Annotated in this window: 87 protein-coding genes (2 of these 87 cut by a window edge); 31 read left to right on the forward strand and 56 right to left on the reverse strand. The window is 59.4% G+C overall.

Going from position 1 to position 115343, the window contains the following annotated elements; genetic code table 11:
- Together TBK1r_RS00225 and TBK1r_RS00230 are read right to left on the reverse strand one after the other, a co-directional pair.
- Positions 1–287 carry the beginning of a hypothetical protein gene (locus tag TBK1r_RS00225; RefSeq protein ID WP_145206981.1) on the reverse strand. 658 nt of this gene lie to the left of the window's left edge, so the window shows 287 of its 945 coding nt (coding positions 1–287); it begins with the start codon at positions 285–287; its stop codon lies off the left edge, out of view.
- Between the two features lie 662 nt (positions 288–949).
- Positions 950–2464 carry a leucyl aminopeptidase gene (locus TBK1r_RS00230; RefSeq protein ID WP_145206982.1) on the reverse strand — a complete coding sequence of 505 codons (1515 nt, stop codon included), beginning with the start codon at positions 2462–2464 and terminating at the stop codon, positions 950–952.
- A gap of 101 nt (positions 2465–2565) precedes the next feature.
- Between TBK1r_RS00230 and TBK1r_RS00235 the strand changes: the two genes are divergently transcribed.
- Both TBK1r_RS00235 and TBK1r_RS00240 read left to right on the forward strand, forming a co-directional pair.
- Positions 2566–4515, forward strand: a complete 1950-nt coding sequence (locus TBK1r_RS00235; protein WP_145206983.1) for a UbiD family decarboxylase — start codon at positions 2566–2568, stop codon at positions 4513–4515.
- 18 nt (positions 4516–4533) lie between these two features.
- Entirely contained in the window at positions 4534–5340 is an 807-nt protein-coding gene (locus TBK1r_RS00240) for an SDR family oxidoreductase (RefSeq protein WP_145206984.1), read from the forward strand.
- A 94-nt stretch (positions 5341–5434) separates the two neighbouring features.
- Here TBK1r_RS00240 and TBK1r_RS00245 read toward each other — a convergent pair whose 3' ends face one another.
- A complete protein-coding gene (locus tag TBK1r_RS00245; RefSeq protein WP_145206985.1) occupies positions 5435–5776 on the reverse strand; it encodes a hypothetical protein in 342 nt (113 codons plus the stop codon).
- Positions 5777–5934: 158 nt separating this feature from the next.
- Positions 5935–6405, reverse strand: coding sequence for a YaiI/YqxD family protein (locus TBK1r_RS00250; RefSeq protein WP_145206986.1), 471 nt, complete (start codon positions 6403–6405; stop codon positions 5935–5937).
- 27 nt (positions 6406–6432) lie between these two features.
- Here TBK1r_RS00250 and TBK1r_RS00255 point away from each other — a divergent pair, with 27 nt between their 5' ends.
- The gene (locus TBK1r_RS00255; protein WP_145206987.1) at positions 6433–6846 is read left to right on the forward strand and encodes a hypothetical protein; all 414 of its coding nucleotides are present in this window, start codon (positions 6433–6435) and stop codon (positions 6844–6846) included.
- Positions 6847–7091: 245 nt separating this feature from the next.
- On the forward strand, positions 7092–7310 hold the full coding sequence (locus TBK1r_RS00260) for a hypothetical protein (RefSeq protein ID WP_095736634.1): 219 nt from the start codon (positions 7092–7094) through the stop codon (positions 7308–7310).
- A 68-nt stretch (positions 7311–7378) separates the two neighbouring features.
- Here the strand turns inward: TBK1r_RS00260 and ruvX are convergent, their stop codons facing one another.
- The 6 genes from ruvX to TBK1r_RS00285 all read right to left on the reverse strand — a co-directional run bounded on the left by ruvX (position 7379) and on the right by TBK1r_RS00285 (position 13439).
- Positions 7379–7909, reverse strand: a complete 531-nt coding sequence (gene ruvX / locus TBK1r_RS00265; protein ID WP_145206988.1) for a Holliday junction resolvase RuvX — start codon at positions 7907–7909, stop codon at positions 7379–7381.
- A 64-nt stretch (positions 7910–7973) separates the two neighbouring features.
- A complete protein-coding gene (locus TBK1r_RS00270; protein ID WP_145206989.1) occupies positions 7974–8510 on the reverse strand; it encodes a 3-hydroxyacyl-ACP dehydratase FabZ family protein in 537 nt (178 codons plus the stop codon).
- A gap of 36 nt (positions 8511–8546) precedes the next feature.
- The gene (locus tag TBK1r_RS38065) at positions 8547–8645 is read right to left on the reverse strand and encodes a 50S ribosomal protein bL37 (RefSeq protein WP_372894368.1); all 99 of its coding nucleotides are present in this window, start codon (positions 8643–8645) and stop codon (positions 8547–8549) included.
- Positions 8646–8868: 223 nt separating this feature from the next.
- Positions 8869–10077, reverse strand: coding sequence for a peptidase MA family metallohydrolase (locus tag TBK1r_RS00275; protein WP_419580802.1), 1209 nt, complete (start codon positions 10075–10077; stop codon positions 8869–8871).
- Positions 10078–10199: 122 nt separating this feature from the next.
- Positions 10200–10979, reverse strand: a complete 780-nt coding sequence (locus tag TBK1r_RS00280; RefSeq protein WP_095736631.1) for an NRDE family protein — start codon at positions 10977–10979, stop codon at positions 10200–10202.
- A 273-nt stretch (positions 10980–11252) separates the two neighbouring features.
- Positions 11253–13439, reverse strand: a complete 2187-nt coding sequence (locus TBK1r_RS00285; protein WP_419580803.1) for a DEAD/DEAH box helicase — start codon at positions 13437–13439, stop codon at positions 11253–11255.
- A gap of 262 nt (positions 13440–13701) precedes the next feature.
- Between TBK1r_RS00285 and TBK1r_RS00290 the strand changes: the two genes are divergently transcribed.
- Positions 13702–15060, forward strand: a complete 1359-nt coding sequence (locus TBK1r_RS00290; RefSeq protein WP_145206991.1) for a hypothetical protein — start codon at positions 13702–13704, stop codon at positions 15058–15060.
- A 255-nt stretch (positions 15061–15315) separates the two neighbouring features.
- Here TBK1r_RS00290 and TBK1r_RS00295 read toward each other — a convergent pair whose 3' ends face one another.
- The 6 genes from TBK1r_RS00295 to TBK1r_RS00320 form a co-directional block, all read right to left on the reverse strand.
- Entirely contained in the window at positions 15316–15648 is a 333-nt protein-coding gene (locus tag TBK1r_RS00295; protein WP_145206992.1) for a hypothetical protein, read from the reverse strand.
- Positions 15649–15842: 194 nt separating this feature from the next.
- Positions 15843–17540: a hypothetical protein gene (locus TBK1r_RS00300; RefSeq protein WP_145206993.1), complete on the reverse strand. Its 1698-nt coding sequence runs from the start codon at positions 17538–17540 to the stop codon at positions 15843–15845.
- The gene (locus TBK1r_RS00305; protein WP_145206994.1) at positions 17540–18274 is read right to left on the reverse strand and encodes a hypothetical protein; all 735 of its coding nucleotides are present in this window, start codon (positions 18272–18274) and stop codon (positions 17540–17542) included. Before TBK1r_RS00305 ends, TBK1r_RS00300 begins: the two co-directional genes overlap by 1 nt.
- Before the next feature lie 232 nt (positions 18275–18506).
- Positions 18507–18842 carry a DUF971 domain-containing protein gene (locus TBK1r_RS00310; RefSeq protein ID WP_419580804.1) on the reverse strand — a complete coding sequence of 112 codons (336 nt, stop codon included), beginning with the start codon at positions 18840–18842 and terminating at the stop codon, positions 18507–18509.
- Positions 18839–20275, reverse strand: coding sequence for a sulfatase-like hydrolase/transferase (locus TBK1r_RS00315; RefSeq protein ID WP_145206996.1), 1437 nt, complete (start codon positions 20273–20275; stop codon positions 18839–18841). The genes TBK1r_RS00310 and TBK1r_RS00315 overlap by 4 nt, the downstream gene beginning before the upstream one ends.
- Positions 20275–20850 carry a DJ-1/PfpI family protein gene (locus TBK1r_RS00320; protein ID WP_145206997.1) on the reverse strand — a complete coding sequence of 192 codons (576 nt, stop codon included), beginning with the start codon at positions 20848–20850 and terminating at the stop codon, positions 20275–20277. The genes TBK1r_RS00315 and TBK1r_RS00320 overlap by 1 nt, the downstream gene beginning before the upstream one ends.
- An 834-nt stretch (positions 20851–21684) precedes the next feature.
- On the opposite strand from TBK1r_RS00320, the gene TBK1r_RS00325 reads away from it, so the two are divergent.
- Both TBK1r_RS00325 and TBK1r_RS00330 read left to right on the forward strand, forming a co-directional pair.
- Positions 21685–22956 carry an IS110 family RNA-guided transposase gene (locus TBK1r_RS00325; protein WP_145206998.1) on the forward strand — a complete coding sequence of 424 codons (1272 nt, stop codon included), beginning with the start codon at positions 21685–21687 and terminating at the stop codon, positions 22954–22956.
- Positions 22957–23105: 149 nt separating this feature from the next.
- A complete protein-coding gene (locus tag TBK1r_RS00330; protein WP_419580149.1) occupies positions 23106–24434 on the forward strand; it encodes an IS4 family transposase in 1329 nt (442 codons plus the stop codon).
- A gap of 80 nt (positions 24435–24514) precedes the next feature.
- Here the strand turns inward: TBK1r_RS00330 and TBK1r_RS00335 are convergent, their stop codons facing one another.
- The 4 genes from TBK1r_RS00335 to TBK1r_RS00350 all read right to left on the reverse strand — a co-directional run bounded on the left by TBK1r_RS00335 (position 24515) and on the right by TBK1r_RS00350 (position 28500).
- Positions 24515–25999: a sulfatase family protein gene (locus TBK1r_RS00335; RefSeq protein ID WP_145207000.1), complete on the reverse strand. Its 1485-nt coding sequence runs from the start codon at positions 25997–25999 to the stop codon at positions 24515–24517.
- Between the two features lie 207 nt (positions 26000–26206).
- Positions 26207–26878, reverse strand: coding sequence for a class I SAM-dependent methyltransferase (locus TBK1r_RS00340; RefSeq protein ID WP_145207001.1), 672 nt, complete (start codon positions 26876–26878; stop codon positions 26207–26209).
- 27 nt (positions 26879–26905) lie between these two features.
- Positions 26906–27355 (reverse strand): protein tyrosine phosphatase family protein, encoded by a 450-nt coding sequence (locus TBK1r_RS00345; protein ID WP_145207002.1) that lies wholly within the window; start codon positions 27353–27355, stop codon positions 26906–26908.
- A gap of 326 nt (positions 27356–27681) precedes the next feature.
- Positions 27682–28500, reverse strand: coding sequence for a hypothetical protein (locus TBK1r_RS00350; RefSeq protein ID WP_145207003.1), 819 nt, complete (start codon positions 28498–28500; stop codon positions 27682–27684).
- Positions 28501–28694: 194 nt separating this feature from the next.
- On the opposite strand from TBK1r_RS00350, the gene TBK1r_RS00355 reads away from it, so the two are divergent.
- Positions 28695–29843 carry a WD40 repeat domain-containing protein gene (locus tag TBK1r_RS00355; protein WP_145207004.1) on the forward strand — a complete coding sequence of 383 codons (1149 nt, stop codon included), beginning with the start codon at positions 28695–28697 and terminating at the stop codon, positions 29841–29843.
- A 42-nt stretch (positions 29844–29885) separates the two neighbouring features.
- Here the strand turns inward: TBK1r_RS00355 and TBK1r_RS00360 are convergent, their stop codons facing one another.
- Together TBK1r_RS00360 and TBK1r_RS00365 are read right to left on the reverse strand one after the other, a co-directional pair.
- On the reverse strand, positions 29886–30794 hold the full coding sequence (locus tag TBK1r_RS00360) for a PEP-CTERM sorting domain-containing protein (protein WP_419580806.1): 909 nt from the start codon (positions 30792–30794) through the stop codon (positions 29886–29888).
- Between the two features lie 278 nt (positions 30795–31072).
- Positions 31073–32578 carry a cryptochrome/photolyase family protein gene (locus TBK1r_RS00365; protein WP_473772480.1) on the reverse strand — a complete coding sequence of 502 codons (1506 nt, stop codon included), beginning with the start codon at positions 32576–32578 and terminating at the stop codon, positions 31073–31075.
- A gap of 263 nt (positions 32579–32841) precedes the next feature.
- On the opposite strand from TBK1r_RS00365, the gene TBK1r_RS00370 reads away from it, so the two are divergent.
- The 8 genes from TBK1r_RS00370 (at position 32842) to TBK1r_RS00405 (ending at position 44570) form a co-directional block, all read left to right on the forward strand.
- The gene (locus TBK1r_RS00370) at positions 32842–33879 is read left to right on the forward strand and encodes a ligase-associated DNA damage response exonuclease (RefSeq protein WP_145207006.1); all 1038 of its coding nucleotides are present in this window, start codon (positions 32842–32844) and stop codon (positions 33877–33879) included.
- Complete coding sequence (locus TBK1r_RS00375) at positions 33876–35474, forward strand: ATP-dependent DNA ligase (protein ID WP_145207007.1); 1599 nt, start codon at positions 33876–33878, stop codon at positions 35472–35474. The genes TBK1r_RS00370 and TBK1r_RS00375 overlap by 4 nt, the downstream gene beginning before the upstream one ends.
- 4 nt (positions 35475–35478) lie before the next feature.
- A complete protein-coding gene (locus TBK1r_RS00380) occupies positions 35479–37989 on the forward strand; it encodes a ligase-associated DNA damage response DEXH box helicase (protein ID WP_145207008.1) in 2511 nt (836 codons plus the stop codon).
- 275 nt (positions 37990–38264) lie between these two features.
- Positions 38265–38924 carry a ligase-associated DNA damage response endonuclease PdeM gene (gene pdeM / locus TBK1r_RS00385; RefSeq protein WP_145207009.1) on the forward strand — a complete coding sequence of 220 codons (660 nt, stop codon included), beginning with the start codon at positions 38265–38267 and terminating at the stop codon, positions 38922–38924.
- 148 nt (positions 38925–39072) lie between these two features.
- Positions 39073–39414, forward strand: a complete 342-nt coding sequence (locus tag TBK1r_RS00390) for an OadG family protein (RefSeq protein ID WP_145207010.1) — start codon at positions 39073–39075, stop codon at positions 39412–39414.
- A gap of 53 nt (positions 39415–39467) precedes the next feature.
- The gene (locus TBK1r_RS00395; protein ID WP_145207011.1) at positions 39468–40634 is read left to right on the forward strand and encodes a sodium ion-translocating decarboxylase subunit beta; all 1167 of its coding nucleotides are present in this window, start codon (positions 39468–39470) and stop codon (positions 40632–40634) included.
- A gap of 59 nt (positions 40635–40693) precedes the next feature.
- Positions 40694–42526: a biotin/lipoyl-containing protein gene (locus TBK1r_RS00400; RefSeq protein ID WP_419580807.1), complete on the forward strand. Its 1833-nt coding sequence runs from the start codon at positions 40694–40696 to the stop codon at positions 42524–42526.
- Between the two features lie 118 nt (positions 42527–42644).
- A complete protein-coding gene (locus TBK1r_RS00405) occupies positions 42645–44570 on the forward strand; it encodes a cytochrome c3 family protein (RefSeq protein WP_145207012.1) in 1926 nt (641 codons plus the stop codon).
- A gap of 22 nt (positions 44571–44592) precedes the next feature.
- Here TBK1r_RS00405 and TBK1r_RS00410 read toward each other — a convergent pair whose 3' ends face one another.
- The 7 genes from TBK1r_RS00410 to TBK1r_RS00440 all read right to left on the reverse strand — a co-directional run bounded on the left by TBK1r_RS00410 (position 44593) and on the right by TBK1r_RS00440 (position 55157).
- A complete protein-coding gene (locus TBK1r_RS00410) occupies positions 44593–45822 on the reverse strand; it encodes a hypothetical protein (RefSeq protein WP_145207013.1) in 1230 nt (409 codons plus the stop codon).
- Complete coding sequence (locus TBK1r_RS00415; RefSeq protein ID WP_145207014.1) at positions 45819–47156, reverse strand: B12-binding domain-containing radical SAM protein; 1338 nt, start codon at positions 47154–47156, stop codon at positions 45819–45821. The genes TBK1r_RS00410 and TBK1r_RS00415 overlap by 4 nt, the downstream gene beginning before the upstream one ends.
- A 169-nt stretch (positions 47157–47325) precedes the next feature.
- Complete coding sequence (locus TBK1r_RS00420) at positions 47326–47769, reverse strand: SRPBCC family protein (RefSeq protein WP_145207015.1); 444 nt, start codon at positions 47767–47769, stop codon at positions 47326–47328.
- Positions 47770–48071: 302 nt separating this feature from the next.
- Positions 48072–48419, reverse strand: a complete 348-nt coding sequence (locus tag TBK1r_RS00425; RefSeq protein WP_145207016.1) for a hypothetical protein — start codon at positions 48417–48419, stop codon at positions 48072–48074.
- The gene (locus TBK1r_RS00430; protein ID WP_145207017.1) at positions 48341–50224 is read right to left on the reverse strand and encodes a redoxin family protein; all 1884 of its coding nucleotides are present in this window, start codon (positions 50222–50224) and stop codon (positions 48341–48343) included. The genes TBK1r_RS00425 and TBK1r_RS00430 overlap by 79 nt, the downstream gene beginning before the upstream one ends.
- A 319-nt stretch (positions 50225–50543) precedes the next feature.
- Positions 50544–53672 (reverse strand): efflux RND transporter permease subunit, encoded by a 3129-nt coding sequence (locus tag TBK1r_RS00435; RefSeq protein WP_145207018.1) that lies wholly within the window; start codon positions 53670–53672, stop codon positions 50544–50546.
- Between the two features lie 138 nt (positions 53673–53810).
- Complete coding sequence (locus TBK1r_RS00440; RefSeq protein ID WP_419580808.1) at positions 53811–55157, reverse strand: efflux RND transporter periplasmic adaptor subunit; 1347 nt, start codon at positions 55155–55157, stop codon at positions 53811–53813.
- 319 nt (positions 55158–55476) lie between these two features.
- On the opposite strand from TBK1r_RS00440, the gene TBK1r_RS00445 reads away from it, so the two are divergent.
- Entirely contained in the window at positions 55477–57048 is a 1572-nt protein-coding gene (locus TBK1r_RS00445; protein ID WP_419580809.1) for a TolC family protein, read from the forward strand.
- Between the two features lie 167 nt (positions 57049–57215).
- On the opposite strand, the gene TBK1r_RS00450 is transcribed toward TBK1r_RS00445, so the two are convergent.
- Positions 57216–58391, reverse strand: coding sequence for an aldose 1-epimerase family protein (locus TBK1r_RS00450; protein WP_145207020.1), 1176 nt, complete (start codon positions 58389–58391; stop codon positions 57216–57218).
- Between the two features lie 238 nt (positions 58392–58629).
- Between TBK1r_RS00450 and TBK1r_RS00455 the strand changes: the two genes are divergently transcribed.
- The 3 genes from TBK1r_RS00455 (at position 58630) to TBK1r_RS00465 (ending at position 62280) form a co-directional block, all read left to right on the forward strand.
- Positions 58630–59880: a hypothetical protein gene (locus TBK1r_RS00455; RefSeq protein ID WP_145207021.1), complete on the forward strand. Its 1251-nt coding sequence runs from the start codon at positions 58630–58632 to the stop codon at positions 59878–59880.
- Positions 59881–60055: 175 nt separating this feature from the next.
- Entirely contained in the window at positions 60056–61066 is a 1011-nt protein-coding gene (locus TBK1r_RS00460; protein ID WP_419580810.1) for a sugar phosphate isomerase/epimerase family protein, read from the forward strand.
- Positions 61067–61149: 83 nt separating this feature from the next.
- Positions 61150–62280 (forward strand): Gfo/Idh/MocA family protein, encoded by a 1131-nt coding sequence (locus TBK1r_RS00465; RefSeq protein ID WP_145207022.1) that lies wholly within the window; start codon positions 61150–61152, stop codon positions 62278–62280.
- A 61-nt stretch (positions 62281–62341) separates the two neighbouring features.
- Here TBK1r_RS00465 and TBK1r_RS00470 read toward each other — a convergent pair whose 3' ends face one another.
- The 5 genes from TBK1r_RS00470 to TBK1r_RS00490 form a co-directional block, all read right to left on the reverse strand.
- Positions 62342–62599, reverse strand: a complete 258-nt coding sequence (locus TBK1r_RS00470) for a hypothetical protein (RefSeq protein ID WP_145207023.1) — start codon at positions 62597–62599, stop codon at positions 62342–62344.
- Between the two features lie 147 nt (positions 62600–62746).
- Positions 62747–63988, reverse strand: coding sequence for a Glu/Leu/Phe/Val family dehydrogenase (locus TBK1r_RS00475; protein ID WP_145207024.1), 1242 nt, complete (start codon positions 63986–63988; stop codon positions 62747–62749).
- A 71-nt stretch (positions 63989–64059) separates the two neighbouring features.
- Positions 64060–65016: a zinc dependent phospholipase C family protein gene (locus TBK1r_RS00480; protein WP_145207025.1), complete on the reverse strand. Its 957-nt coding sequence runs from the start codon at positions 65014–65016 to the stop codon at positions 64060–64062.
- Between the two features lie 32 nt (positions 65017–65048).
- Positions 65049–66059, reverse strand: coding sequence for a mechanosensitive ion channel family protein (locus TBK1r_RS00485; RefSeq protein ID WP_145207026.1), 1011 nt, complete (start codon positions 66057–66059; stop codon positions 65049–65051).
- An 84-nt stretch (positions 66060–66143) separates the two neighbouring features.
- Positions 66144–67469 carry a glucuronyl esterase domain-containing protein gene (locus TBK1r_RS00490; protein ID WP_419580811.1) on the reverse strand — a complete coding sequence of 442 codons (1326 nt, stop codon included), beginning with the start codon at positions 67467–67469 and terminating at the stop codon, positions 66144–66146.
- 128 nt (positions 67470–67597) lie between these two features.
- On the opposite strand from TBK1r_RS00490, the gene TBK1r_RS00495 reads away from it, so the two are divergent.
- Entirely contained in the window at positions 67598–68131 is a 534-nt protein-coding gene (locus TBK1r_RS00495; protein WP_419580812.1) for a DinB family protein, read from the forward strand.
- A gap of 265 nt (positions 68132–68396) precedes the next feature.
- Here TBK1r_RS00495 and TBK1r_RS00500 read toward each other — a convergent pair whose 3' ends face one another.
- The 8 genes from TBK1r_RS00500 to TBK1r_RS00535 form a co-directional block, all read right to left on the reverse strand.
- On the reverse strand, positions 68397–69827 hold the full coding sequence (locus TBK1r_RS00500) for a tRNA modification GTPase (RefSeq protein WP_145207027.1): 1431 nt from the start codon (positions 69825–69827) through the stop codon (positions 68397–68399).
- A gap of 10 nt (positions 69828–69837) precedes the next feature.
- Entirely contained in the window at positions 69838–72612 is a 2775-nt protein-coding gene (locus tag TBK1r_RS00505) for a protein-disulfide reductase DsbD family protein (RefSeq protein WP_419580813.1), read from the reverse strand.
- 80 nt (positions 72613–72692) lie between these two features.
- A complete protein-coding gene (locus TBK1r_RS00510; protein ID WP_419580814.1) occupies positions 72693–73790 on the reverse strand; it encodes an aminoglycoside phosphotransferase family protein in 1098 nt (365 codons plus the stop codon).
- Between the two features lie 7 nt (positions 73791–73797).
- Complete coding sequence (gene tsaE / locus TBK1r_RS00515; RefSeq protein ID WP_145207030.1) at positions 73798–74304, reverse strand: tRNA (adenosine(37)-N6)-threonylcarbamoyltransferase complex ATPase subunit type 1 TsaE; 507 nt, start codon at positions 74302–74304, stop codon at positions 73798–73800.
- 52 nt (positions 74305–74356) lie between these two features.
- Positions 74357–76249 carry a hypothetical protein gene (locus tag TBK1r_RS00520; protein WP_419580815.1) on the reverse strand — a complete coding sequence of 631 codons (1893 nt, stop codon included), beginning with the start codon at positions 76247–76249 and terminating at the stop codon, positions 74357–74359.
- A gap of 34 nt (positions 76250–76283) precedes the next feature.
- Positions 76284–77768: an IMP dehydrogenase gene (gene guaB / locus TBK1r_RS00525; RefSeq protein ID WP_145207032.1), complete on the reverse strand. Its 1485-nt coding sequence runs from the start codon at positions 77766–77768 to the stop codon at positions 76284–76286.
- 85 nt (positions 77769–77853) lie between these two features.
- A complete protein-coding gene (locus TBK1r_RS00530; protein ID WP_419580816.1) occupies positions 77854–79488 on the reverse strand; it encodes a prenyltransferase/squalene oxidase repeat-containing protein in 1635 nt (544 codons plus the stop codon).
- 223 nt (positions 79489–79711) lie between these two features.
- The gene (locus TBK1r_RS00535) at positions 79712–80320 is read right to left on the reverse strand and encodes a hypothetical protein (RefSeq protein ID WP_145207033.1); all 609 of its coding nucleotides are present in this window, start codon (positions 80318–80320) and stop codon (positions 79712–79714) included.
- 73 nt (positions 80321–80393) lie between these two features.
- Here TBK1r_RS00535 and aroB point away from each other — a divergent pair, with 73 nt between their 5' ends.
- Positions 80394–81509, forward strand: coding sequence for a 3-dehydroquinate synthase (gene aroB / locus TBK1r_RS00540; protein WP_145207034.1), 1116 nt, complete (start codon positions 80394–80396; stop codon positions 81507–81509).
- A gap of 27 nt (positions 81510–81536) precedes the next feature.
- Here the strand turns inward: aroB and TBK1r_RS00545 are convergent, their stop codons facing one another.
- Positions 81537–82463 (reverse strand): fructosamine kinase family protein, encoded by a 927-nt coding sequence (locus tag TBK1r_RS00545; RefSeq protein WP_145207035.1) that lies wholly within the window; start codon positions 82461–82463, stop codon positions 81537–81539.
- Positions 82464–82770: 307 nt separating this feature from the next.
- On the opposite strand from TBK1r_RS00545, the gene TBK1r_RS00550 reads away from it, so the two are divergent.
- Both TBK1r_RS00550 and TBK1r_RS00555 read left to right on the forward strand, forming a co-directional pair.
- A complete protein-coding gene (locus TBK1r_RS00550; protein WP_145207036.1) occupies positions 82771–84741 on the forward strand; it encodes a redoxin domain-containing protein in 1971 nt (656 codons plus the stop codon).
- Positions 84742–84969: 228 nt separating this feature from the next.
- Positions 84970–85542, forward strand: a complete 573-nt coding sequence (locus TBK1r_RS00555) for an RNA polymerase sigma factor (RefSeq protein ID WP_372894874.1) — start codon at positions 84970–84972, stop codon at positions 85540–85542.
- 103 nt (positions 85543–85645) lie between these two features.
- Here TBK1r_RS00555 and TBK1r_RS00560 read toward each other — a convergent pair whose 3' ends face one another.
- From TBK1r_RS00560 to TBK1r_RS00575, 4 genes are all read right to left on the reverse strand, one after another.
- Positions 85646–87112 carry a DUF7133 domain-containing protein gene (locus tag TBK1r_RS00560; protein WP_145207037.1) on the reverse strand — a complete coding sequence of 489 codons (1467 nt, stop codon included), beginning with the start codon at positions 87110–87112 and terminating at the stop codon, positions 85646–85648.
- Between the two features lie 47 nt (positions 87113–87159).
- Complete coding sequence (locus TBK1r_RS00565; protein ID WP_145207038.1) at positions 87160–90744, reverse strand: 3-keto-alpha-glucoside-1,2-lyase-like domain-containing protein; 3585 nt, start codon at positions 90742–90744, stop codon at positions 87160–87162.
- A gap of 66 nt (positions 90745–90810) precedes the next feature.
- The gene (locus TBK1r_RS00570) at positions 90811–91815 is read right to left on the reverse strand and encodes a DUF1559 domain-containing protein (RefSeq protein ID WP_145207039.1); all 1005 of its coding nucleotides are present in this window, start codon (positions 91813–91815) and stop codon (positions 90811–90813) included.
- A 114-nt stretch (positions 91816–91929) separates the two neighbouring features.
- Positions 91930–92424, reverse strand: a complete 495-nt coding sequence (locus TBK1r_RS00575; RefSeq protein WP_145207040.1) for a cell division protein FtsH — start codon at positions 92422–92424, stop codon at positions 91930–91932.
- 179 nt (positions 92425–92603) lie between these two features.
- Here TBK1r_RS00575 and TBK1r_RS00580 point away from each other — a divergent pair, with 179 nt between their 5' ends.
- Complete coding sequence (locus TBK1r_RS00580) at positions 92604–94397, forward strand: adenylate/guanylate cyclase domain-containing protein (RefSeq protein WP_145207041.1); 1794 nt, start codon at positions 92604–92606, stop codon at positions 94395–94397.
- Positions 94398–94526: 129 nt separating this feature from the next.
- Complete coding sequence (locus TBK1r_RS00585) at positions 94527–95600, forward strand: DinB family protein (RefSeq protein ID WP_145207042.1); 1074 nt, start codon at positions 94527–94529, stop codon at positions 95598–95600.
- Between the two features lie 4 nt (positions 95601–95604).
- Here the strand turns inward: TBK1r_RS00585 and TBK1r_RS00590 are convergent, their stop codons facing one another.
- Both TBK1r_RS00590 and TBK1r_RS00595 read right to left on the reverse strand, forming a co-directional pair.
- A complete protein-coding gene (locus tag TBK1r_RS00590; RefSeq protein WP_145207043.1) occupies positions 95605–96432 on the reverse strand; it encodes an alpha/beta hydrolase in 828 nt (275 codons plus the stop codon).
- A gap of 37 nt (positions 96433–96469) precedes the next feature.
- Positions 96470–97984 (reverse strand): sulfatase family protein, encoded by a 1515-nt coding sequence (locus TBK1r_RS00595; protein WP_145207044.1) that lies wholly within the window; start codon positions 97982–97984, stop codon positions 96470–96472.
- Between the two features lie 212 nt (positions 97985–98196).
- Here TBK1r_RS00595 and TBK1r_RS00600 point away from each other — a divergent pair, with 212 nt between their 5' ends.
- On the forward strand, positions 98197–99480 hold the full coding sequence (locus tag TBK1r_RS00600; RefSeq protein WP_145207045.1) for a hypothetical protein: 1284 nt from the start codon (positions 98197–98199) through the stop codon (positions 99478–99480).
- Here TBK1r_RS00600 and TBK1r_RS00605 read toward each other — a convergent pair.
- Positions 99466–101460: a TolC family protein gene (locus tag TBK1r_RS00605; RefSeq protein WP_419580817.1), complete on the reverse strand. Its 1995-nt coding sequence runs from the start codon at positions 101458–101460 to the stop codon at positions 99466–99468. The two genes, TBK1r_RS00600 and TBK1r_RS00605, sit on opposite strands and share 15 nt — an antisense overlap.
- A gap of 316 nt (positions 101461–101776) precedes the next feature.
- The gene (gene mnmL / locus TBK1r_RS00610; RefSeq protein WP_419580818.1) at positions 101777–102862 is read right to left on the reverse strand and encodes a tRNA modification radical SAM protein MnmL/YtqA; all 1086 of its coding nucleotides are present in this window, start codon (positions 102860–102862) and stop codon (positions 101777–101779) included.
- A gap of 136 nt (positions 102863–102998) precedes the next feature.
- Between mnmL and TBK1r_RS00615 the strand changes: the two genes are divergently transcribed.
- A complete protein-coding gene (locus TBK1r_RS00615) occupies positions 102999–103460 on the forward strand; it encodes an FHA domain-containing protein (protein ID WP_145207048.1) in 462 nt (153 codons plus the stop codon).
- 643 nt (positions 103461–104103) lie between these two features.
- Here TBK1r_RS00615 and TBK1r_RS00620 read toward each other — a convergent pair.
- The 3 genes from TBK1r_RS00620 to TBK1r_RS00630 all read right to left on the reverse strand — a co-directional run bounded on the left by TBK1r_RS00620 (position 104104) and on the right by TBK1r_RS00630 (position 110350).
- Positions 104104–105813: an IS1182 family transposase gene (locus tag TBK1r_RS00620; RefSeq protein ID WP_419580133.1), complete on the reverse strand. Its 1710-nt coding sequence runs from the start codon at positions 105811–105813 to the stop codon at positions 104104–104106.
- Positions 105814–106100: 287 nt separating this feature from the next.
- Positions 106101–107810 (reverse strand): IS1182 family transposase, encoded by a 1710-nt coding sequence (locus TBK1r_RS00625; RefSeq protein WP_419580133.1) that lies wholly within the window; start codon positions 107808–107810, stop codon positions 106101–106103.
- 203 nt (positions 107811–108013) lie between these two features.
- The gene (locus TBK1r_RS00630) at positions 108014–110350 is read right to left on the reverse strand and encodes a serine/threonine protein kinase (RefSeq protein WP_145207051.1); all 2337 of its coding nucleotides are present in this window, start codon (positions 110348–110350) and stop codon (positions 108014–108016) included.
- Between the two features lie 179 nt (positions 110351–110529).
- Between TBK1r_RS00630 and TBK1r_RS00635 the strand changes: the two genes are divergently transcribed.
- The 3 genes from TBK1r_RS00635 (at position 110530) to TBK1r_RS00645 (ending at position 114953) form a co-directional block, all read left to right on the forward strand.
- Positions 110530–111720, forward strand: a complete 1191-nt coding sequence (locus TBK1r_RS00635; RefSeq protein WP_145221879.1) for an amidohydrolase family protein — start codon at positions 110530–110532, stop codon at positions 111718–111720.
- A gap of 20 nt (positions 111721–111740) precedes the next feature.
- On the forward strand, positions 111741–112808 hold the full coding sequence (locus TBK1r_RS00640) for an SAM-dependent methyltransferase (protein ID WP_145207052.1): 1068 nt from the start codon (positions 111741–111743) through the stop codon (positions 112806–112808).
- Between the two features lie 435 nt (positions 112809–113243).
- Positions 113244–114953 (forward strand): IS1182 family transposase, encoded by a 1710-nt coding sequence (locus TBK1r_RS00645; protein ID WP_419580133.1) that lies wholly within the window; start codon positions 113244–113246, stop codon positions 114951–114953.
- Between the two features lie 242 nt (positions 114954–115195).
- Here TBK1r_RS00645 and TBK1r_RS00650 read toward each other — a convergent pair whose 3' ends face one another.
- On the reverse strand, positions 115196–115343 hold the end of the coding sequence (locus tag TBK1r_RS00650; protein ID WP_145207053.1) for a hypothetical protein. It continues 218 nt past the right edge of the window; 148 of the gene's 366 nt are visible here — the last part of the coding sequence; the start codon falls outside the window, past its right edge — the gene reads right to left on this strand; the stop codon is at positions 115196–115198.

The raw sequence follows: 115343 nt of genomic DNA on the forward strand, positions 1-115343 counted from the left end.
TCGTGTCCTTCCCCGGCGTCCGGAGCGTTGTCGGCGAAAGTCAGACGCGAATGATCTAAACGGACAGTTTCACCGGCCCAGCACGCTGAAACGACAGTGCTGCCAAACGCGGAGCGGACGGTACATTTCAGTTTTCCTTCAGGCCAAGAGTGATTCGTTCGACTCACCAAAGATTTGAGTTTCGACAAGTCACTTCCACTTTGCCCGTTGGCGACACCGGACCCGTAACTGAACGCGATGATCCAACACAAGTAGACGAAGAGGTTTCCGATGCTTGATTGAAACATTGCGATGGTTCCGGCGTGAGGAGAAAGGTATATCTTCCCGGCCATTGGAGCCTGGGAATTGATGCAACCTATGGAATCACAACGGTGTAACACTGATTGCCACACGCAGATCCAGCGTCCGTACTTGTTGCCTGACAACCGGCGTACTGAATCCAAGTACACACATAATCCTGTCGACACTTGCTCTGCTCACTTTGCATGCAACCTTCGCCTGCACCACCGGCGTCACCACACTTATACCAATTCCCGGTTACCTTATAGTATCCGGGTGTTGATGAACAATTTTGTTCGCTGTGCGCTGCACATGGTGTGGCCAGCTGACATTGTGGTTGGGATTCGCATTCGCCCGTCGCGTCATCAAATGCTTGCCCATCACACGCTGCTAAGTGGTAAGTTCGAGCTAATGAATCCTCAGGGTGCTTTGCAAGGACAATCCAGAAGCTCCCAATCAGTGCCGCAAAGCCTAAAGACATTGCAATTTGATGGCTTAGCATCTTCATCGTCGTTCTCCGCCAGGTGAAACTTGCAATCGGGAAGATCCGATTACCAGAACACCAGGGTAGCATTCTAGCCCCCCCCGTCAATGTTTTGTTTGTGGATATCCCCGCAAATTGAAGGTGTCGATGATCGTAAGGGGCACGTAGTCGCGACAGCGTACTTCTCTACCCCGCCTGATTCTCGATCCAGCGGACAAGCGTTCGCACCATCACGCCGGTCGCTCCGGCATCGCGATGCGGCTTGGGACTGTCGGCAAACGCCGGTCCGGCGATGTCGATGTGGACCCACGGAACGTCGCCGACAAAGTTCTCCAAAAACTTTGCGGCGGTGATCGCGCCACCCCAACGGCCTTCGCCGATGTTCTTGATGTCTGCGACCTTGCTTTTGACTTTCTCGTTGTACAGCTCGAACATCGGCAGCTGCCACACCGGTTCGCCTTCACCGCGGGCCGCGGCCATGACGGCATCACAGGCCGATTGATTGTTGGTCATCAGACCGGCGACTTCGTTTCCCAGGGCAACCATGCAAGCGCCCGTCAACGTCGCCAAATCGACCATCGCCGTCGGTTGATGTTCGATCGCCACGTCGAGTGTATCGGACAGAACGACGCGGCCTTCGGCATCGGTGTTCAAGATCTCGATCGTCTTTCCGCTGCGTGTGACAATAACGTCCCCGAGTTTGTAGCTCGATCCGCTGACCATGTTTTCGGCGAGTCCGCAGAATCCGATGACGTTTTTCTTGACGCCCAATTTCGCCAACGCCCGCATCACCCCGACCACGGTTGCGGCGCCGCCCATGTCGCATTTCATGTCGACCATCCCGTCGCTGGGCTTGATCGACAACCCGCCGCTGTCAAACGTGACGCCTTTTCCGACGATCGCGATCGGCGGTTCGCCCTGCGGTCCGCCGTCGTGTCGGAGGATGACCAGGCGGGGCGGTTTGTCGCTGCCCGCGCCGACGGCCAGGATCGCGCGACAGTTTTCTTCGGCCAATCGGTTTTCATCCCACACTTCACACCCCAGGCCGACTTCGGTCGCCAAGGCCGCCGCCCGCTCGGCGAACGAAGCCGGGTAGATGACCGACGCGGGTTCGTTGACCAATCGCCGCGCCAAGTTGATCGAATCGCCTAAGATCACGCCTCGATCGATCGCGGCTGCGTCGGCCGATGCGATGGCGATCGTCTGGGGGACATGGATCGGCGATTTGGTTCTGTAGATCGATTGACCTTCCAAGCCGTACAAGGTGCCGGCGACGATCGCATCATGATCGACCGCGTCAAAGCACTCCGGCAACGCAATGACCCATTTTTCGTGCGGCTTGGAAACCAACGATCGGACCGCCGTGCTGGTCAGCGTGAACGCGGCTTCGCGATCGAGTTTTGATTTTTCACCCAATCCGATCAGCAAGACCAGCTGCGAACCTTCATCACCGACCCCCGGAATCAGCATCGATTCGCCGGCGTCGGAGGAAAGTTTTTCTTGATCGATCAAGCGGCTGATCACGCCGCCCAGGGCTTGATCGACACCGGCCGCGGTCGCTGACAGCGGTGCATCGTCGCAGAGGCCGACGATCAAGACGTCACATTTTTCACCGATCGGGTTGTCGGTCGCGACAAAACTCGGGCATGGCAGTTGTGGGGCGACGGGATTCGGTTGAGACTGGGACGGGCTTTCCGACATAAGATGATGACACCAATTGAGACGTTGTTGACAGACGCTTGAACAATCACGCTCGAGCAGCGTCCGAATCACTTTGCAATCGTTGTAGTTTATCGACCACCATGAAACACCGCAGCACCCGAGACGTCGTGGAGGACCTTCGCGCCGGCGGATTGTTGATCGAAGTGACCGATGCGGTCGATCCGCACTTGGAAATCGCGGAAATCCAACGCCGCGTGTATGCCAACGGCGGTCCCGCGGTTCTGTTCACCAACCCCACCGGCTGTCCGTTCCCGATGGCGTCCAATCTGTTTGCCTCCCTCGATCAGGCCCGCTACCTGTTCCGCGAGACGCTGGAGTCGGTGCGACGATTGATCGAAGTCAAACTCGATCCCTCGGCGGTCCCCAAACGGCCCTTTCGCTATGCCGGCGTCCCCCTGACTGCGGTGCGGATGCTTCCCAAATTCGTCCGTCGTGCCCCGGTCGCGGCCCATCGATGCTCGCTCGCGGACCTGCCGCAGCTGAAATGCTGGCCCCGCGACGGCGGTGCCTTCGTGACCCTTCCCCAGGTCTTGAGCGAAGACCCGACCGAGCCGGGGAACTTGATGAAGATCAACCTGGGGATGTACCGCGTCCAACTCTCCGGAAACGACTACAGCGACCAAGAAGTCGGTTTGCATTATCAGATTCATCGGGGGATCGGCGTTCACCATCAGCAGGCGATCAAGTTGCAAAAACCACTGCGTGTCGCCGTGACCGTCGGCGGTTCCCCGGCGATGACGCTGGCCGCCGTGATGCCGCTGCCCGAGGGGCTGACCGAATTGACCTTCGCCGGCGCCCTGGCGGGCCGACGCATCGGGCTGCTCCGCGGAAACCACGCGCCGGTGTATCGCGACGCCGACTTTGCCATCGTCGGATCGATCGATCCCGACGTGACCAAAGGCGAGGGGCCGTTCGGCGATCACCTGGGATATTACAGCTTGGAACACCCCTTTCCGGTGATGAAGGTCGATCATGTTTGGCATCGCAAGGGGGCGATCTGGCCGTTGACGGTCGTCGGTCGCCCGCCGCAAGAAGACACGACGTTCGGCCAGTTGATCCATGAATTGACCGACCCGATCATTCCCACCGTGATTCCCGGAGTCAAAGCGGTGCACGCGGTCGACGCCGCCGGGGTGCACCCCTTGCTGCTGGCCATCGGCAGCGAACGCTACATGTCCTACATGAAGGAATCCGCACCGCAAGAGTTGCTCACCCAGGCCAATGCGATCCTGGGCAACGGCCAGCTTTCACTCGCCAAGTATTTGATGATTGCCGACGACCGATCCGATGTGTTGGACATTCATGACATCGAAACGTTCATCGGATTTGTCCTGCAGCGTGTGGATTGGAAACGGGATTTACATTTTCATACCCAGACGACCATCGACACGTTGGACTACACCGGCACCGGATTCAACAAGGGATCCAAAGTCGTCATCGCTGCGGCGGGTCCGCCCCGCCGCAGTCTTCCGCATGAGTTACCCGCCGACCTGCGGTTGCCCGACGGATTTCAGGATCCCCGCGTCGTGATGCCGGGCGTGTTGGCGATCGAGTGCAAGTCCTTCGACGGCACAACCGGCCCCCGGATTGTCCATTCAAACGAACGTCCGAGTTCAGCGTCATCAGCTCAGCCCGACGCGTTCGCGAGAAACGCCGCGTGGCCCCTTGCCAACGCGAGCGGGCTTGAATCGACCACCGGCCGCTCCGACGTGCAGCGATTTTGCCAGCACTATCAACCCGATGATCCCATCAACGCCTTTCCGCTGATCACGATCGTCGACGACAGCGACTTCGCGGCGCGATCACTAAACAATTGGTTGTGGACCACGTTCACGCGCAGCAATCCGGCGACGGATCTGTCGGGCATTGGAGCCGAGACGATCGCCAAACACTTCGGATGCCGCGGCAGTGTCGTCATCGACGCGCGTTACAAACCCTGGCAGGCACCGCCGGTGATCGAAGACCCCGAGACCGTTGCCAAGGTCGACGCCCGCGCCACCCGCGGCGGTGCCCTGGCCAAGTACCTTTAGCAACAACAGACTGCGCCGATGAGCTTCTTAAAATCCGTGTTCAACTGTGACGCACCGGTCGCTTTGATCACCGGCAGCGGCGCCCCGCGTGTGGGGCGTGAAATCGCGACCGAACTGGCCCGCAACGGTTGCCGAATCGCCTTGCATGCCAACACCAGCGTGGACGCGGCGGGCCAGGCCGCCGACGAGCTGACGCGCCGCTACCAAAGCGATACGATCGTGACCCAAGGGTCGCTGGAGGACGATGGGGTGCCGCAGCGACTGGTCGACGAAACGGTCACCGCGTTCGGCCGCTTGGATATTCTGGTCAACAGCGCCGCGATCTGGTCACCGACGCCGATCGAGCAAGTCACGGCGGCGGAGATGCGTCGCTACTTCGAGATCAACACCGTCGCTGCGTTCCTGTGCGCCCGCGCGGCCGCGGACGTGATGAGTGATCAAACGACCGGTGGTTCGATCGTCAATCTCGGCGACTGGGCGACCGTTCGGCCCTATCTCGATCACGCCGCGTATTTCCCCAGCAAGGGCGCGATCGATGTGATGACCCGCTCCCTGGCCGTCGAATTTGCCAGTCGCAACGCTGCGATTCGGGTCAATTGTGTCAAACCCGGGCCGGTGCTGTTGGCCGATGAAGTGCCCGATCAACAACGTCTGAAGCTTTGCGCCAGCACGTTGACCGGTGGGATCGGAACCGCCGGGCACGTCGCCCATGCCGTGCGTTTCTTGTGTGAAAACACGTTCGTCAATGGTGTCTGCTTACCCGTCGATGGCGGACGATCAATCTATTCGCCCGACGGATTACAGGTCGGTGAGAACACGGGATAAAAAAAACACCCGCCCGGAGGTGGTTCCGGACAGGTGTATCGCTGGCAAGACAATTCGGTTTCGCCGCCGTGCGTTCTTGGAGAGATTCCTTCGCTTATTTCCCCAAGAAGGTGCGTTTGAGCCAAGCATTTTTCTTGCGTTCAAACGCTTTGAGTTTATCAATCACACTGGGTTTGGTTTCCTCCCGATGGTGGACCCGGGGTGGCTTATTGATCGGTTCCGGCGTCGCCGGTTCCGACTGCTCCGGTTTCGCTATGTTCTGAAAGGTTGCCGATCGGATCGGCGGAACGAGCGTGACCGACGGCTGAGTAGGATCCAAGACCGGGGCCGGTATCGGGCCGCTGACAAGGATTGAGTGTCCGACGTCCAGCGGTGCCGCGGTCGCGACGCCGGTGACGCCGAGCAACACGATCGCGGCGATGGCTATTTGTTTCATGGAGTAGAAACTCCTTTAGTCATGAGAAGGTTTCCGAGACATTGAAACATTCCCGCCAGTTAGCCGAACGCAATCAGAAAGCATCATTGATGTTCGGCAATCCGTCCTGATCACCCCATGCGAGGACGCGTTATGGTGAATCGAGGCGACTTTGCAGGTTATTTAAACTGGTCAGCCTGTTTGATCAGCTTGGTCAACAATCGATCAAACGAGGCCGCGAAGGCTTTCTTGTCTTTGGCGTTGTACGGCGCCGCGCCACCGGTTGCCGCTCCCGTTCCACGCAGCTCATCGAGAAAGTCTCGCATCGAGAGTCGAGCGGCGATGTTGGAATCGTTGTACTCGTCGCCCCGCGGATCGATCACCGCCACTTTCTTGTCGACCAATTGAGCCGCCAACGGGATGTCGGCCGTGATCGCCAAGTCGCCGGGTTGGCTGTGGACAACGATGTACTGGTCGGCGACGTTAGCACCCTGACGCACGATCACCGATCGCACCGTGACGGCCGACCTGGGGATCGGCTGGGCCGAATTGGCGACCAACACCGTTTCGATCTCCAGCCGATCGGCGGCGCGGAAGACAACCTCTTTGACGTCCCGCGGCGCCGCATCCGCATCAATCCAGATCTTCATTCCACACGCTCCGACTGTCCCACTGTGATGCCCACTGACTCATTTCACATCTACCTGTACGGTCCGCATCCACACGCTGATCGGTTACCGTCACCCGACACGACGCCGATCCCCACCAGTTTCGAAGCGGCGGGTCAACGCTTGCATCAATCGCTGCCGTCGATCCTGTTCGAACCCGACGGATCATTCGCCTGGGCGAGCAAGGATTATCAGGTCGTCGGCATGATCTATGACGCCGCAATGGAGATCCAATATGTGGAAATACGCGGTCATTGCGATGCCTCCCGGCTACGAAAGTTGGTCGAAATTCTGGCCGGAACGACTCAAATCGACCAATTCGCGGTGATGGTGCTGCCAGAGAGGCAGTGGAAAAATTTTCAAAGCTTTGCAATCTCGCTCCCCGCCAGCGACCCCAACGGCGCCTCTGATTCCAGCGTTTGACGGGCCCCTACGTTTTTCTGAGTCGATAATCGCGGCAGTTTGGAACTTTTTCGCGAACTTCCCATCAAAATTGCGACTCCAGACGTTTGATTGGCACGCTTGATGCAATACCACTTTTTCGTCAGATCGCGTTGATCTGGCAAAATCGGTCTAAAGCAATCAACCTCACCTGATTGCCCAGGCCTAGGAATCAAACCGCTGATGCGAGTCAACGCGTCGGCCCTGTTTTTCGCGAGGGATTGAACATGATGACTGCTGTTTGCAATAAAGAAGTCTTGGAATCGACATCGTGCGCTCAAAATGAGACAGCTGGCCAAGAAATCAACCTGTCGGACGCTGAAATCCTGCGTCGGGTGCGCGACATTCGGGCGACTTGGTCGCTTTCTGAGCGTGCCGCACGCCGCGAAGAAGCAGACCGTCGGTTCGAAAACTTGATCGAAACGATTTTCGCCGAGGCGGCTTGATCGGGATGATGATTCAATCCTCCGAACCCATCCGGTCTGGTCGGGTTCGGAATGATGGTACGCGACCCCTACTCCAACGTGTCGCCGCCATCGGCTTGATCATGGATCGATTGTCCGACCAGAACGCCATGATAACGACAGGCTTCCAGGAAGGACTCCAGTAGGACGAGTGCGGCGACGGCATCAAGTTGTTTCTTCTTCTTTTGACGACTGAGCCGTCCTCCAGAAAGCCGTTCCTTTGCCGCCGCGGTGCTGAATCGTTCGTCGAACAGACGCACCGGCACTCCCGTTTCATCGCTCAACCAACGGGCGAACTCGCGGCACTCTTTGCTTTTCTGACTCTCCCCGCCGTCACAGTGGATGGGAAGTCCGACGACAAACCCGGCCAGACGCTCTTGTTCGGCCAGCCGACGAAAGTACTCGGCATCCTTGGTCTCTCCCCGAACCAGGTAAACCTCCACCGGGCTCGCCAGAATGCGGTCCGGATCACAGACGGCGATCCCGATTCGGACCGTTCCATAGTCGACGCCGGCTAATCGGCCCGTCGGAGGAAACGGAGGTTCGGTCGCAGCGGGATCTTGGCCGTGATCAGCAGTCATCGGGAACGTGGGAAGGCACGTTGCAGTTGAGAGGGAGCCAATGCATGTCCGCGAGCGGTCGCATTCAACCCACGTTTTGGGCAGACCGCGTGGCCAAGTGGTTTTTGACGGCTTGGACGGGCAGCGGGATCCCTCGGATCACTCCGTCGATGACCAGTTTTTCACCGACGACGCCTTGGAAATCCGCCACGATCATTCGACCACGACGAGCTTTGCTCAATCGGATCATCAGGATCAAACGATCCCCGGGCACGACGACGTCTCGGAACCTGGCGTTGTCGACTCCGCCGAAGCCCAACATTTCCGCGCCCAGCAGATCATGTTTCTGGGCGAAAAAGCTCGACAGTTGCGCTACCGCTTCCAATTGGATCACGCCGGGCATCACGGGCATTCCGGGCATGTGTCCCCGGACCCAAAATTCGTCGTGTCGGACGTCTTTGTAACCGGCGCAGGTGAGCGTCTCGACATCCTCGTACAGGATACCGGTCAGATGCTCCATTTCATGCCGCTGCGGATTGTAGCTGCGGATCGCGTCTAGATCGGCGACCAGCTCGCTTCCGCTGAGCAGGGAGAGATCAACAATAAAATCGTTTTTTGGCACAGCAACCGCCTCTGAGTTTCAGAGCCCCGAGCTATCTCAGGTCTTGATCTTCTTGCGTTTTGCTTTGCGAGCCTTGGCGCTGGCAGGACGTCGGCCGTGATTGGCCTTCTTTAGTTTATGGTGCGGCTTTGCCATCGTGTCTATGGTTTGGAGAAAAAGGAAACGGGCGGATGCAGTCCTTGAATCCCGGAAAATAGCAGAATACTCGCTTTCGCGGTAGTCTCACCCTCGATCTGGGCCGGAGCTGCAAATTTAACACTTCCATCGGCATCCGGCAGGGTCTGCTCGGTGCCTTGGTGTGCAAAGTGACAAGATTTCATCTTCGAATGATTCGATCTTGAGCCTGAAACGTCCGGCGTCAGCGGTACATCCGGCTCGTCCGAGCGGAGGTTGCCGACGGGATGGCGGCGCCGTAGCTCAACTCGTCCTGCGGCTGGGACACGGAATAACGCCCGCTGTTGAGGACCGATGGGGGGCCCAGCGGACGGGGTGTCGTGTCAGCCGAAGCCGGATTCGCAGCCCGAGACGCCGGTTGTGGTGCCCCGGCATCGGCAATCTGGCCGAGCGCCGTCTGTTCGCGTCGCCGCTGGTACCAACTGGTCGACGCAGATGCTGCTGGCTGAGATGCCAAGGACTGAGATGCCCCGGCCGGTCCCGTCAACGCCATGCGACCGCCGGCGGCCAGCTGGTTCGGCGACGGGCTGGCGGGCGATTGGGGGCCAGTAGGTGATTGGGGCCCGTTGAGCGACCGCGGGGTCCGGGATGATGCGAGCGAAGCGGAGGCCTTGACGCGGGCTGACACGAAGGATTCAACCGGTCCGCTGCCCTGGGCCACCCAGGCCAGCCACTGGTCTTGCAGCTGTTTCAGCGAATCGTAGCCGTAGTGGGCCTGCACGTTGTCGGTCCACGACGAACTCTCCATGTAGCCTTCTAAAAAGGCGATGAACTGACGCGGCCCGGATTGTTCGATCAAAAACCGGCAAACCGAATAGCCTTGCGCGTACATCGGCAACATGTCGCTGGGGTACTCGGTCAAGCGAAACAGCTTGTTCATCGGAATGCCACGGCGGTTGCTCAAGTACTCTCGCAACTTCATTTCGTGTTTGTTGCGTTCGGCCGAATGCTCCACCGTGGTGCAGATTCCCTCGTCGGCCCAGCGCGGCAACGGACGGCCGAAGTGCGTCGCCATCACCGTGTGCGTGACTTCGTGCGGCAGCACACTATCAAGAATGCGTTCCCGTGATCCGATCACCTGCATTTGAAAGTTGCCGACCGGCGACCGGTTGTACGTCGTCGCCCCTTGGGCAGCCAAATGCGGTCCGGAAACCACTTCGATCGGACAGGGGGTCGTCCAGGGCCGCAACGGCTCACCGAGCCAATAGACCGCCAACTCGTGACGAAATTTCTCCGCATGCTGTGCGACCGCTTCGGCCAGTTCTTGCGTGTCTGCATGGACCAGAAAATTCTGTGTCCGTGCGTTTTGGGCGATCGTCTGCTGACTCGAGATGATCACGACCGCCGCGACCACTAGCGACCGCAACACACTCCATCGTCGAACGGCTTCCATGCCGTGGCACTCCGCTTGCGAGATTCCGGGACCTCATGCTTTCAAAACCGCATCCATTGCGGTGTCTGCATGGGACGTCAGGGCAGTCTAGGGATCTACGCGAACGGCTGAAAGAGAAGTTTTTACGCTCCGACCTTAGCCTTGGTCCGCGCTTCGCGAAGTCCCCGGCTGAGGATGTCACGCAGCATCGGCGAGCAATCTTCGTACTTGGTTTGATCCGGAGCACCGTTGCTGAACTGATAGATCGCATCACGTGGTTTGACACCGAGTGCGATCAACGAACTGCTGACGGTCCCGTAATCCTGGTTGCGAATCACCATGCTCGGTCGACCCGGTCCGACCGGTGCGCGGGCGAACACGCGACTGGCCACGGCCAAGAACTTGACTGGCGAATCCAAGGTCTGCAGCGTCAGGAGGCGTCGCGCCATCCGAACCCGCTCGTCATCCGGGTCGTTCAGGTTGTGCGCACCGATGATGTTCAGCCCGGGTTCCATTTCGACGACCTGCTGATGCTGGTCGGAATGAATCGCGTAGCCAGCTTTTGCATCGGCGATGATCAGGTTACAACCTTCGTATTGCGTCTCACCGAGTTCGGCGAGCGCTTTGTCGAGTGCCCGAGCTGAGCTCGTGCATCGAAGCAGGTCCATCGCAAGTGATCCGCGCGAGCGTTGCCCGAACAGCGGCATCGCCGTCGCCCGGTTGCAAACTCCGACGAATAACCCATTTTGATTGACACCGAGCCAGGTCCCACCGGCTTTCTGATCCACGCCGCATAAAACGCGAGGCTTTCCCGACTGTATTGACGGCGTCAAACTCGGCCGGTCAAAGTACTCTTCGCGATTCGCTGCGACCAGGATAGGACTCTCTGGGACCAATTGATACTGAACGGCCAATAAGCACATCTCGAAGCTTTCTTTTCAAAGATCAGTTGGATTTGGATCACGGGTGCGAGGCCGACGGATACCTCTGGGCTCACGTCGAAATCCACGTCCGCCAATCTATCCACGTCGCCGACGAATCTGCACCCCCTGATGGGGTATTAAAGGCGAAAAACTGCCGTAAATTCCGCTCGCGGGCCGCAGAGTCACCCCGCTGGTCGAGGTTTTCGGGTCGTGGCCTATTCAAAATGCCCATTTTCGGCTAGCTAGCAACCGAAAACGGACGCTCCGGCAGCACTAGTCCTTGCGGTGCTTCTTTTTCTTTTTCTTCTTGCCCGCGGCGGACTTTCCGCCGAAGGAGCCGGATTTTCCGGCGAAAAATCCGTCCGGCTTGCTGCGACTCTTGCCGCCCGGCTTGCCGCCTTTTCGAAAACCGCCCGAGCGGCTCGGGGAGTCGCCTTGTGCCGGTCCCCGGTCGGGGCGAATCCGCAGCTGCTTGCCCGATACCCAGGCCCGTTGCAGCGTTTGGAAGACGTCTTTGGGCATCCCTTCAGGCAGATCGATGGTGCTGAAGTGCGGATAGATTTTGATCGGTCCGATCATCCGGCTTTCGATGCCGGCCTCATTGGCGACCGCACCGACGATGTTTCTCGGTGCCACACCGTCGTTTCGTCCGACTTCGATTCGGTAACGCATCATGCCTGGTTCGGGCGGACCGAGAACGCGACCGCGTTTGCCGAATTCTCCGCCCCCGGCTCGCTCGTCACCGCCACGTCGACTGTCGCCGCGGTCCTGGTATTCATCCCGGGCACGCTTGGGACGGTCCTTCAACAGGAACGGCCGACCGTGTTGTGCGATCTCCGCCAGCGCCGCGGCAATCGCTTCGATCGACTTGCCAGACTCCTCGGCGTATTGTCCGATCAGGTCCTTGAACAACGTCAGGTCCTTGTCGGCAATCACCTGCGTGATCGAGGCTTTGAAGCGTTCGATCCGCGTCGCGTTGATCGCATCGGCCGACGGGATATCGACCAGTTCGATCGACTTTTTGGTGGCCCGCTCGATCAGCTTCAGTTTACGTCGTTGGGCGGGGGTCAAAAAGATGATCGCCTCGCCACTGCGGCCGGCTCGCCCGGTGCGTCCGATGCGGTGAATGTAGGATTCCGCATCGTGGGGCAGATCGAAATTAAAGACGTGGCTGACGCGTGTGACATCCAGTCCGCGGGCTGCAACATCAGTCGCGACCAACACATTCAACCGCCCGTCTTTCAATTGTTCGATCGTTCGTTCACGCACCGATTGCGGCATGTCACCGTTGAGTGCGGTGGCGGCGAAACCGTTGCGGATCAGCTGTTCGGCCAACCGCACGGTGGTGTCCTTGGTCTTGGTGAACACGATCACCCCGTCGGTCGCTTCGGCTTCCAAGAACCGCGTCAACGCGTTGACTTTTTCTTTGGGGGGGACAATCACCGCACGTTGCCGAATCGATTCGGCGGTGACCTGTTTCTTTTCGATCGTCACCAATGCGGGATCGACCAGGTATTTGTCCGCGATCGATCGGATCGGACCGGGCATCGTCGCTGAAAACAACGTGACCTGACGTTTCTCGGGCGTTTGGTCGAGCACGAACTCGACATCCTCCAAGAAACCCATGTTCAACATCTCATCGGCCTCGTCCAACACCAGGCACCGCAGCTCGCTCAGATCCAGCGTCCCGCGCTTGATGTGGTCGATCACACGTCCGGGCGTCCCGACGACGACATCCACGCCACGACGCAGTGCGCGAAATTGGTGCTCGTAGTCCTGGCCGCCGTAGATCGCCAGAACGCTGAATCCCTTCAAGTTCTCGGCGTATTTCTCAAACGATTCGGCGACTTGAATCGCCAATTCACGCGTCGGCGCCAACACCAACGTCTGGACCGTCCGCTGTTTGGAATTGATCGTGGAAAGAATCGGCAGCGCAAACGCCGCCGTTTTTCCCGATCCGGTCTGCGACTGGGCCAGCACGTCTCGGCCGGCCAGCATGTAGGGTATCACCTGTTGCTGCACCGACGTCGGCTCGGAATAACCCGACTCGACGACCGCCTCGAACACCTGGCGACGCAGTTCCAACGCGGCGAATCCGGTCGGCGCCTCTTCGTCTTCTTCTTCGCGAAGATCCGCTTGCTCGTCGGTTTCGTTGTCAGCGACGGATTGCTCGACCGCTTCCTTCACCACCGGCGGGACCGCATCGACGGCGGATTGCTCGCTCGGCTGGTCGGTTTCAACGTCGGCTTCAGCCTTGGATTCAGCAACGGCGTCGGTTGCGGGCTCTTCACTTGGCTGGTGAGTCGATTCGGCAGAGGGTTGGACCGGCGCTTCGGCTGGTGTGTCATCCTCGGCGGCATCGGCAGCAACAATCGGGGCTTCTTCAATCAATTCAGGCTCATTTTCGACCGTTACCTGATGGTCTTCTATCGACAGATTCAATTCGTTCTCGGATCCCATGATCACTTCTAGGCGGCAAACATTCGTGCTATTTCGTTCCCAGGAGACTATCCCAAGCCCCCGGAAAACGGCAGAGCGTAAATCGTGAATTGGCGACATTCACCGCTGACGGCCCTTTACGTGATAGATCGCACCACTAATCGCGGTTATCGATCGGCACCTTCCGGTTTTGCTTCTGTTAAATTCAGTCGTCATTCTCGACCAACGGGGGATTCGCTTGCTGCCGCGGCGTCTCACCGGAAGCAAATCGGAAGCGTATCACATGGCCAATGATGTGGATGAAAGTGAACCGACCGATGTCGGACCGATGCGTGCGATCGATGTGGCCGGGTTCCTGGTCGGGCGGCGGCGTTCCATCGAACGCGTGATCGCTTCCAAAACGTCACTCGCTCTGGGTGCCGCGTTGGTCGGCACCGCGGCGCTGGCCCGGGAGTATGACGCGGTCAGCTTCGTCCATCAGCCGCAGGATCTGTTGGCCCCGCTCGCCGCGTCGATCTTTGTTTCAGCCATCGTGTTTGCGGTCGTGCGGTGCTTTCACGCGTCCACGACAATCCGCAACCCCAGCACCGTCGCGGGCGACTACCGTGTCTTCTTGTCGGGCTATTGGATGACGGCACCGCTGGCGTGGTTGTACGCGATTCCGATCGAAACGATGACCGATGAGATTTCCGCGTTGCGTTTTAATCTGACGATGCTGTCGGTTGTTTCCATCTGGCGTGTGCTGTTGTTCGCTCGATTCGTCTCGGTCCGATACCGGGTCTCATGGCTCGCCGCGTTGTCATGGGTGCTGGCTCCCTGCATGGCCATCGCCGTGGTCGCGCTCTTTCAACAGATCATGTCCATGGTCTCGATCATGGGCGGGTTGCGACTGACCGAGACCCAGCAGATCTTGTTGGATTACCGCTCCAACGTGTTTGGCATAGCGTTCTACGGTTTCATTCCCACGCTTCTGCTGGGCATCGGCTTGGCGGTCGCGATCCGAAAGCAATCCGACTCGATCGCGATCCATCGTTTCCGATCAAGCGTTCTACAACGCTCGACCTGGGCGATCCCGCTGTTGGCGTTTCTCGGCCTGACCGTCGCCGCCGCGTCCTTCCAGCCGGCTCGCTATCGTGCCGCCCGAGTCGATCGGATGTTGAACGAAGGACGGATTGATGAAGCGATCACGTTCATGCAACAACAGGGCAAACATCGCTTTCCCGAGGTCTGGGATCCGCCTCCGCATTTTCCCACCCGTCGCAAGCCGCGTCCGCCGATCTCTGACCTACTCTCGGCGATCGGGCGCAATCACCCCGATCGTTGGATCAGTGATCGGCTATTGGTCCAAGCCGACGAACTGTTGATGTGGCAATTCGGATGGACGCAAGGTGTCGGCGACGAAAACTACCTCCGATCGACGCTCTACATCACCGACAGCAAGGCGCTCGTCGAAATGCAAGCACACTTCGAAAAACTCGTCGACATTCCGGCAAGCGGCGAAGAACAGCAGCGCCGCGCCCGACTGCTGGAAATCGTCAACGAGGCGATCCCCAAAGCCGAAGCGTTCGAAAACGACCTGCCCGTGTCCGAGGTCACCGAACCGGAGCCGGAAACGGATTCGCAACGAGCGGAAACGGAGTGAGAGGGCAGGGCCCAAAGGCTTGCTTTGACACTGAATGAGTTAGCGGAACGGCGCGAGCCGTCCGGTTTGACCCTGAAAGACCGGAGGGCTCGCGCCCTGCCGCTAACAAAAGTACCCCGTTTGGCGCCAAAGTAAGTGGCATTGGACGCGAACCCTTCGGTGTTTGGGTAACGATGACGAACAGGAGGGCTTGCGGGCTGCAGCTCAAGCCTCATGCGACACCGGAAATCAATGCTTTGACGCCGTGCGTTTCGGTTACGCAAACAGCGCCGAGACCAGGTTCCCGATCAATGAAATTGCGATCGCAGCAAAGAACCATGACGTGCCTTGCTTGGTGTCTCCGTTCCAAAGGCGGTGCGCCGAAAGACCGAGCAACAGCGTTGTTGCGAATACGATGGTCGTGTAGAGCGCGTGCAGTCCGTTGCCGTAGGTCTTCGGAACGAAGAATTGCCCCACCATGTAAGTGGCAAAACAAACGTTGATCAACAGAATGAAGGCGACCAGATACTTTGCCAGATTCACCGCGCGTCCAGCCTGTGCTTCCTGCGACACCGACTCGGGACTTGTCGTGGCTGATCCGTTTGACATGGCAGCTCAAACCGTTTTTGTCTGGGGCGAAGGCCTTTGATCTCGATCTCGATCGAAGCATCAAATTAGAACAGATCCTGTCTCGCCGTGCCAACCTTTCCGAGCCAAGCGCACGTGGGTGACCGAGGATCGGCTAAAGCCTAGACACCAACGCCTTGTACCCAGTCGAGTCGCTCGCAACGACTTGTCGATTGCTACGGCGCCGGGATCTCCATCCAAATCGGTTTGTCCGCTGGCAGCGGAACCGTCACGCGCACATTCGTGACCACCGGGCCGCCGGGGATGTCGATTTCCGTTCCGGGATACACTGTCCCGCTGCGAATTTCTGTGGTCACTGGGCGGGGCGACGAATCGGTCTGCTCCGCCGGCTCCGGATGCGGAACCAGCCAGACCTGACGAATCGGCAGACCCTGGTAACGCCACGTGTCGGGCACAGCCGCCGGGTAGGCAAACGTCCAAAAGTTGGCGACATCAGATGTCAGTGCCAAGCGGCGGAGCGCCTGGCCGTCGGGCGAGTACTCAGCGAGGGGCAGTCGTGCATCGGGAATCGTTTGCCAGTCTGTCGTCGGTGCGTCCTCGGGATAGAGCGATTGCAACGGGGCCGGTTGAAGCGTTTCGCGTCGTCTGGCATTCGGACCATCATCGTCGGTGTCTGCCAACAATTCCACGTTTCGCCATTGAAAACGTGCATCAAACGTCGTCACAAACTGAGCCGCCTGCAGTGGAAGACTTCCTTCGGCCAGATGCGGACGCAAGCCGACTCGGTTTGGAAAGCGTGTATCAAAAATCACTTCCACGACCAACCTAGCGCCTGATGGAAATGCCGGATAATGAACGAACAGACGCATCGTATTGCCGTCTTCGGAGATCCGGCCTTGCGTTTGACTCGATAGCGTTTTGGCCGCCTGGTTAGGGTTCTGCAGTGAGTCCGTCACCATCAGCTTCGGTCTGCCTGCTGTTGCTGCCGCGCTATCAAAGGCGACTTCAGGTTGTTCAACCGGTGAAGAATCATCGCGCACCGGACGGACGGAAATCGCGTTCAAGACTTGCAGCCAGCGGACATTTCGGTCGTCCAAGATGGCTCGGTAAGACGGTTGGTATTCCAACAAGCCGTTCCAGCCGGTCGTATTGTCCAACAACCGCATTCCCTGGCGATGACCCCAAGACGACACGTTCCGCGCGTCCGTTGGTGCAACGAACCGCTTGGGCGGTCCGGATTGATACCCTTTCGGCACGATGGACAGCATGTTGCCTTTGGCATCATATTCCGGCGGCAGAGAATGCAACTTGAATTTGCCAGCGGGATGCATTTCCGAGTAACGCATCTGTCGTAGCACGAGGGGCTTGTCCAGGTCAAATGCCTCCGCCGTCGGAGCACCTTTGCCGTTGCTACTGCTGCCGGACGTATTGATCCAGCCCGGTGGATGCGTTTTGACGATCGCTTCAGAGTCGTCGACGAACACCTGCGTAACATATTCCTGATCGGCGTTTTGGGTGTATTTCAAATGGATGGTGTGGATGCCTGTCGGTAACTCATACGACTGGAACACTTCGGGGTCGCCCATCGAGTGGATGCCATCGGTTGCCAGACGCAGTTCCATTGCCGCATCCGAGGGCAGTGAGTACTTCCAACCGTGAATGTTGTGCCAAATGCCGGGCAGGCTTCGGAGGCACAACTTTTGATCATCAATGATGGACAGATTAGTCGTCAACGCGCGCATTTGATCGACGCTGTTCTGCAACACCGGTATCTCACGCACGGCAAAGTAGGTCGGCAGCCAAGCGGCGACCATCAGGGTGAGCAACATCAAATCCAGCAGACTGAACCGAAACCTTCGTCGTCGCGGCAACGGTGCGTTGGAATTCGTCGCGGAAGGCGGATCATTGGTCATCACTCAACCTCCGGCATTCGGTCGGTCTTGCCTTGCGCCCATTGCTCAAACGCGTCGCGCAGATCGGATTCCACCATGTAGGTGACGATCCCCGGGTAAAGCGTCGTCTCGCCCTCTTGTGGCTCCACCGGCTGCCGGCTTCGCAACCGAAGCAAACAAATCGGTTCGTCCACCGAGAATGACTTGGACGGCGTCTGGGCCGTCACGGCGGGCTCGACGACGAATTGATCGAGAGAATCGAGCGGCAGATCTTCCGACAAGGTCGATGAAGTGGAAGACCCGCCACGCATTTGACTGAAGGTCCAGCGCGATTCCTGCTTGATGAGTGCGATCGTCAACACCGTTTCGACAGGATCTTGTTCCTTTCCACCCCAGCTGCTGTCGCGTCCGCCAGCGCTATGCGGTGAGTCCGCCGAGACGGCGCGTCGACCGGTCACAAAACTCGGTCCATATCCGGCCGGCAAATAAATCCGGTACTTCCACACGTATGCGGCCTCCACGCCGGGAGGAATCGCGTCCGGTCCGACCGGGACATGGCTGATGTGCACACGCTTGGGATCGGTCACTTCCAATAACCCGACTTCCTCGGCCAATTGCGCCCGCTGTCGACGCAGATCAAACAGTCGTAGGTTGAAGTAAATCGAGCTGGCGATCCCAATCGCTGCGCCCAGTACAATCAACCAGGTGACCGGACGACGCGGTCGCGAACGGGGTGGCAACGCAATGACTCCCATTATTCTGTCTTCCCTCTCTCGAGTCCCAGCGACTTAACAGGGCAGGGAGGCTGGTTGGAAAGGGAGGGAAATTTTGGAGGTAGGAAAATTGGATTCATCGGATGGACGGTGCGTTCCATCATTTTCTTACCTCCAAAATCTTCCTGTTTCTTAGCCAACCCATTTCTTTACCAACCCACTCGCGCGGTTCCGCTAAAACGGCAACTGATTGGTAGCCGTTCCCTTAGCCGTTTCACGCCCCGAGTTCGCGAAGCATCGTCAAGGGAAACAGGCCTGAGGAATGACCGTCGCTGAAGGCGATGTTGTAGGCGTAGGAACCGACCGGACGCATCGACGTGATCGTCAACGGACGAGCTTCTTCGGCCTTCAAGACCGGTAGCGTGAGTGACTTCAGCGACCCTTCGTCGGCTGACTGATCGGCGCGCTTTTTCTCCCGGCACGTCGCGCACGGACAAGCTTTCCGGAGCTGACCGGCGGTCAATCGCGACACTCTGCCGTCGCTCCAGGTGATCACGATCGCGGTCTCGCCATCGCGGGCGATTGATTCGGGAAGAATATCCAAAGTCACTGGTTCCCAGTCTGAGTGCCCGGCGTGGTGCTCCTTTCCGGACGCCACCATGCGTCCAGTTTTGTTCGCAGGTCGTCGAGCGTTGTTTGAAATGTCGGATCGGCTGCCAAATTGTTCTGTTCGTTCGGATCGTCGGCAAGATGGTACAGCTGGAGCGAGTCGCCGTAATTGCCCCAAGCCTTGCCCTTGCGTGTATGCGGAAGGATCAGTTTGAAGTCTCCGTCACGGATCCAACGGTACGCGATGTCTGCCGACGGATTGCCCAAAACGCTGGCATCGCCGGGATAAATTTCGCCAAACACCGGCTGCGACTTCATCGAAGCCTTCTGGCCGGTCGCCAACGGCCAAAGGCTACGGCCGCTCATCGCTTCGGGGATCTCAACCGAACAGGCCTGCAAGATCGTCGGCGCGATGTCGACGCTGCTGCACAGCAAGTCATGGGTTGCCGGTCGAGTCTGTTCGGACAGGTGCAGCAGAATCGGAGTGCGCAATCCGTCTTCAAAGGGCGACCGCTTGCTGCGATGCGTGTAGTTGTAACCCAACCCGTCCCGCATCGGCTGTTTCGGATCCGGTCGAAAACCGTTGTCGACGACAAACACGTACAACGTCTTTCGAGCTGACGATTGCGTCTGGACCTTCTCCATCAGCTCACCCACCGTTTGATCGAACTGGCTGCACGCGGCGTAGTAGGCACGTTCATGATCGGGGATTGATGCGTCGTAACGATCGAAGAACCGTTTCGGACTGTCGTGCGGCAGATGCGGCAAGAACGGGGCGTACCAAAGAAAGAACGGGTCGGAGCCGACGTCGTCAAGAAACGTATCGATGGGCTGCATCGTTTCGCGACCGATCGCCAAGCCGGCATCGCCGTTGCCGTGTGCCACCCATTGCCCGTTAGCCAGCTGTTTGTTGCCATGCCGCGCTCCCGCAACGGGTTTGGAAGTCGTCATCCCCTCGGTAAAGCCGGCGTTCTTCCAGTGACCTTCCCAGTACTTTCCGGTCTGCAAACATCGGTAACCAGTCGCGGCAAGCAGCCTGGGCAGCGTGTCGACGTTTCGGACCATCACCGCCGCAGCGTCCCTGGCCGCTTCGTACCGATCGCGGTCGAGCGTTTTGGTCAGCTTCGGAAATCCCGGCGGCGGATGGTTGAAATGAATCCCATGTTCGTGCGGGTACAAACCGGTCAGCAACGTGACCAACGAAGGACGACAGACACTTGAGGGAACGTAGCCGTTGATGAACCGTGACGATCGCGCCGCCAACGCATCCAAGTGCGGCGTTTGGACGACGGCGTTCCCCATGAAGCCGAAATCGGAAAACGCCTGGTCATCGGAAATGATCATCACGACGTTGGGACGATCGTCGCCGCGGGCGACGACGCCGAGGTTCACGATCAGAACCAGGATCCAGCTGACACGCCTGACGCAGGACATCAGACGTCAACCGGCTGTCGTGCCTTTTCCAGCAATTCGATCCAGGGACCGATGTAGTGACCGTTGTCGTGAAAGGTTCGCCCGCTGACCAGGTTGCCGTCGATCACACAGGGCTCATCGACAAACGTCCCGCCACAGACTTCCAGATCGAACTTGCATTTGCCCACCGTCGCCATGCGGCGACCGCGGACACAATCGGCATACGCGGGGATCTCCACGCCGTGGCAAACACTGGCGATCGGTTTGTTGTGCTCAAAGAAGTGCTTGGTCACCCGCACCAGGTCTTCGTCGTAACGAATGTACTCCGGTGCCCGTCCGCCGCTGAACAGGATCCCCAGGTAATCATCGGGGTCGATTTCCGAGAACGCGACATCGGCTTGCAACGTGTAGCCTTCCCATTCCTTGGTGATCGTCCAACCGGGTTTGATCTCATGCATCACCATCTGATAGAGCCGTTTTTCCGGTGCGGCGACGACCGGCTGGAAACCGGCTTCGATCAGTCGGTAGTACGGATACATCGTATCGAGCGTTTCGGTCGCGTCGCCGATGATGATCAAGACTTTGGGTTGGCTCATGGTGGGATCGGTGGGGAGGAGGGGTTGGGGGCGAAATCGAGATCGTTCATCAAGGTCGTTCCAGGGAGATTCTATCAACAGATGCCGAGCCCTGTAGGCTTGCGCACTAGGGGAAGCGATCTGTCCGTCAGCGGCGCTGAAGCCACCCTTCCTTTGGGCATTGGTATCTACACAAGTCGCTTTTTGCCCAAAGGGCATGCATATCAATAGCCTGGGGCAAGCAAACCGAGCATTTGCGAGGGTTGCGCCGCCCCAGGAACACCATCGCAATGAGGTTCAATTTGGCCAACGGCCATGCACAACATTAGCGTTTGACGAGGCATTTGTGCATGGCCGTTGGCCAATCCCTCTCGTTCTCGTATGCGGACCTTGGGCGATGCCCAAGGTTAGGGATGTAAACGGCCGTTGGCCGAAGCCATCCACTCCGAACAGATCTGAGATGCAAAAGATGTGTAGATACCAATGCCTTCAGGGAGGGTGTTCTGGCGCTGTCAGCATCAGTGGGCGCCCGGCCGCGGAAACCCTCCCCTTATAGCATCTCCTCAGTGTTCGGCGTTGAGCGTCCTTGCCATCGCGCAGCCCTTTCCGCAGCGCAGCTTTGGCATGGCGGATTCTCAACGCCGCGCTGATTATTATTTGAAGCGGTAGCCAGCGGAGTGCTACGGATCCCCTCCCCAGCCGCATGACGGCTTAGCGAGACTTCCGAGCACACCGCTCGCTTCATCCCAAAACGGATCACTCAGATGTAGCTTAGCGGGCTCTCTATAAGGTTTCCGAAGTGGGTGAGGCTGGACTACCAATCACACAAGCCTTTCAACTCGGTGAGACTACAGCATGAACGACAATTCACCCACACTCAACCAATCCATCGCGCTTTTTGTTGGAATCGATTGGGCTGATCAGAAACATGACTGCCACATCATTGATTCTCAAGGCAGAGAATCGGCGATGGAACTGCCCCACACCCCCGAAGCGATCAACCAATGGATCGCCAAGATGACTGAGAAAGCCAAGGGCGGGAAAATCGCGATCATGCTCGAACAGTCCAAGGGCCCCCTGATCCATGCCTTGATGTTCCGTCAGAACATCGTTCTCTACCCGATTAACCCTAAACAACTCTCTCGCTATCGAGAAAGCTATCCGGGTGGCGATGGCAAAAGTGATCCTACCGACGCGATGTATCTGGCCAGGCTTCTTCGCGAACGAATCGAGACCCTTAAGGCATGGCTGCCTGATGATGAGCAGACGCGATTGCTGAACCGGCTTTGCGAGCAAAGACGCTTCATCGTAGGCAGCCAAACAAAACTGCGTCAGCAGCTTATCAGCGTACTTAAACAGTATTTTCCTGTAGTTTTGGAGCTGTTCGGCAAATCCCACCAGCTGGATTTGCTACTGGCTGTACTCAAGCGGTGGCCTGATCCCAGGCAACTCCGTCGTGCTGATCGTCGGTTGATTGTTCGGGTTCTGCGAGAACACGGAGTCCGAAATGAGGAGCGGCAAAAAGAAGCCCTCGATGCCATTCGTAGCTCGCCGTTGCTCTGCGATGACTCTGCCCTGATCACTCCCATGTCCATGACGGTTAAGCATTTGGCTCAGCAAATCGAAGGATCCATCAAAACGATTGAGCAGTTCGACCAACAGATTAGCGAGTCGTTCAAGGCTCACGGCGATGCCCACCTGTTCTCCTCGCTCCGAGGAGCCGGCCCAGCACTTGCGCCTCGACTTCTGTGTGCGTTCGGTTCGCAGCGTGATCGCTGGTCCGATGCCGATGAACTGGCTTCCTTTAGCGGAATCGCACCCATCACGCGTCAAAGCGGAAAGCAGCGTCATGTTCAACGGCGCTATGCCTGCCCGAAATACCTTCGCCAAACCTTTCATGAGTTTGCAGCCGCAGCCCGGACATGGTGTCCGTGGACCAAAGCTCGCTACCAAATGTTACGAGCCCAAGGAATGAAACACCACGCGGTGCTACGCAAGCTCGCACGTAGTTGGATCCGGATTCTCTACCGCGTCTGGCAGACCCGCATCCCGTTCGACTGTGGTCGATACATTGAAACTCTCAAACGCCGATTACCCGGTATCGTCCCCTACCTCGAAAATTCCTGAAATCCGAAAACAAGCCACTTGCTCAGAGCTCAGATGTCTCGCTGCGCTCGACCCCATACGCACCAAGTTAAGGAATTGAGGTAGAAAAAAAGCGGAAAAACCTTCATGAGGTAGTTATCACCACAACCTCGGAAGAAGGAGTTTCCGCCGTGAAGACCATAGATCGATTGGCCACTTTGTTACAGACCAGTTTCGGAGAACTTGCCGAGCAATCTGCCGCCGAATCCAAGGTCATCAAACGACGACGAAAGTTTGATGCCTCAACGCTCGCGAAGTCGTTCATTTTGGCCATGCTAGCCAAACCGACCGCCAACGAGGAGGACATTGCCAGCATGGCTGCTTCTGTGGGGCTGACGATTTCTCCCCAGGCCGTTGAGCAACGATATAGCGATCAATTGGTCGCCTTCTTTCGTTCGCTGTTTGCCAAGATGAGTATGCAGGTCATGCACTCCGAGTCGAAGCTCGCCCCGCTTTTGGAACGATTTACGTCGGTCAAGCTGATCGACAGTTCGGTGATCAGCTTGCCGCCGAGTTTGGCAGCAGAATTTGCAGGTTGTGGCGGTGTAGGGGAGCACAATACCGCTGCAGTGAAGCTTCAAACCGAACTTGACCTGGCCAATGGGGAGTTGCAGTGCATTCAACTCGAACCAGGGAAGTCGCCCGATCAGGCAACAAACCGTCAAGTCGTGCCACTCCAGAAAGGCTCACTTCGAATCGCTGACCTCGGCTATTTCTCATCCGCCGTCCTTTCGTGTTATGCAGCGTGGGGAGCCTTTTTCCTGACGCGATTGCTTTACAACGTGAAAATCAAGGTGGACGATCACTCCGAAGGGCTAGTTGCTTGGCTGAGCCGACAAAATGACTCACTGATCGACTGCGACGTCACAGTCGGCCAAGGCACTCCGCTGGACTGCCGATTGATCGCATGGCGAATCCCCAAGGCAATCGCCGCGAAACGTCGCAGGGAAGTTCGCAAACGGGCGAAAAAGAAGGGCCGTACACCGAGTCAGGACCGCTTGGCGGCTTGCGACTGGAACTTTTTAGCCACCAATCTTGCAGTAGAGCAATTGAGCGTCCAAGAGGCGATCGTTTTGTACCGCAGCCGCTGGCAAATTGAATTGCTCTTCAAGCGATGGAAAACGTACTGCCAGATCGATCTGATGGATGGGCGCACGGACACCATTTCGATGGCCCGGTTTTGGGTCCGCCTCTGTGGTGCACTTCTCCAGCAGTGGTTGGTCATACTGGCGGGCTGGTTCGAGAATTCATCGCTAAGCTTCGCAAAGATAGCTAAGCGGCTTGCAAATTGGATGGATGAATTGGCCAGTTGCCTCGTATCGCATTCAAGACTTTGCGAATATCTCGCAAAAATCCGAAACCGAGTCCTACCGATCTGCAAGCGAACAAAAAGGCGGAAAAAGCCGGGAACTGCGGAATTGCTCCGCGATCCCAACTTGCTCGAATATTCCTTAACTTGATGCCTATGGGGTCGAGCGAAGCGAGGGGAGGTCGATTGTTCAAGTGACCGATTTGATCGTAGCGGAAGGCGCCAAGACTTTTACTTCGTCGACTCTTTTCTCAGAAAGTCATACTCCGGCGTAACACATCTGCCTTTGGACGACTGATACACCAACCGCAGCGAGGCTCGGCTCTCCGGATAACGTCCCTTGTCATCGGTCGCCTCTTCCCACTGCTGCAGTTGGCGGCGATGTTCTTTCAACACGAAATCGTAGTCGGGGTGTTTCGCCAGATTGACGGTCTGGTGGGGATCCGTTGTCAGCTCGTAGAGCTCTTCTTCGGGGCGATTTTCCGCGTCGTAGTAGGACGCCTGCAACGGACTGAGTTTTCCGGCGGCGAGCAACTCGCGCAGTGTGACAAACGTCGGATAGTTTTCGCGGTACTGCGGTTGGTAGAGGGCACGATCGGTTTTGTAGTTTCGGATGTATCGAAAGTTGTCCGAACGCACGGTGCGAATGCGATCGATCGCATTACCCATCCGGTCGCGGGCTGAAATCACGTATTGGCGTGGTTGAAAGTCGTCGGCGAACAGATCGCGTCCCTCCATGAATTTTGGGATGTCGATTCCCGCCAGTCCGAGTGACGTGGTGGTGATGTCGATTCCGCTGACCAGGTCCGACCGTGTTTGGTCATGCTTGGTGATCTGATCGGTGCCGCCGGGCCACTGAACCACCAGTGGAACCTTGGTGCCGTCCTCGTACAAGAACTGTTTCGCTCGGGGTAGCGGGCTGCCGTGGTCGGTGAAGAAGAACACGGCGGTGTTTTCCCACAGTCCATACTCTTTGAGCGCCGACAGGATGGCACCGACTTGCGCGTCGGTTTCGGCAATTTGTTCATAGTGCCGAGCGATCGCGTTACGGAACACGGGGTGATCGGGATACTGCGGCGGCACCGTCACTTGATCTTCCGAGACGCGACTGGGCGCGGGATACTTGGATCCCGTTTCGCCTTCGATCTTTCCTCCCTTGAGTTGGATTTGACCGAAGAACGGTTTGCCTTGCAGTTGTTTTAACCAGGAGACGTCACGACCCACCATGTGGCTGTTGACTTGTTTGCGGGTGGGGCGATTGAATTCGGGCGAGTACAGGAGGTCGCGATCGCGGGCGAAATTGTAATCGTCCTTTGCTTCGTTGAACGTCAGGTAACCGGCATCGCGAAAGAGTTCCGGGACGGTCACCACACCGTCGGGCAACGGTTTTTTGATCATGGTGCGATGTTGGTGCAGACCGTGCGTGGTCTGCATCGTGCCGGTGATCAAGGCCGATCGGGTGGTGGAGCAAACGGGGGCCGGCATGTAGGCACGGGTGAACTTCACGCCGCCGTCGGCCAAGCTGTCGATGTGGGGCGTTTGGGCGATCGGATCGCCGTAGCATCCCACCCAGTCACTCATGTCATCGACATAGATCCACAAGATATTGGGTCGATCCGCGCGGACATCGCCGCTGAGAAACGCACCCAGCGTCGCAGCGACCAGGGTTGCGAGGTGAGAAAAGAGCAAGCGTGGTCGCGACGGAACATTCATCATGCGAAGGGGCGAAAGGGGGGCAGACGGTCAAACATCGCCCGTGCCGCACTGCCACTCGGCCAGCGCGACGTTCAGGGGCGTGCAGATATGATACTCGCCTTTCGCTGGTCCATTCGAGGCCTGACCAAGGACTCCGAGGATCGAATCGCCGTTTCCGCCGGAATGGGCGGATGAGCTGTCGTCCCAGATCTCGGACCCCCGCAAGCTTCATGCGTCGGTGGCTTCACTGTGTGGGTTTTCAACCTTTGTCCAGACAAAAGATTGAAGGGGCGGCAGGTTCATCGGGATGATTTCCGTCTTGGGCGGGCCGAACAGTGGGCGGGCGTAGTCTTTTACGTCGGACGCCAATTGATAGGCGATGAACACGCCGCCTGGACGAAGCACCTCGTGGACCGATTGGGTGATCCGCTTGGCATCCATCGGCGACAGATAGCTGAACGGGATGCCCGATATGGCCACGTCGGCCGTTCCGAAATCATGGCGAGCCACGATGTCGATCAAGTCGCAGGCATCGGCGATTTCGACGGTCAACCGCGGGTCGCTGATGGTGCCCAGCGATTCGGCAAAGGCATCTGTTTTTTCGATCGCCAACAGTTGGGCGTCCGAACGCATCGACTGCAACAAGGCCTGTGTCGTGCCACCGTCTCCCGGTCCGAGTTCGATGATGCGGCTCGCCTGACGGACGCAATCGCGATCGGCCAAGTGCTCTCTCAAGAACGGTGAGCTGGGGCACAGCGTGGCGACTTCCATCGGGTTTCGTATCCATGCCTTCAGCACACACCAAACACGCTCGGCGAACGAGGGCTGTGCCGAGGGAGTCGGGGCGGAGACAGGCGGTGACGTTCCGGGAGGCGTGGAACAGGGAATGGCAGTGGGCATGGGGAGTCCGTCGGCGAGGGATGGAGATTAATTGGAATGGTTGTCGACGTAGTTCTTGACGAACTGACGCAGGTCTTCTTGTTCACACTCAAACCCCATCTGCTCGGCCTGTTGGAGTGTTTGTTCGCCGCTCATTCCCTGCTCGGCGGCAAGGTGCATCATCACCATCGCCCCGGCGCGTTTCCCGCTTTTGCAGTGGGCGAACACGGGTTTGGGCAACGCGACATACTGCTGGCGGAACCGGTCGACGAGTTCGTTTTCCATCGCGCCCATCGCGACGGGAACGTGCAGGTAATCCAAGCCCTGCGCTTTCACTTGCTTTCCTTCGGCGTCCGGAGAAAGCGGCTGGTCGTCTTCACCCTCGGTGCGAAAGTTGATCACCGATTTGTAGCCCTGCTCATCGAGCCGTCGGAGTTCGTCTTCAGTCGGTTGGGCGCCCACGGTGACGTCGTCGTTGATCTTCATCGTGTCTTGCATGGAGTTCTCCTTTCAATGGATCGAATGCCACGGTGTCGATTCACCCTTGGGCGGTTCGATCCGTGCAACTTCGTTGAGTGCAATTTCGGATCAGGGCAGAGAGCAACTGACGTACCGACCGCCGGTAGAAATGGCTGCGGCGAGAAAACTTGGGTGCATTTGGTCTTTCGGCAATCAGGTTGGTTGCCGGGGATGCAGGGGGGCTAGTGCTCTGGCCACTGTTAGATTGAAGATGCCGCGGAAAAGGGGTCAGGTACCAAAAATGCGAAGCACCCTTTGGGCCATTTGGTTTGGTACCTGACCCCTTTTCCGCTCGACACAAAGCACTAGCCGGCCCAGAAAAACAACGCCATCAAGTAGGCGAACAGGCCGACGGGGTAGACAAATCCCACGTTGGCCATGTTGGAACCGGTCAGGTTGTCGAGGGCTTCTTGGGTGTCGTTGAGCTCACCGAGCTGTCCGTCTCGTTTGGAGGCCGCGTAGACGGCGAAGAAGCTGACCATTTCCGGGATGCTGGTGACGACGCCGAGGATCCAGCCGGCGATGGCCGGGCGCACTTTCAGTTCGTCGACGACCGTCGCGGTCGCCTCGCCCAAAAACATTCCGGCGATCGCGATCGCAATCAGCGTGGTCACTCCTAGCGTGATCCCGATGTGAAGACTGCCGACCGCCTCCCGTACCTCCTCCTCGCCTTTGACGGCACGATTGACGCGTTTGTCGACGAATTGATAGACGAGAAAGAATCCCAACAAAATAGGAATGAGGTACCACTGGCTGTCCAAGCCCAATCGCATCAGTACGATGGGGACGGCGACGGCCAGACCGGCAAAGACGATCTCATCGAGGAACCGCATGTTGAACAGTTTGCCGAACTGGCGATAAAACGTGACAGCCATCAACATCAGGGCGACGTTGATGATGTTGGAACTGGCGATGTTCCACAGGCCCGCTTCCCAGACCCCGGCCAGCCCGGCGGCGACCAGGCAGACGAATTCGGGCACAGAGGTCGCGTACCCGGTCAATTGGCCGCGCGCCTTGGCACTCCAATTCATCGCCCCGGCAATGTGGTCGATGCCACGCAGCAACCCGTACTTGACGAGCACGATGATCGCCGCGGCGGAGACGATCATGGTCAGCGCGGGCATGAATTCAATCACTGGGGGCAGGGGGAAGGCGATGGGAGAGGTGAATGGTTCAATATAGGCCGAATCGAGAATCGTGCCAGATGCGAAAGTCTAGCCACCAACCGTTGGTGCTTGTCCCGAACGATGGTTGCACGTGTCTCCGCGCGATGCTCTGATTTCTCCATCACCCCCACCCACTCGGCTTGAGAGAGACCATGAATTCGTCAGCTTCGGCGTCCGACAAGCGGCGGTCGCTGGGTCGCATGATTCGCTTTGCCATCATTTCGATCGCGATCTTGGCCCTGGTTGTCTGGATGATTCTCCCCCCCGTGGAGACACTCCGGTTTCAGAAGTACAGGGTGGCGTCGACTGAACCCTTGTCGCTGCCATTGGTCTCGCTTCCCGATGTCGGTTCACGACCCATCCTGGCGTTTTCGGCCGATGGACAGTTGGCCGCCTATTTGTCGAAACGGGCTGATGGAGTCGACGGAGAACTCGAATCGCAGATCACCGTCATCGACGTGCAAACGGGAACGCCCACCGCGGGACCGCTGACGGTTGCGGATTCCCGCACGCCACCGCACCTGGAGTTCAGCCGCGACGGAAACGTGCTCGCCGCGGCCGGTGCGACGGAAGTCCGCGTCTGGGATCTTCGTGATTCGCGCGAGATCACGACGATCGCGCTGCCCGATGTTCGGTTGCAATCACGTCGGTTTGTGGCCCTCAGCCCCGATGGCACCCGGGTCGCAACCTCCGTTCAAGAACCGAACGCTGATCCCGGGTTGTGGGTGTTCCAGTGTGAAACGGGCCAGCCACTGATCCAGATGGAGCGTACGTCGGGGACCGCCAACGACGATCGATTCGTGTTCCACCCCACCGAAAACCAGTTGATCGGTGCCGCCGATTCGGACACGGGGCAGTCCCACCTGTGCATCTGGGACGTGGGGTCTGGGAAGGTGGTCCAAGAGATCGTTTCCAAGGAAGACTGCCAAACACTCGCGTTCGCCTTTGATCCCGGCGGTGACCATCTTGCCGTGGCGATGTATCACGGCACTCGCGAATACTATCCGTATGCGACGACAATCTTTGACTTGGAAACCTGGGCACCCGTCACAAAAATTGACAACGGAAACTATGTGTTCTGGTTAGCGATCAGTCCCGATGGCAACCACGTGTCGCTGGTCGATGGCAGTGGCGAGGCTTCGCTGTGGTCCACCGCAAGCGGCATTCGATTGCAAAACTTTCAACTGGGGCTGCCCAGTGTGACCGCGTTCAGCGGCCAGGACGGCGCGTTGCTGTTGTTGACCAACACCGACGACCAGCCCGATACGGCGGAAATCGTGACACTGCGAGCGGCTGAGTGAGAAGACGCAACGGACGGAAAGCAAGTATCGACTCGTGCTTTTTTACCGCTGGTTGCGACGACGGCGATTTCGGCGGCTCAGGCTGACCGTCGCGCTGGCGGCCAGCAGGAAACCGACGGTCGCCGGTTCCGGGACTGCGGTGATCGACAGGGTTCTTAGTGAATACCCTTGCGCAGCGACGAGGCTGGACAACTCGTCTTCATAAGCCCCGACCAGTGTCGAAAAATTGTCATAACGGTCGCCCGCTCCGGCATTAGATCCCTCGGGCACATCGATTCCCATGTGTGTGCCGATCAGCCCGATCTGTCCGTCGATCTCGATCAATGCGGCGTTGCCCGAGTCGCCGCCGAGCAAGCCGATCTCATCGCGGCCCAAGCCACCGGTCCCGCCGTTGGTGTCGGTGTCGTAAGAAAACTGAATGGTGACCGTGTCGCTACCGCCGGTGTCAAATTGGACGATTTGCAGTCCATCGATGACGTTGCGACCGGCGCGACCTTGGGCATCGAAGGCGAAGAATGTTTGCCCCAGCAACGCCGCGAGATCTCCCACCACAATCGGAACCGGCACGATGCTCGGGTCGACATCGGATGAGAGGGTGTGAAGCTGGATGTCGCTACCGACCGCGGGTTGACCGGGAACTGTGGTCAACAGCTTTTGCGAACTGATCGATTGGTAGGTTCGCTCCGTCCCGTCGGTGCCCCGGAACGTGACTTCGGTGGTGCCGACGTGTGCGGCCGTCACATAGTGCCGTGGTGTGATCAAAACGGCTGGCTGCAGCGCCACACCGGAAAGCTGAGTTTCATCAACCAGAAACGATGGGTTCGGCGTTCCGTCACTCAAGAACCTGTCGTGATAGGTCGGGTCCAACCCGTTGATGATCGCGGCGGAACTGTGCGAATGGATCCACAGCAGGGCGATCCCAAGCAGAAGATGCCGACAGATTGAATTCACGTAGGTGTTCTCGGACAAACAGGGGAGCCGGGGAAGGTCGAAACCGCTTCCTACAGTACTCCATCGGCCCAGACGCATCAAATTGCTTGTGAGACGTCGGGGCTGGCGGAGGGGAGAAGGGAAAGACAGGTAGGAAGATTTTGTGGGTAGGAAGATTTTGTGGGTAGGAAGATTTTGTGGGTAGGAAGATTTTGGGGGTAGGAAGATTTTGGGGGGCGTGCTTTCGGACGGTCATCATTCTGCCCCGCATCATTCTGCCATCTCGTTCTCGCCGTACGCTATCCCAGTCGCTCCAGGAACCGTTCTGCGTTGTCCTGGTGCCGGTTGCGTTTTTCGGCGTCCATCTTTTTCGCCATGCTGCACATCATCGCCCAGCGTGGGTTCTTGCCCAGTTCCCGGTGATGGTTCCAAATCCATCGCCAGTACAGTCCGTCCCAGATGTCGCACCAGGGAGCGGATTTGTAATGGCTCATCTTTCGAATGTACGAAGAGCCCGAAAAGTAGGGTTTGGTGGTGATCAGCCCGCCGTCCGCGTTTTGGCTCATCGCATAGGCGTTGGGAACCATCACCCAGTCATAGCTGTCGACGAACAGTTCCATGAACCAGCGATAGATGTCGTCGGGGTCGATTTCACATAGAAACATGAATCCGCCCAGCACCATCAATCGTTCGATATGGTGGCAGTACCCCGTTTGCAAGACACGCTCAATCGTTTCGTCGATCGGGTCGACGCCCGTCGATGCGTCATAGAAACATTTCGGCATCGGTCGGTGGTGTTGCCAATGATTGGTCGTCCGCATCTTGACGCCCAAGTCTTCATACGTCGCTCGCATGAATTCGCGCCAACCGATGAGTTGACGCACGAATCCTTCCAGTGAATTCAACGGTACGTCGTGGTCCTGGGCGTACGTCAACGTCGCTCGCAGAACCTCGTCTGGTGTCAGCAAACCGATGTTGAGCGACGGCGTCAGCACACTGTGCCAGAGCCACGACTCGCCTTCCACGATCGCGTCTTCATAGTCACCAAAGTTCGTCAGTCGCTTGTCCAAGAATTGTTTCAACCAGTAGCGTGCCGAGGCGCGAGACGTGGGATAAAACAGTGTGTCGAGAGAGCCCGGATGATCGCCGAATCGGTCTTGGACGTAGCTCACTGCTTCTTCATCGAACTCATCGCGTTTGGGTTCTGGAACGGGCGGTATCGCGGAGAGTTGTTTCTTGGGGATCTTCTTGCGATTGTCCTCGTCAAAACTCCATTGATCGCCGACTGGTTCTTCACCGTCCATCAGCACGTCCAGTCGCTTGCGTTGCCACTTGTAAAAGTCGGCCATGAACCAGCGTTTTTTCCCGGACCGATACTCGCTGTTTTGTTCCGGCGTGTTCAAAAAGCCGGGATTGGGCAGGATTTGCAGATCCAGATTTAATTCATCACAAACCTCCTGCACTCGTTTCTCAAAGATAAAATCGGTTGGATGGGCGATCGCAAGCGTTTCGCCATCGCGCTCTGTCGCCGGAATCGCTTGCTTGAGTTGATCGGCCAGTTTGGGGCTGTCGCGGTCGTATTCGACGTACCGGGTGCTGAAACCCTTGTCGATCAATTCGGCTTCGTAGCGCTTCATTGTTGCCCGATGCAGCCACAGTTTTTGCTTGTGGAACGTCGCGGGGTATCGCCAGTCGCCAAAAAACAACGAGTCTTCCAGCAACAACACCTGCGACGGTTTCTGACGCAGGCCCGGGTGATCGGAGAACAGTTGGTTGGGAAGGATGGCCAGAATCAAAGTGATCACCTTGGGGGCGGGCGGTTTGCGGGGACGGGCGGTCTGCGGTTCCACGACGCAGGGGTGCTCTCTCGCAGTTCGACTACTGTAGCGCAATGGGAATTCGCCCTCCGTCGCTTGTCATGGCCCTAAACTTCAGCATCAGATACTCCGGTTGCTGTTTGACTTCGATTCCACGTGGAATCAGCCGCTGCGGGCGTTTTGGAGTTGCTTCGTTTAGTTCACAGTCAAGGGTTCGGCGCGTCCGCGGACCGGGGGGGCGGGATAACGAAATGGTTTCCTTTGAACCGTTGTTACGGCCGACGTCCAGTGGACTCTATTGCGATGCTGGTGACTTTTATGTCGATCCGACTCGGCCGGTCGATCGCGCCGTCGTCACGCATGCTCACAGTGATCACGCCCGCTGGGGCTGCCGGCGTTATCTCTCTGCTGCGCCCGGCGAGCATCTGTTGCGGATGAGAATGAACGATGACGCCGAGTTTCAATTCCTGCCTTACGGCGAATCGATTTCAATCGGCGGCGTTCGCGTCAGCCTCCATCCGGCCGGCCACATGCTCGGATCGGCCCAGGTCCGCTTGGAGCACCGCGGCAAGATCGCGGTGGTGACGGGCGATTACAAGCTGGGGCGCGATCTGACCTGCCAATCCTGGGAACCGGTGCGATGCCATCTGTTGGTGACCGAAACGACGTTCGGGTTGCCGATCTATCGCTGGCCGTCACCGGAATCGGTTCGCGAAGAGATCAATGCTTGGTGGCGGCGCTGTCGCGACGAGGGAAAGTGTTGCGTGTTGTACGGCTACGCAGTCGGAAAAAGCCAATCGCTCCTGGCAGGGCTGGATACGACGCTGGGGAAAATCTTCACCCACGGCGCGGTGGAAAAAGGTGTGCAAGCCTATCGCCGCTCGGGTGTGGAATTGCCGGAGACGCATTACGTTGGTGCGGTGGAAGGAAAGCAGGATTGGAGTGGGGCTATGGTGATTGCCGTCCCGAGTGCCCACGGATCGGCTTGGATGAAGCGGTTTGGTCGCGTCAGTACTGCGATGGCCAGCGGGTGGATGGCGGTGCGGGGATCGCGGCGACGGCGGGCGATGGATCGGGGGTTTGTGGTCAGCGACCATGTCGATTGGCAGTCGCTGCTGGTCGCGGTCGATCAATGTGATCCCGAGACCGTATGGGCGACGCACGGGTACACCGCCGCGGTGGCGCGGTACTTGAATGAGAACGGACGAAACGCCGACGAACTCGATTCCGGGGGGCGTCGCGAGGGAGACGAAGATGCAACCGCGGACGCGGCGGAGTCTGCGTCATGATTCGATTTGCCGAACTGTACAACGAACTGGACTCGACCACCAAGACGAACGAAAAGATCGCGTCGATGGTTCGCTACTTTGCCGGCGCGGATCATTCCGATGCCGCTTGGGCGACCTATTTTCTGTCCGGCAACAAACTGCGACGCCTGGTGCCGACATCGTTGCTGCGGGTCTGGGCCGCCGAGCAGGCCGAGATCCCCCAGTGGTTGTTCGAAGAGTCGTATCAGGCGGTCGGCGATCTGGCGGAAACGTTTTCACTGGTCGTGCCGCCTGGGACGACGACAACGGATGAATCATTAACGCATTGGGTCGAGCATCGATTGATGCCGCTGCGCTCGATGAGCGACGTCGAACAACACGCCGCGGTGCTGCAGATCTGGAACGAAACGCCGGCCCGGTTGCGATTGGTGGTGATGAAGCTGGTGACCGGATCGTTTCGTGTCGGTGTCAGCAAGCGACTGGTCACGCGAGCAATCGCCGGGCATACCGGAATTCCAGCCGACGTGATCTCCCATCGCTTGATGGGAGACTTTGATCCATCGGCCGAATCGTTCGCGTCGTTGATCGATCCCGAGATCCAAGACACGGTTCCCAGCAAACCCTATCCGTTTTGTTTGGCGCATCCGATCGACAATGAGAAAGGACCGGAGGTCTTGGGTGAGGCGTCGGACTACTTGGCGGAGTGGAAATGGGACGGGATCCGGGGACAAGTCATCCGCCGATCTGGCCAGACATTTCTCTGGTCGCGTGGCGAGGAGTTGATGGAGAATCGTTGGCCGGAAATCGAGTCGGCTGCCGAGTCGCTGCCCGATGGGACGGTGATCGACGGTGAGATTCTGGCGGCGATTCCGGCTGGGACGGTGTTGCCTTTTGCTCAACTGCAACGACGGATCGGCCGCAAGAAGGTCGGCAAAAAACTGCTCACCGAAGTCCCCGTCGTCTTTCATGCCTTTGACGTGATGGAGCACCATGGTGAGGATGTTCGGGCGCTTCGTTTGGTCGATCGTCGGGCACGCTTGGACGAGTTGCTGTGTTCGATCGACCATCCCCATCTCAAAGCGACGGAGTTGATCGATGGTGAAAGCTGGGACGCGTGGGCCGACATTCGAACGACCAGTCGCCAGCGGAACGCCGAAGGATTGATGTTAAAGAGAAAGGATGCACCGTACGACGTCGGACGTGTTCGTGGCACGTGGTGGAAATGGAAAGTTGCTCCCTACACGATTGATGCCGTGCTGATCTACGCCCAGAAAGGACACGGCCGACGATCGGGGCTGTTCACCGATTATACGTTCGCGCTCTGGGATGACGGCCAGTTGGTGCCCTTTGCCAAGGCTTACAGCGGACTGAACGACCAAGAGATTCGAAAGGTCGATCAGTTCGTCCGAAAGAATACCAATGATTCGTTCGGGCCCGTCCGCAGCGTCACGCCGACGTTGGTGATGGAGTTGGCTTTCGAGGGATTGCAGCGGAGCGGTCGTCACAAGAGCGGCGTCGCGACACGGTTCCCGCGGATCGTTCGTTGGCGTCACGACAAACGCCCCCAGGATGCCAACGCCCTGGCGGATTTACTCGAGCTGTTACCGGAAGATTGACGCGATGCTGAAGAGCGAAAACGAAACGCCCTCCCGCGCCGTCGACCGCTACTTTGCCTCACTGGGCTGGAAGCCGTTTCGATTTCAGCGAAGTGTTTGGCGAGCGTACCAGCAAGGGGCCAGTGGTCTGCTCCATTCCGCGACCGGGACGGGAAAGACATTGGCGGTTTGGTTGGGGCCGATCCTGAAATGGCTGCGAGAGAATCCTGACCGATCCAAATGGAATCCGAAACGGCCTCCGCCGCTGAAGGTGATCTGGATCACTCCGCTGCGCGCCCTCGCCGGCGACACCGAAAGTTCGCTTCGCTCGCCGCTGGAGGCGATGGAGATTCCGTGGCGGTTGGAATCGCGGACCGGCGACAGCAAGGCCAGCGTGAAAGCAAGGCAACTGAAGCGATTGCCGACGGCGCTGATCACCACACCGGAAAGCCTGTCGTTGATGCTGACACACGAAAAACTATTGGAGCAGCTGGCCGGTGTCGAGGCCGTCATCGTTGACGAGTGGCATGAGTTGCTCGGCACCAAACGTGGCATCCAAACCGAATTGGCCCTCGCCCGGCTCCGTCGGCTCAACCCCGCGATTCGCAGTTGGGGCGTCTCGGCGACGCTGGGGAATTTGGATCAGGCCCGTGAATCACTCGTCGGCGTCGAATCCGTCGAGAGCGGGAGAGACGTGCGACTGGTCCAGGGTTACAAACGCAAGCGGCTGAAGTTGCAGTCGCTGATCCCCGATCGGATCGATCGATTTCCTTGGTCGGGACACATCGGGACCAAGATGGTTCCCCAAGTGGCCGAATTGGTCGATGGCGTCAACAGCGTTTTGATCTTTGCGAACACGCGATCTCAGACGGAAATCTGGTACCAGCAGTTGCTTGCACAGCGACCGGATTGGGCCGGCAGGATCGCGTTGCACCATGGATCGTTGGACCGTTCGGTTCGTCGCTGGGTCGAAGACGGGTTGCGTGGAGGATCGCTGCGTGCCGTCGTCTGCACCAGTAGCTTGGATCTGGGCGTCGATTTTACTGCGGTGGACCTGGTCATCCAAATCGGCAGCCCCAAGGGTGCCGCGCGGCTGCTGCAACGGGCCGGTCGCAGCGGCCATCAGCCGGACGCGGAGAGTCGTTTGGCATTTGTGCCGACCAACGCGATCGAACTGATTGAATTGGCGGCTGCGCAAGATGCGATTAAGAAAGGCCACTTGGAAGCCCGGCCGCTGATCAACAAACCGCTCGACGTGCTCGCCCAACATGTTGTCACCATCGCGATCGGCGGCGGGTTTAGATCCGAAGCGTTGTTGAATGAAATCAGATCAAGCTACGCCTACCAATCCTTGAGCGACGACGAATGGCGGTGGGTGTTGGACTTCGTCGTGCATGGCGGTTCGTCGCTGACTGCATATCCGGAGTACCATCGTGTCAAGTTGGTCGAGGGCCGCTATCAAGTCACCGAACGACGCACGATCACGACACATCGGATGAACATCGGAACGATCGTTTCGGACGCCTCGATGACGGTGAAGTATCTCAAGGGAACCACGCTGGGGACCGCCGAAGAGAGTTTCTTGTCCAAGCTGGAGCCCGGCGACAAGTTCTTGTTCGCCGGCCGACTTCTCTCGCTGGTCCGCATCAAAGACAACGCGGCGTACGTCAAACGCGCCACCGGCACTCCCGATACGGTGCCCAGGTGGATGGGCGGACGGATTCCGCTGTCGAGTGAATTGAGTGCCGCACTGCGCGGAAAGATCGCCGAAGCGGCAGCCGGTGTATTGATCGGCAACGAAATGAAGTCGCTGAAGAATCTGCTCACACTTCAGCAGCGTTGGAGCGTGTTGCCGAAACAGGATGAACTGCTGATCGAGCGGATTCGCTCTCGCGGACGCTACCAGCTGTTTCTATTTCCCTTCGAAGGTCGGTTGGTTCACGAAGGGCTGGCCGCCTTGTTCGCCTATCGCATCTCGCGGTATCAAAAGACCACGTTGACGATGGCGTGCAACGACTATGGACTGGTGCTGGAATCACCCCACGAAGTCGATGTGGAGGAAGCCATCGAGCGCGGAATGTTTTCGACCGAAGAGTTGGTGGGAGATCTTTACAGCAGCATGAACGCGACGGAGATGGCGAAGCGTCAATTTCGTCAGATCGCGAGGGTTGCCGGGCTGATTCACCCGGGGTACCCCGGGCAACCCAAGAAAGCCAGCCATCTGCAGGCGAGCAGCAACCTGTTTTTCGACGTCTTTCATGAGTACGATCCGGACAATCTGCTGTTGCAGCAAAGCCGACGAGAGGTGTTGCAGTTTCAGCTCGAAGCCAATCGAATGCTGGCGGCGCTGGACCGCATCGGCGAAAGCAGGGTACTGATTCAGGCGCCCCGCAAAATGACTCCGTTGGCGTTTCCGTTGTTGGTCGACAAACTGAGGGAACGCGTCAGCAGCGAATCGTTGCGTGATCGCGTCGCGCGGATGCAAGCGGAGCTGGAAAAGGCGGCGGATCGACGGTTGCCGGGCGACCAGGAATAAACAGAGGCGGAACGCGATTGAGCAACCGTTGGTATCTCGTCGTCTATCGCAGCTCAATTATCGGGTAGTGGACGAGGCGACGAGTCCTCCGTCTTCGGCATCTCGGCAAGGACTCGTCGCCTCGTCCACTACCGCCTACCCGAAAACCAAGGTGCGGCGGAGCACTAGCTTTCGGGCGATTTCCGGTCGCTGCGACGCAGCGACAGTGGGCGGCTAAAGCCTGCACACCAGCGCTTTTCCATTTTAATGTTTCCGGAGCACCAGGTCTTTCTATCGTGCCGCACACCATCGACATCCAGCTTGCCGGACACGAGCTTCGGCTGTTTGCCCAGCGCTGCGTGTATTGGCCGGCCGAAGACGTGCTGTTGGTCGCCGACACGCATTTGGGGAAAGAAGCCACGTTTCGTCGTCACGGGATTCCGGTTCCGGTCGGCAGCACGCAAGGCACACTGTCAACGATCGCGGGTGTGTTGCGGCAAACGCGTGCGACCCGATTGTGCATTTTGGGAGATCTTTTTCATACGCGGTCATCGTTGTCCGCCGAGATTCGTCATCAGGTTGATGCGTTTTTTGACGAATTCGCACATCTGCAGTTCTCGTTGATTTTGGGAAACCATGACGTGCAGGTCGGTCGCCTTCCGGCGGCTTGGCCGATCACGGTCCGTGAGCCCGGATGGTGCATCGGTTCGGTCGCGTTGGGTCATCATCCGATGGAACCACCCGAGGGTGCCGACCTGTCGGTGTGCGGCCATCTGCATCCGGCGATACGCTATCGCGTTGGTCGCGAGTCCGCGGGAAAACTGTCTTGTTTTTGGTATTCCGCCGGGTGCCTGGTCTTACCCGCGATCGGAGAATTCACCGGGACGCATCTGGTTCGCCCGCGACAAAATGACTCGACTTGGTTCATCGCGGGCAACGAAGTTCACGCGTTGTAGTTTGGCGATCGAGTGCGGATCCGATCGCGGGTGACAATCGGAGTGAAAAATGGCAATTTCGTGAGGGTGAAGAATTGCTGTGCGTCCGATACCGCTATCATGCGACTCCCGGTTCCCGCTTTTCATTGACGACCACCACGAACGGGCCATGCTTGCGACAACAGTGCTTTCGACAATCGTCCCGTCGGTTTTCGGCAACCTCTTGGCGCTTGACGAGACAGCCGCTCGTGGGCTTTCCATCGCCGTGGCAGGCATGTTGATCGTGATGTTTGCGCTCACGTTCATCAGTCTGTTTATCGCCGCATCGCCTCGCATTCTCGCCGCGGTCGCCAAAGTCTATCCGGAGCCTGTCGAGCGTCATCGCAAGCGGCCGGATCCGAAGGGTCAATCTGGTGATGACGAAGTCGTACTGGCGGCCATCGGATTTGTGTTGCACACCGAGTTTCAGCGTCAGTGCGCGGCCGAGAACGCGGCGATAAAGAAAGGATGACGGCGAGAGGAACGTGGGGCAGTTGTTGGCACCGTGGATCGTGAAGGTAATCGATGGATATCCTCCAAGAGTTTATAAAAACGACCGGCTTCTGGTCGCTCGGACCCGGCAACGTGGTCATGATCGTGATCGGGATTGTGTTCATCGCGCTGGCGATCACAAAGGATTACGAGCCGTTGTTGCTGGTCCCGATCGGCATGGGGGCGATCGTCGGCAACATCCCGTTGATCGAAGGCATGTCGTTGAGTGTTTACGACATGCATCGGTGGGTGATTGAAGACGGACAAGTCAATTATCAGCCAGGCAGTGTGCTGAGCTATTTGTATTTTGGGGTCAGTTGGGGTATCTACCCGCCGTTGGTCTTTTTGGGCATCGGCGCGATGACGGATTTCTCCACGATGCTTTCCAATCCGAAGCTCGTTCTGCTGGGAGCGGCGGCGCAGGTCGGCGTCTTTCTGACGTTCCTCGGCGCCATTTGGCTCGGGTTCGATCTGAAGCAATCCGGTGCGATCGGGATCATCGGCGGTGCCGACGGGCCGACCGCGATCTTTCTCTCGTCCAAGCTCGCTCCCGAATTGCTCGGCGCGATCGCGATCGCCGCCTATTCCTACATGGCGTTGGTCCCGGTGATCCAGCCGCCGATCATGCGATTGCTGACCACGCATGACGAGCGACTGATCCGGATGAAGCCGCCGCGCAAGGTCTCGCGTCGCGAAAAGATGATCTTTCCTGTCGCGGCGTTTCTGATTTGCACCCTGGTCGCACCCGGAGCGATGGTGCTGTTGGGGATGCTGTTCTTCGGCAACCTGTTGAAAGAGAGCATGGTGACTGAGCGTTTGGCCAACACGGCGCGGACGGCGATGATCGATATCGTCACAGTCCTGCTCGGTTTTTCCGTCGGCGCCAGCACCGAAGCGAGCACGTTTCTGACGCGACAGTCCCTGTTGATTTTTGGGCTCGGTGCGTTGGCGTTCGCGATCGCCACCGCCGGTGGCGTCTTGTTTGCCAAGTTCATGAATCTGTTCTTGAAAGAAAAAATTAACCCGTTGATTGGAGCCGCCGGTGTCTCCGCGGTCCCCGATTCGGCCCGCGTGGTGCAGATGGTGGGGCAGCAAGAAGACCCGCACAATTTTTTGTTGATGCATGCGATGGCACCCAACGTGGCCGGTGTGATCGGTTCGGCGATTGCCGCGGGTGTGTTGTGGGCTGTGCTCACGTAGCGGGGCCCAAGGTTACGTAGCTGTTTGTAAGAGCGTGTTTTGATAACGAGGAAAACGACGTGTCGAAAAAGAAAGTCAACTTCATGTGCACCGCATTCCGTGACGGATTTCAATCCGTGTTCGGCGCCCGCGTGTTCACCAAAGATTTTCTTCCGGCAGTGGAAGCGGCGCGTGATGCGGGAATCAGCTGGTTCGAAGCCGGGGGCGGGGCACGGTTTCAGTCACTGTATTTCTACTGCAATGAAAACGCGTTCGATATGATGGACGCGTTTCGCGAAACCGCCGGGCCGGATGCGAATCTGCAAACGCTGGCCCGGGGCGTCAACGTCGTCGGTCTGGATTCACAGTCCAGCGACATCGTCAAACTTCATGCCGAGATGTTCAAGAAACATGGCATGACCACGATCCGCAACTTCGACGCGCTCAACGATGTCAACAACCTGATCTACAGTGGCCAGTGCATCGTCGATGCGGGACTGAAACACCAGGTTTGTGTGACGTTGATGGAACTGCCGCCGGGCTGCGTGGGCGCCCACGACGCCGCCTTCTACGCCCGCACCCTGCAACAGATCCTCGACGCCGACATCCCCTTCGATGCCGTCTGCTTCAAAGACGCCTCGGGAACGGCGGTGCCTTCGAAAGTCTACGAGACGATTAAGGCGGCGCGGCGGATGCTGCCCGAAGGAACCTTCATCCATTTCCACACGCACGAAACCGCCGGCGTCAGCGTGTTGGCCAACAAGGCCGCACTCGACGCGGGGGCCGATGCGATCGACTTGTCCATGGCACCGTGTTCGGGAGGAACCTGTCAGCCGGACATTTTGGTGATGTGGCACGCGCTCCGCGGTAGCGATTACGAACTGGACGTCGACGTCGAAAAAGTCCGTGAGGCGGAAGAGGTCTTCAAGGACTGCATGCGCGATTACTTTCTGCCGCCCGAGGCGACCGCCGTCGAACCTTTGATTCCCTGGAGCCCGATGCCCGGTGGCGCGTTGACCGCCAACACCCAGATGCTGCGTGACAACGGCATCATGGAAAAGTATCCCGAGATCATCATGGCGATGAGCGACGTCGTCCGCAAAGGTGGCTACGGTACGTCGGTAACGCCGGTGTCGCAGTTTTACTTTCAACAGGCGTTCAACAACGTGATGTTCGGCCCCTGGAAAAAGATTGCCGAACCGTACGGAAAGATGGTGCTCGGTTATTTCGGCAAAACGCCGGTCGAGCCCGATGCCGAGGTGGTTCACTTGGCCGCCGAACAGCTCAAGTTGGAACCGACGACGCGACCGGTCTTGGAGATCAACGATGCCGACCCCACCAAAGGCGTCGCCGCGGCGAAGGCAGTCTTGGAAAAGGAAGGGTTGCCGGTGACCGATGAGAACATCTTTATCGCCTCGACGTGCAAAGAGAAAGGCATCAAGTTTCTCAAGGGCGAAGCCGAAGTGGGCGTGCGGAAGATCGATCAAGCGGCTGAGGCTGCCAAGTCCGCCGAAGCCGCACAGGTGACCGGCAAGCCCCAGACAGGACCCGCCGAGTACACGGTCACCGTCAACGGCGAAGACATCATGATGGCGTTCGAGGGTGATGTCGTCACCGTCGGTGGCCGAGTGTATCGGGTGGCGATTCGCCCCGAAGATTCCGCGGCGCCGACACCGCAAGTGAGCGGAAGCAGCGGTGCGTCCACGGAGATCAAATCACAAATGCCCGGGGCCGTGTTCAAGCAATTGGTCCAGCCGGGCGATCACGTCCACTCCGGTGATCCGATTCTGATCTTGGAAGCGATGAAGATGGAAATGGAAATCAATTCCACTGTCGATGGAACGGTCGACGAAGTCCGCGTCGCGGTCGGCGACCACGTCACCACGGGACAAGTTCTGGCAACGATCAAGTAGCAGATTACTGAGTAGAATTCAAAGCCACGGTCCCGGCTTCGGAATAGACTAGGCGTCAAAATGGATCAACGTGTCGGGTGGGCCGTGACAACGCACTGGTACAATTCGTTTTGATTTAATGGAAAAGAAATATGCGTGGGCGATGATCGCGATCGTCGCTGTGGCGGTTATTGGATGGAGCCTCTCCGCCCTGCGACTCGGGGCGGATCGGGAAGAGCATGCAACGCCTGGTCCGGGTACCGACCCATCGCCTGCTTCGGCGATTGAACCGGCCACGTTGGTCGCCGCCCGCCCCGTCGTCGACCGCCGCGGGGGATACATCGGATCGGAGTCTTGCGAGAAATGCCACCAGGATTACCACCAATCGTGGCACGAATCGTATCACCGCACGATGACCCAACCGGTCACCTCGGAAACCGCGCCGGCGGCGATCAACAATCAAAGCGTGGTGGTCCAAGGGCGAACGTACCGGTTCCATCGTCACAACGACGAGTTCTCCGTCGAACTGGACGACCCGGTCGCGAACGGCAAACGCATGACGCGTCGTTTGGTGCTGATGACGGGGTCTCATCACATGCACATTTTTTGGTACGAATCCGGGATCGATAAAACACCCGCGCAGTTGCCGATCTTGTTCCTGATCGATCAACAGCGATGGATCCCTCGGCAGAGTGCGTTTCTACGACCACCGAACATGGAAAAGGGGCATGAGTTGGGACGCTGGAACGAAACGTGTTGTCAATGTCATTCGACCCATCCCCGCACTCGTCCGGATCCCGACGGGTCGACCTGGGACACGCGGGTGAGTGATTTTGGGATCACGTGCGAAGCCTGCCATGGGCCGGGCGAACCACACGTTGCCTTTCATCAATCCGATTCCGTCGATTCCAAGCCGGCGGCCGATCCGATCGTCAATCCGTTGGACTTGCCCTCGGAGACTCGATCCGACATGTGCGGCCAATGTCATGGCATCATGATGGTCAACATCGATAATGCCGCCGATCAGGAGGAATTCTTTCGCCTAGGCCGTCGATTCCGCCCCGGCGACAATCTGGGTGAGGCGTATTTTCTGAAACTTGTCCGTGGAAGCAAAGAGCATTGGGACAGCGAAACATTCGGCAAGTTCAACGCTATGCCGGGGAAATTTCACGGACACTTTTGGCCCGACGGAGAAGTTCGGGTGTCCGGCCGCGACTACACCGGAATGATCGAGTCGAGGTGCTTTCAGCAAGGGGAACTGTCGTGCATGTCGTGTCACACGATGCACCAACAGGATCTCGCGCTGCAATCCGAATGGAAGGACGACCAGTTGAAACCGGAAATGCGGGGCGACACCGCGTGCCTGCAATGTCATCCGAGTTACAAGGAGTTAGGGACGCAGCATACGCATCACCCGATCAATTCCGAAGGCAGCCGTTGCATGAATTGTCACATGCCGCACACCGTCTACGGGATTCTCAAAACCATTCGCTCGCACACGATTTCCAGTCCCTCGGTCGCCACCACCATCGACACCGGTCGCCCCAACGCCTGTAACCTTTGCCACCTGGACCATACGTTGGAGCAGACGGCGACTCATTTGGCCGCGTGGTATGGGCATGATAAACCGGAATTGGCGCCGATCGAACAGAACACCGCTGCTTCGCTGTTGTATTTTCTCGGTGGCGATGCGGCTCAACGGGTGTTGCAAGTCAACGCGTTCCAATGGCAACCCGCCCAGGAAGCATCGGGGACCGATTGGATGCGATTCTATCTGCTGATGGGCATGGAAGATCCCTACGATGCCATTCGATTGATTTCCGAACGCGGGTACCGTTCGCTTCCCAATCATCTCAGTAGCAGCGGATCATCGCTCGATTACGATTTCCTCGACGCGCCGCAAGTGCGTGGGGAGAAGCTCCGCGGCGAGTATCAAAAGGTTTTCCAGACCCGTCTGAAACCCAATGACGCATTGCTGATCGCCCCGGACGGCTTTCTAGACCGGGCACGATTTGGTTTTTTGACACAGCAACGTAACGGCCGACCGGTGTACCTGCAGGAGTGATGGTTGTTCTTGTGGCCGCCAATCATGTGCGGCTGGTCACGTTCGCGGGCGACGTGCAGCTGGCAAGACAGGTGATCGCACCGATCAGGACAAGCAGTGGACCAAGGCTGAGTGCCAGCGGTGGCATGGAAGCGACCGTTTGTAGCAGCAGCATCGCCAGTGTGAGCGCACAGCCCACGATGAATGCGAACACCGCGATCTTGGGGGGCCATTTCATTTCACTCTTTCCGGCACCCTCACGAGATAGAAAAATCGACATCATGCCGAGGACGATGCAATAGCTGTGCGCTAAACGTGTCAGACGCCGCGGCAGCGCGTTGTAGTCTCCCATGAAGTCGGGCGTCGGAAACGGACCTTCGAAGGCATACAGCCCGATGAACATGCCGGCCGACGTCGACGCGGCGATCAGGAACCAACCCCAGCGCTCCAGCGTGCCGCCATGCTTCATCGCAAGGATCAGGCCCGAGTACACGCCGGTCACGACGGCGGTCGCCGGCAAGGCCAGCAGGTATTTCAGGTGCATCGTGGTGAAGCAGGCGAGCGCGAGAATCAACGGCATACCGACCGCCCCGATCGCTAAGCTGACTCCACCCAGTCGCGCTTTGGCGTGATACGGGCCGGCGCGCCGGGCGACCCCGTAGTACAGCAGGGTCAATACCGACAACGCGATCGCGGCCACTCGAGCCAAACGCAACATCCGCAACCGGACGCCGTCTTCGCTGCCGAGCTGTTCCAAGACCCAAGCTTCGGGCAAAACGGGACGCAGACCGGCGATGAAATCCAACAGCATCCCGAAGCAGGCCACCGGCAGAATCATCCTGATCTGCTTTGCGTAGAGGCCCGACGGGCCGACCCACAACAGGAACGCGAACCCGCTGAAATTGACCAGACTGCCGGCAAGCACCAACCAGTGACACGCCGGCCACCACAGTCCGAGTGCGTACCCGGCGATGTAGCTGCCGGCGCCGATCGCGGTGAGTACCGCAGCGGTTGTGCGTGCCCGGCGATCGAATGCAGGCGTCGCCAGCAAATGCGCCATCGCCAGCTGCAGAAACGCCATCGCAATCACCACGCCGTGGGCGTGCCGGACGGCGAGGGGAATACCGCCGTCAGAACCGGCCGCAGTGGTCGCATCCAACAGCCATGGATCCAATGCCGCGGACAACGTCAATCCGATCAACAGCGTCGTCCATCCCAGCAGTCGATTCAGGTTGCCCGCCGCGACAAAGCCGTCGTCGTTGGGAGGTGTCATGGGTGAAACGCCCGCTGTTTGTGACGACGTGAATACAGGTAGTACTTGGCGAACTGCTTTCGCCGCCACTGGGTGAAGTCTTCACAGTAGAGTCGGTCCGCAAGCTCGTGAAAGCCCTGTTGGAGTTCGTCGACCGACATCGGCGTGGGGCGATAGTTCAAATCGAACAGCGTGCATCGTTCCCATGCACCGGGATACAGTAAGCGATTGTCTTTCTCCAAACGCTGGTAGAGTGGCGTGCCGGGGAACGGTGTCTGGTAGGTGATCTGGACGTCATACAGTTTGGCTTGCTCGGCAAAGTCGTACACGGCGTCAAAGATGTCGGTTCCCTGGCCGTCCAGCCCCAAGATGAAGCAGCCGTTGACGCGGATGCCGTTGCTTTGGATCCGTTCCACCGCTTCGATGTAGTTCGGCCATTGTCGGCGTTTCCAATCGTTCTTCAGTTCAATGCCTTTCAATCCCGGCAAGATCGGGCTTTCCAAACCGATCAGCACTTCGGCGCATCCGCTGTCGCGCATCATTCGCAACAGTTCTTCGTCTTCGTGCACCGACAGATCCGTTTCGGCGAACCACTTCACCCGCCGCCTTTTCAACTGTGGCAGCAACTCCTTCCAGTACGCGCGATGGATGAACGAATTGTCGTCGGCAAACTCGATAAAGGGCCTGGGCCAGAGTTCACAGATGCGGTCGATTTCGGCGAGCACTTTCGCGATGGGCTTTTGTTTGTAGCGTCGTGTCAGCAAAATGCTGGACGCGCAGAATTCGCAACACCTCGGACAGCCGCGACTGGTCTGAACCGTCAGCCGGTTGTACTTGGAGATGTCCAGTAATTCATACGCCGGCATCGGTGCGTCGGCGAGATCGAATTCGGCGACATCGAAGGAGCTGTAGCGGCGCCGCAACTGACCCGAGCGAGCGTCGTCAAGCACATCCCGCCACACCACTTCGCCTTCGCCGATCACCACCGCGTCACAATGCCCGAGCGCTTCGTCGGGCAGCGACGTCACGTGCAACCCGCCGAGCACGACAGGGATGCCGAGTTCACGGTATTGATCGGCCAGCGTGTAGGCCTCGGGCATCTGGGCGGTAAAGCTGGAGATGGCGACCAAGTCGAGAGCTTGTGGCAGCGGGTCGAGTTGCTTGAGGTCTTGCACCTCGAAGTACTCCACCGAATCCTGCGGGGGAATCATCGCGGCCAAGGTCAACAGGCCCAGGCTGGGCAACGATGCAATCGTTTCGCTGCGTTCGACGAAGCCGGGCAGCGTCAGCCCTTTGCGCAACAGTTCCTGGTCGCAGCAGCGAATACCGCTCATCGCAATCAAGCCGATTCTCATTTCGTCACTCTCACGTGCTGTGTTGAAGCCTACGGGCCCTGCGCTGGTCAAGACCTTGTCGATCGAGCGGTATTGGCCTCGCGCCAAACGGCTGATCCCATCTGCGATCTCATTTAATCAACAGGCTTTGACGATTTTTGATGCCCGGACATTGAGCTGACGCGAACCACTACGACGGTTCCAACAACGACTTCAGTTTTTGCAACGATTGCTGTCCCTTCTGCTGAGCGCCGGCGAGCAATTGGTCCAGACCTTCGGTTCCCGCGAGTTCTGCCGGGATCTCGGCTTCGACATCCACGGTCAGCTTGGTTCCGGTGCCTTCGGGTTCGGCGTTGTAAGTGAATTGGCTCTTGATGCCGCCCTCGGTGGCGAACGAGTAGCGGCGACCGGGGGCATAGTGAATGGTTTTGGCGGTTCCGGTGAACTCGTGGCCGAGCAAGTCCCATTTCCAATCCCAGCTCTTGGTGACCTGCCCCGGGTCGCCTTGAATGTTGGAAACGCCCTTGAGCGATTGCAGGTACTTCATGCGGTTGCGAAGGTCGGCAATGAAGCGGATTACATCCTCGGGGTCGCGATCGATTGCGACAGAGACCTGTAGATTCTGTTTGGACATTTCCTGTGCTCCTTAGAAAAGGGGATTTCGTCCGAACGAGTATTGCGCCGTTGGGGAACACGGCGGGCAACGTCGATTCTAACGCGCCCCGGTGTCAGAGAGCCCGTCGTTGGATCAGCACAGCGCCGCGATCAGGCAAATTTGCCGCGCGGTGGAACGCATGGGGATGGTCGATGGAATGGGGTAGGAAGATTCTGGGTAGGAAGATTGCGTCGCGGATTCAGGCGATCGGGTGTCGAGCCTGCCATTCGGGGCAACGGCGAAGAGGAGTGTTTCACGAAGTTGCTTGGCACGGGGAAGCGTCAGTGGTTGGAGCGTTTTTGGTAACCCGGCTTTCGATCGCTGCTGACGCAGTCGTGGTGAATGGCTTGCCCTTTGTTTGGAAACGAGTCGAGGGCATGTTGCAAAGTCCTTCGTGCCGATTGCTGCTCAGCATCCGCGTTGTCGATCGGCAACGGTTGTGTCTCCATCACGTCGCTGATGGTGTCGTACAGGTCGCCGTTGTCATAGAGCTTGTATTTCTTGTTGCGGGCGTAGCGGACTTCGTAATGGCTGCGAACTGCGGCTTCTACTACTCTTGCGCCTTGGAGATGTAGCGGCGTTGGTGGTCGATCAATTCGTTGAGTTCGTCCATGGTTTCGCAGGTGCATTGGAACGTGCACAGCAGCATCTCGTCGGTCGAGTTGTCGCCCCAGCGGACGGTGACCGGGGGCGAGTGGGGGTTGAGTGGATTGTTCGACGAATTGTCAAACCAGGCGTCGACAATCAGCTGCGTTCCTTCGGGAAGGATGACGGGTTTGGCAAACGAGTATTGTCCCTGCCAGTTGAAGTCCCAGTCTTTGATCCACAATAGCGGCTTGGTGCGGCCATCGGGTGACTTTGCCCAGACCTTCACTTCGCTGCCGAGCATGTGCATGTGGGGCACCAGATCCAACAGCATGGTCCTGACCGGCAACGTGTAGGCCGCTCGTTCGTGGTGGTGTGACTGGTCGGCGGGAATCTCGATGTCCTTGTTTCCCACCTGGAGTTCGACGACGAGTTGCCGGGCCGAACGGTGCGCGAAATAGAGTCCGATCTTCGAACGGTCCCGCTCGGTTTTTCCGGTGGTGACGTAATGGATTTCAGCGACGATGTCACTGCCCTTGGTCACCAACCGGCCCATCCCCCGGGGCAGCTTGCGTGGCGTCATGCCGGGGAACCAACTGGTCAGTGTGCCTTGAGATTCAAACTGGGGGCCGCCGAAGCCGCTGTACCCCGGTGCCGGATCGGCTTCGTCCAAACGTCGTCCGGCACGGCGGGTGTCCAGGTAAAAGCTGGCGTGATGAATCGCTTGCGGCGTGCCGGGATGAAAGTCGATGGCCGTGATCAGCCGGTCGTCGGTCAGTCGTGACGGGATCACAAAGTACTGTCGAATGTCGGGACCGCTGGCGGGAACGGTAAACGCTTCCTGCATCTCGAGAATCAAATCCGGCTCGCCGAGTTTCCAACCCTTGACGTGCTCGATGGGGACGGGCAAGTCGGCCGGATCGCCTTCGGGTTTGCCCGTTTCGACCCACACGTCGATCAGATCGATTTGATGATCGGTCAGCCGCATTTCGTCGCGAAGTCGGGTGAAGCCCGGTGCGGGTTTCCACGGTGGCATGTAACGGCTGCGGGTGACTTCGAGGATCTGGTTGGCATGGCTGCTGACATCGTCATACGTCAACAATGGAAACGGTGCCGATTGGTTTTCGCGATGACAGGACGAACAATTGGCCTGGATGATCGGCGCGATGTCGCGTGTGAACGTCACGCTGCCCTCGCGGGTCTTGTTGGGCGGTTCTTCCATCAGGCAGCCGATCGGTTTGGTCACCGGGACGTCGATCGGTGTGCCGTGGGCGGCTGAATTGACCGCGTTTTCGAGATAGGGGGTCCTGGCGGCTTCTTTCTTGCGGCCCAGTTTTACATAACGGTCATCGATCGCACCGCTGTAAATGACGCTGCCGTGGTCATCGAGCACAAAGACCTGTGGCGTATGTGTGGGGGAGAGCGCCAGACGCAACTCGCCGGATCCATCAAACAGAATTGGGAAACGAACCTTGTACGTTTCGCTATGGGCAATCGCATCGGCACGCGTCACCGACGGATCTGAAACCACGCCGTAAAACTCGATTCCGTCGCGGCGGTATTTGGTCGACAAGTCATTCAGCTGGGGCAGGTAGCTGTTGCTGATCGGGCACTGTGTCGACAAGAACGTGACGACGACCGCCTTGGTCGAGCTCCGTTCGCCAAGCCGACGCAGCCGTCCGGTCAGATCAACTCCCTTGAGTCGCTGAAGCGAGTGCCGTTCTCCAGCCCGGCTGGTGCTGCAATCGGGGTTGGCGAGCAGACACGCGATCGCAATCGTCGCGGCGACCGTCGCGAGAAACTGCGCGAATCCGATGGGGCCTTTCGTTGTGTGGACGATGGCTGGCATTCCGTTTGAAAAGTGTCCCGGCGAGTCATTTCGACGCGTCCGGTAAGAAGAGGGGGACCCGCACTATACGCTTTTCCCGGTGGCACTCGCAACAATTTTGTGTCCCGGGGGGGCAGACACGAACGCGGCCAGCCGTTTTGCATCGGATCGGGACGCGACAATGGATGGTTTCGGCCAACGGCCGTTTACATCCATAGCCTTGGGCATCGCCCAAGGTCCGCTGCATGATCAACGACTTAATAACCGCGCGACCTCCAAAACCTGAAGGAGAAGCGTGTCCAACGACGACAACATCGACACGCTGGAAGCCTGTCCCACGTCATGCCGCGGCGGAGTTGCGGTGGACGAGCGAGTAGACGCAGGGCACCAGGACGAGCGTCAGCAGGGTGCTGGCAATCATGCCACCCATCAGGGCTCGGGCCAACGGAATCATGGCCTCGTTGCCCGGGGCGAGCTGGAACGACAGGGGCAACATCGATGCAACCAGCGTCAGCGAGGTCATCAGGATCGGTCGCAAGCGGACGCCGGCTGCCGAAACCGCCGCGTCGTGGGGCGAGAGCCCTTCGGCGCGCCGGCGATTGGCAAACTCGACCAACAGAATCGAATTGTTGACCACGACGCCGATCATCATCAACGTCCCCATCAGCGATTGAATGTTGATCGTCGTGTTGGTCAAGAACAGCACCAGCAGCACGCCACCGATCCCTAGTGGCACGGCCAGCATGATGATCAGCGGATCGACAAAGGAGCGGAACTGCGCCATCAGCACCAGGTAGACCAACAGTGTGGCGACCGCCAGCCCGACACCCAACAGATTCATGCCGGAACGCATTTTTTCGACCGGCCCGCGGAGCGCGACGCCGACGCCGTTTTCGAATTCCATGTCGGCCAACGTCGCTTCGATGTCCGCGGCGACCGAACCGATGTCGCGGCCGGAGACGTTGACGTGGACGTCGTTGACGCGGGAGATGTTGTAGTGGGCGATCTCGCCGGGAATGTTGACCCGGTTGACCGTCGCCACGTTGGACAGTGGAATCGTGATCGGACCATTGGGCGTGTGGAGCGACAGCGGGATGTTGCGAATTTCGTCGAGGGATTCGAAGGTGTTGTTTTCGTACTGCACCCCCATGAAGAAATCGACGCCGGATTTGGGATCGATCCAAATGGTCGGCGCGTAGCCGACGCTGGATCCCAGCGCGGTCAACACCGTCTGTGCGACGTCCTCTTGGTCCAGCCCCAAGTACTTGGCCCTTGTGCGGTCGACTTGCACATCGAATTGCGGATAGTCGAGCGACTGCGCGATTTGAACATCTTCGGTCCCCGCGATCGGACGGATGGCTTGGACGATTCGTTCGGCGGCGTCGCGGCATTGTCCCAGCGTGCCCGCGGAGACTTGAACACTGATCGGAGTCGGCACGCCTTCGTTGAGCGCCATGTTGACGATGCCGCCGGAGACGAACAGGAATTCTTCCAGCGGATAGTCGGCGGCCAGTTTTTCACGTAGCTGGTTGATGTACGTGTTGGTGCTGGTCGATCGGCCGTCCTGTTTCAGGTTTACGATCAGGTAGGCGGTGTCGGGGCCGGAATTGGAACTGAGCACGGTCGAGAATCCGGCGCCTTTGCCGACCGGTAATCCGATGTTGGCGATCAGCGTCTCGATTTCGTTTTCGGGAATGACCTGCTTGATCGTGTCTTCGATTCGCGCGACCAGCTTTTCGGTTTCGATCAGCTCGGTTCCGGGCAGCGTTTTCAATCGCACTTCGAACGATCCCGAGTCGACGCTGGGGAACAGTTCGGTTCCGATGCGCGGCCACAGCAGGAATGTGGCACCGACGGCGACGACGATGACCAGCGCGCTGGCGGCGGGGGCTTTCATCGCGCCACCGAGCAATCGACCGTAGAGTCCCCTGGGCATCGCATCATCGCGGTCGGCGTCGTTGGTTGGTGCACCGACCTTTTCACGGATGAAGGTCGCGCAGAACGCGGGCACCACGGTCAGCGCCAAGATGTAGGACGCGCCGATGGTGAGCGTGGCAGCCAATGACAGCGGGGTGAACAGGTACTTGATCATCCCGGTCAAGAACACTGCGGGCAGAAACACGGCAAGTGTGGTGACGGTGCCCGCCAAGATCGCGCCGGAAACTTCCGCCGTCCCGTGGCGGGCGGCATCGAGTGCGGACTTGCCCATCCGTTGGTGGCGGATCACATTCTCGACGACGACGATTCCCGCATCGACGACTGTTCCAATTGCCAGCGCGAGTCCGCCCAGGGTCATCACGTTGATGGTTTGGCCGCTGAACGCGAACCCGAGTGCTCCGATCAGGACGGCAAACACAATGACCGCCACGATGATCACCGTCGGCAGCAAGCGGCGGAGGAAAACGAGAACGACGATCGCGACCAGCAGGGCGCCCAAGCCGATTTGCGTCTGCAAGTTGGCCATCGCTTTTCGAATGTAGCTGGACTGATCGGACACCAGCGTGACTTCGGTGGTCTCCGGGATGTCGCCACGTTCTTTCATCTTGGGGATTTCGCTGCCGATGCCTTCGTAGATTCGGTCGACCACGGCAATCGTGTTTTCGCCGGGTTCGCGAAGCAAGGGGCAGTAGACGCTGCGTTTTCCATTGACGCGGACGATGTTGTACTGCAATGCCGCATCATCGACGACGCGGCCGACATCGCGAATGAAGATGGGGCGGTCGTCGCGGACGACGATCGGAATCGCTTCGATCTCTTCGATCGTCGGCAACGTGTTGCGGGGATGGATCTGGTAGTCGGTGCCGCCCAGCCGCGCCGTTCCGGCGGCCAGCACGAGGTTCGACTTTTGCATCGCCTCGACCACATCGGTGGCACTGATGTGGTACGCCTGCAGTTTTGCCGGGTCGACGTAAACCATCATTTGGCGGAACTTGCCGCCGAAGGGGTGAGGGATTTGAACACCCTTGAGTCCACCCATCTTGTTCCGCACGGCGTAGTAACCGATTTGGTAGAGCTGGGATTCGCTCAGCCCTTCGCCGGAGATGGCCGCCAGCACGACCGGTAGGTTGGCCGGTTCACTGCGCAGGGTGAACGGCCATTCGATGCCCGGCGGCAGGTGAAACATGTCACTGGCTTCCAGGTTGACGATGTCGTTCATCGCCGAACTGGCATCGGCACCGGGTTGAAAGAACACCTTGATGACCGCGGCGCCGGGAACGGTGCGCGATTCCTGGTGTTCGATTTTTCCGGCCAGGGTGAGGGCGCGTTCGACGCGTGACGTGACGGACTTTTCCATGTCCATCGTCGGCAGCCCGGGATACGAAAAGAAACTGACGACGACCGGTTTCTTAAAGTCCGGCAGAATGTCGATCGTGATACCGGGGATGACGGCTACCCCGAGCACGCACAGGGCGATCGATCCGGCCAGCACGGCGAAGCGGTTTCGTAGTGAAAAATCAATCAATCCCATCAGGGGCTATCCGAATCTCAGGGGCAATTGCTGGTAGGTCAGGCTGTGCCTGACGGAGGTTTGTCACCGGTGGGAGAGGCTTTCAGTCTGTCGAGACTGAAATGGCAGGCGGGAAGCCTAACCCACGGTACGTGTGACCTAGTTGGTCAGGACCGTGACCTTTTGGCCGTCGGTGAAACGCTTCAGGTGCGCATCGATGACCCGTTGGCCGGGCAACAGACCCGAGCGGACTTGAATCGATTGGCCGTCATCGAGGCCGGTTTCGATGGACGCGACGGTGACGGTTTCGTCCTGGCCGACGACATAGACGTACGCTTTCCCTTCTTCGCTGAACCGGATCGCGCGGGCGGGCAGCAGGTTGGTTGCCACTTTGCCGGACAGGTTGATGGAAGCTTGGCCGAACATGCCGGGCAACAGCTTGCCGTCGGTGTTCTCCAATTCGACTTCGACGGTCATGGTCCGCGTGCTGCGATCCAGGCTTCCCGATCGCCGGGTGACGGCCGCCTTGATCGGGGGTTCGCCGGCGAAGGAAGGGAACGTCAACGTGACTTCGTCGCCCGGATTGATGCGGGCCGCGTCGGTTTCGGGGACGGGAATGCGGACCCGGACCTTGTCGACTTGGTTGATCACCAGGAGCGGCCGCGTCGAGGCTTGGTCGCTGGCCTTGCCGACCAGGTCGCCGGGTTCGACGTTGCGCTGCGAGACGATGCCAGCGATCGGCGCCCGAACGGTGGCGTAGTCGATCATCACATCCAATTCTTCCAGCTCACGCTCGGCGATCATCGTTTCGGCCCGGGCGGCTTCCAAGTCGGCTTCGGCGGCAGCCTTCTGTGCTTCGGTCACCGCGACGTTGGCTTTGGCCGAGTCGATCGCCGAGGCCACGGATTGTTTGGCGGCGCGCTCGCTATCGCGTTTCTTTCGCACTTCGTCCAGCATCCGGTCTTGCAGTGATCCGCGCTCGACCAGATCGCTGGTGCGCTGGAATTCCGACTCGGCGGCTGCGAGTGAAGCGTCTGCGCGACGCATCTCGCTTTCCGCCTCGACCAAGCTGGCCTGAGACGATCGGACTTGCGCATCGGCGAGGTTGACGCCGGCGGCGGCGCGTTTTTCATCGGCCTGTAATCGCGTGATCCGCGCCTGGATGACTTCACGCTGTTTCGACATCTCCGGAACGTCGATTTCGAGCAGCACCTGACCGGCTTGGACGACGTCACCGATGTCGACGTGAAGTTGGCTGACGAATCCCGATGCTTTGGGGCGAACTTCGGAGTAGTAAAGCGGATGAACGGTCGCGGGTTGCAGTGTCGTCGGTTGGATTTCCGCTTCGGTGACGGCGACGGTGCGAACCGCCACGACGCGATCACGATCAGCTGACTTGGCGACGGGCGGTGGCGGTAGACATCCGGCCAGCAACAGGGGGGCTGCTGCCAACGAGAGCCGAATGGGATTGCCACGGCAAAGGATCATCAATTGTTTGTCCATCATGCAAAGGGTGGGAAAATATCAGGATGACCGGTGTAACCGTCAGAGTTGCCGCCAGCGAATCACTTTCGGCGATACGACTGTGCATCATAGTTATCACAACAAGAGATTTCGCTTGGTGATGACGCGGTTTCCGATAAACCAGTTGTTGCAGTCGTTATTGCCGGAGCCGTCGTTTGCCGAAGCATCATCGGTAGGACCGCTGCGTTTGACGCGACGGCGACAATGGGATCGATGGACAATACCGATAGGCGGCAGGATGCCAAAGCGACTACTGACTCTAGGATTGATCGGCTGCGTGGGTTGTGCAACCGGCCCTGCGATGGTGAGCCACATCCCCGAGGCGCCGAGTGTCCCCCCCGCGGTCGAAGTGCCGCTGCAGCCGCCGACGGCCAACATCGATGTTGCCGACGCGCCGGCGGACAGCTTGACGCTGGTCGATTACATCGCCAACGAACCGTTCGTGGGCGAGTCGGAAGCGGTTGCCGAGCCGACCGGGTTTGCACCGCCCATCGATCAGGTCGACGCAGTGCCGGTCGGCGCTGTGCCGGTCGGCGCTGTGCCGGTCGGCGCTGTGCCGGTCGCCGCAGTGGCAGAACCATCGGTCGACTTGAACTTGCCGTCGGCGTTGGCGATGGTGGCCGGCCAACATCCGGTGGTCGGACTGGCGCGGTGGCGGGTCCAAGAGGCCTACGCCCGACTGGCCCAGGCCGAGGCGATGTGGTTGCCGTCGATTCAAGCCGGGTTTGGTTTTCATCGTCACGACGGCAACTACCAAGCCAGCGACGGTTCGGTCGTCGACGTCAATCGCAACTCCTTTCAATACGGCTTGGGAACCGGCGCGACCGGGGCGGGGACGACTCCCAACCCGGGGCTGGTGGCGCAATTTCATCTGGCCGACGCGATCTTTCAGCCGAAGGTGGCCGAGGCGACCGCTTGGGCCAGCGGACACGCGGCCAACGCGACCGAGAACCTGCAGCTGCTGACGGTCGCGCTGGCCTACATCGATCTGGTGAGTGCACATCAGGACGTCAGCATCTTAGAAGCCTCCATGACGCGGACGGCGGAATTGGCCAAGCTGACCGGCGATTTTGCCGAAGCCGGCCAGGGGCTCAAGGCCGACGCCGATCGGATGCAAACCGAGTTGGCATTGATGGAAAACCGTTTGATCGCCGCCCAGGAACAAACCGCCGTCGCCTCGGCTCGGTTGGCTCAAGCGATCAGTCTGCGTGGCCAGCCGCGGATCACACCGATGGACGTCACGGTGGTTCCGCTCGAGCTGGTGTCCGTCGACGTCGACAAGGCTTCGTTGATCGGGACCGGGCTTGCGATGCGTCCCGAGTTGAAGGAGTCGCAGGCGCTGGTCGCGGCCGCCTGCCAGGCCTACAACCGCGAAAAGTACGCACCCTTCGTGCCCAGCGTGCTGTTGGGATTCAGCACCGGCGGATTCGGCGGCGGGCTGGGCAACGAACTCGACGATGTCAGCGGGCGATACGACCTCGATGCCGTGATGTCGTGGCAGGTCCGCAACTTGGGGCTGGGCGAAAAAGCGGCGCGGCGGGAGCAATCGGCGCGCGTCCAGCAAGCCAAGTTCGAGCGGATCCGCGTGATGGACCAGGTCGCCCGCGAGATCAGCGAAGGCTACGCCCGGGTGCAGTCGCGCCACCGCCAAATCGCTGCGACCGAGCGGGCGATCGAGTTCGCGCTGGATTCTTACGATCGCAATCTCAAGCGGATCCGCGACGGCGAAGGGTTGCCGCTGGAAGTGCTGCAGTCGCTGCAGGCATTGGAAACCGCCAGCCGCGAGTACCTGCGAGCGGTCGTCGACCACAACCGGGCGCAGTTTGAGTTGCAGTGGGCCCAAGGCTGGCCCGTGCAGGCAGTTAGCAGTTAGCAGTTAGCAGTTAGCAGTTAGCAGTTAGCAGTTAGCAGTTAGCAGTTAGCAACCTGAAACTTGAAACTTGAAACTTGAAACTTGAAACTTGAAACTTGAAACTTGAAACTTGAAACTTGAAACTTGAAACTTGAAACTTGAAACTTGAAACTTGAAACTTGAAACTCTCAAGCCCCCGGCGACCAACCCGGTCGCGGGCTGGGGTGAATCAGCGGCGGCTGGTCACCGGCAAGTTTTCGGATTCGCTCGGCCATTTCGGCGACTGATTCGGGATCCGACAAGGGATCGATGGTGACTCGGAAGCAGACGGTTTGTTCGGGTTGAATTTCGACGACCCGATCATGCGAGGCTTCGAAGGAACGTTGGTTGGGAAAGTTGGTGGCCGGTTCCAGTCCGGTGACATAGCCGTCGGCGGGATCGGCCGTGTTTTTCCAAAGGACAAACCGCGGCAAGGTCTTGGTGCCGTAGGTGACCGCGAGTGCTTGGGAGGCATCGGCGTTTTGCAGCATCACCGAGGTCAAGTTGGCGGCATCGCTGCGGAGCTTGGCAAAATAGACGCGCTCGGCGTAACCGACTTGCGGCTCGCCAAACTCGTTGAACGATTCGATTTCGCCGGCCGACAGTTTGTCTTTGGGGGCCAGTTCTTCGATCGGCAGGATCAATTTCGAGCCGTCTTCCAGGACGGGTTGGCCGACGTTGATGTGATACAACATTTGCACGGTTGCCGGCGTCGAACGCTCGTTGGTCACGTCGTCAAAGATCTGGACCGCTGCACTGCCGGCGTGGACGCGGATACGGCTGTTGAGCCGAAGATTGGTGAAGAACAGCCGGCTCTCGCGGAGATCGCCGATCAATTCCAGGCGCCCGGAGACTTCGTCGAATTCGATCTGCAATCCGTCGGCGGGCAGATTGGCGATGCGTCCGTGCAGCGGATAGGCCAGTTTCCCGCTGTCGTCGTGCTCGGGGGCTCCGTTGCTTTCCAGCCCGCAGCGGACCACCAGTTCGTCGAACCCTTCCAGCCAGCCGAGTCCGCTGGGGTCGTGGATCGGGACCAGGGACGGGTGGACGGGGCCATCGACGGGGGAGTGCCAGCCGAAGCGACCGGAGTCGGATTCGATGCTCCAAATCGCCATCCCGCGTGTGGGGAGCACGTTGACGACGACGGCGCCGGTGTCGATCCGCACGATTTCGACCCCGTCGGCACGACCGCCGACGAATCGCCCGTGCCGCGTTTGGATTTTTCCCTTGGGCGATTCAATGGCGACCGAAAGCGGCGATTGATCGTTCCAAACCACACTTTTGAGCCGATCGTCGATCGATCGAGCCGTCTTCGTTTTTACCATCAGAATTCCTTAATCTGTCTCCGCGGACGAATTGCCGCAGCCTGATCGCCGCGTGGCCGATCCCGCGCGGCGATTCGTTTCAGCCGATAGAATGACACGAATGGCATGGCGGTTTCTGCTCCGATTGGGGCAGGTCTGCATTCTTGTCGCACAGTGCTCCAATCAATACAACATGCGGGCAGACTTTCCGCCACAATAGCCCCAAAAATCTCCAACCCTTCCAACCATAAATTCATCCATGACGAATGTGAAGCTCGACGACGGACTTATCCGAGGCGACTCGGTCACCTCGATTTTGGACTCCGCCATGGACGCTGGCGGCGGATTGTTGCGTTTGACCCCGACCTGGGTCCCGCGGTCGTTCCTGCACCCGGGGCGTCGCATCAAGTTGCATCCGGGGGACTATTACCGGTTCGGGGCCGACCGGGGTGGGATCGATGAACGCTGGTTCGGCAGCACCACCGACGCGGCCAACGACGGTCGCGTGTGGCACGAAGGCCAGAGTTTTTGCCTGTTCGAGGGCAAAAAATTCATGCTCAAAGAAGCCATCGCCGAACGGGGCAACGACATCGTCGGCGAAGCGATTTTTGGGAAATACAACCGCTGGCCCGTTTACAGCAAATTCTTTGACAACATGGGGCCGATCCCTCACCACATGCACCAGTCCTTCGAGGACGCGGCGCTGGTCGGACAAGAGGGGAAACCGGAAAGCTACTACTTCCCCCCACAGCTCAACAACGTCGACAACAACTTCGCTTACACCTTCATGGGATTGGAACCGGGGACCAAGCCGGAAGACGTCCGCCGCTGTCTGGAAAATTGGAACGAAGGCGACAACGGGATTCTGGACCTGAGCCGCGCCTACCGATTGAAGCGGGGGACCGGTTGGTTGATCCCGCCGGGCGTTCTGCACGCACCCGGATCGTTGTGCACCTATGAACCGCAGTGGGGCAGCGACGTGTTCGGGATGTACCAGTCGATCGTCGAAGGACGCTACGTGCCCTGGGAATTGCTGGTCAAGGACATGCCCGAAGAGAAGCACCAAGACCTGGATTTCATCGTCGGCCAGCTCGACTGGGACAAAAATGTTGACACTCACTTTAAAGAGAGCAACTACTTGGAGCCGATCGTGGACGAGAACCGCAGCGGCGACGGCTTCGTCGACAAGTGGATCGTTTACGGCACCGTCGACGGCCAGCAGTTGTTCAGCGCCAAAGAGTTGACGGTCGCGCCCGGGGCCAAGTGCACGCTTAAAGATCCTGGTGCGAGCAGCTGGATCACGGTGCAAGGTCGTGGGCGAATGGGAGCCTTGGACCTGCAGACGCCGGCCATGATTCGTTTCGGTGAAAACACGTCCGATGAAGTCTTTATCTCGCACGTCGCCGCAACCGGTGGTGTGGAGATCGAAAACCTGGGCACCGAACCGTTAGTCGGACTGCGTTACTTCGGCCCCAACACGCATAGCGACCTGCCCAAAGGCGGCTCTTGATTCCACTTCCTGCTCTTGATGGCCCGCGCGGCAACGCTTGGGCCATCATCCCCATTGCGATCGAATAGAATCGCAGCCTGATAGCGATCGAATAGAATTGCAGCCAGCGCGACGGCTGCGAATCCCAAAATCGAACTCCTGAATCGACCCTCATCCCCCGAATTCGAAAAACACGATGAAACTTCACAACGCGATGTGGCCCGGACTGGTTGGCAAAGGCGACGGCCCCGACCAAGAACCGCCGATCAGTTTGGAACACATGCTTGACCTGACGGCCGCGGCCGAAGTGAACGGGCGAAAGTTTGACGGTATCGATTACTTTCTGTTCCTGCCGCACACCGATCCGGAAGCCAGCGACGACGACCTGCGGAAGATCGCCGACCTGATCCAGTCCAAGGGGTTTAGCGTCGGATCGCTGGTCGCACCGGTCTGGCCGGGCACGATCGGTGATTCGGCGATGGGCGACAAGGAACAGACCGACAAGTTCCTTTCGGCGGTCAAAATGGCTTGCCGCGTCGCCGGAATTTTTAACGAGCACGGCGTCCGCCAGTACGGCGTGATCCGAATCGACAGCGCCGAATTCGGCGTCGAAAAGTGGCGAGAAGATCCGCAGGCCAACACCAGCAAGATCGCCAACACGTTCCGCGAGGCCGCCAAGATCGCCGCCGACCACGGCGAACGGCTGGCTGCCGAAGGCGAAATCTGTTGGGCCGGCATGCACAGCTGGAAAGACATGCTGGACCTGTTGGAAGCCGTCGGGATGCCCGAAACGCTTGGTTTCCAAGCCGACTTGGCCCACACGTATTTGTATCTGATGGGTTACAACGCCCCCGAGCACGCGCTGCTGCACGACGGGTACAGCGACGAAGAGCTTTATGCCGCTTACGAGAAGATGACCGACAAGCTGCGGCCCTGGACGATCGATTTTCACGTCGCCCAAAACGATGGAGAAGTCCACGGCGCCGGCGACCACGACAAGACCGGCAAACACTGCCGCGCCGATGACCCCAACGGTAAGTTGGACATCGTCAAGTGCGCCGGATACTGGCTCAAAGACGCCGAGCAACGCGGCATCAAACACATCTGCTGGGACGGTTGCATGTTCCCCAACGAAACGCTGGAACAGCCCGGAACGTGGAACACGATCCTTGAAACCATGATCAAAGTCGACGAGTCGCTGAAGTAACGCAGCGGCAATCGGGCAACCGCTGTGCCCATTGCACTGATGATAACACCGCTTTCCATTCCTTCACAACGCAACAACCAACTATGAAACCTCTCAATATCGGCATGGTCGGCTACGGATTCATGGGCCGCACCCACAGCAACGGGTACTGCCAAGCCAACCACTTCTTTGATCTCGAGTACAAGCCTGTCTTGAAAGCGGTCTGTGCGCGAAACAAGGACAAGGCCCAAGCGTTTGCCGACCAATGGGGTTATGAGTCGATCGAGACGGATTGGCGCGAGATGCTCAAACGTGACGATATCGATGCGATCGACGTCTGCACGCCGAACAACCTGCACAAAGAAATCTCGATCGCTGCCGCCGAAGCCGGCAAGATGGTGTTGTGCGAAAAGCCGATCGCGATGAACGTCGCCGAAGGCGAAGAGATGTGCGATGCGGTCGAGAAGGCCGGTGTCGCCAACATGGTTTGGTACAACTATCGACGCGTCCCCGCCGTGTCGCTGGCCAAGCAGCTGATCGATGAAGGTCGATTGGGACGGATCTTTCACTACCGCGCAAACTTCCTGCAAGACTGGACGATCAATGCGGACGTTCCCCAAGGCGGTGCGGCCACATGGCGACTCGATGCCGAAGCCGCCGGCAGCGGCGTGACCGGTGACCTGCTGGCCCACTGCATCGATACCGCCCTCTGGCTCAACGGCGGCATCACCGACGTTTCCGCCGTCGCCGAAACGTTCATCAAAGAACGAACGCACGCCGAGACCGGTGCCAAGCAAGCCGTCAAGATCGACGACGCCTGCACGTTCCATTGCCATTTCAACAACGGATCGTTGGGGCTGTTCGAATCGACCCGCTACGCACGCGGCCACAAGGCGCTGTACACGTTGGAAATCAATGGCGAACACGCTTCGATCCGGTGGGATCTGCACGACCTGCATCGCTTGGAGTATTTCGATCACAGCGATGATTCGATCGTCCGCGGTTGGAGAAGCGTTCACGTCAGCGACGGCGATCAGCCCTACATGGGCAACTGGTGGGTGCCGGGATTGAACATCGGCTACGAACACACCTTCATTCACCAAGTCGCCGACTTCCTGAAATCGCTGGAAACCGGTGAACCGATTGAACCGAGTTTCCGCACGGCTCTGGAGACGCAAAAGGTTTGCGATGCCGTCCTCGCCAGCGCCCACGAGCGAGCCTGGAAAACGATTTAGTCGTTCGACTTCGTAGGGCATGCTGTGCATGCCAATCGTCACGCCCAGCGTGACGTACGCGCTAGGCACGCTGTCCGCCACGGACCCAACCGAGCGTCGCCAAGGTAAACGTGGCCAGGGCGACGCCGAGGTATCCGAGGGTCCAGCCGAGCGATCGTGATTCGGCCCAGGCGTACCAGGCACCCAGTGTGGCCATGGCGATGATTGCAACGGCCACGATCAGTAGCATCGGGGACCTGGATCCCGTCACCGCCGAACGCAGCAGGTAGGCGACCGCGACGGCAACGACGACAAGAAAGACTGCGAGGGTGGCACCCATGTTGGAACTCGTCCGGCAGGTGGTGATGGTCAGTGCTTCATCAGAGCCCGCCGAACGCCTTTGATTCGGAAGTTCCTGTGGTTCGGCCGCGATTGTCCGAGTTTTGTGGGGCATGCGGTGCATGCTCGACGTGTCGCGCCGCGTGACCTACGTCAATCCCGCCAGTTCGGTGGCGCGGCGGACGCGAGTGATCCCGATCATGTAGGCGGCCGTGCGAAGGGAGATGTCCTGTTCGTGTGCGTTCTGCCAGACGTGTTCAAAGGCTTCCGAGAGCGTTCGATCCAGTTCTTGGCGGACGCGGTCCAAGGTCCAGCGATAGTGTTGTCGGTTCTGGACCCATTCGAAATAGCTGACCGTCACACCGCCGGCGTTGGCCAGAATGTCGGGCAGGATGGTGACGCCGTGGTCATGCAGGATCTTGTCGGCATCGGGATCGACCGGGCCATTGGCGGCTTCGATGATCGCTTTGGCCGAGATCTTCTTGGCGTTCTTTTCGGTGATCACTCCGCCGAGCGCCGCGGGAATCAGGATATCGACGTTTGGCAGGGTCAGCAGCGCATCGGTCGGTAAGACGTCGCATTCCTTGAACCCTTCCAGCAGCCCGTATGGATGTTGTAGTTTGTGATGAAGTGCGGCGGCGATATCCAACCCTTCTTTGCGGTAGTACGTCCCGGTGATGTCACTGATCGCGATGACGGGGAATTGTGCTTCGGACAAGAACTTTGCCGCATGGGATCCGACGTTCCCAAAGCCCTGGATGGCGATGCTGGTTGCTTCGGGTTTCATGCCGAGTCGTTTGGTCAGCTTGACCGTCAACGTGCCCACGCCGCGGCCGGTCGCTTCTTCGCGGCCCTTGGCACCGTATTCTTCGACGGGTTTACCGGTGATCACGGCGGGATTGAACCCATGGTATTTTTCCCACTGGTTGCGAAACCAGGCCATCACGCGATGATCGGTGCCCATGTCGGGTGCGGGGATATCGGTGTCGGGGCCGACGATGTCGTGGATTTGGTCGACGAACACACGGGTCAGCCGTTCCAATTCGCGCGTCGACAGCGATCGCGGGTCCACGCCGATCCCGCCCTTGGCGCCTCCATAGGGAAGATTGACGACGGCGGTCTTCCACGTCATCAGACTCGCCAGCGATCGCGTCTCATCCAAGTTGACTTCGGGGTGATACCGCAAGCCGCCTTTCATCGGTCCGCGGCTGTTGTCGTGCTGGACGCGAAATCCGACAAAGGTCGCCAGCGAGCCGTCATCGCGTTCGATGGAAACCTGGACCCGGATTTCCCGTGACGCCATCAGCATCGCTTCGCGCGTCTGGGGGCTCAGATCAAGATGTTCGGCAGCGGTGTGAAAATATCGGCGAGTCGCCTCGAAAGCTCTCATCGTGATCGCCCGGATGGTGTGGTGAAGGGGATGCGCTTCAAGTGTAGCTTGGGGTGTGGCGTGCTGACGAGTCAGGCTGCGGCACGGCGGGTCTGCTTGCGGCGTTTTTCGTCGTGGCGGATCGCGATCACGCGCCGTTTGATGTCCACTTCGTGGGGAAGCCACTCGGACAGGCTACCGGTCTGGAAATATTCCTCGGCCAGTGCCCGGATCGACCGCGTCTGCACGTGTCGCCGGACTTGTGTTTTCCAAACCGCGATCGGGGCTCGCAGTGTCGCGCCGATCAATGCCCATCCGCAGCGGCATTCCGGGATCGGGTATCCGGTGTAGGATTCGGTTTCTTCGGCCGCCCGATCCAGGATCAGGCTGACCGCGGTGATCGCCAAAGAGAATAGTTCTGCCAGAGACGTGAGGGTGTGTTCGTCGATCCCCTGGCGGGGGTCTCGCACGCCTTCGTGGAAACGATAGTGTCGGATCAGCCGATCGCAGTGCCCGTGGGCGTGACGCGCCATGTGCATCATCAACGAGCCCAACCAACCCGGGTCGTCGGCAAGTTGAATGATGACGTTGATTTGATCGTCATGCCATTTCTGTCGGATGCGATCGTAAGCTTGATCGACACTCCATTCCAACGGACGGTGAATCAACGCCTCCCGCTCGGTGCTGATCGTGTGCAGGGGCTGGGCCATGTCGGTCACGTAGTGCGACAGCACCCCGGCCGCATGGGCCGCATCACGGAACCGTTCTGCGCGGAGGTATTTCTGCAGGCGGTTGTACCACTGGTGGGCCACGCGTGGAGCGCCGCCCCAATAGCCCTCGCGAACATGCAGAATGTGATTGTGGTAATCACGAAACCGCACGTCCGGGTCGATCGCACCGCGGAGAAACGATCGGTGGTAGTACAGCAGCCAAGCGGTGAACCGTTTCCCGGCATCGGAGCGGATCATCGGCAACGCGTCGATCGCGAAGCGCTGGTGCGTGCCTTGGCAGTGCGTTCGGCGAATGATCGCGTGCAATCGATTGGTCATGGCGTTGGCAAGCAGGATGCTTACCCCACTGCTTAAGACGCGTAGGGCAGGCTGCCGTCACGGTGAACCGGTCGCATGCGTGGACGCGTGGGGACGTGTCGGTCGGTCCCTTGCACGTCGGCCGCGTCGATGCGGTTGAGATGAATGTCCATCTGCGGATAGGGAATCCCAATGCCGACCGCGTCGAGTTGCCGTTTGATTTCCGCGGTTAAGGATTCGGTCAGTTTCCAATAGTCGGCCGACTTGACCCACATGCGGACTTTCCACTCCACGGCGCTGTCGCCAAGGTTGCCGAGAATAACAGCGGTGCCGCGGCCTTCGCCATGAATCGTTTGCTGTTGGAACACGTCGGCGGCGGCTTGCAAAGCGTGTCGGGTTGCATCGATGTTCGCGTCATAGTCGACGCCGACGAGCACCTCGACACGGCGATGGGCATGGAAGCTGATGTTTTCGATCGTGGCGCCGCTGATCGAACTGTTGGGGATGATCAATCGTCGATTGTCGGGGGTGTCCAGCGTGGTGGTGAACAGGTCGATTTCGTTGACCTTGCCTGAAACGCCGGCGATGTTGACCACGTCGCCGACTTTGAAGGGACGAAAGACGATCATCAACACGCCGGCGGCAAAGTTGCTGAGCGTGCCTTGAAACGCCAAGCCGATCGCGAAACCGGCGGCCGCCAGAATGGCCGCCATTCCGCCCAGCGGTGCACCCAGCTTGCTGGCCACCGCGGCGATCAGACTGAGCATCACGCTGTAGAAAATGGCGGTTCCGACGAACCGTCCAAAGGTCTCGTCGATCCGTTCGCGGATCGGCCGGCTGATGATTCGCGACACGTACTTGGCAGCGAAGTAGCCGCAGAAAATGACGGCCAATCCGAAGCAGGCCGGAACCAGGTTGGGCAGCACGGTGTTTTCGAGGTACTCGGTCACGCCCTGGAATTCACCGTTGAGCATTTGGCTGAGCACGCCGTCCAGCGCCGATTCGTTTGTCGTGTCGCCCGAGGGCGTGTCTGTCGTCGGAATGCTTGCTTCTGCCAGCAACATCGCGATTCATCCTTGAATGGCGGGAGAGAGTCCTGTTCGAGACGGCTATACGAAATTTGCCCGGCCCGCGTAAAGTGACGTTTTTCAGCGACCGTCTTTCATGTGCCGATCGGCGAAGTCCAGGTATTGCTGCCAGTCGTAGTCGGTCACGGCGTGCTTGCCGGTTCGCAGGTGATAACCGACCACACCGCTGTTGATCGGTTGTTCGGCCGCCGGCATCTTGGCCGGCGGTGCGTCCCCGCCCATGCCATCGGTGCCCAGCAGCCGGTAAACCGGATCGGCCGCGGCGGCGGCCAGAAACTCGCCCTTGGGATCGGCCCATTGATCCTCGGTCGCACTGGCCACGTAAATCGGACGCGGCGCGGCCAAGGCGATCAGTTCGTGTTGGTCGACCGGACAAGCGTCTTCGTTTTCGTTGTACTCGGTGAACTGGTCGCAGAACCAATGGGGAAAGGCCTCGTTGATTCGCCCGACCGTTTCACCGATCGCACGCCGCGACAGAGCGGCGCCGCCACACCCGGAATTGTTGCTGATGACCATCGCGAAACGCGGGTCCGTCGCGCCGGCCCACAACGCGGTCTTGCCCAGACGCGAGTGACCGAGCACGGCGACCTTGGCGGCATCGATGCCCAGATCAGTCTCGGCTTCCAAGCAATCGAGTCCGCGGCTGAGTCCATACGCCCAGGCGGCGATGCTGCCCCAGCGTGATTCCGGCGCGACGTGGGCGACTTGATCGCCGAGCGTGCCATGGATGCCGTTGTTGAACCCGTCGTCGAAGTCGGGGTCGATGTCACCGTAATAAATGGTCGCCACGGCGTAGCCGCGTTTTAAAATCATCTGCAGCGGCCACCGTGAAGCCGTGGCGCCGCGTGATTTTTCATTCGCCTTGTTGCCGTCGGTCGTCCCGTCCCTGCCGACGCGAAACCAGCCCGGGTTCAATTCGATCTCGGGATCGTCGTCGACGCCGTGATTGCCTTGAAAATTCAGTCCCAAAAATGCAGGCACGGCGCCGGCTCGTTGCTTCGGCACGTAGACCATCATTCGCATCGACGTCGCGTCATCGGCCGAGCCGAACAACACATCGATTTCGGTGCGGGTCGCCAAGCCGTCGAACACCGTTTTGCTGCTGACGTGTTTGCGGCGAATCGGACACGGCGGCGGTGATACCCCGTACACATGTTTTTCAAACAGTGCCAACAGTTCGGGCCGGCGCACGGTGTTCCACTGCTCGGCCGTTGTGACCGGTGAACCGCTTTGGGTGACCAACGGATCCGGCAGGGTGTACTCCGGAATCTTTGACTCGTCATAATTGGGCTCGAAACCCATCACGCTGCGATTGGACGGATGGAACGACAGCACGAACATTGCACAGAAGGCGACGGTGAATCGTGTGGAGCGAGACGTTTGCATGTCGATGGCCTTTCTAAAAAATGCGTGACGGGGCTGCCCATGGTGAAGGACGGCCTGAGATTGTAGAACGATCACCTGGCGGCGTGGCCGAATTCCTTTCCCCGTTAAAAAATACCCCAAGACCAACCATGAACCATTTAAACCACGTGATCGGCAACGTGATTGCCGCGTCGGCGCGACTCGGACTCGGTTATGCCGAACGCATGTTGACCGACGTCCGCCCCGATCAATTTGCGAGATTTGCAACCGCGGACGGCCAGGTGGTCGAGTCCAATCACCCCTGCTTCATCCTCGGGCATCTCAGTTTGTACCCCGAACGGGTCGTCACCGAGTTGGGCAAGGACGCGTCGGCGATCCGGCCCAGTGAGACGTTCAACAAGGTATTTAGCAAAGATGCTAAGTGCGTAGACGATGTCGACGGGACGCTGTACCCGAGCATGGACGAAGTCGTCGCGGCATTCCGCAGCGGATACGAAAAAGCGATCGAAACGGTTGAACAAGCCGTGGATGATTCGTTCCTTGTCGAGAATCCCAACGAAGCGATGCGGGCGAAGTTTCCGAGCATGGCCTCAGCACACGCGTTCTACCTGGGTGGTCACATCATGCTGCACATGGGGCAGTTCAGTGCCTGGCGACGGATGATGGGCCTGGGACCGGCGTAGGGTCGCGCGTCCGCACGACGTGTTAGCGGAACGGCGCGAGCCGTCCGGTCGCGTTTAAAAAAACACCGTGAAAGAGCGGAGGGCTCGCGCCCTGCCGCTACCAATCGGACGTGTTAGCGGAACGGCGCGAGCCGTCCGGTCGCGTTTCAAAAATCACCGTGAAAGAGCGGAGGGCTCGCGCCCTGCCGCTAAAACCTCGCCAAACACGTGAAATAAACGCTTCACCGCGATACCCATTGGACACGCCGGCGAGGGCGTGACCTGTTTACTTGCCGATACAGAATCGGCTGAAGACGCGGTCCAGAATGTCATCGGTGTAAACCGCCCCGGTCACTTCACCTAAGGCGGACGCGGCCAGACGGAGTTCGGAGGAAACGTACTCGTGGCCGTCTCCGCCGCCGACGTAATCAATCGCCGATGCGATCGCCGTCTCGGCCGCGCGCAGGCTGCCGGTGCAGCGGGCGGCCGTCCCCAGAATCGAAACACCCTCGGAGGCATCCAGGGATTCAATCGCATCGGTGATTTGTTGCCGCAGGGATTCGATCCCGGCGCCGGTCAACGCGCTGGTGCGGATCCATGGATCGGGCGCCGGCGGGTCCGCCAGTGTTTCGTCGGCCAGTGACTGGCGCAGTGAATCGCTCAGTGAATCGCATTTGGTGGCCACCCACAGATCGATCGCCGGACGTCGTTTCTCGTCGGCGAGCTGGTGCATGGCGCGATAGGTCGCCTGCCATTGGCTGGATCCGTGATCGACACACCACAACCGGATGTCTGCTTCGCGGCCGGCGCGGTCGGCTTGCAGTTGAGCTTGATGCGAAATCTGTTCCAGGGACGAATCGCCGTCGGCGGTTTCGATCCCCGCGGTATCGACCAGCATCACGTTGTGTTCACCCCACTGCATGGGCACGGAAACCACATCGCGCGTCGTCCCGGCTTGATCGGCGACGATGGCGGCCTCGTGACCGGCCAGAACGTTCAGCAGTCGACTTTTGCCTGCATTGGGTAACCCACGCAACGCAATGATCCATTGCGACTTGTCTCGCGTCCGCTGTGTCAATTGTTCGCGCGTCGTTGCCAGCGTGGATCGGATCGAATCCAGTCGTGCGACCAGATCGTCATCGCTGATGAATTGAATGTCTTCGTCGACGAAATCCAGCCCGGCTTCGACGTCGGCCAACAGGTCCAACAATTGGCTCCGCATGAATTCCATCGGTCGCGAAAGGTTGCCGGCTAGTTGACGCAGCGCGTGATCGAGCGAGCCTCGTCCTTCGGCTTCGATCACCCCCAAGACCGCTTCGGCCTGAGTCAAATCGAGCCGGCCGGCGAGAAAGGCGCGCAAGGTGAATTCACCCGGTCGTGCCGCGCGTGCACCGAGTTCGATGGCACGTCCGACGATCGCGCTGAGAATCGGCATCGAACCGAAGGTGTGGATTTCCAGCGACGGTTGACCGGTGTAGCTGCCGGGCGTCGGCCAGACGAGGGCACGGACGGGGATCTCGCCCAGCGGGCTGCCCAAGTTGATCGTGCCCTCGACGCAATGTGCGGATCGATCGCTCGTCGGATTGATTCCCAGCTGTCGCGTGATCTCAATCACGTCGGTCCCCGAGAACCGGACCGCGCCGCGCGCCGCGGGCGTGGTGGATGACCCGATCGCGACGATCGTGTCTTCGATCTCGATAGCGCTGGTGAATCCCATGACCGCGCGATCAGTGGCTGGTCGTGACCGCGGGATCCGGCTTGGATGTCAACCGCGCGGCCTTGGTCGACGAACGCGATGCCATCGACGCATCCAGACTGGGGCCGGCCTGTTTCAACGCATCGAGCACCATCGATTGTGTCACGATATCACGCAGCACGATCGGCTTTTCCGGCGCGGTTCCCGGATAGATGGCCAGCAGCGGGATCGACTTGCTGCCGAATTCCTTCTCCAGTTTTTCGACGATGTCTTCGGGCAGGTCGGTCATGTCGGCCAGCATCGGAACCGCATCCAACTCGGCGAGCAACTCGCTGGTCGGCTTGGTGTCCAGTGCGATCTCGGTATTCAAAATACAGTTGGGGCACCAGGCTGCGGTGAAGTCGAGCATCACGGTGCGGCCGGCTGCCTGATGTTCCTGAAGCCGTTCTTCGTCAAACTTTTCCCAGCGGACATGGTCGTCGGCGACGTACTGGACTTGGCCGGGCCCGACCACCGGAGCCGGGTTGCGTTCCAGATACGCGAACGCCAGCCAGCCGATGGCAACCGCACTCGCGACTCCCAGGCTCCAGCCACGCAAACGTTTTTCAATCGATTGCCACGGCGGCACTTTTCCGATCACCCAGCAGCCGAACCAGACGCCGATCAGCGTCACAAAGACCGGCAACTTTTGCTCGTCGCTGAATTGATTGAAGAAGTACGCGACGGTTCCCAAGAACAGGAACGCCAAGAACTCTTTCAGCGTCACCATCCAGTTGCCCGGCTTGGGCAGGAAGCCGACCAGCGACGGAAACAATCCCAGCAGAATATAGGGCAATGACATGCCCAGTCCGACCGTCATGATGACGAGCGCCGATTCGACGGAATTGAGATAGATCGTGTACCCGAGCGCGACGCCGAGGAACGGGCCGCTGCAAGGTGTGGCCAGGATCGTGGCGAACGTTCCGGTGAAGAACGCGCCGCTCAGGCCTTCTTTGCTCTGCAGGTTTTCCGACGACTTGCCCGTTGCCAAACCCGGTGTCGGCAGCTCCCAGACACCCAGGTACGACAGCGCCAGGGCAAAGATCAGCACGGTCAATCCGATCCGCACGGGGAAGTAAGCGAATTGTTGGCCCCAACCGAACGAAAACACGATGGCCAGCACGGCCAGCCCGGCGAATACGGTCAGGATTCCGGCGACATAGGCAAAGTTCAATAGCGCCACGCGGCGGCGGTCTTCACCGGCCTGTTGAACGAAGCTCAACACCTTGATCCCGATGACCGGCAACACGCAGGGCATGAAGTTCAGGATGAACCCGCCGCAGAACGCGAGCAACATGATAAAGGGCAGCGACGCTTTCGGGGTATCGCCGGCCAGGGCGACCGTATTCGTCTCGGCGTTCTCGGTCGGTTGGGTTTGGACGACCGGATCGGCGGGCTGCGTCGCGGGTGCGCCGGGAATCGTGTCGGTGGGATCGACAACATTGACGCCGGGTTGCCCCGCCGTCGGTTGCTCCGCGTCTTTGTCCAAGTCATCGACCCACTTCGTTTCCGCGGCCTGATCGATCGCGGTGACAAACTTGGCAGACTTGATTTCGATCGGACCGAGCGTCGCGTCGGCTTCGTTCGCGACCGTCACCACCGCACTGAACTCGAAAGCCATCGGTTGCAGACAGCTCTTGTCGGTGCAAGCTTGGTAGCAGACATAACCTCGGATCGGGTAGTCGCCCGCCGCCGTCCCCGCGGGGATCTTGATCGGCACGGACCAGGTCACCTGGCCCTTGTAGTACTTCACCGGTGGCGTGTCGGGCACACCGGGGATGGAGGGGAACAACGACTTGGAAATGATCGGCTGGTCGGCGTTGGGGTGACCGACCAGCAAGCCGCTCTTTTCGGTGACGACGAAGTTGGTCGACGATTCGGAATCATCGACCACACCCTTGTAGACGTGAAAGTCGGCTTCGGGGGTGGCGCGAAAGACCAACTGGCCACGCCCACCGGGGACGACCGATGACGAGACGCCGGCGGTCCAGGTGACGTCGTAGTCTCCGTCGCGAAACGTGGTCGGTTTGGCGTTCGGATCGGCCAGCAACTTGGCGGCCGTTTCCGCCGTGACGGGATTCGCCACGAACGATGTTTCAGGTTCGTCGCTATCTTGTTCGGCGGACGTCTTGTCTGGCCCGGCGAAGGTGGCGGTCAACGTTTCATCGGCCGGCAAACACGACCCGTTGGTCTGGCACACCAACGCTCTGACTTTGACTTTAATCGCGTCTTGGAACCCGGCCGGCAGCTCGATCGGAGCCGACCAACGCACGACGCCTTCGTGTTCTTCGATCGTCACGCCCGGATAAACATCCGAGACGCTCTTCGTTGGTGGTTCGTCGGGTTTGAAATCGCCGGCAATCGAAACCGACTGCGGCGACGCGATCGAAAACTTGGTTGCCAGCGGACCGCCGGGCGGTTGAGTGGTTGAATAGATGTGCCACGATCGACCCACCGTCGCTTCGATGTCCAGTCGTCCGCGTTGCCCGTTGGTGACATAACTGGCCGTCCAACTGACCGGATCTTGTTGGGCGTCGGTCAGCCCGCCAAAACTGATGCCGCCGAAGACGTCACCGGACTGGTCCAGCGCGGAGGCGTCGAACGTGCCTTGGGCCAATGCGCTCGACGGACCCAACGGGACGATCCCGGGCAGGGCCATGGCCAAAACGGCGACACCAAGCACCGCCACGCGACGCACCGTCTTGTGAAGCATCGCGGTGGAGAGCGTTGCCGCGCGGGAGGCCCTATCCAAAGACGTCGTGGTCATAAAGGAATGATTTCTTTTCATAGTGATCGTATCGTCACGGTGATCGCCACCACGAGTTTAGTTGTGGCGGCTAAAAAACGTCAACGTTTCGTTTGCCCATCAACTGATTCGATTAATCGGTCGAGCCGTTGGGAGACAAGCTGCAAATCGGCAAATTGCCTCGACTCGCCGACGAGCCAGACCACCCAATTTGCCAAGCTGATCCAAAGTGAGGTCTCAGCGATCGTCAGTACCAGTGTACGAAACTCTGGAGCATCAAGCTCCGGTAGGACTGACTGTCCGATGCCAATCTCTGGGATGCCGAACGTCCGGTCAGCGGCTGAGAGGGCGTCGAGCTGGCGGGGGGCCGACTGGCTTGATAATGACGCTTCGCAGCGGTAATCCGCCACGATTCGATCAATGGTCTGCACCGGGGAGTCGCGGAATTGTGAAAAACTGGTCGCCCAGCGGGCCAAGTCGACCGCAACCGTGTCGACCCGCAGGGCGTCAAAATCAATGATTCCGACCACTTTTTCTGCTGAATACAGCATGTGTTCGCGGTGAATGTCCCTGATAACGTACTGCAGCGGCAACCGCTGGTTGGCCAGTGGCGTCAGGGCCTCGGTCAATCGCGGGGCTGTGGTCGGCCACCGCTGTTGCAACAACCGACAGGCTCGGACCACGGGGGCCGCGACACTTGGGTGCACCCGGTCCTGCAGATCGGTCGCCAGGCAACCGGGCAACTGCTGATTCAGCCACGCGACACGCTGCAACCGTTGGGCGATCGCGGGGGCCGGTTGCTGCCAGCGGCCCAGTCGCCCCATCACATGATGCAATTGAGCGATCGCCGCGGCACCCTGGCCGATCAAATGCAGCGGTGCGGTCTCAGCAAGCGGTTGCCCCGGCATCCATGTCGCCAGCTCCCAAATGCGTCCCGAGGCGTCGATCGTCAGCGACGCACCATGTGGATCGATCGGTTGGTATTTTGGTAGCAAATCAAACGTGGATGCGACCGCCGAGACGACCGCGTGGATCTCGTTGACGCGCTGTTCGGTGGTGCCGTCGGGCCAACAACGCAGCACGAGCGTTTCCTCGCCGCTGCAACGAAACACACGCGCGCCGCTTAAGCCGGGCGGCATCGGAGTGATCGATGTCACACCGTGTCGTTGCAAGCCGCGTCGGATCTCTGTCGGGATCATCGTCGAATCAGCGTGACAGGGCGTCGGCGAGCGCATCGAGTGGGCGTTCAAGTTTCGTGTTCTGGGTGGTCAACGTGATCACTCGCAGCGGCGTGTCGGCGCTCGATGGAGCGACATCGATGTGGATCCAAAGTGTTTCCGGTGGCAGCACCGATTCGACGCGATCGGCCCACTCGATCAGCACCCACGTGTCTTTGGATTCGAACAGTTCTTCGACGCCCAGTTCCAAGAACTCGTCTTCGTCACTGAGCCGATAGGCGTCGAGGTGATGCAGACGAATCGGTCCGGCGGCAAGCGTTGCGTCGTAGCTGCATAGCAGCGTGAACGTGGGGCTGGTGACGTCTTCCGGATCGACACCCATTGCCCCGGCAAGGGTTTGGGTCAACGTCGTCTTTCCCGCCCCGAGTGTTCCGACCAACCCCACGATCAACTGGGCGGGAAAGTGTCGCGTCAGTTGGTCGGCCAATTGTTGCAGCCGTTCCAGGTCGATGTCGTGAAGCGTCAGGGTTGGCATCTTTAAACTGACAGACTGGTAGCCCGTCACACGTTTTCTGCGACGATCGGGATCAGGGAATCAACCAGAACGCTCCGGTCATCGTGGCACCTTGGACCAGGGCACCACGTGCACTGATCGGGACCGGCGGCACGATCCACGGTGCGCAGTTGCCGGGTCGATAATAACCCAACGCGTATTGGCATTCGTTCGGGGGATGGATTCCCATCTTATACGGCAGCACGGCAATGTTGGCGAAGAAGTGGGCCGAGGAAACGACCGGCTGCAACAATGGTCCGGCGGTGTGTCCATAGCGTTCCAAATTGACTTGTTCAAAGTAACGCGGCTTGCTGCACAGGTTCGACGCTTTCCAAGTCATCGTCAGCGGTGCCCACGAGCGTGGTGTGTAAGCGACTTGTTCGATCAAGCACTCTTTGGGCAGTCCCCAGTTTTCCGACAGGTAACCGAGGTCACCTTCGCTCAGTCGTTCGATCGGCAATGCCTGTTGCCCGCCGTCTTCGGTTTCGATGACCACTTTTTCGTAAGCCAATTCGACAAAGCGACCCGTGGCGATCACACGTCCTTCGATGCTGCTCCATGGGCGAGACGTTTGTCGGCTTTCGAACTTCTCGCGTTGCCGTTGGTAGTCTTGCGGATCAAACAGATCGGGACGGAACGGCGGACTGGGGTCCAGTGAGATCTTGTCAATCGTTTCCCGCGCGATCCGCGCCCGAAAGTCTTCGCAGGAGAGCTGGTTGGCTTTCAGCATCGAAGTGTCGCCGGGCTGTCGTCCCTGGGGAGCTTGCGTCTGGGGATCGTTTTGTTCGCGTTCGGCGCGGTTCTGGTCAAACGGGTTCTGGAAAAAGCCGGGTTCGGCGTCGCCCTTGTCCGACGGGGAATCGGTTTGCCGGTCCCCTTGTGGGTTGTTGGGATCATTCCACTGGGGAATCGATGGAGTCTCGGTCGCATCGGGGCCTGCGGGGGCGTTGAACGGTGCGGGGATGGCCGCATCGTCGGCGTCTTGGGGCGATTCGTTGGGCCTGACTTGTTCGCTAGGATCGCTCAACAGATCTCGCATCGACGAATCGTCATCAGCGGATCGCTGGCCGGGAGCCGGCAGACTGGGCGCGGGCAAGGTCTGTGCATCGGCCTCTGATCCACGCAACGCATTGGGTGGCAGCTGCTCGATCGCCGGCGGAGCGGCTTCAACTGCGGGCGGTTCGGCGGCGGGCAGATCGGGAAGACTGAATCCGGGCGCGGGGCTGTCGCCGGTTGTTTGGGGTGCCGGTGCGAGCGCCAGCCGGGCTGCGGGCGCGGAGTGCCGCTGTGGGGCGTGCCGCTGCGGGGCGCCGGCTCGTCGAGCCATCGACGCCGATTGGGCCGGCGCGTTGAGCCCTTCGGCGAAGGGGTTGTTGAAAAAATCGTTGGGCTGTGCGAGCCGCTCCGGCGGGGCCGAAGATCGGGTCGGGGGGCGACGATAGTTTCCGACCGGGGCCGAACCATTGACCGGGGCAGTGGTGTTGTTGGGCGCAGTAAGGTTTGGCGCAGTGACGTTCGGCGCAGTGACGTTCGGTGCAGTGTATTGAGCTTGGCGGATCGACCGCGAGACGGCGGCGTGCTCAAACGCGTTGGATTGCTCCACCCGCATCGGATTGGCGATCGTTTGGTGATGGGCGACTTGGGCCACTGGGCCGGCAGCGGTCACGTGTCCTGGGGCGACGTTGACGGCGGGGGCGACAGGGCCACGGGCGGCGACCGGCTGATGCGGCCGTGGCGGAAGCGCGAACACGTCCTGTTGGGACGGGTGTTGCAGAGCGGCCGGGCTGGAGGAGCTGGCCGTGCTGACCGGGGGAGCAACTTGCGGACTCTTGCGCCACCGCAGGTTCCAACCCGGGTTGGTCGTCGCAGCCGGTTGTTGGGCCTGAACGTCGGCGGCAGCCCAAGGTGCCACGGACAGGCACGCCACGGCCACGGCCATGGAATGCCGGGTCAGGCTTTGCCTAACTTTGGTCCGTCGAGTGGACGTCGGGGCTGTAGTTGGGCGCTTCTTGAGTGATCGCAATGTCATGCGGGTGGTTCTCCCTAACCGTCGCTGCGGAAACGCGAATGAATCGGCCATCGCGTTTCAATTCGTCGATCGTCCTGGTTCCTAAATATCCCATGCCCGCTCGCAAGCCGCCGACCAGTTGGTAGACGTAATCGCTAAGCGGACCTTTATAGGGCACACGGCCTTCGACACCTTCGGGAACCAGTTTTCCTGCCTGGACCCCGCTCTGGCGATATCGATCGCTGCTGCCCTTGACCATCGCTCCCATCGATCCCATCCCGCGGTACGTTTTGAAGGTACGGCCTTGGTACAGGATGACTTTCCCGGGGCTTTCACTCAGTCCGGCAAACAAGCTGCCGATCATCACGGTGTTGGCTCCGGCAACGATTGCCTTGGTAATGTCACCGCTGAAGCGAACGCCGCCGTCGGCGATGACAGGTATGTTTTGCTGCTTGGCGACCGCGGTCGCCCGTAAGATCGCCGAGACTTGGGGCACGCCGACGCCGCTGATCACTCGCGTGGTGCAGATCGACCCGGGGCCGATTCCGACCTTGATCGCGTCCGCACCGGCATCAATCAGTGCCTGGGCCCCTTCTGCGGTCGCGACGTTCCCCGCGACCACATCAATGTCCCAGCCGGTCTGTGCCTTAATCTCTTTGACCGTCTCGACCACGTTTTTACTGTGGCCGTGAGCCGAATCGACGACCAACAAGTCTACGCCTTGTCGAATCAGTTCCTCGGCACGCTCCAAATCACCCACCCCGATCGCCGCTCCGACCCGCAATCTGCCTTGCGGATCTTTACAGGCTCGGGGAAATCGCTTCATCATGTCGATGTCGCGGATGGTGATCAGGCCCGTTAGTTTTCTATCTTCGTCAATCAGCAAAAGTTTCTCGACTCTTTTTGCCGTTAAAATTCGCTCAGCTTCCTCAAGCGTTACATTCCCCGTCCCCGTCACCAGGTTCTCACAGGTCATGACTTCGGAAATCGGGAGGTCTGGGTTCTCTAGGAAACGCAGGTCGCGGCGGGTCAAGATTCCGGCCAGTTTGCGGTCCTTGTCCACGATCGGGATGCCCGAGACGTTGGCCTGGTCCATCAGCTCTGCGGCCCGGCTGACCTTTTCCCCCGGCTCGAGGGTGACGGGGTCGACGATGATGCCGTTGGCCGATCGCTTGACCTTCAAGACTTCTTTGGTCTGCAATTCGGTGGGCAGATTTTTGTGAATGATGCCCAATCCGCCTTCTTTGGCCAGTCCGATCGCCATTTCGGCTTCGGTGACCGTGTCCATCGGCGATGACAGCAATGGGATTTGCAGGCGAATCCGCTGAGTCAGTTGGCTGCTGACGTCGACTTCGCTGGGCACGACTTCGCTGTAGCGGGGTTCCAGCAGGACGTCATCGAAGGTGACTCCGGAGTAGCTGATTTTGTCTTCAAACATGCCAAACGTCCTGACCGAGCGAAGCTGCGAAACGGGAAAAGCTTGGCAGTATGACGAAGTCGCATCGCGAGCGGAAGTCGCCCAATTAGAGCGGGAATTCTTCTTCCGCAGCGGCTTCGGCGTACAGCGGCATGTGCCGGTAGTAGACTTCCAGGATCATGGTGGCGAAGGAGGTCAGGCACAATCGGCCGGCTTCACTCATGTGGGGGGCCCCGTTGAAATACCAGCTTCCCTTGGCGCCTTTGGATTGATCTTGGGTTTCGACCAGCCAATCACGCAGCTCGGCGTTGAACTTGTCCCACTCCTTTCCGCCGTGGTGGCGGAGCACCTGTGCGGCGTAGTAGTTGTAGTACAAGTCGGGTTTCTTGACGCCGATTTTGGTCAGGTGGCCGACGCCCTTTTTGATCCCGGGGTGGTTCTTGTCCCAGCCGGTGTACATGCGGCACAGCAGTCCGACGGCGGTGGTCGCCGGACGCGGCGTGGCCGAAGGTTTGTTGTAGCCGTAGATCGAACCGCCGTCACTGGAGACGCGATCGAGGAACAGCGTCGAGCCTTGGATGACGTTGGGCGGGATCATCAGGTGTCCCATGTGGCCGCTTTTGAGCGCCATCACTTGCCAGCCGACGACGGAGGTGTCACCGCCGCTGGAGTCTCGTTTTCCGTACCGCCAGCCGCCGTCGCGGCACTGCGCCAGGGCGATAAAGTTGAGCGCCGCTTGGGCCGGGCCGGCCAAGTCGGGATCGCCGGTCATCGCGTAGGCTTCGCACAGCGTGATCGCGGCCAGCCCGTGGTCGTACATGTTGCCGCCACCGGTGTAATCGATGTAGGGCAAGCCATTCTCTTTGCCGGGCTTGCCGTTTTGAATCAGAAATTTCAAACCGCCCATCACGACATTTTTGAATTCACCTTGCAGGTGCGTCTGGCCGGCTCCCATGAACGGCAGCAGTGCGAGCGAGGTGGCGGCGTTGAGTTGTTTGGCGCGGCTGGCCTTGGTGCAGCCATTGCCGCAGGCGCCGCGACAGACCAATTCGTGTTGGAAGGTCCAAGCCCCCGCGGTCGGTCCGCTTTTGATTTGGTGCCGGGAGAACCATTTGAGCGCCTCGGTCACTGCCGCTTCACTGCTGTCGGTGCCGCCATACTTTCGCAGCAGTTTCTCCTTCATCTCGGAGCTTCGGCTGCCCATCGGCTTCATGCTCATCGCGTTCATCGACTGCAGCGTCGCCGCGGCCGGTGCCATTTCGGCGGCAAAGTCACTCATGTCCAACGGCACCGCGGCGATGTCCAGCACGGGCACTTCCATCGCGACGGGCTCGACCATCTCCACCGGGTCGGTGATTTCCACCTCTTCGGTTTCTTCTTCGGCTTCTTCAATCTCGCCCGGATCGAATTCCTCGATCGACAGTTCTTCGATCTCCGGCCCGTCGTCGCCTCCGCTGGAAGCCGTCAACACGTTGACGATCTGGATCGGATCGGCGATCGAGACCAAGCCCAGGATCAACAGAATCAGCGCGTGGACTAATGTGCTCACCAACCAAGCGGGCATCGCTTGGAAAAATAGAAAACGATGGTTGGTTCCGACCGCTTCCTCCTCGTCCTCGGATTCCTCCGCATCAACCAGATCCGCGTTCAGCACCGCATCGGAGATCGAATTCTCATCGGTTTTCGGGCCCTTTGCGTTGTCGTCGCCTAATGCCTCATCGGGATTGGCTGCAGTGCTCACGAAAGCAATTCCTGAAGTCGTACGGAGGGGAAAAATCGGAGAAGACCTGGGTTCACAGCGGCCAGAAATTGCCGACTGTCTGCCCTAAAGTATAAGCGAAAGAGGGATAATCCAGCGCAATGGAAATCCACATTCTGCGAACGCAATCGCCGCGAGATTGTACCCACGGTCCGTTCGTACCCCGTGAATGGCCTGAAATGGTTGGGTCGGCTAGTTTGGGGGGCTACTGGTCCTCAGCGAGTTTCTTTTCTCGCATCTCCACCCGTAACGGTTCGAAGTCGGCGATCCGTTTCAGGAACGCCGGCAGCGCATTGCGAAACCGTTCGGCGAGCTGGACTTGCTGATTTCCGTCTTGTTTTCCGATCCAGCCCTGGTCCAAATCGATGATGACCTTGGCATCGGGAAACCGCTTCGCCTCGGGGTCGGAGAACCACAGCGTCATGCACGACGACTCGTTCAAACGCGATCGGATCGGTTCGTCGCGCACAGAATCCCAGATGTAGCTGCGGTCATCGAGCAGCAGGTGTCGCAGATGTCCGAGCCCCGGCATGCCGGTCAAACGCAGCGGTTGGGCCTCCGACGCCGGCTGATCAGGCTGGGAAATCAGATGAATTTCCGCGGCCAGTTGAAACGCCTCGATCACCTCGGGCCCCCAGAATTGTGTGCTCTGCTCCAGCCGTGTCCGCCGTGCCCAGATGCTCAGTGCGGCCCCCCCGATCCCGAACAGCACGACGCCGACGCCGAGCAAGATCCCCCGCCGCGTGAACTCGGCACGGGGGTCATTGAACTTGTCGGCGTGTCGGTCGCTATGGTCGTCGGTTGGAGAGGTCATCGGTTAAACTGCCGGAAAATGATGGGGAGATCGAAATCGAATCGCGCGCCGAGTCCACTTGGATGACAACACAATGAATTCAGACCTTGCCACCGATCAGGGTGAAAGCACCGTTTTAGTCGACTTGGGTGATCGTAGTTATCCAATTCACATTTCCACAGGGGCAACCGGGCGGATTGCCGCGGCGTTTGAAAAAACACTCGGTGACACCAGCCACGCGCTGCTGATACACGATGCCGCCGTTGAGCCTTGGGCAGAGACGTTGGCCGCCCAAATCCGCAGTGACACCCTGCGGGTGGACATGGCGTCGGTGCCGTCGGGCGAGCCCAGTAAATCGATCGCCCAGTACGAGGAACTGTTGGATTGGATGCTCGAGCGAGGCGCGGACCGACGCAGTGTGGTGATCGCCGTCGGCGGCGGAGTGATCGGAGATCTGGCGGGATTCGTGGCCGCCTCGTTCGCCCGCGGCATCCGTTTCGTGCAAGTCCCCACGACCTTGCTGGCGATGGTCGACAGTAGCGTCGGCGGCAAGACAGGGATCAACCTGTCAGGGGCAAAAAACATGGTCGGCGCGTTCTGGCAACCCGAGCTGGTTTGGATCGACACCCTGGCGATGAAGACCTTGCCCGATCGCAGCTACCTGAGCGGATTAGCCGAAGTCATCAAATATGGCGTGATCGATGACGCCGCGTTCTTTGACTATCTGGAATCCAACGCGGCGGCGCTGGTCGATCGTGATCCCGACGTGTTGCGGTATGCGATCCAGCAAAGTTGTCTGTCCAAGGCACGTGTGGTCGGCGAAGACGAACGCGAAACCAGCGGCCGACGGGCGATCTTGAATTACGGGCACACCTTCGCCCACGCCATCGAGGCCACTGCCGGCTATGGGGCCTTACTGCACGGAGAAGCCGTCTCGATCGGAATGCAAATGGCCGCGTCGCTGGCGATCCAGTTGAACCTCTGCGAGCCCGGCGTGCTGGAACGTCAAACGCAGCTGTTGCAGGCCTGTCAGTTGCCGATCACGTTTCCCGCAGCCGACGTCGCAGCCATGTTGCCGGTCATGATGCGCGACAAAAAAGTTGCCCACGGCAAGCTGCGGTTCATTCTGCCGACCAAGATTGGACACGTCGAATTGGTCGGTGACGTCGATCCCGCCGAAGTCGAAACGGCGATCCGGGCGCATCGTTGAGTGGGTGAAGAAGGTAGGAAGATTTTCTTACCTTAAAACCTCCGCTGCCGTCCGGCGGCAGGCACTCGCATAAGACGACCCGAACAAATTCAAATGGTTCAGCTGGTGGTACAGCATGTAGATCGCCACCCGCCGTCGCCAGCCGTCCGCCATCGGCCACTCGTCTTGGTACGCCTGTTCGAATTCGCCAGGACAGTTGCCAAACCATTTGATCATGCCCCATTCGGCTTCGCGGCATCCGCGGTACACGGCCGGGTCGATCAACACCGGTTGCCCCTCGTCGTCGAACAGGTAGTTCCCGCTCCACAGGTCACCGTGTAGCAACGAGGATTCGTCGCTGCGCCCGGCCAACAGGTCGTCCATCCGGGCGACGATCCGTTCGCAGTCGGATTTCAAACGCGCATCGGCGAGTCCCTGGTCGGTGGCCCACTTGATCTGGAAACCGATCCGCCGGGTGGCAAAAAATTCCGCCCACGAGTCACAGGCTCCGTTGGGCTGCTTCGCCGAACCGAGATAGTTGTCTTCGGGCCAACCGAATTGTTTGCCCGCGGTGGCTCGATGCAGTTGGGCCAGTTGCCGTCCGAAATCGGAAAACCGTTCCGGCGACGATCCCGATGGATCGACGGGGATGAATTCCATCGCCAAAAACGCTTGATCGCCGACGACATCGACGGCCAGACCCTGCGGGACGCGGATCACGCCGGCTTCGGCTAATGCCTGCAATCCACGGAATTCACAGCGAAAATTCGAAACCATGTCCGCTGCATTGCGTTTGATCACAAGCCGTGTCGGCGGTTCGGTCGGGCCGTGCTCGAAGGATTTTTGCCAAGACGTCACGTCGTCACAGCGAATCGTCACCACCGACACCTCGCTGATGCATCCGCCACCGAGCGACCGCTGATCGATCACGTCCAACGACACGTCCAATAATTGGGAGAGGGACTCTGCGAGCATGATGCGAGATGGAGGTTTCCGGCAAAAAGAATGAAACCTAACGGTGTCCTGACCGGTATTCTAACCAGGGAGCTGTTTGCTGTTTGCCGCGCGGCTCACGCCCAATGCCACTTACTTTGACACCAATCGGAGTGTTTTTTGATAGCGGCAGGGCGCGAGCCCTCCGATCTTTCACGTTGTTTTCGAGCTGAAACCGGACGGCTCGCGCCGTTCCGCTACCTCCTTCAGTGCCAAAGTCGGTGGCATCGGGCTCACGCCCCCACGCCGGCTTCCCCTCACGCCCTTGAACCGCCATTTCAGAATGAAGATGCAGCGACGTCAACCGAATGTAAACCTGATCGTGTCGGCCGCCTCGTGTTTCGGCCTGTTGGTCGGATCGTGGATCGCACCGGCGGCGGCTGATGAGCCCGTTGCCGCTTCGGCGTTCGGCACGCAACTGACTCGCATCGATCTGGATGACTATCGCGGCCGGCGGTGGCAGCTGGAGGATTTTCAGTCCGATTCCATCTTGGTCGTCGCGTTTCTCGGCACCGAATGTCCGTTGGCCAAGCTCTACGCCGTGCGTTTGCAATCGATGCACGATGAGCTGTCTGGTGCCGGCGTTCGGATCATCGGCGTGATGAGCAACCGGCACGATTCGCTGCTGGACATCGGTTCGTTCGCCCAGCGACAAAACCTGACCTTTCCGATCGTCAAAGACGCCGGCGGGCGTTTGGCCGACCAACTCGCCGCCACACGGACGCCGGAAGTGTTTGTGTTTGATGCCAAGCGACGGCTTCACTATCGCGGCCGTGTCGATGATCAATATGGCATCGGCTACGTCCGTGACGAACCGCGTCGTCACGATCTCCGTGCGGCGCTCGATGAGTTGATTGCCGGGGAACCGGTTTCGGTTCCCAGAGCCGAGGCGGTGGGTTGCATCATCGGCCGAAAGAAGACGGTCCACAGCGATGCGTCGGTGACCTACGGTGGTCAGGTCGCGGCGATCCTGAATCGCCACTGTGTCGAGTGTCATCGCGAGGGCGAGATCGCTCCGTTTGCGTTGACCGACTACGAAGAGGTCGTCGGCTGGGCGGACATGATCGCCGAAGTCGTACGCGATCAACGCATGCCGCCTTGGCACGCGGACCCCGCCCACGGTCACTTTGCCAACGCCAGGCTGATGAGCGACGAAGAGAAACAGCTGCTCTATGATTGGGCCGAGGCCGGTGCACCGGCCGGGGACTTGAGCGATCTGCCGGTGCCGCCGGCGAAGGTGGCCGGTTGGCAATTGCCACGCGAGCCCGACTTGGTCTTCAACGTCAGCCCCGAACCGTTCGAGGTGCCCGCCGAAGGTGCCGTGCGCTACCAATACTTTCGCGCCGATCCGAAACTGGATCGTGACGTTTGGATCGAAGCGGCTGAGTTGAAGCCGGGCAACCGCAGCGTCGTTCACCACATCCTTGCGTTTGCCGTCCCCAAGGGACAACGCCGTGGCCTGGATGGCGCGCGAGGATTTTTGGTCGGTTATGTTCCCGGTGCCCGCGTCGAACCCTGGCCGGCCGGTCACGCCAAACGCATCCCCGCCGGCAGCGAATTGATCTTTCAAGTGCACTACACGCCGATCGGAACGGTGGCGATCGATCAAAGTGAACTGGGGATCTGTATCAAGGAGGACGCGACGGTCACGCACGAGATCGTGACGACCAGTGCGGTCCAGCCGAGGTTTGCGATTCCGCCGGGAAAGGCCGATCATCCGGTTGCCGCCTCCAGTCCCAAGTTTCCCGCCGGCGCGAAATTGTTGAGCATGAGTCCGCACATGCATGTCCGTGGCAAATCGTTTGAGTACACGATCGAATCGAGCGGCGAGCGTGTGCTGTCGATCCCGCAATACGATTTCAACTGGCAAACCACCTATGTGCTCGAGCAGCCCTTGCCGCTGAAGGAAGGCGACCGGATGCTATGCCGTGCGACGTTTGATAACAGTGCAGCCAACCTCAACAATCCTGATCCGACGGACACGGTGACTTGGGGAGATCAGACGTGGGACGAGATGATGATCGGTTATTATCATCTGTCCGTCCCGCGCGACGGCGAGGCTTCTGGCCCCACGGCGGCGGAGCTTCGTCGTGCGGCGGTCCAGCGCGCCGTTCGTTTGGCGACGTTTGATCGGATCGACCGCGACAAGGATGGAAAGTTGACCAAGGCACAGACGCCGCGAAACCTGCACAAGGTCTTTGAGGAGTTGGACGCCGATGGTGATGGAGTCCTGACCCGTCAAGAAGCCGAAACGAAGTGATCCCATTGGCTGGTTCTTGACGATTCACCGATTATGGTGAAATGACAATCTTCGCTGGTCGATCGGTCATCTCGCAGCGTGATTGGCGGCGGAGCGTGCGGAAACGCAATTCCCGCCGGGGGGGCGGATCACAGGCACGGTCCGGGCGTTTACAATTCGTCAGGGTCGTTTGTCGTCAGCGACCCCACGATCCTGGGTTTAGCAGCAACGAAAAGTGGAATCGACCGATTGGGCGTTCAGCGAGAATTTCAAGAGTCCGAACTGATCGATCGGGCACTCGCAGGTGACCGTTCGGCGTTTGCCGAATTGGTGCGTCAGAACCAAGACCGTTTGTTCGCCTCGATGTTGCAGGTGACCGGTTCGCCCGAAGAGGCCGAAGAAGCGTCGCAAGAGGCGTTCATCCGCGCGTTCGTCAAACTGGACACGTTCCAACGCAATAGCCAGTTCTTCACGTGGGTCTATCGGATCGCGTTCAACAGTGCGTTGACGCTGCGGCGAAAAAAGAAAGCCCGCGTCTCGCTCGATCAGCTTCGTGAAGACAATGGCATGGAAATGGGCGGCGATGACGAAGGCGTCGACGAGCCGATGTTGCGTGACGAGCGCGTGTCCCTGGTCCGCCGCGCGATCGACACTTTGACCGAAGAGCATCGCAAGATCCTGGTGCTCCGCGAGATGGATGAGTTTGCGTACGAAGAGATCGCCGAAATCCTGGAGATCTCGATCGGGACCGTCCGCAGTCGCCTCAGTCGGGCACGACGCCAATTGAAACTTGCGATCGAGTCGATCGAAAAGGCCGAATGACGACGACCAACAGGACGCGTTCGCGAGCGGCGCGTGTTGTCGGTGTTTCGATCACGCGCCACTGGCTGACGCCACTGGCTGACGCCACGTGCTGGGATGCCGGCTACTTCACCAGGTAGCTGGCGGTGTAATACGCCTGGGGATGCAGCAACGTTTGTCCCGCAGCGTTTTTAATCTTGTCGCACAGGAACTCGTGGACGTGTCCCCGTTGCAGACCGTCGACGACCAGTCGCACCTTCAAACCATCTTCGGAAACGGTCGCCGATCGAATCGTCGGTTGCGTGTGGTCGACCTCTGGACTGCCGTACTGCGAACGATACTCGTACGTGTAGGTCTGCAGTTGATAGGTCGCCGGGTCGGTCACCGAATCGCGGTCGACCGGCTCGGTGAATTCGAGTTCAAAGCCATCGGGTTGCAAGCGGATGGCGAGGATTTCGAAAGGCGTCTTTCCCGTCCAGTCCAACCGCTCGATGGCAAACGGGCGTGTGCCGACCGAACCCCAGCCGCGGTTCGTGCCGCCCACAAACAGCGAACCATTGGGCGTCATCTCGACTCCCACGTTCCCCGACGCGAACCCGGAACGAAACGGAAAGCAAACGCCTTGCATGTGTCCGTCGACCTCTTCCAAGAACACACGCATGATGGTGCTGGCCGATTGGTCGGCGACAAACAGTTGGTTTTGAAACGGGCCAAACTTGCCGTCGGTGGTGTCGCAGGCGATGCCCGAAGCGCTTTTTCCCATCTTGTTGTAGGGAAACAGAACCGTTGGCATGTCCAATTCGGCGATCCGGTCGGCTTCGATGTGCAGTCGCGAACCGCTTTCCGGCTCGACCGGTTTCGGCCCCATCGTCGATTCGGCATCGGCATACCATTTGAATCCACCGGGGTGGCCGACGAATTTTCCTTGCCGCAGCGGTTTCAGCGCACAGGTTCCATTCCAGGGACCCTGGTTGTCGGTGTAGTACCAGCGCCCTTGGGCATCGGCGGCGATACCGGCCGGTGAACGCACGCCGCTGGTCATCGGCAACGTTTGGCCGTCGGGCGTGATCTTCATCGCCCAGCCGCGAAAGGGCACGTCACTGTTGAACGATCCGGTCAGACACAGCGTGACGGCCATGTTGCCGTCTTTGTCGAATTTGGATCCGAAGGCGTACTCGTGATAATCCGTGGACACGCCCCAGCCGTCGGCGACGGTTTCAAAAACGTCTGCCGCGCCGTCGCCGTTTTCATCTCGCATCCGAGTGACTTCACAGCGCTGGGTCGCGTACAACCAGCCCTCCCGCCAAGCCAGACTGAGCGGTTCATGCAACCCGCGGGCGTAGAACGAAAACTGGTCGGGGCCGACCGTTTCGGCGAGCGGGTCGGCGATGCGAAAGATGTCGCCGCGTCGGCTGCAAACCGCCATCGAACCATCGGGCATCAGCTGGAAACCACAAGCCTCGATGACTTCACCGATCGGAGTCTCGAAGGTGGTGATGGTGTAGTAGTCGGATTCTTTTGCCGATTGCGCCGAGGCAATCGTCGCCATCGAAAGCAGTGCGACAATGGCCAGTGGAAGGAGAGACTTCATGGAGAGGACGGGTTGGTTGGTGAGGGGTGAGTTGAAGGCGGGGCGTATTACCACTGAATGATCTGCGTGATGGTGGCGGTGTTTTTCGCCGGCAACTGAGCACGTAGTTCGCTTCGGCCGTCGACTGTAACGATCTCGCACTCGGCGCCGTCGATGGACAGCTTGAGCGGTCCGACTTGGTACAGGTCGTCGCCGGTGGTTTCAATCGTGGCCGCCTGGGCGATCCGCCAGATCCATCCCCGCGAGCGATCGTCGGACGAACGCGTGATGGTCAGTTGTCGCTCGAATCCGCCGGGGCCGAGCGGCCGAATCGAATCGGTCACTTGGGCATCGTCGATGGAATACAGGAACGTCGGATTGCCGCCTTCATCCAGTCGGTAACCGCCGAACCGATAACCGAGTTCGCGACCCGATTCACTGGGCCAAGTCATCTCGATCGAATCACCGCGCGCCAACGGCGTCCAGGGTTCGAGTGGATTGATCGAATCGCCGGCCGGGGTGGTGCGGCCCTGTCCGCGTCCGGTCCAGTGCCGAGCGGCATCGATGAACTCGTGCTTCCAAACCGAATTCAGTCCCATGCGTTCGGCGTCCCAGATCAAGTTGACTTCGCCGGGAAAACCGACGGCGATGCCGCGACCGGACACGCCTTCGAAAAAGTTGCGATAAATCCTCGGACGCTCACTGGCCGTCAACAGGATCGCGCCGACCCTCAGTCCGGTCGGTTCTTTGGCGGATGACCCGGCGGCGAGATAGGACCACATTGCGGCGACTTGTTTGTCCGGATCGCCGTGGTACAGACTGGTGAACGAACTCTTGCCTTCGGGGAAACTGTTGGGCATTCGCGTGCCCGGCCGGTACTTCGTCGGATCTTGCAGGTAACGGTTGAACCAATCGGCTCGCAGGCGTTTGGGCATCGCCAACAAGTCGATCACGCCGATGCCGCCGCCTTTGACGTCGTTGTAGGAGTGGCACTTGATGCAGGAAAGTCCGGTGGCTCCGACAAGTTTCCGTCCGCTGTTGATGATGGCTTGGCCCGCTGACTCAGACGGCGCGGGGCCGGTGTCGCCGGAATCCTGTCGATCCAATCGCACCAGGCTCTGGTGCAGCAGATCCAAGTTGCCCGCGCCGAAGCCTGGCATGCGGGTCAGCATGTAGGGACGCTCGTTGGCTCCGGCGGCAAACAGATCGGTCAGATAGTCCGACTTCAACTTGTCGCCGACTCCATCGAGCGGCGGCGGCAAGCGACTCTCCCAGCCCATTTCGGCCGTCGTCGTTTGGAACGACGCATCGCGTGCGACTTCGGGACCGCCGAACTCACCGCGTTGATGACAGGCGTAGCAGTTCAGCCCGGCCATCGTCAGATGCACGAGGTCGGCGTCGGTGATCGAATAGGCCGTGGATTGAACATTCTTTCGCAGCTCGATCGCGTGTCGGATCGCCAGCCGTTGCCGCGGTGACAGGTGGAAATCAACCGCGGGCCTGGAGACCGAGTTGGCGAGACAGCCACGGTCCGTTCGAACGTCGGACAGTTTTGGGGCTTGGCTGGCGGCAGGGCGTGCCGATTGAAATTCATGGCACGAGGCGCATCCGACCGACTGGAACAATTGTCGGCCATTCTCGACGGAATTCGGATCCGGGCGGAACTCACTGGCCAGTAGCGGGCCGGAGTCTTCTTTGCCGTCGGTGATGGCTTCGCGGAGTGGCACCCGACCAAGCAACGGGTCCTCGACAAACGCTTCCAATCCGATGCCTCCGGCATTGTTGAACCATTCGATTCGCAGCGGATAGGTTCCCGCGGCCAGTTCAAAGGTAGCGCTCTTGGTCACGACCGGATGGATCCCATCGTTGTCGAGTTGGTGCGGGCCGATGATCAGCCGCGAGCCGTCGTCGCTGGCGATCGAGAACTGGTACTGGCCGGCCGCGGCGATCCGAATCTGTGACTCGAACACCATCGCGGTGTGCAACGGATCGCCGTCGTGTTTGAGCTGCAGGTCCGAAACCAAGTCTTCCGAGACGGGAGTCAAGGCATCAAAATCGGGCAGTCGTTCCCACTGGCCTTTGTAGATTCGGCGACGGAATTTGGCATCGTTTGCCCGCTCGGTGACCTTGCGAGTGAGATAGCTGGCGATCGCGACAGCGTCGCCCATCGAGCCGACCAGCGAAGGCATGCGGGCGCCTTTGCGGACGGCGTGGGGTTGGGCGATCAGCTTGGCAAGTGAGTCGACGGTGTACTTCACATCGACTTGACCGAGCGGAACGGTCGTGGCCATCGGCGTCTTGGTGCCGTCAAAGGCGGCGTGGCAGGCGACGCAGCCGACGCTGTGATAAAGTTTTTTGCCGCGTTTGACGGCACTCGGTTTGGCGGGGCGATCGGTGAGATCCGAGGACGTGTCGGCCAGCAACAGGTAACTAGCAATCGAGGATGCGGCGGAGTGACGTTGCTGGGCATTGAGTCCCATCCAGGGATCGGGCATCGTCGTCCCGGTCTTCGTCTTGTGGGGATCGGCGATCATGTCGACCAGGGCATCGGGGCGCAGTCGCTCACGCACGTCCGACAGCACGGGGCCTTTTTTGATCGGCAACACGCCTTCGGCACCTTCGTGACAGGAGACGCATCCGAGCGTGCTGATCAACAGTTCGCCGCCGAGACCTTGAGGGTCCTCGCGGCCGGCGAAGAACCGTTCGAAGCCGGGAACGATCGGCCGAGTCGCTTCACGGGCCGCGTCGCGTGGGACCAACCAGATGTTGCGATACCGAACCGGGTTGCCGTGGTCCTGCAACACGATCGGTCCGTCGTCGGGGCCTTCGCGGAACTTTGCCGCGGTGGTGCTGTCGGGAACGGTGACATCGTTTTGCACGGTGATGCCGTTGAGCCGAACCGTCATCCGTGCGTCGGAGATTTTTGTTTTCCCCTGGTACCGCGCGGCGGTGAAATCGACGTCGTAGGTTTGCCATTGCATGGGCGGCAAACAGGCGTTGAAGTCGGGGGCCTTCACCCCGTAAATGCCACCCGTTTCATTCGCCGCGCCGGAGAGCCCAAACGAATCGAGAATCTGGGTCTCGTAGCGACCTTGGTGGTACACCCCGCTGTTGCCACGCGCTTGCCCGCTCGCCTCGGGCATCCAGGGGGTGCGGAATTCAAGGTGAAGTGTGTAGTCGCGAAACGTCTGCTTGGTTTCGGTGCCTTGCTGTAGCAGCCCCTCCTCGGACAGAACCCCGCCGTTCCAATGGGCGAGCGATTGCTGGGATCCATCGAACAAGACGATGGCGTCCGGTGGCGGCGTGGCGCCGAGCGAAGGCGGTGTGCGCTCGACGCGTTTGAGTGCCAAGGATTCGGCCAAGTCCGCGACCGTGTCTTCGTCGCCGTCCAGACGGCGCGGCGGGTTGCCCGCGCCGACGATGCGATCGAGTGCAACGTCGTAGACGATGATTTCGAACTCACCGTCGCCCACGGCAATGACCTGCATGCTGCGGTTTTCGCCAGAATATTCGCCCTGGACGGTGAAGTCGGGGTCGGTCGGGTGGTTCTGGGATGACGGGGAGTCTTGGGATCGGGCCGGCAAGACGCTGACGGCAAAAAGACAAACGAGTGTCACGCAAGAAGACGCAAAACGCGAAGACGCAAAACGCATGGACGGTCGGCGGTGGGAAGATGATCGAAGGCTGGACTGGATTGCGTCACAGCATACACGAACCGATCAATGATGGTACGGGATGATCTCGCGCCCGTTGACCGACGCTTGTGCGCGATGAATCTCTAAATCCAAGTTGTAATCCATCAGCGTGACACGCCCATCGGCGAACGCCACATTCCAGCCGCTGTGGTGTGTCGCGCCGAAATCATGGCATTCCAAACAATTGGCCCGCGAGTCCATTTTGGGCGATCGTGCCGCATAGCGGACATACGAATGGGACGAGATGGGGACGTTGTGGTAGCCCGCGATCGGAGAGCGGTCACCGAACCCGTCTCCGGTCTCCAACTTGTTCAGGTCCATCGCCTTTTCGCCGACCAGGTAGGTGTTGCTGAGCCCGTCGAAGATGGTGTTGAAACGCGTCCGCTGTCCGAGCACCCAGATGCCGTCATGGGTCAACTTGATCGCGGGCGCTTCGCGGCTGTTGGGGGTGACGCTGTGGTCGATGACTGCCGAACCGCCGTTCATTGCGTAATCGTTGCGTGCGCCGGCGTCGCCGTAACGAAGACTGTACGGTTCGTGCAGCGGGTACGGCTCGGCATCGCGGCGCGAGGGGCAATGCAACGTTTCGACGGGAACCCGGACCAACGACTGAATCCGATCCGACGGTGTCACGGCCATGGATCGAGCGAGTGGTTGGATCTTCGTCGCCAATTGTGGTTCTTCCAGATAAAGCAACACCTGTGTGATCCACGTCCCCCCGCCCAGATTCGTTCGAAAACGATTCTCCCGCTGGGTGATCAGAAAGCCGGGACGCTCACCCCCATAGCCCGGTAACGACTTGAACGCCGATTCGTAATTGTGGCACGCCAAGGCCACTTGTTTCAGCCGATTCTGGCACTGCATCACGCGGGCGGCTTCGCGAGCCGCCTGGACGGCGGGCAACAGCAAGCCGACCAAGATCCCGATGATCGCGATCACCACCAGCAGCTCGACCAGGGTAAACCCGTGGCGCGACGCGAGGTTGCGACTCGGGCGGGACGCAAAATGGATGGGATCAGAAGCCGGCATCGCAACAAACCTGACGGAGTACGGCTGACGAGCGTCTCACGAAGAGGCCTTCGTTATAGGCGATCAGTCAGCCGCTTGGCAAAACCTTTTTGAGGTTTGGCATCTTTCCGGCGTTCAGGTTCGGATCCAAAACGACAGGGTATCGGCTAATTGTTCGCCGTCGAGGTACTCGTGCGCCAGCAATTCGTCGGAGACCGCGGCTATCGCCGCCCAGCACAGATCGTCGCTCAGGTGGTGGTGCAACCACACCAGGATCATTTCCAGAAGCTTTGTGCGGCGACTCGGGTCGGGGATCAATGGTTCGCTACGTTGCCAGGCCCATGCCCAATCGTGTTGCCAAGGACCGAAGGTGGCCGGGTGAAGTTTTTCACCCCGATAGATCATCTCGGCGACGGGACCGGCGAGAATGGTCAACACTTCACGTTGAACTTGCCAGTCGCTGTCCGCGACGACACGTCCCCAATTGACGTGGCAGTCACCAAATCGTTCCGGCAGCCACTCGTCCGCTTCACCGTACAGACCGACCGATTCGATTTCCCCGCCGAGGACATACCCCACGACCGCATGGCCCGCTTCGTGGTAGGCGGTCAATGTTTCGTCGTCGTGCATGGTGGGAGAGAAGGAGAGAGGGAGAGAGGGAGCGGCGACAAGAAAATGGGTGACAGGAAAATGTAGTCGGGGTCTCAGCTTTGAAAATTGAAAATTGAAAATTGAAAATTGAAAATTGGAACCTGGAACCTGGAACCTGGAACCTGGAACTTTCAACCTCAACCCGATACCTTACTCGCATGGCTGATTTGATTGCACAGGGACCGCAGAATTATCATCGCTGGCGTCGGGAGATCCCCGATGCGACGACGTGTAGCGATTTGGTGATCGGTCGCAGCGATGCGGACTGGAATGTGCCTTGGGATCCGATGATCTCTCGCGCCCATGTCCGTGTGATTCCGCAGGCCAATGGGCGGATCGAGATCATGGCTGTCCCCTCGGCCCGCAATCCCGTCTATCACCAGGGGCGTCACGCGGTTCGCTTTGTGCTGGTCCCCGGCGACCACTTTGTGATCGGCAAGACGACGTTCACGTTGGCGGCCGCGACGAGCAACCGTTCACCGGAGCGGCTTCGGGATCCGGCCGGTGACGATGCAATGGACGTCACCGAAAACGTGTTCGACCACGTGGCGCTGCGTCGCAAGCACTTCCGCGACATCAATGCACGGATCGATGTGTTGACGCGGCTACCGGACTTGATTGCCAGCAGCGACAGTGATCAAGAGTTGCTCGTCCGCGTGACGAGTGTCCTGCTGCAATCGACGCCTTCGGCCGAAGCGGTTTCGATCTTGTCCGCTGCGGAGTTGAAGACCGATCCGGACGCCCGGATTGAAGTGCTGCACTATGACAACCGCAGCGCAACGCTAGGCGGTTCACCGATCAGCCGACGACTGGTCAAGCGTTCGATCGAAAAGCGGGAAAGCATCTTGAACGTTTGGGCCGGGGCAGATTCGCAGTACACCACCAGTGCGTTCACGGCGCGGGAAGACGTGGATTGGGCGTACTGCGTCCCGCTGCGAACCGAGGCCTGTCGCGGTTGGGTGATTTACATCACGGGGAAACTTCCCGACACCGGCGTGGCCGGCTCGGGGAAGCCGCTGGACGTTTCCGAACAACTTCACGATGACGTCAAATTTGCCGAACTGGTCGGGACCACAATGGCCAGTCTGCAACAGAGTCGGCAACTGCAGCGTCGTCAGGCGGCGATGCGCAACTTTTTTGCGCCGGTCGTGATGCGGGCGCTTGCCAACGGTGACACCGCCAGGGTGTTGAAACCGCGTGAGGCTGACCTGACGGTCATGTTTTGTGACCTCCGCGGATTTTCACGACGCAGCGAACAAGATTCGCAAAATCTGCTGCAGTTGTTGTCCGACGTCAGCGACGCGCTGGGGGTGATGACCAAGCACATCCTCGGTTACGACGGCGTGATCGGAGATTTTCATGGTGATGCGGCGATGGGGTTTTGGGGGTGGCCGCTGGCGCAAGAGCAATCCGTTCTCCAAGCGTCCAGCGCCGCGTTGGCGATTCAAGCCGAATACCACCATTCGGATCTGGGATTCCGTTGCGGGATCGGGTTGGCACACGGTCGCGCCGTCGCCGGCCAGATCGGTACCAAGGACCAGGTCAAGGTGACAGCGTTCGGGCCCGTCGTGAATCTTTCCAGTCGACTGGAATCGATGTCCAAGCGATTCGGGGCCGAGATCATCTTGGACGAAGCGACGCGGGCGGGTTTGTTGGCATCGGGGCAAAACCAATTCAAGCTGCGTCGATTGGCCAAGGTCCGTCCCGCCGGGTTCGCGTCACCGGTGGAAATCTCGGAATTGATCGGAGAGGCGGCGATCGCGACCCAACAGGTCACCGATGGGTTGATCGCGGATTACGAAGCCGCACTGGATCTGTTTGCCGCCGGTGACCTGGACGCGGCGCTGAAACAATTTCGTTCCCTGCCGACCTGGGACGGACCGACACAGATGATGATCAAACAGATTCTCTCGGGAGACAGCGACGGCGAGGTGATCGACCTGCCGAAATGATCGGGTGATCATCCGCAACGTCGTGAATCCATTCAGTCGGGTGGTCGTCGGCGCGTTCTGTTGTCAAGTTACGCGGCGAGGCGTGCCGACAATCACGCTGGATTTCTATCACTTTGCCACCGCCGCGAAATGACTGCTTACGAATTGATTGACGATCTGTTTGCCTACAACCGCTGGGCCAACACAAAAATCGCCACGCTCTGCGAAGGGCTGCGTGATGCACAACTCGACGCAAAACGCGAACTCGGTTTTGGCACGCTACGCGGCACCCTATTTCACCTGTTGACGGCCGAGCGTGTCTGGATGGAGCGTTGGACGGGAGCCCCGTGGCGGCCGTTTCCGACCGACCCGGACGGCATGTCCTTGGACGAGTTTTCTGCCGGATTGGCGGAAGTCGCTGCACAGCGGCGGTCGCTGATCGAAATCCATCGCGCCACTCGGTGGCGTGAGCCGATCACGTATCAGGACAGCAAGAAAACCGAATTCACGCATTCGCTTTTTGATCTGCTGCTGCACGTCGCCAACCACGGCGTTCACCATCGCGCCCAATCGCTGCATTTCTTGAAACAATTCGATCGCACGGTTCCCGCCGGTCTGGATTACATCTTTTATCGGTTGGCGGCCACGACGGTTGAGCAGTCGCCTGAATCCGTTGAGCAGCTGCAAGCGTTCGGGTTGGAGGTCGCGACGATTCAGACGCCGGATCCCCGCTACGATGCCGCCCTGATCGAACGGCTTTTCCAGTACCAGGACTGGGCGAACAACGAAATCCTGTCCTTTTGTGACACCGTCGAAGTCGCCGCGCTCGATCGCGATTTTCAGATGGGATGCGGATCGATTCGGAAATCGTTGCTGCACCTGATGAATGCCGATCGTTGGTGGGTGGAAAACTGGAACGGCGACCGGCGAGCGTTTCCCCAATCCGCACCCGACACTCCGTTGGTGGCGATCCGAAAGGCTTGGGCAAAAGTCGCCAAGCAGCGAAACGAGTTCCTGGCCGGCGTCGATTCGGCCGTCGCGATGGACGTCGTCACGATCGAGCCCGACGGACCGCCGACGGCATTTCGCATTGGCGAATCGGCACTGCACCTGGCGCTACACGGAACACACCACCGAGCCCAGGTGCTCAACATGTTGCGTCGCTCCGGGGGACGTATCCGAAATCTCGACATGCTGTATTGGCCCGCGCTCTCGTCGCGCTGACACGTCAACGACTGGACTGTTGCCACAGCCATTGGATGGCACGGGCGATTTCGTTTTCGTGTTCGTCCGTTGCAATCCCGTCATGGTCCAAGCCCTCCATGACCACCAACTGTTTCGGTCCCGGCAACGCGTCAAACACTTCCATTTGCAAGGACGGTGGAACCAATTGATCCCGCTCGGATTGCAGCATCACCGTCGGGACATGGGCCAGGGGCGCCGTCAGCGACAGATTCATCTCCGCCGGAACGCTCTCGGCGATCGCGTCGGTCAGATGCCCCAGCGGATAGCGCCGCGCGACGCGTTTGACGGTTTGGATCAGCGGCGGCGGATTGCGCAGAATCAACCCCTCGATCTGAACGTTCGCCTGTGACGCCACGTAGGTTGCCGTCGCACAACCGAGCGAATTGCCGACCAACCAAATCCGCGGACGTCGGGCCGGCAAACCGCTGGTGACCAGGGACCAAAACCGCGACGCGCGGCGGGCGATATTGGCAAGCGTCGGGCGACCGCTGGTGGCGCCATAACCGGGCGCGTTCCAGGTGCAAATCTTGACCGTCGCTTCGGGAAGGAATCGGCACGGCCAATCCGACGCGCGCTCCGCTCGGCCCGCCGTCCCGGGAAATTTCAGGATCATCAAATCCAGCGGTTGATGATCGGGCGAGAGTTCGGCGGTTGTTCCATCGCCCCGCGAACGGCGGTACTCGACAAAATACTCGTCCGTCACACGATCGACGGTTACCAGCACCCGTTCTTTGGGCGCATAGACCAACTCGTTTCGCGACGGGCGCAAAACGAAACGATCCAACAGATGGCGACGGAAAGAACGAATCATGCCAGCATCTTGGTCGTCGCGTCGGCCGTTGTCTAGCTCACATCGGTCCGGGCGCGTTGATCTGGTCGGCCGAGCGGTCTTCCCCGGGCGTCGTCGCGCCTGCGGCATCGATCGAATCCTTGCCGAGCGGTTTGCCGGTCTCGCGATCGAAGGTGTCCGGTGAAAGTTTTTCCGGCACGCTGTCCCCGGTCGCCTCCATCCACTCGTCCAGCACTGCCTTGAGCCGCGTTTGGGTTTCCGTGTGTTCGGGCTGTGCGGCCAAGTTGTTCAACTGATGGGGGTCGGTCTTCACGTTGTACAGTTCCACGCTCGGGCGCGGTGTCAAAAAGACGTCGGCCTGAGCGTCGCTCAATTGGCCCGACGCGCGGAGGGCACGCAGTTGCTGGTGCGAATCGCTGCGGACCGAGTCCGCCGGACCCTGCCATGCCAGGTAGGGCCGTTGATTGAAGATCAGCAAATGATCCCCGTCGCGCACGCTGCGGCCAAACGCTTCGTAATCATGCCAGTTGTGCTCCGAAAACGCATACCGGCGAATCGAGGCCGAGGCCTGTTCGAACAGCGGCAACATCGATGCACCCTGCATCGTCTCGGGGGTCTCGCAGCCCGCTGCGGACAGCACCGTCGGCGCCAAGTCGATCACGCTGACCAGCTGATCGCTGGCGCCGGTCCACTTGATTCCCTTTGGCCAATGGGCCACTAGAGCCGTCTTCATCCCGGAATCGTGCAGCCGGGTTTTGGCGCGTGGGAACGGCCGCCCGTTGTCGGCCAAAACGTAAATCAGTGTGTCGTCCAAAACCCCCTGGCGACGCAGCTCGTCGACGACGACGCCGATGCGATAATCGAATCGCGTGACTTCGTTGTAGTACGACGCCAGGTCCTGACGCGTTTTGGCGTCATCGGACAAAAACGGCGGCACCACCACATCCTCGGGGCGGTGTTTCGGTCCGTACTCGTCCGGCTTCCATTGTTGATCGGCGTCCCAGCCGCGGTGCGCATCATAGGACGCAAACCAAAAGAAGAACGGTTGGTCTTTGGGTCGCTGGCGCGTCACGCTCAACCAATTTGCCGAACCACTCGTGTCCCCTTTCGTCTTGCCCGTGTCGACGTGGTCAAACGCATCCGGCCGTGGCGACTGGCCTGGGCCCGGCGCGGTCGATTTCATGTGGTGCTTGCCCGACAGCGCCGTGTAGTACCCGGACTGTTTCAAGATTTCGGGGAACCATGGCAAGTGCAACGAGATCGGTTGGTGCAGTTCCGCGGCCTTGCCATTGTTGTGCGGGTAACGCCCCGTGATGATGCTGCTGCGCGAGGGGCTGCAACTGCTGGCGGTCAAGTAGGCGCGGTCGAAACGGATGCCGGCGCCGGCCAGTGCGTCGATGTTCGGCGTGCGGGCGGCCGAATTGCCATAGCATCCATAGTCATTCCAACTGACGTCGTCGGCGATAAATAAAATGACGTTGGGCCGATCCGCGGCCAGCGACAGCGAGGCGTGAAGCAGTGCGATGCAGGCAAACGAAAGTCGTACGCTGTACCGAAAGAGGTTTGATAGCATTTTCAGCCTGTTGGCAAACAGTGAAAAAAGGAATTCAAATGGCTCCCTAGCTTAATCGGTGCTCGAAATCGATGTGTCGCGCGATAAGATCTTGCCGCGGAAAAGGGGACAGGCTGTAACTTGCGGAACAATGAAACAATCACTGGGCCCACGGATGGCAGCGCGAACCCACGGATTTTTTGGCCGCGGAAAAGCGGCGGGGAGTCACGCGGATGATGGAAACCCTTAATGATCGTTTACAGCGGTTTGAAATCAACGCCGATGTGAAGGCGGCGGCTGACGTGGACTCGCTGCGCGGGCGGACCTGGCTGGCGTTGACCTCCAGCCACCTCGGCACGTCGACGCGGTTGCATGCCGAGGTGTGTCGTTACATCAGCCGATCGATGATCGAGGCGCGGCAAGCCGGGCACGTGTTGTTGGTCGCGGCGGGATCGGCGATCGAATCTTGGGCGGTCCGCGCCGCGGATCTTTTTTCGGTGCCGGTGATAGGTGTGTTCGTCAATGATTCGGCGACGTCCAATCGGTCAGCGGGATTGCAGCGTCGGATCGAGGTTTGCGGCGACCGAACGCTCAGTCGCGATTGGGTCGTCGTCGCCTTGGCCGATCGTGTGGATTGTGTGTTCAGCCGCCGCAAGGGCAACGTCGAACGATCGTTGCGACTGCGGCTGGATCGAGACCATCGGCCCACCGTTCGCGTCGCCGTTCACGATGGTTCGGTCGACAAGACCGCTCAACGCGCGGCGCGAGACTTGATGGGATGTGGTGCCGTCGGATGGTACTGTCGTCCGAGCGTGACCGAATGTGTTTCCGATCAGGGGAGTCGCGATTCGGACTGCGGTGTCCCGAGACGTCTCTCGGCGGTGTGTCGATCGCCGCAATGGGCAACGACGCGTGGCCAGTGGCTGGTTCATTGCACGCGGGTCAGCCAAGGTCCCTGGCCGGGACAAACCGACCGACAGCACCGCGACGGTTTGTTGTTGGGCGACACCACGTTGGCAACCATCACCAAACGCACGCCGTTGGACTCCTTGCAGCGAATCGTTCGCATGCGGCGCGTGGTCGGATCGGCAATCGCGAGCGATCGGGCCTGGCCGGTGGTTTGTTTTTCTGAGGAGTCACTCGAACGGTTGCTTTCGCGGCGAAGTTATCGTCCGCATCTGCACCGCTGGGATTACGAGCCGTATGGCGTTGCGATCCGCAAGTCGGCTGCGATCGCCGCGGGGGCCCAGTCGGTGATCTACGGCAGCGCCGAACAGCGTAAGACGATTGCAGAAACAGACCGGTTCCGATTTCAATCCGTCGGCACGACGTACGATTGGACTCAGGAACGTGAATGGCGGTTTGCCGGCGATGTCGATTTGGATCGATTGGATCGCCGTGACGTGCGGGTCTTTGTCGCTGACCAGGCAGACGTCAGCCGTGTCGCCGGGCCTTTCGACGTCAGTGTCGTCGGGCAGATTGTTCAATCAGCGGGACGCCCATCAGCGCATGCCTGAGATTCGATACCAAGGTTGTGGGTGAGCGACGTGGTCGGAATCGTCTCGGCGGACGGTGGATGTCGGCGGTTCGGCGGGCTGCCTTTCAGCAGCCTGTGTTTCAGCGGTCTGCAGCTGGCTGATGTACGACGGTAGCGTGTCGGATTGCGGCTGCGGTTTGTCTGAGTGCGGTTGCCGTTGATTCGTTTGCGTGACAGGTTCGGTTGCCAAGTCGGTGGGACAAAGCTCGATCGGTCGGGATTGAATCAACGTTCCGGTGGCGCGTTTTAAGTTGAAAATCGACAGTTTGAAGGTCAGTTGAGACTGCAGGTATTCGTATTCGGCGACCGCCAGTGCGTCCTGGGCGATCAGCAAGTTTTCCAGGGCCAAGCTGGCGGTGACGTCTTCGCCGGGCAGCTGCTGCCATCGCTTGGTCAACGCATTGAGTTGCGCGTTACGGGCCTGCATCGCGTGCTGCTTGGTCGACAGTTCGGTCTCGGAAGTCATGCATTCACGGGCGGCGACTTCGACTTCGAATCGGACGGTTTCCAGTGTGGTCGCGTACTGATTGCGAAGTTGACGGATTTCTAATTGCCGGCGTCGATGTCGAGCGTTGGCGGCGCGGTTAAAAACTGGGAGTTCGTATTCCAGCCCAAGTCCGTAGCTGGGTCGCCCGGTATCAAACTGGTTCGCCCAAGCGTCGAAGGCTTGCCCCTGGCCTTCTAAACCGCTCAGGTAGAAATTGGTGACCAGATCCAGCACCGGCAACAGTTCGTGCTTGGCCATTTGTAAACGCACCGAAGCCGCTTTGATGTTCTTGATCGCTTGTTGCAGTTCCGGTCGTTTTTGGAACGCGATGGTGATCGATTCATCCAGTTCGACCGGCAGGCTTTCGAAAACCGGCATGTCGATCGGGATGATCTCGACGTCGCAAAGGGACGGGTCGTTGACGAGTGATCGGAGTCGTGACTCGACGTTCTTGACCGCGGCACGGGCGCGGACCAGTTCGCTGGCGCGTGATTTCAGCGTCGCTTCTGCACTGATGATCTGCGTCAGCCGGGCGTCGACTTCGCGTCGTTGGTTCAACCGGTCAAAGACGTCTTTGCCGCGGATGTACGAGTTGATCTTTTGGTACAAAACCGCTCGTTCGAGGTGCAATGCCCAGTACGATCGGGCGACTTCTAACAGGTGAGATTGAAGTTGGCGTTGGACTTCATCTTCGGCGACGTTCTTGTCAATCTGGGCCAGCAACACCAGGCTTTCGTTGTACTGGCGTCCGCGGCCACGCATCAGTGGTTGCGTGAAGGACAGGTTCAACCGCGCCGTGCCTTGCGGATCGGGCACGAAGAACTGGGAGTTGTTGTCTTGGAACCCGAGTCGTTGATACAGTTCCAGGTCGGCACCGGAGCGTGTCCGTCGACGCAATCCCGCCCGCGCGCTCAAGCGATGGTCTTCGAAAAATCGGACGTCGCCACCGGCCGTCAATGAATTCCCGATCGGGTCGGTGGTGTCGTCCCAGCGGGCCTCGGTGAACGCGGTCCAGTCAAAGGCGGCGTCGGCCTCGATGATCGTCGTCTCGCGAATCAGTGGCAAGTCGCGAAAGACTTGGATCTGTCTGGAGTGCTCCAACGCTCGGAGCAACGTGTCGTCCAAGGTCAGCGCCGCCGAGGGAACTTCCGGGCGGATCGGTTGCGACACCAGGGGTTGCCACCAGCCGGGGTCGAACGTGGCGTCGGCGGCATGAACCCCGTCGGTTTCGAGGTGCTGATGGACGTGTCGAAGCGTCTGGTCGTTCGCGACCGAAGCGGTCGTCACCGAAGCAGCCGATGGCGCTGCCGTTGGGGAGGACTGCGCGGTGAGATCGATGGGGGCACAGGAGACGGTGATCGCGACGAGCGAAAGTCGTGCGAGCGCCGAAACGTCCACGTTCCATTGCTTGTTGAGAGTCGGCGCGGTGGGCGCACGACCGAACATCGTCAATCCTTGACGAAGTGAAAACATCACGTTGATTCTGTTCATGTGGGGCAAGTGAACGCATTCGGCACGCGATCATTGATCGGCGGCGCCTGGCGGAATGCCCGTGTGGGGAGGGCAACGATTCCGATGTTGAGGGTTTTCGGTCACTCGCGATGGCGGACTTCACGAGCCGACACTCAGATCACGGTTTGAGGTCGCCCCGGCAGCGTTTTGTGACAGATGTTCATGCCGGTACGTTCGTGCGTGTTACGACGGTCGCTGCCATCGGTGGGAATGATTTTCGATGGTTAGCCCGGTAAAATTGCTGGAGTGCTTCGTCAAAATAAAAGTGGCCGGAGCACTAGGTTTGCCCCGGTGCGCCTTCCATCTTCAGCACCGGCAATCGGCCGCGGACGTCGATTTGGGAACGGATCGATGCGGGCGTGTTGTCGGCCGGTCGCGGGCGGTTCTCGGGCAACAGTGCCGGTGGGCGATAGAGCGAGCCTTGGCGGGTGCCCCGGCGGGCGAATTCGGCTTCGATTTGAAGCTTCAACGTTGACTTTTCCAGGCACCACTGAGGGGCGATCAGATACTTGGGTGGCGCATCACCGCTGATTCGTTCGACGATCGTTGTGGGGGGGATGCGTTCCAGGAAATCGACGACGGTGTTTACGTAAGTGTCCTGTTGCATCATCTGAATTTTACCGCTGGCAACTTCTTCCCCCAGCGGTGTGCCTTGGACGGCATACAGGTTGTGCAGTTTGATCGCGTCGAAACCGAGTCGCGCCACTTCGTCGGCGGTCTGCATCATCATCTCGTGGGTTTCGCCGGGGATCCCCAGAATGATGTGGACGCAACACTCGAAGCCTTGTCCGCGGCTGCGATCGATGGAATTGATCAGGTGATCGTGGGTGTGGGCGCGATTCATCCAGTCGAGTCCCGGCTGATGCATCGTTTGCATCCCGAACTCCAACGAAACATAGTGATCTTGGGCCAGTTGGCGAGTCAACTCGATGACACTCTCGGGAACACAATCGGGGCGGGTTCCGATCGCCAGGCCGACGATATCGGGATGCCAGCGGAGCGCCATCCGAAAGACTTCTTCGAGTTGGTCGACCGGGGCGTACGTGTTGGTCGCGGGCTGAAAATACGCTAAAAAACCGGCCACCTGCTTGTAGCGCCGCCGAACGCTGGTGATGCCGCCCTCCAATTGCTCGCTGACTCGTTTCAGCCGTACTCGTCGCGAGGGGCTGAACGAACGGTTGTCGCAGAAATTGCAACCGCCGCGGGCGACCGCGCCGTCCACGTTGGGGCAGGTGAAACCGGCGTCGATGCTGACCCGCTGGACCCGCCCGCCGAACCGGCGACGCAGGGCGGCGCCGAACGCGTTGAAGGGTAGACCTTCGCGTTGCCAGGCCAAACGATCGTTACAATGAGAATTTGTCAAAGGAGTCCGTTGCCAAACAATGGTACTGGATCGATAGTAGTAGGTGGCGGGGACCCCGCCCGTTATCATTTGTTTTGTTCTGATCCCTACCAGTCTACCGCGACAGACAGTTCCGCCACATCCCGCGAGGACGACGGTGAATTATTACGACGACGACGAAGACCTAGATTTTGCCGGCCCCTACGGACAGTTGACGCCCGTCGGCGGCGGCGACCCGATTCCGCTGATCAAAGATCGCCTGACCATCGGCCGACGCTCCGAATGCGACGTCCAGCTGAAATTCAATAATGTCTCCGGCCAGCATTGCCGGCTCTCCCTGGAGCACGGCTATTGGTTCATCCGCGACATGAACAGCCGCAACGGTGTGAAAGTCGACGGCCGACCGGTCATCCGCAAACGGCTCGATCCGAAGTGCAAGTTGTCGATCGCACGCCATGAGTACTTGGTCGAATACGATCCGCAGACGCTCGGCGCCTACGGGCCCCCGCCGGCCGATGACGAGTACTTGGACGAATTGATGCGGAGCTCGCTGATGGACCGCGCCGGGCTCAGCAAACGGGACACCAAGCGACCGTTCGGCAACAAGGATCCCGAGTAGAAGGACATCGCTGGCCGACATGGGAGGCGGGAACGCTCAGTTGACGGCACGTGTCGGTGTCCAGCCTTCAGGCGATTCTACGGATGCCGTCAGGCATCGCGCGTTTCCGCCAGCCGCTTTGCAGCTGCGGGGGACTTTTGTTAGCGGCAGGGCGCGAGCCCTCCGGTCTTGCACAGTGTTTCCGAGCCGAAACCGGACGGCTCGCGCCGTTCCGCTATCTCCTTCAGTATGTGTTAGCGGCAGGGCGCGAGCCCTCCGGTCTTGCACAGTGTTTCCGAGCCGAAACCGGACGGCTCGCGCCGTTCCGCTATCTCCTTCAGTATGTGTTAGCGGCAGGGCGCGAGCCCTCCGGTCTTTCACGGTGTTTCCAAGCTGGAACCGGACGGCTCGCGCCGTTCCGCTATCTCCCTCAGCATTTGTTAGCGGCAGGGCGCGAGCCCTCCGGTCTTTCACGGTGTTTCCAAGCTGGAACCGGACGGCTCGCGGCCTGTCGATTTAGTTCCTGGGGACGGTTGATTCGATTTTGGTTCCGGACGAGGCTTTTATGGTGCTATGCGGGGCATCCAGAGTCGTTGGTAAGCGTGTTGACGGGATCGTGGCGTTCGCTTGTGGCGGATTTCGTTCGAAATGCCCCCTATCTCCCCTAGTTTGCTGTTCCGAGCGATTGTGTCGCCGCGGCGGCGCGCAGCTTCGCCAAGTAACTCATGATTTTCTTCAGATTGAATCCGGTCGCCGCCCAGCGCCATTCTTGATTCACACCTGCGATACCTCGAAGCAGGAATCGCCGCATATCAAGCGTGCTCTTGATCACGGCGAAAGGCGTTTCACCGAAATGCTGACGACGAGAGTAAGCCTCTTTGGCTGCAGGCGTTTCCATTCGCGCACGCTGCCGACGTCGCGCTCCTTCATGCTCATCATGCATCGTCTCGCGACCACGTGGCGGGCCAGGCTTGCGACCACGTCGCTTGCCCGCTCGCTTGTCCGACGAGGTCGCTTCGCTGGACTCCTGGGACGATGCCTCGCTGCTGCTTGCCTCGTCTTTTGGCTTCACGTTCTTGCGACAACGCCCAGCCAGCGTGCAGCCCTCGCATTCAAAACAGGTGTAAACCTTTCGCTGCACCGGAGAGCCGTCGCCATGCGTCGTGTTCTCGGTCGTCCGATGTGAAAGCACTTTGCCTGCCGGGCAGTAATAGCAGTCGTTCGCTTCGTCGTACACAAACGCTGCTTTGTCAAATCGTTTGGTTTGTGGATTAACCGGCAACTGATCAATCTGATCGGCGGCAACGGGCTCAGTCAAGTCCGAACGCTCGGCAGGGTTGTTCTCGCGATTGGTTTCGGCAAGCGGGCCAATCAGTTCGATCTGTTTTTCCTCAGCCGCAGTGAGGTTTTTGCCCGTCGTGTAAGCCGAGTCAGCCATGACTCGCTTAATGTCAATTCCAAAGTCGTTGGCCACACAGTCGACGATGGTGGCAAATTCGTGGTGTTCGACGTTGCCGATCAAGACGTCCGCCGCAACGATCAGGCCGCTCTGCGTTTCGGTCGTCGCCATCGGAGTAAAGTTGGCTGCGTAACCACCCTCCTTATTGGGAAGAATGCGACTGTCCGTGTCAGTCTTGGGTAACTGGGCGGGGCCCTTCGTCCCATTTTTCCTGCGGACTTCGTCCATCGCATTGACCGTCTCCAGATGAGCGGCCAGTTGTGAGCGGCGTGACTTCAAGTTGGCGACGGCGGCGGGGAGGCGGTCCGCCGAAACGTCCTGGCCGATGAGATCTTCGTCGCATGCGTCGTTGACTTCGAAGGTTTCCAGGGCCTCATCAATTTGCGCGTCAAGTTCTTCGAGTGCTTTGGCTAATCGTTTGGCCGTCCAAGTCTTGTATTTGTTGGCGTCAGCCAGGATGCGTGTGCCGTCGATGCACAGTTCCGAGAGATTGGCGATCCCCAGGTTGATCGCCAGCTTGACCATTTGTTTGAAGATGCCTTTGACTGCATCACTATTGTTTCGGCGGAAGTCGCTGATCGTGCTGTGATCGATGCGGCGACCGCTGCTAAGCCAGATAAAATCGATCGAATGCTTGAGTTCGTATTCAATGTTCCGGCTGGATCGGATTCGCCGAATCATGGCAAACAGCAGGATCTTTGCCATTACGCTGGGATGGATCGGCGGCTGACCGAATCCGCCGTTGTAGGCCGCCTCCCAATCAGTCCAGTCCATCTGATCGAGGATCTCGTCGACCAAGCGAACGGGATGATCCTGAGGGATGAGTTCCTCCAGGGCGGTGGGAATGAGGACCAGTTGCCCGCGTGGTGTAGGAGCTTCCTGCCAATAGCTGGTCTTGGGTTGTCTCTGGCTCACTGGGCAAGCCTCCCTGCGTGAGAAGTGAATCGCGACGACGATCCGCCAAGAATAGCAAACATCGTGACGATGCCTACTAAGCCACCTCCCCTCGTTTTGTGGATACACTAAACCGACAGGCCGCTTGCGGCCTGTCGATTTAGTTCCTGGGGACGGTTGATTCGATTTTGGTTCCGGACGAGGCTTTTATGGTGCTATGCGGGGCATCCAGAGTCGTTGGTAAGCGTGTTGACGGGATCGTGGCGTTCGCTTGTGGCGGATTTCGTTCGAAATGCCCCCTATCTCCCCTAGTTTGCTGTTCCGAGCGATTGTGTCGCCGCGGCGGCGCGCAGCTTCGCCAAGTAACTCATGATTTTCTTCAGATTGAATCCGGTCGCCGCCCAGCGCCATTCTTGATTCACACCTGCGATACCTCGAAGCAGGAATCGCCGCATATCAAGCGTGCTCTTGATCACGGCGAAAGGCGTTTCACCGAAATGCTGACGACGAGAGTAAGCCTCTTTGGCTGCAGGCGTTTCCATTCGCGCACGCTGCCGACGTCGCGCTCCTTCATGCTCATCATGCATCGTCTCGCGACCACGTGGCGGGCCAGGCTTGCGACCACGTCGCTTGCCCGCTCGCTTGTCCGACGAGGTCGCTTCGCTGGACTCCTGGGACGATGCCTCGCTGCTGCTTGCCTCGTCTTTTGGCTTCACGTTCTTGCGACAACGCCCAGCCAGCGTGCAGCCCTCGCATTCAAAACAGGTGTAAACCTTTCGCTGCACCGGAGAGCCGTCGCCATGCGTCGTGTTCTCGGTCGTCCGATGTGAAAGCACTTTGCCTGCCGGGCAGTAATAGCAGTCGTTCGCTTCGTCGTACACAAACGCTGCTTTGTCAAATCGTTTGGTTTGTGGATTAACCGGCAACTGATCAATCTGATCGGCGGCAACGGGCTCAGTCAAATCCGAACGCTCGGCAGGGTTGTTCTCGCGATTGGTTTCGGCAAGCGGGCCAATCAGTTCGATCTGTTTTTCCTCAGCCGCAGTGAGGTTTTTGCCCGTCGTGTAAGCCGAGTCAGCCATGACTCGCTTAATGTCAATTCCAAAGTCGTTGGCCACACAGTCGACGATGGTGGCAAATTCGTGGTGTTCGACGTTGCCGATCAAGACGTCCGCCGCAACGATCAGGCCGCTCTGCGTTTCGGTCGTCGCCATCGGAGTAAAGTTGGCTGCGTAACCACCCTCCTTATTGGGAAGAATGCGACTGTCCGTGTCAGTCTTGGGTAACTGGGCGGGGCCCTTCGTCCCATTTTTCCTGCGGACTTCGTCCATCGCATTGACCGTCTCCAGATGAGCGGCCAGTTGTGAGCGGCGTGACTTCAAGTTGGCGACGGCGGCGGGGAGGCGGTCCGCCGAAACGTCCTGGCCGATGAGATCTTCGTCGCATGCGTCGTTGACTTCGAAGGTTTCCAGGGCCTCATCAATTTGCGCGTCAAGTTCTTCGAGTGCTTTGGCTAATCGTTTGGCCGTCCAAGTCTTGTATTTGTTGGCGTCAGCCAGGATGCGTGTGCCGTCGATGCACAGTTCCGAGAGATTGGCGATCCCCAGGTTGATCGCCAGCTTGACCATTTGTTTGAAGATGCCTTTGACTGCATCACTATTGTTTCGGCGGAAGTCGCTGATCGTGCTGTGATCGATGCGGCGACCGCTGCTAAGCCAGATAAAATCGATCGAATGCTTGAGTTCGTATTCAATGTTCCGGCTGGATCGGATTCGCCGAATCATGGCAAACAGCAGGATCTTTGCCATTACGCTGGGATGGATCGGCGGCTGACCGAATCCGCCGTTGTAGGCCGCCTCCCAATCAGTCCAGTCCATCTGATCGAGGATCTCGTCGACCAAGCGAACGGGATGATCCTGAGGGATGAGTTCCTCCAGGGCGGTGGGAATGAGGACCAGTTGCCCGCGTGGTGTAGGAGCTTCCTGCCAATAGCTGGTCTTGGGTTGTCTCTGGCTCACTGGGCAAGCCTCCCTGCGTGAGAAGTGAATCGCGACGACGATCCGCCAAGAATAGCAAACATCGTGACGATGCCTACTAAGCCACCTCCCCTCGTTTTGTGGATACACTAAACCGACAGGCCGCTTGCGCCGTTCCGCTATCTCCCTCAGCGCCAAAGTAAGTGACACTGGGCTCCCGCCGGCCGACACGCGAATGCCCTCAGCTACGGTGTCATCTGCTGCGTTTCGGTCACGTCAACGTCCGCGGCGCGTTTGGAAGTGTCGCGTTGGGAGGATTCACGTTCGGTCGCCGACGCCTCCGGCTCGTCATGATCTCGGTGATGTCTGCGATGGACGCGATCATCGCCGACCCGGCGGACAAAGATCCAAAGCGTGCCGCTGACCACCAGGATCGAAAGCATTGCCGCAGCCCCCTCCCAGTGCAACGTTTGCTCCATCGCCGCGACCGGCGCGAACACTTTGCTCAGCCGGTATTGGACCAGCACCAGTAGATCGGCCTGGTTGTCGCCGCCGGAACCAAACTTGCCTTCACCGGGCACCGCGACCGGCTGCATTGCCGCGATCCAGTGCCCCCCGTAGGCCTGGCCATCGTCGGCGACGGCCACGGGATCTTGGTAGTCGACATCGCCGCCACGCAACAGATCGTCCATCTTTTCCGCGTCGACCTTGAACGGGTCGCCCGCGTTGCGCATCCCGGCCCGGTGTCGGGCCTCCAGGTACGGGTGTTGCAAGATCGTTCCCCGCACCTTGCCTTCACGGGCCTCGACGAGCACCGCGACCTGGTTGGCACCCTCGTCGCCTTGCAGCAATTCGAAATCACCCAAGTTGACCGTGGCCACGAACACGGCGTCGGGTTCGCCGGACCGGTCGCCGGACAAGTAGATGGGCCCGCTGATCGCGACTTTCCACAACCCCGTCGCGGTCGATTGGAAAGCGGCCGACAGGTGCATGTGATCGAGTGGTTTGATCGAGTCGATCGGCGTGTCTCGGGGCAGATCATTCTTGAGGGCGTGGAAATACGTCCGGTACGCATAGTTGCGTCCGGCACTGTTTTGTTCGCGCGCGACGGGGTTGTCGTAAGCGATTGCAAAAATCGTCCCCGATCGGTCGGTCACAAACATCGTCGCCAAACGTGGGACCCGCGAATCGTCCGCCTCATCGGTGTATTGTTCCAAGCGTTTGTCGAGATACTCATCCAACGCGATGCGGGCGGGCAGGTCCAGTAGGGTGTCGCGCGTCTCGACCATCTTCAACGCCAAGGCGCTGGTGCCCTGGTCGGCGATGATTTTTAGATTGCGACTGACCGCGGGGTCATCGAGTGCGGCGGCGAGCGTGGCGCGAAAATCCGGCTCGTTGATCTCGTCGCGGCAGAGCCGGAAATAGCGTTCCAATTCGCTTTCGAGTGTTCGCGCGGCAAATTTTGCCGCCAACTCGTTGCTGCTGAACGCTTCTTTGCGCAACGCCAGCTTCGTTTCTTCGCTGGCGCGATTGATGGTGCGGATCGCGTAAATACTTGTCACGACCAACAGCAAAATGGGCCCCAGAATTCCCAGCACCATCAGCGGCCGTTTCGCGCGCAGTTCGTCTCGGCGATCCAAACGGTCCAAAATTTCTTGAACGTTGGTGAAGCGGTCGTCGGGATTGGCCGCCAAACAGCAGCTGACGATCCGTGACAATTCACGGTCGACGCCGGCGCGTTGGATGTGCCGAACCGGCGGCGAGGCTTTTTGGATCGACTCGCGGTATCGCTGCAACCGCTTGGGCAGCGAACCGGCGGTGTCGAGTTGTTCGATGATCGAATCTTCGCGATACGGCGGACCGCCGGTCAGCATCCGGTACATGATCGCGCCGACGGCGTAGACGTCCCACGCGCTGCTGGGTGTGGATTCCAGGTCGGCCTGTTCGGGGGCCATGTAAAACAGCGTGCCCAACGAAGGCGATTGGTCGTGGGTCATTCGGCTCTGGCCGAAATCCGCCAACCGGGGCTCGTGGTCTTCGCCTAGCAGGACGTTGGCCGGCTTGAGATCGCAGTGCAAAACCCCCTTGCTGTGGCTGTGGTTGAGCCCGACGCAGATCTTGCGAAACATCTGGACCGACTCGGCAACCGGCAACGCCCCACGCACGGTCAGCTCGTCTTCGAGTGACCCCCCGGTGACCAGCTCCATCACATAATAGGGCGGATCGCTGTCCCAGCCGACTTCCAGCACTTGGACGATGTGGCGATCTGAGGATAATTGCACGAGGTTTTTGACCTCATGGCTCAGCAGCGACCAATTCACCCCGCCACGGTGCAAGAAAAACTTGATCGCGACGGGTCGACCGGTGTTCAGATCCCGCCCGACCCAGACCTGGCCGAACGCGCCGCTGCCCAAAAACCGTTCCAGCCGATACCCTGGGACATCGGCCGGTGGCGTCGTTGCCTGCATCGACAGCTTTTTGCTGGTCGATCGGCCGCCCTCGGTTTGATACTGCGTTTGGTCTTCGTTGCTCACTCCGTCACTCTCGCCCTCTTGGAGCCCCTCGCTCGTCTTCGATGCCATTTCATCTTCCACGATCACCGTTTTTTATTGTAGCGGCCGGGGCCTCCACGGTCGCCGCGGTGGCGACAAAGCTTTGCATCGGACGCTGCCTTCGTCTACCGCCGCGAATCCCGTTTGGCACCTTGACCGTCGCCGTCGCCGTCGTCTTCGTCCTGGCCGGCGCCTGGATCGCTCCGGAAATGACCATCGCCCAAAATCCGCCGCCGCAGGACACACGTCGGCAGGCCGGGGGTGAACCGGCTGCGTCGCCCTTGCAGCTGCCGCTCGATGGGCGTGACGGACGCGAACTATTGCTCCGGAATTTTCGTCCCAATTCGAAACTGGTGGTGCCCCAAACTCCGCGACACTCTGCGGCGATGCCGGTCGTGGACGTTCACACCCATTTCCACCACCGGCTGCGTGATAGCAAAGAAGCCCTGGATGACTTTGTCCACTTGATGGATCGCAACAACATCGCGATTTGTATTTCTCTGGACGGGAAACTCGGCGCTCAACTCGATCACCACATGGAGTATCTCTGGACCGACTATCGCGATCGCTTTGCGATCTTTGCCAACATCGACTGGCAGGGGAACGCGCCACGAGACCAACCCGCGTTGTGGCCGTGTCACCGGCCGGGGTTCGCCGACCGCACCGCCGCTGAACTCGAACGAGCCGCCAAACAGGGCGTCAGTGGACTGAAGCTGTTCAAGCGATTCGGGCTGCGGTACAAGAACCCTGACGGGACCTTGATCAAGATCGACGATCCGCGGTGGGATCCGATTTGGGCCAAGTGCGGCGAGCTGGGATTACCGATCATCATTCACACCGCCGACCCGGCCGCCTTCTTCGATCCCATCGATGAAACCAACGAGCGCTGGGAAGAACTCAGTCGTCACCCCGATTGGAGCTTTCACGGCGACGCCTATCCATCGCGGCGAGAACTTTTCGAGGCCCGCAACCGGGTGATCGCCCGTCATCCTAACACGCAATTCATCGGTGCCCATGTCGCCAACAACCCCGAAGACTTAAAGGTCGTCGCCGGGTGGCTGGACGAGTATCCGAATCTGTGGATCGAACCGGCGTCGCGGATCGCCGAGCTGGGGCGGCAACCCTTCACCGCGCGGGAGTTTCTGATTCGCTATCAAGACCGGCTCTTGTTCGGCACCGACGGGCCCTGGCCCGAGACCCGTCTCCGGCTGTATTGGCGATTCTTCGAGACCCGCGACGAATCGTTTCCGTACAGCGAAAAAGTGCCCCCGCCGCAAGGCTTGTGGCAGATCTATGGTGTCGATCTGCCGGACGCGGTGTTGAAAAAACTGTATTTCGAAAACGCCAGCAAGTTGATCCCTGGGATTCGCCAGCGGCTTGAAAAATGGACGAAACCGTAGCGACTTGTTGCAGATGAACCATGACATTTTCTGATCAACCTACCACCGAGCCAACCTTTGCCATGTTGTGCTGCGCCAATGGCGCCGAAAAACAGGTCAAACAATCGATCGCCGCGGCGGGTTGGCGGTTGGCGTTTTCACGGCCCGGCTTCGTCACCGCCAAACACGATCAGCAGATGCCGTTGCCCGGCGGGACCTTCATCCGCACCGCGGCGCACTCGATCGGCCATTTGAAAGGCGCTGATGGCGAAACCCAGGTGACTCGCCTGGTCGAGTTGCTGGACGAAACGTTTGCCGGCGGGCGGACGTTTGATCAACTGCACGTCTGGCCGCGCGACCGGTTGCCGATCGGCAAATTCGGTTTCGAACCCGGGGTCGATGAAGTCTCCAAGTTGGTCGCCCAGCGAGTCCACACGGCACTTGCGGATCGATGGGTCCGCGGCGATCAACCCAATCGCATCGCCGAGCCCGGTGAACGCGTGCTGGATCTGGTGTTGGTCGATCCGGACGATTGGATGATCGGTTGGCACACCGCAGCCAAGTGGCATTCGCGGTGGCCCGGTGGCGTGCAGCCGATCGAGCCGCAATATGAACCGATCTCACGTGCCTATTACAAAGCCGCCGAATCGATCACCTGGAGCGGTTTTGATTTCGCGCCCGGTGACGTGGTGGTCGAAATCGGCAGCGCCCCCGGTGGTGCCTGCGGGCGGCTCCTCGAATTGGGGTTGAAGGTGATCGGAATCGATCCGGCGGAAATGGACGAGCGGATTGCCAATCACCCACGATTCAAACACCTCCGCGCCCGCGCCGGGGATCTGCCCCGCAGAGAGTTTCGCAACGTCAAATGGCTGTTGGCCGATTCGAACGTGAAACCCGAAAAGACACTCACGACGATCGAGCACATCGTGACGCACCGTGAGTGCTCGCTGGCGGGAATGTTGCTGACGATGAAGCTGGGCAACTACGACGCGGCGGGGCGAATCGACGCTTGGCTGGAGCAGATCCAGACGTGGAATCCGGTCGACGTGCAAGTGCGTCAGCTTGCCCGAAACCGCTGTGAAGTCTGCATCGCCGTGCAGTTGCGGTGACGCGGCCGGTCGGCCGGGCGCCCTGCCGCTAAATCGACAAGGTTTTGACCAGGGCAGGCCCGTAGGCTCGCGCCAAACGGCTGGTGGCGCGCGGTATCAGCCGATTCGCGCATGAGACGACGCTATCTCGGAGGGATTACAGCGAGCAGCCGAAGGTCAGCGCAGCGCCACCTCCGGGAAGCGCGCCTCAAAATCCCATCGACCCCGGACGGGTAACGCTGTGAAGTATTTTTTCCCTGCGTTTGACGAGGTGTTAGCGGCAGGGCGCAAGCCCTCCGGTCCCTCTTCGTTCCCGCAACACCGGAGGGCTCGCGGCCTGTCGGTTTAGTGTATCCACAAAACGAGGGGAGGTGGCTTAGTAGGCATCGTCACGATGTTTGCTATTCTTGGCGGATCGTCGTCGCGATTCACTTCTCACGCAGGGAGGCTTGCCCAGTGAGCCAGAGACAACCCAAGACCAGCTATTGGCAGGAAGCTCCTACACCACGCGGGCAACTGGTCCTCATTCCCACCGCCCTGGAGGAACTCATCCCTCAGGATCATCCCGTTCGCTTGGTCGACGAGATCCTCGATCAGATGGACTGGACTGATTGGGAGGCGGCCTACAACGGCGGATTCGGTCAGCCGCCGATCCATCCCAGCGTAATGGCAAAGATCCTGCTGTTTGCCATGATTCGGCGAATCCGATCCAGCCGGAACATTGAATACGAACTCAAGCATTCGATCGATTTTATCTGGCTTAGCAGCGGTCGCCGCATCGATCACAGCACGATCAGCGACTTCCGCCGAAACAATAGTGATGCAGTCAAAGGCATCTTCAAACAAATGGTCAAGCTGGCGATCAACCTGGGGATCGCCAATCTCTCGGAACTGTGCATCGACGGCACACGCATCCTGGCTGACGCCAACAAATACAAGACTTGGACGGCCAAACGATTAGCCAAAGCACTCGAAGAACTTGACGCGCAAATTGATGAGGCCCTGGAAACCTTCGAAGTCAACGACGCATGCGACGAAGATCTCATCGGCCAGGACGTTTCGGCGGACCGCCTCCCCGCCGCCGTCGCCAACTTGAAGTCACGCCGCTCACAACTGGCCGCTCATCTGGAGACGGTCAATGCGATGGACGAAGTCCGCAGGAAAAATGGGACGAAGGGCCCCGCCCAGTTACCCAAGACTGACACGGACAGTCGCATTCTTCCCAATAAGGAGGGTGGTTACGCAGCCAACTTTACTCCGATGGCGACGACCGAAACGCAGAGCGGCCTGATCGTTGCGGCGGACGTCTTGATCGGCAACGTCGAACACCACGAATTTGCCACCATCGTCGACTGTGTGGCCAACGACTTTGGAATTGACATTAAGCGAGTCATGGCTGACTCGGCTTACACGACGGGCAAAAACCTCACTGCGGCTGAGGAAAAACAGATCGAACTGATTGGCCCGCTTGCCGAAACCAATCGCGAGAACAACCCTGCCGAGCGTTCGGATTTGACTGAGCCCGTTGCCGCCGATCAGATTGATCAGTTGCCGGTTAATCCACAAACCAAACGATTTGACAAAGCAGCGTTTGTGTACGACGAAGCGAACGACTGCTATTACTGCCCGGCAGGCAAAGTGCTTTCACATCGGACGACCGAGAACACGACGCATGGCGACGGCTCTCCGGTGCAGCGAAAGGTTTACACCTGTTTTGAATGCGAGGGCTGCACGCTGGCTGGGCGTTGTCGCAAGAACGTGAAGCCAAAAGACGAGGCAAGCAGCAGCGAGGCATCGTCCCAGGAGTCCAGCGAAGCGACCTCGTCGGACAAGCGAGCGGGCAAGCGACGTGGTCGCAAGCCTGGCCCGCCACGTGGTCGCGAGACGATGCATGATGAGCATGAAGGAGCGCGACGTCGGCAGCGTGCGCGAATGGAAACGCCTGCAGCCAAAGAGGCTTACTCTCGTCGTCAGCATTTCGGTGAAACGCCTTTCGCCGTGATCAAGAGCACGCTTGATATGCGGCGATTCCTGCTTCGAGGTATCGCAGGTGTGAATCAAGAATGGCGCTGGGCGGCGACCGGATTCAATCTGAAGAAAATCATGAGTTACTTGGCGAAGCTGCGCGCCGCCGCGGCGACACAATCGCTCGGAACAGCAAACTAGGGGAGATAGGGGGCATTTCGAACGAAATCCGCCACAAGCGAACGCCACGATCCCGTCAACACGCTTACCAACGACTCTGGATGCCCCGCATAGCACCATAAAAGCCTCGTCCGGAACCAAAATCGAATCAACCGTCCCCAGGAACTAAATCGACAGGCCGCTCGCGCCCTACCGCTAAAAAATGCTTCACAGCGACGCCCTCCGGGGTCGCGTCAGGCGGGTCATCCCGATGCAAGGGCGGCTTACAAATGCACCGGCAGAAACAGCTTGGTTTCACCGGGCCGTTTTTCTGCCGGCGGGACGATCCACGCGGGCGTCTCGCCTTTGGTCAGGCTGTCGGCGACGCTCGATTTGAAGCGTGCGACGATTTGTCCGAGCATTTCGCGTTGG

This window comes from Stieleria magnilauensis (assembly GCA_007753675.1).
GTDB classification, from domain to species: Bacteria; Planctomycetota; Planctomycetia; order Pirellulales; family Pirellulaceae; genus Stieleria; species Stieleria magnilauensis.

Coding starts and splice junctions, on each gene's coding strand:
- TBK1r_RS00230 (WP_145206982.1), bottom strand. CDS start 2,464: ATGTCGGAAAGCCCGTCCCAGTCTCAACCGAATCCCGTCGCCCCACAA.
- TBK1r_RS00235 (WP_145206983.1), top strand. CDS start 2,566: ATGAAACACCGCAGCACCCGAGACGTCGTGGAGGACCTTCGCGCCGGC.
- TBK1r_RS00240 (WP_145206984.1), top strand. CDS start 4,534: ATGAGCTTCTTAAAATCCGTGTTCAACTGTGACGCACCGGTCGCTTTG.
- TBK1r_RS00245 (WP_145206985.1), bottom strand. CDS start 5,776: ATGAAACAAATAGCCATCGCCGCGATCGTGTTGCTCGGCGTCACCGGC.
- TBK1r_RS00250 (WP_145206986.1), bottom strand. CDS start 6,405: ATGAAGATCTGGATTGATGCGGATGCGGCGCCGCGGGACGTCAAAGAG.
- TBK1r_RS00255 (WP_145206987.1), top strand. CDS start 6,433: ATGCCCACTGACTCATTTCACATCTACCTGTACGGTCCGCATCCACAC.
- TBK1r_RS00260 (WP_095736634.1), top strand. CDS start 7,092: ATGATGACTGCTGTTTGCAATAAAGAAGTCTTGGAATCGACATCGTGC.
- ruvX (WP_145206988.1), bottom strand. CDS start 7,909: ATGACTGCTGATCACGGCCAAGATCCCGCTGCGACCGAACCTCCGTTT.
- TBK1r_RS38065 (WP_372894368.1), bottom strand. CDS start 8,645: ATGGCAAAGCCGCACCATAAACTAAAGAAGGCCAATCACGGCCGACGT.
- TBK1r_RS00275 (WP_419580802.1), bottom strand. CDS start 10,077: ATGGAAGCCGTTCGACGATGGAGTGTGTTGCGGTCGCTAGTGGTCGCG.
- TBK1r_RS00280 (WP_095736631.1), bottom strand. CDS start 10,979: ATGTGCTTATTGGCCGTTCAGTATCAATTGGTCCCAGAGAGTCCTATC.
- TBK1r_RS00285 (WP_419580803.1), bottom strand. CDS start 13,439: ATGGGATCCGAGAACGAATTGAATCTGTCGATAGAAGACCATCAGGTA.
- TBK1r_RS00290 (WP_145206991.1), top strand. CDS start 13,702: ATGGCCAATGATGTGGATGAAAGTGAACCGACCGATGTCGGACCGATG.
- TBK1r_RS00295 (WP_145206992.1), bottom strand. CDS start 15,648: ATGTCAAACGGATCAGCCACGACAAGTCCCGAGTCGGTGTCGCAGGAA.
- TBK1r_RS00300 (WP_145206993.1), bottom strand. CDS start 17,540: ATGACCAATGATCCGCCTTCCGCGACGAATTCCAACGCACCGTTGCCG.
- TBK1r_RS00305 (WP_145206994.1), bottom strand. CDS start 18,274: ATGGGAGTCATTGCGTTGCCACCCCGTTCGCGACCGCGTCGTCCGGTC.
- TBK1r_RS00315 (WP_145206996.1), bottom strand. CDS start 20,275: ATGTCCTGCGTCAGGCGTGTCAGCTGGATCCTGGTTCTGATCGTGAAC.
- TBK1r_RS00320 (WP_145206997.1), bottom strand. CDS start 20,850: ATGAGCCAACCCAAAGTCTTGATCATCATCGGCGACGCGACCGAAACG.
- TBK1r_RS00325 (WP_145206998.1), top strand. CDS start 21,685: ATGAACGACAATTCACCCACACTCAACCAATCCATCGCGCTTTTTGTT.
- TBK1r_RS00335 (WP_145207000.1), bottom strand. CDS start 25,999: ATGATGAATGTTCCGTCGCGACCACGCTTGCTCTTTTCTCACCTCGCA.
- TBK1r_RS00340 (WP_145207001.1), bottom strand. CDS start 26,878: ATGCCCACTGCCATTCCCTGTTCCACGCCTCCCGGAACGTCACCGCCT.
- TBK1r_RS00345 (WP_145207002.1), bottom strand. CDS start 27,355: ATGCAAGACACGATGAAGATCAACGACGACGTCACCGTGGGCGCCCAA.
- TBK1r_RS00350 (WP_145207003.1), bottom strand. CDS start 28,500: ATGCCCGCGCTGACCATGATCGTCTCCGCCGCGGCGATCATCGTGCTC.
- TBK1r_RS00355 (WP_145207004.1), top strand. CDS start 28,695: ATGAATTCGTCAGCTTCGGCGTCCGACAAGCGGCGGTCGCTGGGTCGC.
- TBK1r_RS00370 (WP_145207006.1), top strand. CDS start 32,842: ATGGTTTCCTTTGAACCGTTGTTACGGCCGACGTCCAGTGGACTCTAT.
- TBK1r_RS00375 (WP_145207007.1), top strand. CDS start 33,876: ATGATTCGATTTGCCGAACTGTACAACGAACTGGACTCGACCACCAAG.
- TBK1r_RS00380 (WP_145207008.1), top strand. CDS start 35,479: ATGCTGAAGAGCGAAAACGAAACGCCCTCCCGCGCCGTCGACCGCTAC.
- TBK1r_RS00390 (WP_145207010.1), top strand. CDS start 39,073: ATGCTTGCGACAACAGTGCTTTCGACAATCGTCCCGTCGGTTTTCGGC.
- TBK1r_RS00395 (WP_145207011.1), top strand. CDS start 39,468: ATGGATATCCTCCAAGAGTTTATAAAAACGACCGGCTTCTGGTCGCTC.
- TBK1r_RS00405 (WP_145207012.1), top strand. CDS start 42,645: ATGGAAAAGAAATATGCGTGGGCGATGATCGCGATCGTCGCTGTGGCG.
- TBK1r_RS00410 (WP_145207013.1), bottom strand. CDS start 45,822: ATGACACCTCCCAACGACGACGGCTTTGTCGCGGCGGGCAACCTGAAT.
- TBK1r_RS00415 (WP_145207014.1), bottom strand. CDS start 47,156: ATGAGAATCGGCTTGATTGCGATGAGCGGTATTCGCTGCTGCGACCAG.
- TBK1r_RS00420 (WP_145207015.1), bottom strand. CDS start 47,769: ATGTCCAAACAGAATCTACAGGTCTCTGTCGCAATCGATCGCGACCCC.
- TBK1r_RS00425 (WP_145207016.1), bottom strand. CDS start 48,419: ATGCACCTGCGAAACCATGGACGAACTCAACGAATTGATCGACCACCA.
- TBK1r_RS00430 (WP_145207017.1), bottom strand. CDS start 50,224: ATGCCAGCCATCGTCCACACAACGAAAGGCCCCATCGGATTCGCGCAG.
- TBK1r_RS00435 (WP_145207018.1), bottom strand. CDS start 53,672: ATGGGATTGATTGATTTTTCACTACGAAACCGCTTCGCCGTGCTGGCC.
- TBK1r_RS00440 (WP_419580808.1), bottom strand. CDS start 55,157: ATGATGGACAAACAATTGATGATCCTTTGCCGTGGCAATCCCATTCGG.
- TBK1r_RS00445 (WP_419580809.1), top strand. CDS start 55,477: ATGGTGAGCCACATCCCCGAGGCGCCGAGTGTCCCCCCCGCGGTCGAA.
- TBK1r_RS00450 (WP_145207020.1), bottom strand. CDS start 58,391: ATGGTAAAAACGAAGACGGCTCGATCGATCGACGATCGGCTCAAAAGT.
- TBK1r_RS00455 (WP_145207021.1), top strand. CDS start 58,630: ATGACGAATGTGAAGCTCGACGACGGACTTATCCGAGGCGACTCGGTC.
- TBK1r_RS00460 (WP_419580810.1), top strand. CDS start 60,056: ATGAAACTTCACAACGCGATGTGGCCCGGACTGGTTGGCAAAGGCGAC.
- TBK1r_RS00465 (WP_145207022.1), top strand. CDS start 61,150: ATGAAACCTCTCAATATCGGCATGGTCGGCTACGGATTCATGGGCCGC.
- TBK1r_RS00470 (WP_145207023.1), bottom strand. CDS start 62,599: ATGGGTGCCACCCTCGCAGTCTTTCTTGTCGTCGTTGCCGTCGCGGTC.
- TBK1r_RS00475 (WP_145207024.1), bottom strand. CDS start 63,988: ATGAGAGCTTTCGAGGCGACTCGCCGATATTTTCACACCGCTGCCGAA.
- TBK1r_RS00480 (WP_145207025.1), bottom strand. CDS start 65,016: ATGACCAATCGATTGCACGCGATCATTCGCCGAACGCACTGCCAAGGC.
- TBK1r_RS00485 (WP_145207026.1), bottom strand. CDS start 66,059: ATGTTGCTGGCAGAAGCAAGCATTCCGACGACAGACACGCCCTCGGGC.
- TBK1r_RS00490 (WP_419580811.1), bottom strand. CDS start 67,469: ATGCAAACGTCTCGCTCCACACGATTCACCGTCGCCTTCTGTGCAATG.
- TBK1r_RS00495 (WP_419580812.1), top strand. CDS start 67,598: ATGAACCATTTAAACCACGTGATCGGCAACGTGATTGCCGCGTCGGCG.
- TBK1r_RS00500 (WP_145207027.1), bottom strand. CDS start 69,827: ATGGGATTCACCAGCGCTATCGAGATCGAAGACACGATCGTCGCGATC.
- TBK1r_RS00505 (WP_419580813.1), bottom strand. CDS start 72,612: ATGACCACGACGTCTTTGGATAGGGCCTCCCGCGCGGCAACGCTCTCC.
- TBK1r_RS00510 (WP_419580814.1), bottom strand. CDS start 73,790: ATGATCCCGACAGAGATCCGACGCGGCTTGCAACGACACGGTGTGACA.
- tsaE (WP_145207030.1), bottom strand. CDS start 74,304: ATGCCAACCCTGACGCTTCACGACATCGACCTGGAACGGCTGCAACAA.
- guaB (WP_145207032.1), bottom strand. CDS start 77,768: ATGTTTGAAGACAAAATCAGCTACTCCGGAGTCACCTTCGATGACGTC.
- TBK1r_RS00535 (WP_145207033.1), bottom strand. CDS start 80,320: ATGACCTCTCCAACCGACGACCATAGCGACCGACACGCCGACAAGTTC.
- aroB (WP_145207034.1), top strand. CDS start 80,394: ATGAATTCAGACCTTGCCACCGATCAGGGTGAAAGCACCGTTTTAGTC.
- TBK1r_RS00545 (WP_145207035.1), bottom strand. CDS start 82,463: ATGCTCGCAGAGTCCCTCTCCCAATTATTGGACGTGTCGTTGGACGTG.
- TBK1r_RS00550 (WP_145207036.1), top strand. CDS start 82,771: ATGCAGCGACGTCAACCGAATGTAAACCTGATCGTGTCGGCCGCCTCG.
- TBK1r_RS00560 (WP_145207037.1), bottom strand. CDS start 87,112: ATGAAGTCTCTCCTTCCACTGGCCATTGTCGCACTGCTTTCGATGGCG.
- TBK1r_RS00565 (WP_145207038.1), bottom strand. CDS start 90,744: ATGCGTTTTGCGTCTTCGCGTTTTGCGTCTTCTTGCGTGACACTCGTT.
- TBK1r_RS00570 (WP_145207039.1), bottom strand. CDS start 91,815: ATGCCGGCTTCTGATCCCATCCATTTTGCGTCCCGCCCGAGTCGCAAC.
- TBK1r_RS00575 (WP_145207040.1), bottom strand. CDS start 92,424: ATGCACGACGACGAAACATTGACCGCCTACCACGAAGCGGGCCATGCG.
- TBK1r_RS00580 (WP_145207041.1), top strand. CDS start 92,604: ATGGCTGATTTGATTGCACAGGGACCGCAGAATTATCATCGCTGGCGT.
- TBK1r_RS00585 (WP_145207042.1), top strand. CDS start 94,527: ATGACTGCTTACGAATTGATTGACGATCTGTTTGCCTACAACCGCTGG.
- TBK1r_RS00590 (WP_145207043.1), bottom strand. CDS start 96,432: ATGATTCGTTCTTTCCGTCGCCATCTGTTGGATCGTTTCGTTTTGCGC.
- TBK1r_RS00595 (WP_145207044.1), bottom strand. CDS start 97,984: ATGCTATCAAACCTCTTTCGGTACAGCGTACGACTTTCGTTTGCCTGC.
- TBK1r_RS00600 (WP_145207045.1), top strand. CDS start 98,197: ATGATGGAAACCCTTAATGATCGTTTACAGCGGTTTGAAATCAACGCC.
- TBK1r_RS00605 (WP_419580817.1), bottom strand. CDS start 101,460: ATGTTTTCACTTCGTCAAGGATTGACGATGTTCGGTCGTGCGCCCACC.
- TBK1r_RS00630 (WP_145207051.1), bottom strand. CDS start 110,350: ATGGCATCGAAGACGAGCGAGGGGCTCCAAGAGGGCGAGAGTGACGGA.
- TBK1r_RS00635 (WP_145221879.1), top strand. CDS start 110,530: ATGACCATCGCCCAAAATCCGCCGCCGCAGGACACACGTCGGCAGGCC.
- TBK1r_RS00640 (WP_145207052.1), top strand. CDS start 111,741: ATGACATTTTCTGATCAACCTACCACCGAGCCAACCTTTGCCATGTTG.